This window comes from Stenotrophomonas sp. 63632_Sma (assembly GCF_056482875.1).
In genome coordinates this window covers 168,909-282,101 of the sequence record NZ_CM151220.1, presented here as the reverse complement: position 1 = coordinate 282,101, position 113,193 = coordinate 168,909, and the positions used below count along the sequence as shown (strand labels likewise).

Annotated in this window: 100 protein-coding genes, 1 tRNA gene, 2 pseudogenes and 1 riboswitch (2 of these 104 running past the window's edge); of the genes and pseudogenes, 37 read left to right on the top strand and 66 right to left on the bottom strand. The window is 66.6% G+C overall.

Features of this window, described 5'->3' with window-relative positions; all coding sequences use genetic code 11:
* Positions 1-295, bottom strand: partial view of an ABC transporter ATP-binding protein gene (locus tag ACZK45_RS01270; protein WP_125894894.1) — the start only. Its footprint begins 602 nt before the window's first position; the window shows 295 of its 897 coding nt (coding positions 1-295); the start codon lies at positions 293-295; its stop codon lies off the left edge, out of view.
* Positions 296-497: 202 nt separating this feature from the next.
* Between ACZK45_RS01270 and ACZK45_RS01265 the strand changes: the two genes are divergently transcribed.
* The 5 genes from ACZK45_RS01265 to ACZK45_RS01245 all read left to right on the top strand — a co-directional run bounded on the left by ACZK45_RS01265 (position 498) and on the right by ACZK45_RS01245 (position 8,306).
* Positions 498-1,751, top strand: a complete 1,254-nt coding sequence (locus tag ACZK45_RS01265; protein WP_478445320.1) for an efflux RND transporter periplasmic adaptor subunit — start codon at positions 498-500, stop codon at positions 1,749-1,751.
* A gap of 102 nt (positions 1,752-1,853) precedes the next feature.
* On the top strand, positions 1,854-2,543 hold the full coding sequence (locus ACZK45_RS01260; protein WP_049435531.1) for an ABC transporter ATP-binding protein: 690 nt from the start codon (positions 1,854-1,856) through the stop codon (positions 2,541-2,543).
* A 14-nt stretch (positions 2,544-2,557) separates the two neighbouring features.
* Positions 2,558-3,715, top strand: a complete 1,158-nt coding sequence (locus ACZK45_RS01255) for an ABC transporter permease (protein ID WP_032128170.1) — start codon at positions 2,558-2,560, stop codon at positions 3,713-3,715.
* Positions 3,716-3,728: 13 nt separating this feature from the next.
* Positions 3,729-5,051 carry an ABC transporter permease gene (locus tag ACZK45_RS01250; RefSeq protein WP_032128171.1) on the top strand — a complete coding sequence of 441 codons (1,323 nt, stop codon included), beginning with the start codon at positions 3,729-3,731 and terminating at the stop codon, positions 5,049-5,051.
* Positions 5,052-5,480: 429 nt separating this feature from the next.
* Positions 5,481-8,306, top strand: coding sequence for a TonB-dependent receptor (locus ACZK45_RS01245; protein WP_478445319.1), 2,826 nt, complete (start codon positions 5,481-5,483; stop codon positions 8,304-8,306).
* A 118-nt stretch (positions 8,307-8,424) separates the two neighbouring features.
* Here the strand turns inward: ACZK45_RS01245 and rarD are convergent, their stop codons facing one another.
* Positions 8,425-9,321, bottom strand: coding sequence for an EamA family transporter RarD (gene rarD / locus ACZK45_RS01240; protein WP_032128173.1), 897 nt, complete (start codon positions 9,319-9,321; stop codon positions 8,425-8,427).
* Positions 9,318-10,223, bottom strand: coding sequence for a drug/metabolite exporter YedA (gene yedA / locus ACZK45_RS01235; protein WP_478445318.1), 906 nt, complete (start codon positions 10,221-10,223; stop codon positions 9,318-9,320). The genes rarD and yedA overlap by 4 nt, the downstream gene beginning before the upstream one ends.
* A gap of 223 nt (positions 10,224-10,446) precedes the next feature.
* On the opposite strand from yedA, the gene ACZK45_RS01230 reads away from it, so the two are divergent.
* Both ACZK45_RS01230 and ACZK45_RS01225 read left to right on the top strand, forming a co-directional pair.
* Positions 10,447-11,781, top strand: a complete 1,335-nt coding sequence (locus ACZK45_RS01230) for an MFS transporter (RefSeq protein ID WP_010486964.1) — start codon at positions 10,447-10,449, stop codon at positions 11,779-11,781.
* Positions 11,782-11,848: 67 nt separating this feature from the next.
* On the top strand, positions 11,849-12,145 hold the full coding sequence (locus tag ACZK45_RS01225) for a hypothetical protein (RefSeq protein WP_478445861.1): 297 nt from the start codon (positions 11,849-11,851) through the stop codon (positions 12,143-12,145).
* 121 nt (positions 12,146-12,266) lie between these two features.
* Here the strand turns inward: ACZK45_RS01225 and ACZK45_RS01220 are convergent, their stop codons facing one another.
* The 4 genes from ACZK45_RS01220 to ACZK45_RS01205 form a co-directional block, all read right to left on the bottom strand.
* A complete protein-coding gene (locus ACZK45_RS01220; RefSeq protein WP_478445860.1) occupies positions 12,267-13,919 on the bottom strand; it encodes a M28 family metallopeptidase in 1,653 nt (550 codons plus the stop codon).
* Between the two features lie 149 nt (positions 13,920-14,068).
* Positions 14,069-15,001: an MBL fold metallo-hydrolase gene (locus ACZK45_RS01215; RefSeq protein WP_478445317.1), complete on the bottom strand. Its 933-nt coding sequence runs from the start codon at positions 14,999-15,001 to the stop codon at positions 14,069-14,071.
* 153 nt (positions 15,002-15,154) lie between these two features.
* Entirely contained in the window at positions 15,155-15,457 is a 303-nt protein-coding gene (locus ACZK45_RS01210) for a hypothetical protein (RefSeq protein WP_065724234.1), read from the bottom strand.
* A 167-nt stretch (positions 15,458-15,624) separates the two neighbouring features.
* Entirely contained in the window at positions 15,625-16,917 is a 1,293-nt protein-coding gene (locus ACZK45_RS01205) for a tryptophan--tRNA ligase (protein WP_478445316.1), read from the bottom strand.
* 108 nt (positions 16,918-17,025) lie between these two features.
* On the opposite strand from ACZK45_RS01205, the gene ACZK45_RS01200 reads away from it, so the two are divergent.
* Entirely contained in the window at positions 17,026-17,826 is an 801-nt protein-coding gene (locus ACZK45_RS01200; protein WP_478445315.1) for a hypothetical protein, read from the top strand.
* Between the two features lie 73 nt (positions 17,827-17,899).
* On the opposite strand, the gene ACZK45_RS01195 is transcribed toward ACZK45_RS01200, so the two are convergent.
* The 7 genes from ACZK45_RS01195 to ACZK45_RS01165 all read right to left on the bottom strand — a co-directional run bounded on the left by ACZK45_RS01195 (position 17,900) and on the right by ACZK45_RS01165 (position 22,604).
* On the bottom strand, positions 17,900-18,121 hold the full coding sequence (locus ACZK45_RS01195; protein WP_004153772.1) for a CsbD family protein: 222 nt from the start codon (positions 18,119-18,121) through the stop codon (positions 17,900-17,902).
* A gap of 203 nt (positions 18,122-18,324) precedes the next feature.
* Positions 18,325-18,462: an entericidin A/B family lipoprotein gene (locus ACZK45_RS01190; protein ID WP_008266021.1), complete on the bottom strand. Its 138-nt coding sequence runs from the start codon at positions 18,460-18,462 to the stop codon at positions 18,325-18,327.
* A 162-nt stretch (positions 18,463-18,624) separates the two neighbouring features.
* Positions 18,625-19,545 carry an arginase gene (gene rocF / locus ACZK45_RS01185; protein ID WP_094001609.1) on the bottom strand — a complete coding sequence of 307 codons (921 nt, stop codon included), beginning with the start codon at positions 19,543-19,545 and terminating at the stop codon, positions 18,625-18,627.
* 256 nt (positions 19,546-19,801) lie between these two features.
* Positions 19,802-20,287 carry a hypothetical protein gene (locus ACZK45_RS01180; protein WP_185749984.1) on the bottom strand — a complete coding sequence of 162 codons (486 nt, stop codon included), beginning with the start codon at positions 20,285-20,287 and terminating at the stop codon, positions 19,802-19,804.
* Positions 20,288-20,347: 60 nt separating this feature from the next.
* A complete protein-coding gene (locus tag ACZK45_RS01175) occupies positions 20,348-20,650 on the bottom strand; it encodes an addiction module antidote protein (protein ID WP_125895924.1) in 303 nt (100 codons plus the stop codon).
* 353 nt (positions 20,651-21,003) lie between these two features.
* The gene (locus tag ACZK45_RS01170) at positions 21,004-21,360 is read right to left on the bottom strand and encodes a hypothetical protein (protein ID WP_478445314.1); all 357 of its coding nucleotides are present in this window, start codon (positions 21,358-21,360) and stop codon (positions 21,004-21,006) included.
* A gap of 305 nt (positions 21,361-21,665) precedes the next feature.
* Complete coding sequence (locus ACZK45_RS01165; protein WP_049399856.1) at positions 21,666-22,604, bottom strand: type VI immunity family protein; 939 nt, start codon at positions 22,602-22,604, stop codon at positions 21,666-21,668.
* Between the two features lie 1,257 nt (positions 22,605-23,861).
* Here ACZK45_RS01165 and ACZK45_RS01160 point away from each other — a divergent pair.
* Positions 23,862-24,302, top strand: coding sequence for an SMI1/KNR4 family protein (locus tag ACZK45_RS01160; RefSeq protein WP_125895926.1), 441 nt, complete (start codon positions 23,862-23,864; stop codon positions 24,300-24,302).
* Positions 24,303-24,456: 154 nt separating this feature from the next.
* Here the strand turns inward: ACZK45_RS01160 and ACZK45_RS01155 are convergent.
* The 4 genes from ACZK45_RS01155 to birA all read right to left on the bottom strand — a co-directional run bounded on the left by ACZK45_RS01155 (position 24,457) and on the right by birA (position 27,127).
* Positions 24,457-24,532: transfer RNA gene (locus ACZK45_RS01155), tRNA-Thr, on the bottom strand.
* 40 nt (positions 24,533-24,572) lie between these two features.
* Positions 24,573-25,421, bottom strand: a complete 849-nt coding sequence (locus tag ACZK45_RS01150) for an SPOR domain-containing protein (RefSeq protein ID WP_125895927.1) — start codon at positions 25,419-25,421, stop codon at positions 24,573-24,575.
* A gap of 9 nt (positions 25,422-25,430) precedes the next feature.
* Entirely contained in the window at positions 25,431-26,162 is a 732-nt protein-coding gene (locus ACZK45_RS01145; RefSeq protein WP_012509777.1) for a type III pantothenate kinase, read from the bottom strand.
* Positions 26,159-27,127, bottom strand: a complete 969-nt coding sequence (gene birA / locus ACZK45_RS01140; RefSeq protein WP_125895928.1) for a bifunctional biotin--[acetyl-CoA-carboxylase] ligase/biotin operon repressor BirA — start codon at positions 27,125-27,127, stop codon at positions 26,159-26,161. The genes ACZK45_RS01145 and birA overlap by 4 nt, the downstream gene beginning before the upstream one ends.
* 144 nt (positions 27,128-27,271) lie before the next feature.
* On the opposite strand from birA, the gene ACZK45_RS01135 reads away from it, so the two are divergent.
* Positions 27,272-27,550 (top strand): hypothetical protein, encoded by a 279-nt coding sequence (locus ACZK45_RS01135; protein WP_478445313.1) that lies wholly within the window; start codon positions 27,272-27,274, stop codon positions 27,548-27,550.
* The gene (locus tag ACZK45_RS01130; RefSeq protein WP_185749985.1) at positions 27,517-28,308 is read left to right on the top strand and encodes a M90 family metallopeptidase; all 792 of its coding nucleotides are present in this window, start codon (positions 27,517-27,519) and stop codon (positions 28,306-28,308) included. The genes ACZK45_RS01135 and ACZK45_RS01130 overlap by 34 nt, the downstream gene beginning before the upstream one ends.
* A gap of 804 nt (positions 28,309-29,112) precedes the next feature.
* On the opposite strand, the gene ACZK45_RS01125 is transcribed toward ACZK45_RS01130, so the two are convergent.
* The 6 genes from ACZK45_RS01125 to ACZK45_RS01100 all read right to left on the bottom strand — a co-directional run bounded on the left by ACZK45_RS01125 (position 29,113) and on the right by ACZK45_RS01100 (position 35,403).
* Complete coding sequence (locus tag ACZK45_RS01125) at positions 29,113-30,537, bottom strand: ATP-binding protein (protein WP_032128221.1); 1,425 nt, start codon at positions 30,535-30,537, stop codon at positions 29,113-29,115.
* A gap of 25 nt (positions 30,538-30,562) precedes the next feature.
* A complete protein-coding gene (locus ACZK45_RS01120) occupies positions 30,563-31,246 on the bottom strand; it encodes a response regulator transcription factor (RefSeq protein WP_004136763.1) in 684 nt (227 codons plus the stop codon).
* Positions 31,247-31,319: 73 nt separating this feature from the next.
* Complete coding sequence (locus ACZK45_RS01115; protein WP_005407693.1) at positions 31,320-31,694, bottom strand: hypothetical protein; 375 nt, start codon at positions 31,692-31,694, stop codon at positions 31,320-31,322.
* A 212-nt stretch (positions 31,695-31,906) separates the two neighbouring features.
* A complete protein-coding gene (gene dusA, locus ACZK45_RS01110; RefSeq protein WP_293794165.1) occupies positions 31,907-32,938 on the bottom strand; it encodes a tRNA dihydrouridine(20/20a) synthase DusA in 1,032 nt (343 codons plus the stop codon).
* Positions 32,939-33,144: 206 nt separating this feature from the next.
* Positions 33,145-33,795: a DUF6338 family protein gene (locus tag ACZK45_RS01105; RefSeq protein ID WP_049399849.1), complete on the bottom strand. Its 651-nt coding sequence runs from the start codon at positions 33,793-33,795 to the stop codon at positions 33,145-33,147.
* 144 nt (positions 33,796-33,939) lie between these two features.
* A complete protein-coding gene (locus ACZK45_RS01100; protein WP_125895196.1) occupies positions 33,940-35,403 on the bottom strand; it encodes a SulP family inorganic anion transporter in 1,464 nt (487 codons plus the stop codon).
* A gap of 242 nt (positions 35,404-35,645) precedes the next feature.
* Between ACZK45_RS01100 and ACZK45_RS01095 the strand changes: the two genes are divergently transcribed.
* A complete protein-coding gene (locus ACZK45_RS01095; RefSeq protein WP_032128195.1) occupies positions 35,646-36,602 on the top strand; it encodes a cation diffusion facilitator family transporter in 957 nt (318 codons plus the stop codon).
* 111 nt (positions 36,603-36,713) lie between these two features.
* Positions 36,714-37,139, top strand: coding sequence for an organic hydroperoxide resistance protein (locus ACZK45_RS01090; protein ID WP_065724136.1), 426 nt, complete (start codon positions 36,714-36,716; stop codon positions 37,137-37,139).
* A 143-nt stretch (positions 37,140-37,282) separates the two neighbouring features.
* Here the strand turns inward: ACZK45_RS01090 and mmsB are convergent, their stop codons facing one another.
* The 5 genes from mmsB to ACZK45_RS01065 are packed head-to-tail and all read right to left on the bottom strand — an operon-like array spanning position 37,283 to position 42,822.
* Positions 37,283-38,173 carry a 3-hydroxyisobutyrate dehydrogenase gene (mmsB, locus tag ACZK45_RS01085; RefSeq protein WP_004136647.1) on the bottom strand — a complete coding sequence of 297 codons (891 nt, stop codon included), beginning with the start codon at positions 38,171-38,173 and terminating at the stop codon, positions 37,283-37,285.
* Positions 38,170-39,345, bottom strand: a complete 1,176-nt coding sequence (locus ACZK45_RS01080; RefSeq protein ID WP_478445312.1) for an enoyl-CoA hydratase/isomerase family protein — start codon at positions 39,343-39,345, stop codon at positions 38,170-38,172. Before ACZK45_RS01080 ends, mmsB begins: the two co-directional genes overlap by 4 nt.
* On the bottom strand, positions 39,342-40,139 hold the full coding sequence (locus tag ACZK45_RS01075; RefSeq protein ID WP_180838049.1) for an enoyl-CoA hydratase: 798 nt from the start codon (positions 40,137-40,139) through the stop codon (positions 39,342-39,344). The genes ACZK45_RS01080 and ACZK45_RS01075 overlap by 4 nt, the downstream gene beginning before the upstream one ends.
* Positions 40,136-41,302, bottom strand: coding sequence for an acyl-CoA dehydrogenase family protein (locus ACZK45_RS01070; protein ID WP_121505114.1), 1,167 nt, complete (start codon positions 41,300-41,302; stop codon positions 40,136-40,138). Before ACZK45_RS01070 ends, ACZK45_RS01075 begins: the two co-directional genes overlap by 4 nt.
* A 14-nt stretch (positions 41,303-41,316) precedes the next feature.
* Positions 41,317-42,822 (bottom strand): CoA-acylating methylmalonate-semialdehyde dehydrogenase, encoded by a 1,506-nt coding sequence (locus ACZK45_RS01065; RefSeq protein ID WP_180838048.1) that lies wholly within the window; start codon positions 42,820-42,822, stop codon positions 41,317-41,319.
* Positions 42,823-42,937: 115 nt separating this feature from the next.
* Here ACZK45_RS01065 and ACZK45_RS01060 point away from each other — a divergent pair, with 115 nt between their 5' ends.
* On the top strand, positions 42,938-44,305 hold the full coding sequence (locus ACZK45_RS01060) for a helix-turn-helix domain-containing protein (RefSeq protein WP_049421469.1): 1,368 nt from the start codon (positions 42,938-42,940) through the stop codon (positions 44,303-44,305).
* Between the two features lie 511 nt (positions 44,306-44,816).
* On the opposite strand, the gene ACZK45_RS01055 is transcribed toward ACZK45_RS01060, so the two are convergent.
* On the bottom strand, positions 44,817-46,664 hold the full coding sequence (locus tag ACZK45_RS01055) for a patatin-like phospholipase family protein (protein WP_185749988.1): 1,848 nt from the start codon (positions 46,662-46,664) through the stop codon (positions 44,817-44,819).
* Between the two features lie 154 nt (positions 46,665-46,818).
* A riboswitch (cobalamin riboswitch) is annotated at positions 46,819-47,033 on the top strand.
* A 161-nt stretch (positions 47,034-47,194) separates the two neighbouring features.
* Between ACZK45_RS01055 and ACZK45_RS01050 the strand changes: the two genes are divergently transcribed.
* Both ACZK45_RS01050 and pncA read left to right on the top strand, forming a co-directional pair.
* Positions 47,195-47,881 carry an epoxyqueuosine reductase QueH gene (locus ACZK45_RS01050; protein ID WP_422348122.1) on the top strand — a complete coding sequence of 229 codons (687 nt, stop codon included), beginning with the start codon at positions 47,195-47,197 and terminating at the stop codon, positions 47,879-47,881.
* A gap of 55 nt (positions 47,882-47,936) precedes the next feature.
* Positions 47,937-48,563: a bifunctional nicotinamidase/pyrazinamidase gene (gene pncA / locus ACZK45_RS01045; protein ID WP_478445311.1), complete on the top strand. Its 627-nt coding sequence runs from the start codon at positions 47,937-47,939 to the stop codon at positions 48,561-48,563.
* Between the two features lie 287 nt (positions 48,564-48,850).
* Here the strand turns inward: pncA and purU are convergent, their stop codons facing one another.
* The gene (purU, locus tag ACZK45_RS01040; RefSeq protein ID WP_032128205.1) at positions 48,851-49,702 is read right to left on the bottom strand and encodes a formyltetrahydrofolate deformylase; all 852 of its coding nucleotides are present in this window, start codon (positions 49,700-49,702) and stop codon (positions 48,851-48,853) included.
* Positions 49,703-49,816: 114 nt separating this feature from the next.
* Here purU and ACZK45_RS01035 point away from each other — a divergent pair, with 114 nt between their 5' ends.
* The gene (locus tag ACZK45_RS01035; RefSeq protein ID WP_049399772.1) at positions 49,817-50,728 is read left to right on the top strand and encodes a LysR family transcriptional regulator; all 912 of its coding nucleotides are present in this window, start codon (positions 49,817-49,819) and stop codon (positions 50,726-50,728) included.
* A 3-nt stretch (positions 50,729-50,731) separates the two neighbouring features.
* Here ACZK45_RS01035 and ACZK45_RS01030 read toward each other — a convergent pair whose 3' ends face one another.
* From ACZK45_RS01030 to ACZK45_RS01020, 3 genes are all read right to left on the bottom strand, one after another.
* Positions 50,732-51,832, bottom strand: a complete 1,101-nt coding sequence (locus ACZK45_RS01030) for an NADH:flavin oxidoreductase/NADH oxidase (RefSeq protein ID WP_032128207.1) — start codon at positions 51,830-51,832, stop codon at positions 50,732-50,734.
* A 113-nt stretch (positions 51,833-51,945) separates the two neighbouring features.
* On the bottom strand, positions 51,946-52,752 hold the full coding sequence (locus tag ACZK45_RS01025) for an NAD-dependent protein deacetylase (protein ID WP_125895457.1): 807 nt from the start codon (positions 52,750-52,752) through the stop codon (positions 51,946-51,948).
* Positions 52,753-52,807: 55 nt separating this feature from the next.
* Positions 52,808-53,209, bottom strand: coding sequence for an acyl-CoA thioesterase (locus tag ACZK45_RS01020; RefSeq protein WP_004153688.1), 402 nt, complete (start codon positions 53,207-53,209; stop codon positions 52,808-52,810).
* A 151-nt stretch (positions 53,210-53,360) separates the two neighbouring features.
* Between ACZK45_RS01020 and ACZK45_RS01015 the strand changes: the two genes are divergently transcribed.
* Positions 53,361-53,996, top strand: a complete 636-nt coding sequence (locus ACZK45_RS01015) for a LysE family translocator (RefSeq protein WP_293797974.1) — start codon at positions 53,361-53,363, stop codon at positions 53,994-53,996.
* A 28-nt stretch (positions 53,997-54,024) separates the two neighbouring features.
* Here ACZK45_RS01015 and ACZK45_RS01010 read toward each other — a convergent pair whose 3' ends face one another.
* The 3 genes from ACZK45_RS01010 to ACZK45_RS01000 form a co-directional block, all read right to left on the bottom strand.
* Complete coding sequence (locus ACZK45_RS01010; protein WP_478445310.1) at positions 54,025-54,837, bottom strand: IS110 family transposase; 813 nt, start codon at positions 54,835-54,837, stop codon at positions 54,025-54,027.
* Between the two features lie 550 nt (positions 54,838-55,387).
* On the bottom strand, positions 55,388-56,407 hold the full coding sequence (locus tag ACZK45_RS01005) for a ribonucleotide-diphosphate reductase subunit beta (protein ID WP_008264781.1): 1,020 nt from the start codon (positions 56,405-56,407) through the stop codon (positions 55,388-55,390).
* Positions 56,408-56,534: 127 nt separating this feature from the next.
* A complete protein-coding gene (locus ACZK45_RS01000) occupies positions 56,535-58,937 on the bottom strand; it encodes a ribonucleoside-diphosphate reductase subunit alpha (protein WP_032128210.1) in 2,403 nt (800 codons plus the stop codon).
* A 530-nt stretch (positions 58,938-59,467) separates the two neighbouring features.
* Here ACZK45_RS01000 and ACZK45_RS00995 point away from each other — a divergent pair.
* Positions 59,468-60,304 (top strand): DUF2884 family protein, encoded by an 837-nt coding sequence (locus ACZK45_RS00995; protein WP_478445309.1) that lies wholly within the window; start codon positions 59,468-59,470, stop codon positions 60,302-60,304.
* A 75-nt stretch (positions 60,305-60,379) separates the two neighbouring features.
* Here the strand turns inward: ACZK45_RS00995 and zapE are convergent, their stop codons facing one another.
* Entirely contained in the window at positions 60,380-61,480 is a 1,101-nt protein-coding gene (gene zapE, locus ACZK45_RS00990; RefSeq protein ID WP_125895454.1) for a cell division protein ZapE, read from the bottom strand.
* Positions 61,477-62,148 (bottom strand): alpha/beta hydrolase, encoded by a 672-nt coding sequence (locus ACZK45_RS00985; protein WP_049462815.1) that lies wholly within the window; start codon positions 62,146-62,148, stop codon positions 61,477-61,479. Before ACZK45_RS00985 ends, zapE begins: the two co-directional genes overlap by 4 nt.
* A 43-nt stretch (positions 62,149-62,191) precedes the next feature.
* On the opposite strand from ACZK45_RS00985, the gene ACZK45_RS00980 reads away from it, so the two are divergent.
* Positions 62,192-63,049 (top strand): EamA family transporter, encoded by an 858-nt coding sequence (locus ACZK45_RS00980; protein WP_032128214.1) that lies wholly within the window; start codon positions 62,192-62,194, stop codon positions 63,047-63,049.
* Between the two features lie 59 nt (positions 63,050-63,108).
* Here ACZK45_RS00980 and ACZK45_RS00975 read toward each other — a convergent pair whose 3' ends face one another.
* The 3 genes from ACZK45_RS00975 to ACZK45_RS00965 form a co-directional block, all read right to left on the bottom strand.
* A complete protein-coding gene (locus ACZK45_RS00975; protein ID WP_478445308.1) occupies positions 63,109-64,551 on the bottom strand; it encodes an ExeM/NucH family extracellular endonuclease in 1,443 nt (480 codons plus the stop codon).
* 172 nt (positions 64,552-64,723) lie between these two features.
* Positions 64,724-65,242, bottom strand: coding sequence for a c-type cytochrome (locus ACZK45_RS00970; protein WP_005407662.1), 519 nt, complete (start codon positions 65,240-65,242; stop codon positions 64,724-64,726).
* A gap of 205 nt (positions 65,243-65,447) precedes the next feature.
* Entirely contained in the window at positions 65,448-66,056 is a 609-nt protein-coding gene (locus ACZK45_RS00965) for a TetR/AcrR family transcriptional regulator (RefSeq protein ID WP_005407661.1), read from the bottom strand.
* A gap of 161 nt (positions 66,057-66,217) precedes the next feature.
* Here ACZK45_RS00965 and ACZK45_RS00960 point away from each other — a divergent pair, with 161 nt between their 5' ends.
* From ACZK45_RS00960 to ACZK45_RS00950, 3 genes are read left to right on the top strand one after another with little or no spacing between them, the layout of a single operon-like run.
* The gene (locus ACZK45_RS00960; protein WP_032128216.1) at positions 66,218-67,381 is read left to right on the top strand and encodes an isovaleryl-CoA dehydrogenase; all 1,164 of its coding nucleotides are present in this window, start codon (positions 66,218-66,220) and stop codon (positions 67,379-67,381) included.
* Positions 67,382-67,391: 10 nt separating this feature from the next.
* Positions 67,392-69,002: a carboxyl transferase domain-containing protein gene (locus tag ACZK45_RS00955; protein ID WP_478445307.1), complete on the top strand. Its 1,611-nt coding sequence runs from the start codon at positions 67,392-67,394 to the stop codon at positions 69,000-69,002.
* A gap of 26 nt (positions 69,003-69,028) precedes the next feature.
* Positions 69,029-71,011 carry an acetyl/propionyl/methylcrotonyl-CoA carboxylase subunit alpha gene (locus ACZK45_RS00950; RefSeq protein ID WP_478445306.1) on the top strand — a complete coding sequence of 661 codons (1,983 nt, stop codon included), beginning with the start codon at positions 69,029-69,031 and terminating at the stop codon, positions 71,009-71,011.
* 21 nt (positions 71,012-71,032) lie between these two features.
* Here the strand turns inward: ACZK45_RS00950 and ACZK45_RS00945 are convergent.
* Positions 71,033-71,173: pseudogene (locus tag ACZK45_RS00945) on the bottom strand (putative peptide maturation dehydrogenase); the annotation flags it as partial.
* Between the two features lie 238 nt (positions 71,174-71,411).
* On the opposite strand from ACZK45_RS00945, the gene ACZK45_RS00940 reads away from it, so the two are divergent.
* Entirely contained in the window at positions 71,412-71,726 is a 315-nt protein-coding gene (locus ACZK45_RS00940; protein ID WP_125895448.1) for an NHLP-related RiPP peptide, read from the top strand.
* A 32-nt stretch (positions 71,727-71,758) separates the two neighbouring features.
* A pseudogene (locus tag ACZK45_RS00935) lies at positions 71,759-71,977 on the top strand (NHLP-related RiPP peptide); the annotation flags it as partial.
* 92 nt (positions 71,978-72,069) lie between these two features.
* Here the strand turns inward: ACZK45_RS00935 and ACZK45_RS00930 are convergent.
* Entirely contained in the window at positions 72,070-73,248 is a 1,179-nt protein-coding gene (locus ACZK45_RS00930) for a putative peptide maturation dehydrogenase (protein WP_125895447.1), read from the bottom strand.
* Between the two features lie 164 nt (positions 73,249-73,412).
* Between ACZK45_RS00930 and ACZK45_RS00925 the strand changes: the two genes are divergently transcribed.
* On the top strand, positions 73,413-73,703 hold the full coding sequence (locus tag ACZK45_RS00925; protein ID WP_012509741.1) for an NHLP-related RiPP peptide: 291 nt from the start codon (positions 73,413-73,415) through the stop codon (positions 73,701-73,703).
* 16 nt (positions 73,704-73,719) lie between these two features.
* On the opposite strand, the gene ACZK45_RS00920 is transcribed toward ACZK45_RS00925, so the two are convergent.
* From ACZK45_RS00920 to aceB, 4 genes are all read right to left on the bottom strand, one after another.
* Positions 73,720-76,224 (bottom strand): putative peptide modification system cyclase, encoded by a 2,505-nt coding sequence (locus ACZK45_RS00920; protein WP_253145766.1) that lies wholly within the window; start codon positions 76,222-76,224, stop codon positions 73,720-73,722.
* A gap of 16 nt (positions 76,225-76,240) precedes the next feature.
* Positions 76,241-77,281: a GGDEF domain-containing protein gene (locus ACZK45_RS00915; RefSeq protein WP_049400576.1), complete on the bottom strand. Its 1,041-nt coding sequence runs from the start codon at positions 77,279-77,281 to the stop codon at positions 76,241-76,243.
* 420 nt (positions 77,282-77,701) lie between these two features.
* Positions 77,702-79,003, bottom strand: coding sequence for an isocitrate lyase (gene aceA / locus ACZK45_RS00910; RefSeq protein ID WP_125895446.1), 1,302 nt, complete (start codon positions 79,001-79,003; stop codon positions 77,702-77,704).
* 64 nt (positions 79,004-79,067) lie between these two features.
* Entirely contained in the window at positions 79,068-80,705 is a 1,638-nt protein-coding gene (gene aceB / locus ACZK45_RS00905) for a malate synthase A (RefSeq protein WP_478445305.1), read from the bottom strand.
* 110 nt (positions 80,706-80,815) lie between these two features.
* On the opposite strand from aceB, the gene ACZK45_RS00900 reads away from it, so the two are divergent.
* Positions 80,816-81,784: a LysR family transcriptional regulator gene (locus ACZK45_RS00900; protein WP_478445304.1), complete on the top strand. Its 969-nt coding sequence runs from the start codon at positions 80,816-80,818 to the stop codon at positions 81,782-81,784.
* A gap of 429 nt (positions 81,785-82,213) precedes the next feature.
* Positions 82,214-83,122 carry a LysR family transcriptional regulator gene (locus tag ACZK45_RS00895; protein WP_478445303.1) on the top strand — a complete coding sequence of 303 codons (909 nt, stop codon included), beginning with the start codon at positions 82,214-82,216 and terminating at the stop codon, positions 83,120-83,122.
* Between the two features lie 83 nt (positions 83,123-83,205).
* Here the strand turns inward: ACZK45_RS00895 and ACZK45_RS00890 are convergent, their stop codons facing one another.
* Complete coding sequence (locus ACZK45_RS00890) at positions 83,206-84,462, bottom strand: MFS transporter (RefSeq protein ID WP_346487004.1); 1,257 nt, start codon at positions 84,460-84,462, stop codon at positions 83,206-83,208.
* Between the two features lie 123 nt (positions 84,463-84,585).
* Positions 84,586-85,212, bottom strand: a complete 627-nt coding sequence (lepB, locus tag ACZK45_RS00885; protein WP_478445302.1) for a signal peptidase I — start codon at positions 85,210-85,212, stop codon at positions 84,586-84,588.
* A 182-nt stretch (positions 85,213-85,394) separates the two neighbouring features.
* Here lepB and ACZK45_RS00880 point away from each other — a divergent pair, with 182 nt between their 5' ends.
* On the top strand, positions 85,395-85,796 hold the full coding sequence (locus ACZK45_RS00880; protein ID WP_478445301.1) for a hypothetical protein: 402 nt from the start codon (positions 85,395-85,397) through the stop codon (positions 85,794-85,796).
* A gap of 3 nt (positions 85,797-85,799) precedes the next feature.
* Positions 85,800-86,246 (top strand): 3-dehydroquinate dehydratase, encoded by a 447-nt coding sequence (locus tag ACZK45_RS00875; protein WP_004153636.1) that lies wholly within the window; start codon positions 85,800-85,802, stop codon positions 86,244-86,246.
* Between the two features lie 182 nt (positions 86,247-86,428).
* Here the strand turns inward: ACZK45_RS00875 and dcp are convergent, their stop codons facing one another.
* The 3 genes from dcp to arfB all read right to left on the bottom strand — a co-directional run bounded on the left by dcp (position 86,429) and on the right by arfB (position 89,735).
* Positions 86,429-88,585, bottom strand: a complete 2,157-nt coding sequence (gene dcp / locus ACZK45_RS00870; protein ID WP_478445300.1) for a peptidyl-dipeptidase Dcp — start codon at positions 88,583-88,585, stop codon at positions 86,429-86,431.
* A 111-nt stretch (positions 88,586-88,696) separates the two neighbouring features.
* Positions 88,697-89,257, bottom strand: coding sequence for a lysophospholipid acyltransferase family protein (locus ACZK45_RS00865; RefSeq protein WP_223276957.1), 561 nt, complete (start codon positions 89,255-89,257; stop codon positions 88,697-88,699).
* Positions 89,258-89,303: 46 nt separating this feature from the next.
* Positions 89,304-89,735 carry an alternative ribosome rescue aminoacyl-tRNA hydrolase ArfB gene (arfB, locus tag ACZK45_RS00860; protein WP_032130467.1) on the bottom strand — a complete coding sequence of 144 codons (432 nt, stop codon included), beginning with the start codon at positions 89,733-89,735 and terminating at the stop codon, positions 89,304-89,306.
* 133 nt (positions 89,736-89,868) lie between these two features.
* On the opposite strand from arfB, the gene ACZK45_RS00855 reads away from it, so the two are divergent.
* Entirely contained in the window at positions 89,869-90,396 is a 528-nt protein-coding gene (locus tag ACZK45_RS00855) for a DUF2059 domain-containing protein (protein WP_010487093.1), read from the top strand.
* 75 nt (positions 90,397-90,471) lie between these two features.
* Here ACZK45_RS00855 and ACZK45_RS00850 read toward each other — a convergent pair whose 3' ends face one another.
* The 4 genes from ACZK45_RS00850 to ACZK45_RS00835 all read right to left on the bottom strand — a co-directional run bounded on the left by ACZK45_RS00850 (position 90,472) and on the right by ACZK45_RS00835 (position 94,228).
* Complete coding sequence (locus ACZK45_RS00850; protein ID WP_478445299.1) at positions 90,472-91,239, bottom strand: pseudouridine synthase; 768 nt, start codon at positions 91,237-91,239, stop codon at positions 90,472-90,474.
* Between the two features lie 117 nt (positions 91,240-91,356).
* The gene (locus ACZK45_RS00845) at positions 91,357-91,935 is read right to left on the bottom strand and encodes an O-methyltransferase (RefSeq protein WP_253145724.1); all 579 of its coding nucleotides are present in this window, start codon (positions 91,933-91,935) and stop codon (positions 91,357-91,359) included.
* Between the two features lie 5 nt (positions 91,936-91,940).
* Positions 91,941-93,596 (bottom strand): ubiquinone biosynthesis regulatory protein kinase UbiB, encoded by a 1,656-nt coding sequence (gene ubiB / locus ACZK45_RS00840; protein ID WP_125895904.1) that lies wholly within the window; start codon positions 93,594-93,596, stop codon positions 91,941-91,943.
* On the bottom strand, positions 93,593-94,228 hold the full coding sequence (locus ACZK45_RS00835) for a ubiquinone biosynthesis accessory factor UbiJ (RefSeq protein WP_132808782.1): 636 nt from the start codon (positions 94,226-94,228) through the stop codon (positions 93,593-93,595). Before ACZK45_RS00835 ends, ubiB begins: the two co-directional genes overlap by 4 nt.
* A 508-nt stretch (positions 94,229-94,736) precedes the next feature.
* Between ACZK45_RS00835 and ddlA the strand changes: the two genes are divergently transcribed.
* Entirely contained in the window at positions 94,737-95,831 is a 1,095-nt protein-coding gene (gene ddlA, locus ACZK45_RS00830) for a D-alanine--D-alanine ligase (RefSeq protein ID WP_478445298.1), read from the top strand.
* Positions 95,832-95,977: 146 nt separating this feature from the next.
* Here ddlA and ACZK45_RS00825 read toward each other — a convergent pair whose 3' ends face one another.
* The 3 genes from ACZK45_RS00825 to oleC all read right to left on the bottom strand — a co-directional run bounded on the left by ACZK45_RS00825 (position 95,978) and on the right by oleC (position 98,863).
* Positions 95,978-96,133: a DUF1328 domain-containing protein gene (locus ACZK45_RS00825; RefSeq protein ID WP_004153593.1), complete on the bottom strand. Its 156-nt coding sequence runs from the start codon at positions 96,131-96,133 to the stop codon at positions 95,978-95,980.
* A gap of 82 nt (positions 96,134-96,215) precedes the next feature.
* The gene (gene oleD / locus ACZK45_RS00820; protein ID WP_293798880.1) at positions 96,216-97,208 is read right to left on the bottom strand and encodes a 2-alkyl-3-oxoalkanoate reductase; all 993 of its coding nucleotides are present in this window, start codon (positions 97,206-97,208) and stop codon (positions 96,216-96,218) included.
* On the bottom strand, positions 97,205-98,863 hold the full coding sequence (gene oleC, locus ACZK45_RS00815; RefSeq protein ID WP_024956304.1) for an olefin beta-lactone synthetase: 1,659 nt from the start codon (positions 98,861-98,863) through the stop codon (positions 97,205-97,207). The genes oleD and oleC overlap by 4 nt, the downstream gene beginning before the upstream one ends.
* A gap of 104 nt (positions 98,864-98,967) precedes the next feature.
* On the opposite strand from oleC, the gene ACZK45_RS00810 reads away from it, so the two are divergent.
* On the top strand, positions 98,968-99,399 hold the full coding sequence (locus ACZK45_RS00810) for a YkgJ family cysteine cluster protein (RefSeq protein WP_005407630.1): 432 nt from the start codon (positions 98,968-98,970) through the stop codon (positions 99,397-99,399).
* 113 nt (positions 99,400-99,512) lie between these two features.
* On the opposite strand, the gene ACZK45_RS00805 is transcribed toward ACZK45_RS00810, so the two are convergent.
* From ACZK45_RS00805 to ACZK45_RS00790, 4 genes are all read right to left on the bottom strand, one after another.
* On the bottom strand, positions 99,513-100,403 hold the full coding sequence (locus tag ACZK45_RS00805; protein ID WP_478445297.1) for an alpha/beta fold hydrolase: 891 nt from the start codon (positions 100,401-100,403) through the stop codon (positions 99,513-99,515).
* A 116-nt stretch (positions 100,404-100,519) separates the two neighbouring features.
* Positions 100,520-101,536, bottom strand: coding sequence for a 3-oxoacyl-ACP synthase III (locus ACZK45_RS00800; protein WP_107431623.1), 1,017 nt, complete (start codon positions 101,534-101,536; stop codon positions 100,520-100,522).
* Between the two features lie 103 nt (positions 101,537-101,639).
* A complete protein-coding gene (locus tag ACZK45_RS00795; protein WP_478445296.1) occupies positions 101,640-101,957 on the bottom strand; it encodes a DUF4156 domain-containing protein in 318 nt (105 codons plus the stop codon).
* Positions 101,958-102,175: 218 nt separating this feature from the next.
* Positions 102,176-105,025, bottom strand: coding sequence for a M16 family metallopeptidase (locus ACZK45_RS00790; protein ID WP_478445295.1), 2,850 nt, complete (start codon positions 105,023-105,025; stop codon positions 102,176-102,178).
* A 415-nt stretch (positions 105,026-105,440) separates the two neighbouring features.
* Between ACZK45_RS00790 and ACZK45_RS00785 the strand changes: the two genes are divergently transcribed.
* Both ACZK45_RS00785 and ACZK45_RS00780 read left to right on the top strand, forming a co-directional pair.
* Positions 105,441-105,917, top strand: coding sequence for an XAC0231 family protein (locus tag ACZK45_RS00785; RefSeq protein ID WP_125893093.1), 477 nt, complete (start codon positions 105,441-105,443; stop codon positions 105,915-105,917).
* A 69-nt stretch (positions 105,918-105,986) separates the two neighbouring features.
* Positions 105,987-106,466, top strand: coding sequence for a tRNA (cytidine(34)-2'-O)-methyltransferase (locus ACZK45_RS00780; protein ID WP_005407625.1), 480 nt, complete (start codon positions 105,987-105,989; stop codon positions 106,464-106,466).
* 446 nt (positions 106,467-106,912) lie between these two features.
* On the opposite strand, the gene ACZK45_RS00775 is transcribed toward ACZK45_RS00780, so the two are convergent.
* Positions 106,913-108,076: an acyl-CoA dehydrogenase family protein gene (locus ACZK45_RS00775; RefSeq protein WP_478445294.1), complete on the bottom strand. Its 1,164-nt coding sequence runs from the start codon at positions 108,074-108,076 to the stop codon at positions 106,913-106,915.
* Positions 108,077-108,333: 257 nt separating this feature from the next.
* Between ACZK45_RS00775 and ACZK45_RS00770 the strand changes: the two genes are divergently transcribed.
* Together ACZK45_RS00770 and ACZK45_RS00765 are read left to right on the top strand one after the other, a co-directional pair.
* Entirely contained in the window at positions 108,334-110,010 is a 1,677-nt protein-coding gene (locus tag ACZK45_RS00770; RefSeq protein ID WP_478445293.1) for an electron transfer flavoprotein-ubiquinone oxidoreductase, read from the top strand.
* A 65-nt stretch (positions 110,011-110,075) separates the two neighbouring features.
* On the top strand, positions 110,076-110,477 hold the full coding sequence (locus tag ACZK45_RS00765; protein ID WP_478445292.1) for a c-type cytochrome: 402 nt from the start codon (positions 110,076-110,078) through the stop codon (positions 110,475-110,477).
* Here ACZK45_RS00765 and ACZK45_RS00760 read toward each other — a convergent pair.
* On the bottom strand, positions 110,471-113,193 hold the 3' portion of the coding sequence (locus ACZK45_RS00760; protein ID WP_253145705.1) for an ATP-binding protein. Its footprint extends 877 nt past the window's final position; 2,723 of the gene's 3,600 nt are visible here — the last part of the coding sequence; its start codon lies off the right edge, out of view — the gene reads right to left on this strand; the stop codon is at positions 110,471-110,473. The genes ACZK45_RS00765 and ACZK45_RS00760 overlap by 7 nt on opposite strands.

Here is a 113,193-nt window from a genome sequence, read left to right as displayed (position 1 = left end):
GTTCGTCCACCTGCAGCATCGGCGGCAGGCTGGTGCTCTGCAGCATCACGCCCAGGCCGATACGGCTGGCGCGCTGCTGCGGGTCGCCGCCGAGCAGTTCGACCTGCCCGCCATCGGCGCGGCGCAGGCCCAACAACACGCTGATCGCGGTACTCTTGCCGGCACCGTTGCGGCCCAGCAGCGCCAGCACCTGGCCAGCGCGGACCTGCAGGTCGATGCCATGCAGGGCGGTATGGTCGCGGTAACGCACCTGCACCTGCTGCAGGCGGGCCAGCGACGGGGCGATCGGATCCATGGGCGGTACCGGTAGCGGGGACGTTGCCATCCTGTGCCGCCGTGGTCACATTTCGCAGTTGCCGCCGTCAGTGTCATCGGGTGACAGCTGTCACTGCCGTCATCGCTGTGCCTGCCTTCATGCTGTGCCGCACGCTCCACCGCCGGAACCGCCGCCGTCCGCCCTTCCGGTCACACCCGCCCGAACGCCTGTGATGGAACGAATGAACGCTTCTGCCGAGCTGTTGAAGGAACTCCGTATCGACCGCAAGTCCCCGCCGCCCGCCTCCGGAGGGAGTGGCAGTGGTGGTGGCCGCCGCTGGCTGTGGATCGCGATCATCGTGGTCGTGTTGCTGCTGGCCGCTGTCGCTTTCGCCCTATTCGGGCGTACGCCAGCGGTGGAGGTGGAAACCGCGCCAGCGGTGGCCATCCAGCAGGGCAGCGCCAGCAGTTCGGTGCTCGACGCCAGCGGCTATGTAGTTGCGCGGCGCATGGCCACGGTCTCGGCCAAGATCACCGGCAAGGTGCGTGAAGTGATGATCGAGGAAGGCATGCGCGTGGAGCAGGGCCAGATCATGGCCACGCTGGACCCGATCGATGCCGACGCGCAGCGCAGCCTGTATGCCTCGCAGCTGCAGGCCGCACGCAGCCAGGTGGCCGGGCTGGAAGCACAGCAGAAGCAGGCCGCCGCTGAAGCCAGCCGCCTGCAGGCACTGGTCGGCCAGCAGCTGGTGTCGCGCTCGCAGTACGACCAGGCGGTGGCCCAGCGCGACAGCCTGCGGGCACAGCTGGACACCGCACAGCGCAACGTCAAGGTGGCCAACGACCAGCTGGCCATCGCCGACCTGGGCGTGGACAACAACATCGTGCGCGCGCCGTTCTCCGGCGTGGTCACCGCCAAGGCTGCGCAGCCCGGCGAAATCGTTTCGCCGCTGTCGGCCGGCGGCGGCTTTACCCGCACCGGTATCGGCACCATCGTCGACATGGACTCGCTGGAGATCGAAGTCGAGGTCGGCGAAGCCTTCATCGGCCGCGTGCAGCCGAAGATGCCGGTGGAAGCCACGCTCAATGCCTACCCGGAATGGAAGATTCCCGGCGAGGTGATCGCCATCATCCCCACCGCCGACCGCGGCAAGGCCACGGTGAAAGTGCGCGTGGCGCTGAAGGTGAAAGACCCGCGCATCGTGCCGGAGATGGGCGTGCGCGTCAGCTTCCTGGAGCAGGCGCAGCCGCAGGCGGCCGCCAAGCCGCAGGGCGTGCGCGTGCCGGCGGGCGCCGTGGTGCAGCGCGAGAGCGCCTCGGTGGCCTTCGTGCTGGGTGATGAGAACCGCGTGCAGCAGCGCACGGTCGAGGCCGGCCAGGCGATGGGCAAGGACCGCCAGATCCTCAAGGGCGTGAGCGCGGGTGAATCGGTGGTGGTGAACCCGCCCGACACCCTGCGCGATGGCGCCAAGGTGCAACAGAAACAAGCGCAGTAACGGCCTGGCGCCCATGGGCGCCGCCGGCAACACCGCTCGACGCACGCCTGCGGCCACCGCAGGTGCGCTTCCCCGTTTCCCGCCTTCCGTGGAGAACCACCCATGTCGACCCTGGTTTCATTGCGCAACATCACCAAGACCTACCAGCGTGGCCCCGAAAAGGTACAGGTGCTGCACGGCATCGACCTGGACATCGCCAGCGGCGACTTCGTCGCGCTGATGGGCCCGTCCGGCTCGGGCAAGACCACCCTGCTCAACCTGATCGGTGGCCTGGACAACCCCAGCGGCGGCGAGATCAGCATCGAAGGCGAGCGCATCGACCAGATGAGTGGCGGCCAGCTGTCGACCTGGCGCAGCCACCACGTCGGCTTCGTGTTCCAGTTCTACAACCTGATGCCGATGCTGACCGCGCAGAAGAACGTGGAACTGCCGCTGCTGCTGACCCACCTCAGCGCGGCGCAGCGCAAGCGCAACGCCGAGATCGCGCTGACCCTGGTCGGCCTGGCCGACCGCCGCAGCCACCGCCCCAATGAACTGTCCGGCGGCCAGCAGCAGCGCGTGGCGATCGCCCGCGCAATCGTCTCCGACCCGACTTTCCTGATCTGCGACGAACCGACCGGCGACCTCGACCGCCAGTCTGCCGAGGAAATCCTCGGCCTGCTGCAGCAGCTCAACCGCGAGCACGGCAAGACCATCATCATGGTCACCCATGACCCGAAGGCCGCCGAGTACGCCACGCACACGGTGCACCTGGACAAGGGCGAGCTGGCCGACGCGCCGCTGGCCCACTGACGGAGGCCACGGCGATGAAATATTTCTCGTTGGTATGGGCGCAGCTGTTCCGCAGCCGCACCCGTACATTGCTGACCCTGCTTTCGGTGGTGGCCGCGTTCCTGCTGTTCGGCATGCTCGACTCGGTACGCGTGGCATTCACCTCCGGCGGCAGCGTGGAAGGCGCCAACCGGCTGGTGGTGGCGTCGCGGCTGTCGATCACCCAGTCACTGCCGATCCGCCTGGAAGCGCAGGTGCGGCAGGTGGCCGGCGTGCGCGACGTGGCCTACGGCATGTGGTTCGGCGGCATCTACCAGGACCCGAAGAACTTCTTCCCGAACTTCTCGGTGTCACCCAACTACTTCGATGTCTACCGCGAGCTGCAGATCGATCCGGCACAGCTGGAGGACTGGAAGCAGACCCGCACCGGCGCCATCGTCGGCGAGACTCTGGCCAAGCAGTTCGGCTGGAAGATCGGCGACACCATCCCGCTGCAGGCAACGATCTTCCCGCGTGGCGGCAGCAACGACTGGCCGCTGGAACTGAAGGGCATCTACCGCTCCAAGGACCGTGCGCTGGCCGCCAACGAAGAACGCCAGCTGATGATGAACTGGAAGTACTTCGATGAATCCAACGACTACATCAAGAACCAGGTGAGCTGGTACACGGTGACGCTGGACAATCCGGACCAGTCCTCGCGGGTGGCGCAGGCGATCGACGCGATCTCGGCCAACTCCGACCACGAGACCAAGACCCAGACCGAATCAGCGTTCCAGCAGGCCTTCGTCAAGCAGTTCGCGGACATCGGCATGATCGTCACCTCGATCATGGGCGCGGTGTTCTTCACCCTGCTGCTGTTGACCGGCAACACCATGGCGCAAGCCGTGCGCGAGCGCGTACCCGAACTGGCCACGCTGAAGACACTGGGCTTCAAGGACAGCACCGTGCTCACCCTGGTGATGGTGGAGTCGGTGCTGCTGATCGGCCTGGGCGGCCTGATCGGCATGGGCCTGGCTGCGCTGATCCTGCCGGCGATCGGGCCAAAGAGCATGGGCATGCTGCCGCCGCACGTGCCGACGCCGACCTGGCTGATGGGGCTGGGCCTGATCGTGGTGATCGGCATCATCGTCGGCCTGTTGCCCGCGCTGCGTGCCAAGCGCCTGAAGATCGTCGACGCACTGGCCGGCCGCTGAGGAGAACGCAGACATGTTCAAGAGCAAACTCAAGAAGTGGCTGGGCAACGGCGTGACGGTGCTGCTGCTGGTGATCGGCCTGGTGCTGTGGATCAGCCTGCCGTGGATCGGCGTGCTGGCCGTGGCCGTGCTGGTGGCACTGTGGCTGCTGCTGACCCGCGGTGGGCGACTGGCACTGGCCGCCACCCGCATCGGCGTGGCCAGCCTGCCGCAGCGCTGGGGCGCGTCCTCGGTGATCGTGGTCGGCATCGCTGGCGTGGTCGGCGTGCTGGTGGCGATGCTGGCGATGGGCGAAGGCTTCCAGGCCACGCTCAACAACACCGGCGATGACACCACTGCCATCGTGCTGCGCGGCGGCTCGCAGGCCGAAACCAACTCGGTCATCACCCGCGAACAGGTGCCGACGCTGTCCACTCTGCCCGGCATCACTCGCGATGCCGAAGGCCGGCCGCTGCTGTCGCCGGAGCTGTCGCAGGTGGTCAACCTGGTATCGAAGTCCGACGGCACCGACGTCAACGCGCAGTTCCGCGGCGTCGGCCCGCAGGCGTGGGCGGTGCATGACAAGGTCAAGATCGTCGAAGGCCGCACGTTCGCCACCGGCCTGCGCGAGATCGTGGTCGGCCAGGGCGCCAAGGGCCAGTTCCGCGATCTGGACGTTGGCAAGACGCTGACCCTGGGCAACCAGACCTGGACCGTGGTGGGTGTGTTCGCCACCGGCGATGCGCATGACTCGGAACTGTGGACCGACGCCGATACGCTGGCCACCACCTACCAGCGCAGTGCGTGGCAGTCGATCAGCGTGCGCACCGATGGCAAGGCCGGCTTCGAGCAGTTCAAGGCCGCCGTCGCCGCCGACCCGCGCCTGAAACTGGACGTGGAAACCACCCGCGTCTACTACAGCAAGCAGGGCGGCGGGCTGACCAAGCTGATCGACATCCTCGGCAAGGTGATCGGCACCATCATGGCGGTCGGTGCGGTGTTCGGCGCGCTCAACACCATGTACGCGGCGGTCGCCACGCGTGCGCGCGAGATCGCCACCATGCGGGCGATCGGCTTCCGCGGTTTGCCGGTGGTGACTGCAGTGATGCTGGAAACAATGCTGCTGGCCCTGCTGGGTGGCCTGCTGGGGTGTGCGGTGGCATGGCTGCTGTTCAATGGCTACAGCGTGTCCACCATCGGCAGCAACTTCAGCGCAGTGGTGTTCAAGTTCCATGTGTCGCCGGAACTGCTGTGGACCGGCCTGAAATGGGCGCTGGGCATCGGCCTGGTCGGCGGCCTGTTCCCGGCGCTGCGCGCGGCGCGGTTGCCCATCACCACGGCGTTGCGCGAAACCTGAGCATCACGCAGCGATACAACGCGCATTTCGCAGGGGACGGAGCGAAGGCTCCGTCCCTTTTTTCTTGCGCGTCATCCGCGCATGGCGTGGATCTACCGAGGGCGATGCATCCAGGCCGGGTGATGAACCAGTACGTCCAGTAGATCCACGCCATGCGTGGATGGATGCCTGCACACACGCACTGCTACAGATTGCGGGAAATCCGCCGCTATCGATGCCTCTGCCCATCGCAAACGCAGCGCGCGTGACGCTGCACACAGCGCATCTGTGGATTGTTGGTTGCGATTCATTTTCGCGCACATCCGTGGCGCAGAGACAAACAGTTACGAATGGAAACATTCTAGAATCGCGCCCCCCCACGTTGGTTTGCAGCACCCCACGCGCCCATAGAACGGGCGCTTGTTTTTACTGAAACACGAGATTTCACGGATGTCCCTGAAAACCAATCCGCTGCGCAACGCGATCGTCATCGCGCTGGCCGCCAGCTGCACCACCCCCGCCTTCGCACAGAGCACCGGCGACGCCACCACCACCCTCGACCGCATCGAAATCACCGGCTCGCGCATCCGCCAGGCCAGTGTCGAGACCGCACAGCCAGTGATCGCGCTCAACCGCGCCGAGATCGAGAAGAAGGGCTACGTCAACGTCGCCGACATCCTGCAGGACATTCCCGCTGCTGGTTCGCCGAGCATGAGCCGCGCGTCTTCGCTGACCTCCTCGCGCGACTTCGGCGGCATGTACGTCAGCCTGCGCAACCTCGGCCCGGAACGCAGCCTGGTGCTGATCGACGGCCGCCGCATGGGCGTCAGCGCCGGCGGCTACTCCGACCTGGCCTCGATTCCGTCGGCCATCGTCGAGCGCGTGGAAGTGCTGACCGATGGCGCGTCCGCGCTGTACGGCTCGGACGCCATCGCCGGCGTGGTCAACATCATTACCCGCAAGAACTTCGACGGTGGCCAAGCCAGCGTCTATGTCGGCCAGTACGGCCAGGGTGACGGCCAGAAGCGCTCCTACAGCGCCACCTTCGGCAAGACCTTCGACCGCGGCTGGTTCACCGTGGGTGCTGAGCGCACCAAGGAAGACGAAGTGCTGGGCAAGGATCGCGAGTTCAGCCGCTATCCCAACGGCCCGCGCCACCCGACCGACAACCTGAACGGCAACACCCCGTGGGGCTACGTCACCGTCGGTGGCAAGAACCTGACCGTGGGCCCGGGCGGCGATCCGAGCCAGAAGGGCAACTTCCACGCGCCGGATCCGGCCGATGGTGCCAACAGCAAGACCAACATGAGCCTGCTGACCGGCCTGGAGCGCACCTCGGTGTTCGCCAACGGCGGCTTCTCGATCACCGACGACCTGCGCATCGTCGCCGACGCGCTGTACAGCAAGCGCGAATCGACCAAGCAGCTAGCCGGCTACCCGTACTCGGTCAGCGCCGCCCAGGCGCGCAACGGCAGCCGTGCCGCCCTGTCCAAGGACAGCACGTTCAACCTGTGGGGCCAGGATGTGCTGTTCGCGCACCGCTCCGAGGAGCTGCCGCGCGGCACCGAGAACAATCTGGAGACCAAGCGCGCCAGCATCGGCTTGGAAGGCAGCTTCGAAACCGGTTCGCGGTACTGGGACTGGAACGTCAGCTACATGTACAACCGCAATGAAGGCGAGCGCATCGGTACCGGCAGCATGTACCAGCCGCACGTCAACCAGGCCGTCGGCCCGTCCTTCATGGATGGCAACGTGGCCCGCTGCGGCTCACCGGGTGCGGTGATCGCCGGCTGCGTGCCGTGGAACCCGGCTGCGCCGATGGGTTATACCGGCCCTGGCTCGCTGAGCAACCAGGACGTACAGGACTACCTGTTCGCCCGCTTTGTCGACAAGATGAAGAGCACCACCAAGGTGGCCAGCGCCAACATCTCCGGTTCGCTGTTCACCCTGCCGGCCGGCGACATCATGGGCGCGATGGGCTTCGAGCACCGCAGCGAAGAAGCCAGCTACACCCCGGACATGCGGGTGCAGAAGGGTGAGATTACCGGCACCAGCGGCCAGCCGACCCGTGGCGACTACTCGCTCAACGAGGTCTACCTGGAGCTGCAGGTGCCACTGCTGGCCGATCTGCCGTTCGCGCGCGAACTGTCGCTGGACGTGGCCGGTCGCTACTCGGATTACAACAACTTCGGCTCGACCACCAACAGCAAGTTCGGCCTGAAGTGGAAGCCGATCGACAGCCTGCTGGTCCGCGCAACCTATGGCACCGGCTTCCGTGCGCCCACCGTGGATGACCTGTACGGCGGTACCGTCAGCACCCGCGATTCGTTCACCGATCCGTGCGATACCTCGTTCGGTACCGCGGCCACCAGCCCGACCGTTGCTGCCCGTTGCCAGGCGCTGAAGGTGCCGGCCAACTTCCGCCAGCTCAACAGCGATGGCACCGTTGCCACCAAGCCGGGCCAGCAGTCGACCGTCGACTTCAACTCGGGTTCCAACGCGGCGCTGAAGCCGGAAACCGCCAAGACCTGGACCGTGGGCCTGGTGTACAGCCCGGACTTCGTGGCCGGCCTGGATGTCAGCCTCGACTGGTGGAAGATCCGCATCAACAACGCCATCGTCTCCGAGACCACCAACAGCATTCTCGAGCAGTGCTATGTGCAGGGTTCGGACGCCGCCTGTGGTCGCTTCACCCGTGGCAGCAACGGCCAGGTCAACAGCCTGGACCGCTCGCTGGTCAATGCCGGTTTCCGCGAAACCGCCGGCTATGACATCAACGTGCGTTACCGCCTGCCGGAAACCACGTTCGGCCAGTTCGCCGTCAACTGGAACACCACCTACACCGACTACCTGAAGCAGCGCAACGACAACGCCGCGACCACGCCGGTGGAGCAGCGCACCAGCTGGGGCGGCGACTTCCGCGTCCGCTCGACCTTCAACCTGGATTGGCAGTACGGCGACCTCGGCATCGGCTGGACCGCGCGCTACTACTCCAGCATGAAGGAGAAGTGCTCGTACATGGACGAGTGCAACCTGCCGGGCTTCAGTTCGTCGTACACCAGTGCATCGCCGACCAACAAGGTGGGCTCCAACACCTTCCACGACCTGCAGGTGCGTTACAGCCTGCCGTGGGACGGCACCGTGTCGCTGGGCGTGAACAACGTCTTCGACCACCAGGGTCCGATCATGTACAGCCAGCCGAACAGCAGCTTCACCTACTACGGTGGCTTCGATATCGGTCGTTTCATGTACATGAAGTACCAGCAGCGCTTCTAAGCCTGCAACCGCGTTCCCGTCACAGCCAACTCTCTCCTGGCTGTGGATGGAAGCAGAGCGGCGCCCCTCGGGGCGCCGCTCTTTTTTGTGCACACGTGTCAGCCGAGCGGATGCGGCGCTAGCGCTTGGCGCGCATCGTGCGGATGTTGTCGCCGACGAACAGCACCAGGCCGGCCCAGATCGCGGCAAAGCCGATCGCCTTTGCGGTGTCGAACGCTTCGTGGAAGAAGAACACACCCAGCAGCAGCTGCAGGCTCGGCGCGATGTACTGCAGGATGCCGACCAGCGACAGCGGAATGCGCTTCACGCCGTAGGCGAAGCCGATCAGCGGCACGGCGGTGACTGCGCCGCCGAAGATCAGCAGCAGGTCGTTGCGCCAGCCCCAGCCATGGAAGAACGCGCCGCCATGGCCGTTCTCGGCCCAGATCGCGAAGGCCAGCGCCGGCAGGAACAGGTACATGCTTTCCACGCCCAGGCCGGCCACCGGGTCGACCGAAACCAGCTTGCGCAGCAGGCCATACAGGCCGAACGAACAGGCCAGGCCCAGCGCGATCCACGGTGGTGTACCGGCATCGATGGTCAGCCAGGCCACGCCCACCGCCGCCATTGCCACCGCCACCCACTGCAGGCGGCGCAGGCGTTCCTTCAGCACCAGCACGCCCAGCAGCACGTTCACCAGCGGGTTGATGAAGTAGCCCAGGCTGGTCTCGATGACATGGCCGGCGTTGACCGCCCAGATGTACAGGCCCCAGTTGAAGGCGATGGTCAGGCTCGACACCAGCAGGATCGGCAGCGCGCGCGGCTGTGCGGCGATCTTCTGCCACCAGCCCAGGCGCGAGCTGATCAGCAGCCAGCCCAGCACCAGCACGGTGCTCCAGATGATGCGGTGGGCGATGATCTGGAACGAGGGCACCTCGTTGAGCAGGTGCCAGTACACCGGGACCAGGCCCCAGATCACGAAGGTGGACGCAGTGACCAGCAGGCCCCGGCGTTGTTCTTTCTCATCCATGCTCATTTCTTTCTCGTCCTTGCCATCGTCAGCACCACCACACCCAGAAGAATCACCACCATCGCCAACAGGTCGCGCCAGCCGAACCGTTCACCGTTGAGCAGTGCGCCCAGCAGCACCGCGATCACCGGATTGACGTACGCGTAGCTGCCCGCCAGCGCGGGGCGCACGTTCTGCAGCAGCCACACGTAGGCGGTGAACGCGACGATGGAGCCGAACACGCACAGGTAGGCCATCGCCAGCAGGCCACCGGTATCGGGCAGCGTGGTCGGGCGCTCGCCTACCGCCAGGCCGATCAGCACCAGCAGCACGCCACCGCAGACCATCTGCCCGGCAGCGGTCATGAACGGGCCCGGCAGGTCCAGCCCACGCGCCCACACCGAACCGAAGGCCCAGCCGATCGGCGCGATCAGCAGCAGCACCAGCCCGGTCGGCGAGGCCGTCAGGCTGCTGCCGGCGTTGAGCCAGACCACGCCCAGGAAACCGATGGCGATGCCCAGCCATTCGCCCTTGCTGGCGTGCTGGCCACGCAGCGCCGAGAACAGCGCCATCCACAGCGGCACCGAGGCCACTGCGGTGGCGGCCAGGCCCGAGGACACCTCGCGCTCGGCCAGCACCACCATGCCGTTGCCCAGCACCAGCATGGTCACGCCCATGATGACCAGGTTGCGCCACTGCCGCAGGGTCGGGTTCGGCATCTTCCAGAACAGGCGCAAGGCCAGGAACATCAGACCACCGGCAATGATGAACCGGCTGCCGGAGACCATCGTCAGCGGTAGCGCGCCGCCGTGCAGGGCCTTGGCGATGCCCAGGTAGGTCGAGCCCCAGACCACGTAGACCAGCAGCAGTGCCAGCGCGACAAGGCCACCCCGGGGGGCAGCCACAGACGAAGAGGGGGGAGCCGACATGACACACCAGGGAGCCGGGGGAAGGCGGATTCTAGGACGTTTTGAGTATGGTCCGGGACCCCATACGGTGGCACGCTGTCATCCATCCATGCACCCTGCTCTGGTCTGCTACCCCGTGTTGACGGTCGATGCAGTACCAAGAGGGCTGCCCGGCCGCGCCGCCCCAAGGCCGGGCGCCGTTTTCCCTGCGCACGGACGCGCCGCATCGAGGATTCCCACCCAGATGAGCACCACGTCCCAACCTGCTGTCCCCGCGAACGACCGCGCCGCCCTGCGGCGGTCGATCTCCAACACCCTCAAAGGCTCCGCCGGCAACCTGGTGGAGTGGTACGACGTCTACGTGTACTCGGTGTTCGCCGTGTACTTCGAATCGCAGTTCTTCTCGCCCGACGACAAGAACTCCACGATGTACGTGTGGGCGATCTTCGCGGCGACCTTCCTGATGCGCCCGATCGGTGCCTGGTTCTTCGGCCGCTTCGCCGACCGCCATGGCCGCCGCCTTGCGCTGACCGTCTCGGTCACGCTGATGGCGCTGTGTTCGTTCCTGATCGCCATCACCCCCACCGCCGCCAGCATCGGCATCTGGGCCGCGGTGATCCTGCTGTTCGCACGCCTGCTGCAGGGCTTCGCCACCGGTGGCGAATATGGTGCCAGCGCCACCTACATGTCCGAGGCCGCCATTCCCGGCCGCCGCGGCTTCCTGTCCTCCTTCCACTACGTCACCCTGGTCGGTGGTCATGTGCTGGCCCAGCTGACGCTACTGCTGATGCTGACCTTCTGGGGCAAGCCGGAAATCTCCGAGTGGGGCTGGCGCATCGCCTTCGGCATCGGTGGCATCGCCGCAGTGGTGGTGTTCTGGCTGCGTCGTGGCATGGACGAGTCGCTGTCGGAGTCGTCCATCGAGGCCGCACGCGAGGGCAAGGCACAGAAGTCCGGCTCGATGTACGAACTGTTCGTGCACCAGTGGCGGCCGCTGCTGCTGTGCTTCCTAATCACCGCCGGCGGCACCGTGGCCTTCTACACCTATTCGGTGAACGGCCCGAAGATGATCCAGAGCGCCTTCGCCGGCAACGACCCGATGACCGGCACCCTGATCAACCTGGGCGTGCTGGCGTTCCTGATGGTGCTGCAGCCGGTCGGTGGCTGGCTGTCGGACATCATCGGCCGCAAGACCCTGCTGGTGTTCTTCGGCGTCGGCGGCGTGCTGTACAGCTGGTACCTGATCACCCAGCTGCCGCACCAGCATGACGCCACCCTGGCCTTCCTGACCCTGGCCATGGCGTTCGTCATCCTCACCGGTTACACCTCCATCAACGCGGTGGTGAAGGCCGAGCTGTTCCCCACCCATGTGCGCGCACTGGGCGTGGGCCTGGGCTACGCGCTGGCCAACTCGCTGTTCGGCGGCACCGCCCCGCTGCTTTACCAGGGCGCGCTGAAGACCGGCCACGTCGACTGGTTCGCCATCTACGTGACCGCGACGATCGCGGTATCGTTGGTGGTCTATGTGTTCTTCCTCACCAACAAGGGCCCGAACTGGCTCGACGGCACCCGCAAGTAAGCGCGTTGACCTGATCGCGGCCACCGGTGCACTGCCGGTGGCCGCTGCGTCTCCCGCCACGCCTCTGATGTGGATCGCGGCGACGCTGGCCGCAGCCACGGCATTGGCCTGGCTGCTGCGCCGCCCCAACGCACAGGCCGCGTGGCCGCGCATCGGATTCGGGATTGCCCTGCTGGTGTTCTGCGCCGCGCTGGCGCTGCAGCTGGCGGTGGACCTGGGCAGCGGCCACAGCTCGCTGCAGCTGCGCCTGCACCGCGGCATCAATTCCGGGTCGCCGGTTGGACTGCGCACGATGGTGGCGTGCTATCTGGCAGCGCTCGCCGCCAGTGGCTGGGGCGCGTGGAAGCTGCTGCGCCGGCCCTGACGAATACCCGGGCGTGCGCCCGCCGGCTAAAACGCCACCTCTTTCGGTAGTGCCGCTGGCCTAGCAACCTCATGAACCTCCAGAAAGAGCAGGGAGTTGCCGGCCAGCGGCCGGCACTACCTCAACGGCGGGCCGCTTCGCTCTTGTCGCGCGCGCCGCGGAACTCCGATTCCTTTTCCCACGTCGGCCAACGGCGGCTGTTGGCCAGCTCGGCGCCCAGGTCATAGACCAGCAGGGTGTCGGCGGCGTGGCCGCTCGGGTCCCAGCTCGGGGTCCAGGCATCGCAGGCCTGGTGGTAGCAGTCAGCGAAGTACTTCTCGCGCAGCGCGCGGCCGGCTTCAATCCCACCGTCCAGCTTGTCCAGGCCCGGGCCGATGGTGATCGCCGGCACGCCCAGGCGGGCGAAGGCGAAATGGTCGGCACGGTAGAAGAAGCCGGCTTCCAGGTTCGGGTCCGGGCTGTAGCTGCGGCCGCGGGCCTTGGCCACACGCTCCAGGTCACCCTCCAGCGAGACCCGGCCCTTGCCCCACGACGCGATGTCACGGGTCGCGCCATCCGGGCTGAACATTTCGATGTTCAGCACTGCAGCGGTCTTGTCCAGCGGCGCCAGCGGGTGCGCGGCGTAGTAGCTGGCACCCAGCAGGCCCTTCTCTTCGGCGGTCAGGGCCACGAAGTACAGCGTGCGCTGCGGCTGCGGGCCGGCGGCGAACACGCGGCCCAGTTCCAGCACGGTGGCCACACCGGTGGCGTTGTCGATCGCACCGCGGCGGATGCGGTCACCCTTGGCGTCGGCCTGGCCGATACCAAAGGCATCCCAGTGCGCCGAGAAGATCACCGCCTCGTCGGCATGCTCGCCACCGGGCAGCTTGGCCACCACGTTGCGGGTCACCACCTGCTCGCGCTTCAGCGCGAAATCAACGCTCAGCTTCGCGTTATCCAGCGCCACCGGACGGAAGTCGGCGCGCATCGCCTTGCGCTTCTCGGCATCGAAGTCGAGGCCGGCGTCGGCGAAGATCGCCTCGGCCAGTTCGCGCTGCATCCAGCCACGCAGCGGGGTGTGCTGCGCCATCGCCTCGGCCTGGCCGCGCTCGATGTCGAACAGCGGCGAGGTACCCGAGCTCTTCACCGTGGCCCAGCCATAGGCGGCCGGCGCGGTCTCGTGCACGATCAGCACGCCTTCGGCGCCACGGCGTGCGGCTTCCTCGAACTTGTAGGTCCAGCGGCCGTAGTAGGTCACCGCCTTGCCGTCGAACGCGCCCGGCGCATCGGCTTCGAAATCGGCGTCATTGATCAGCACGACGGCGATCTTGCCGTGCAGGTCCACATCCTTGTAGTCGTTCCACTGGCGCTCCGGCGCGTCGATGCCGTAGCCGACGAACACCAGCGGCGCATCCTTGATCTGCACGCGCTTGCGCGGCTGCAGGCTCTGCAGGGTCACGTCCACGCCGTTGGCCAGCGCGCGCTTGCCCTGCTTCAGCGACAGGCTGGCCTTGGCCGCACCCTCCAGCTGTGCGCGCACCAGCGGCACCGGCTGTACCCAGCTGCCATCCACGCCACCCGGCTGCAGGCCGTAGCTGCGGAACTGCTCGATCAGATACTGCACCGTGCGCTCTTCGCCCTCGGTGGCCGGCGCGCGGCCCTCGAATTCATCCGACGCCAGCACATGCACGTGGCGCGATAGTGCCTGCGGATCGATACCGCCACCCGGCAGGTCGTTGGCCGCATGGGCCAGGCCACCGACGAACAGGCAGGACGACAGCAGCAACACGCGCATCGGATTCACGGCAGTACCACGGCTAGCTTGGAAGTCACCAGAGTGTAACGTGGTCGTGACATCACGGCGCAGCCTGGGCCCACGTCATCCACGCATGGCGTGGATCTACCAGTGGCACACCGGATTCCCGCCGGCAGGGCGCGCCCAGGTCAGCGCGATACGCGGTCCAGCCAGCAGGCCAGGCCCTGCGCGTTGAGTTCGATGTCCATCGCCAGAACAGCGGTCACCGCGGCATCGTCCAGCGCACAGCCATGCAGCTGTGCACGTTCCAGGTACAGCGCCTGCAGCGCAGCCAGCAGGCAGCGGTGGCGGTCCGGTCGGCCATCGCACTGGCGGCCGATGGCGGCCATCGCATCGATCTGCTCGAACAGGTCGTCGGCCAGTTTCTCCACCTGTTCCACACGACCGTAGTGGGTCAGGTACATCGCTTGCGGCGCGTAATCGAGCATGCGCCGGATCGAGGCCTTCATCGCCTCCGGATCGAACTGCACCGGCGATGAGGTGGGGAAGATGAAAGCACCCTGCGCACTGTCCAGCTCACGGTAGGAGATACCGAACGTATCGCCGGTGAACCAGCTGCGGCTGCGCGCATCCCACACGCAGTAGTGGTGCAGCGCGTGGCCCGGGGTATGCAGCAGCACCAGCTCGCGGCCGGCCAGATCGATGCGGTGGCCGTCTTCGGCCACCACCACACGGTGCTCCGGAATCGCCTCGATGCGGCCATAGCTGCGCGCGATCTCTTCGGCGCCATATACCGCCGTGGCACCCGCAATCAGGCGGGTCGGATCGATCATGTGCGGCGCACCGCGCGGGTGCAGCACCGCCTTCGCATTCGGCAACTGCTGCATCAGCAGGCCTGCACCGCCTGCATGATCCAGATGCACGTGGGTGAGCAGCAGCCAGTCCACCGCCTCCACGCCCAGGCCGGCCTCCGCCAGCGCCTGCAGCATCGCCGGCACCGACAGGCCGGTACCGCAGTCGACGAACGCAGCGCGGCCGTTTTCAACGATCAGGTACGCCGCGTCGAAATCCGGGCGCTGGAAGCCGGTATCGATGGTGTGGATGCTGGGGTCGGCGGTCATCGGCACGCACCTGGCAGGATCGGGAACAGACCCCCATGGTAGGCGCGCAGGCGGCCCGGGTTCGATGCGGCTTTGGTCGGGTAGGACGAGCCGGCCTAGCAACCTCGGGATAGCCAGGAGAATGTATGTTGGCCAGCGGCCTGGCACTACCGATCAGCCGGAGCGCAATGCGAACCGCGGCCGCAGCAACAGGGCCAACACCAGCACCGCCAGGAACGCGCCGTAGGCGTACAGCACCGCCAGCACCTGCGGCCAGATCGGGCCGGCGCCCGGCTGCACCACGCCAATGCGGTAGCCCCACAGCATCGACACGATGCTCAGCGCGAATGCGAGCACCAGGGTGGTGCTGTCGAACAGGCGCCGCCGCGCGGTGCGCGGCTGGCGCGGGAACAGCCAGTACAGGCTGCCCAGCAGCAGGAACCAGGGCAGGAACAGCAGCAGCGACAACCAGGCCATCGCAGACTCCATGTCATCGCGCCGGAGGCGCGCGGACATCATGCCATGACCTTCGTTCACGGGTAGTGCCGGCCGCTGGCCGGCGTTTTCCTATGCAGTGCCGTGGTAGTGCCGGCCGCTGGCCGGCATTTCCTATGCAGTTGCCGGCCAGCGGCCGGCACTACCCCTTACGCTTCGCGCAGCATGGCCAGGGCAGCCAGCACGGCGTCCACCTCGGCGTCCAGCTTGAACAGCTCGCTCTGCAGCTGGTCACCCTGCTCGGCCTGCTTGATCACCGCGATCAGCTGGCCCGCATCGCGCGGCGAATCGAAGCCTTCGCTCTGGATCAGCAGCGTGCCGTCACCAGCGGTCAGCTTGAAGTAGAAGCGGCCATCCTTTTCGCGGTACTGCTTGAACAGCGGCGGTGCCACGCGGGCCACGCCGGCATCCTCGCTGGCGATATCGCCCGCGCTGGACAGATCACGCAGGCCGACCGCATGGCGCAGCTCGTCCAGCAGCGGTGCCGCCAGCTGCTCGCGCAGCTGCTGGCCACGGCGCTTGAGCAGCGCCTCGATCTTCTCCGGCTCGGCCATCAGCGCGTTGTAGCGCTCGCGCAGCGGCGAAAGCTCCTCATCGATGCGCTCGAACAGCTGCTGCTTTGCATCGCCCCAGCTGATGCCGGCCGCGAACGCCTTGGCGAATTCGGCGGTCTGCTCCGGGGTGGCGAACGCCTGGTACATCTGGAACAGCGCCGAGCCCTCGGTGTCCTTCGGCTCGCCGGGTGCGCGCGAGTCGGTCAGGATCGAGAACACCAGCTTCTTCAGCTCCTCGCGCGGCACGAACAGCGGAATGGTGTTGTGGTAGCTCTTGCTCATCTTGCGGCCATCCAGGCCCGCCAGCGTCGCCACCTGCTCGTCGATCACCACGTCCGGCAGCGGGAAGTACTCCTTGCCGTACACATGGTTGAAGCGCTGGGCGAAGTCGCGCGCCATCTCGATGTGCTGGATCTGGTCGCGGCCCACCGGCACCTGGTTGGCCTTGAAGATCAGGATGTCGGCGGCCATCAGCACCGGGTACATGAACAGGCCGGCGCTGACGCCTGCATCCTCGTCCACGCCTTCCTCGCGGTTCTTGTCCACGGCCGCCTTGTAGGCATGCGCGCGGTTGAGGATGCCCTTGCTGGCGATGGCGGTCAGGAACCACATCAGCTCGGTGGTCTCGCGGATGTCGCTCTGGCGGTAGAACCACACGTGTTCCGGGTCCAGGCCGCAGGCCAGCCAGCTGGCCGCGATCTCCAGGGTCGCGCGCTGGGTGCGCTGCGGGTCCTGGGACTTGATCAGGCTGTGCAGGTCCGCCAGGAAGAAGAAGCTCTCGATCCCCGGCGCGCGGCTGGCCGCGATGGCCGGACGGATGGCGCCAACGTAGTTGCCCAGGTGGGGCGTGCCGGAGGGGGTGATGCCGGTAAGGACTCGGGTCGTCATGACTGCGTGGGGTAACCTTCGATGAACGGGGCCAGTTTACCTTGCACGCCACCAACCCCGTCAGGGCCTGCGGCGCGTTCATTCACGCAACCCCGCTGGAGACGCCCGATGAAACGCCTGCTGCCCCTGCTGCTGATCCTGCCCCTGGCCGGCTTCCGCCCGGCCCCGATGCCGCCGCCGGTGTACGACGGCGGCCCCGTGCGCATGGCCCTGGTCGACCGCGACCGCGGCACCGAACTGCGCAGCTACCCCGCCGAGGGCCAGCGCTGGGTGGCCGGCGAGCGCGGCCACCGCTACGCCGTGCGCCTGTACAACGACAGCCCGCGCCGGGTACTGGTGGTGCTCTCGGTGGACGGCGTCAACGCCATCTCCGGCGAAGATGCCGATCCCTCGCAGACCGGCTACGTGCTCAATCCCGGCCAGCGCGCCGACATCACCGGCTGGCGCAAGAGCCAGGACGAAGTGGCGCAGTTCGTGTTCAGCAGCCCCAGCGGCAGCTACGCCAGCCGCACCGGCCGTCCGGACAACATCGGCGTGGTGGGCGTGGCGGTGTTCGAGGAAGCGCGCCGCTGGCGTCCGGATCCGATCCTGCGCCGTGGCCTGCCGCTGCCAGCCCCGGCGGCGGAAGCGTCGGCCGATGCCAGCGCCAGCAGCAGCCGCATCGAGGGCTACGCCAACAAGTCGCAGGCGCCAGCGCTGGGCACCGGCCACGGTGCACGCGAGCAGTCTTCGGTGCGCGATACCGACTTCGAACGCGCCAGCCGCAGCCCCGCACAGGTACTGCAGCTGCGTTACGACAGCGCCCGCAACCTGCGCGCACGCGGCATCCTGGTGGATTCGCCCTCGCGCCTGCCGCGCGAGCCGCAGGCGTTCCCGAACCGCTACGTGCCGGACCCGCCGGCGCGCTGATCGTACCGCCCAGACAACACAACGCCCGCAACCTCTCGGTGCGGGCGTTGTGTTGTGGGGGAAACCGAAGTGCTTACTTGTAGTCCGGGTAGTCCTTGCTCACGGCGTCCTGGAACTCACGCACTTCCTTCTCCGCGCGGTCCTTGGCCCAGCCATAACGTTCCTGCAGGCGACCGGCCAGATACTCGGCATTGCCTTCGGCCACATCGAAGTCGTCGTTGGTCAGATCGCCCCACTTGGCCTGGGCCTTGCCCTTCAGCTGCGACCACTTGCCGGAAATGATGTCTTTGTTCATTGCTGGGAGTCCTTGGTTGCAACGGCGTTCTTACCGTGGCTCCAGCTTCGCGCAGCGGCTGTTGAATACCGGTCAACCGGCAATGAAATAGATGCTCACCTGCTTGAATGGTTCACTCCGCTTCGACAGCACGCAGCGAAAGGCACGCGCAAAAAAAGGCCGGGGAAATCCCCGGCCTTTTCTCTTTCCGTTCCGTGCAGGGCTCAACGGCCCTTCGCGGTGTCCTCGACCTTCTCGCCCGCCTTCTGCACGTCCTTGCCGGCACCGGCAATGGTGTTGCAGCCGGCCAGCAGGGCCACCGAGAACATCGACAACAGCATCAGGGCAACTACGCGCTTCATGGGCTTCTCCTTGGGTTTGCCGCTACACCGCTTCATTCGCGGATGGGATTGTTTCGCTCGGCGGGAGAAGGCCAATGCCCACCACCGCCGCGTGAAGTGCAATCTGGCGGCAGTGGCGTGGAGCGGGCGTGAACGGATCACAGATCCGTTCAGGCGGCGCCGTCAGTCACGCATCAGGGTGGACTTGCCGAACAGGCTTTCGACCAGGTCCACGGCCAGTTCGGCGGTGGCATTCTGCTTGTCCAGCAAGGGGTTGAGCTCGACGATGTCCAGCGAACCCATGCGCCCGGTGTCGGCGATCATCTCCATCACCAGCTGCGCCTCGCGGTAGTTCACCCCGCCCGGCACAGTGGTGCCCACGCCCGGCGCGATGCTGGGGTCGAGGAAGTCCACATCGAAGCTGACATGCAGATGGGTGTTCTCGTCGATGCCTGCCAGCGCTGCTTCTACGGTGCGCTTCATGCCGTTCTCATCGATGTAGCGCATGTCATAGACATCCACCTTGTGGGTCTTGATCAGGCGCTTCTCGTCCGGGTCAACCGAACGGATGCCGATCTGATGCATCTGCGCCGGGGTGATCGCCGGCACGGTGCCGCCGAGGCGGGTCAACGCATCCGGGCCGAGGCCGCACAGGCAGGCCACCGGCATGCCGTGGATGTTGCCCGACGGGGTCACGTCGCTGGTGTTGAAATCCGAATGGGCATCCAGCCACAGCACGCGCAGGGTCTTGCCCTGCTCGCGGCACCAGCGCGCCACGGCGGTGATCGAACCGATGCCGAGGCAGTGGTCGCCGCCGAGCATGATCGGCATGCGGCCAGCCTGCAGTTCGGCATAGCTGGCTTCCATCAGCGCATGGTTCCACGCCACCACTTCATCCAGGTGGCGGTAGCCTTCCACCGGCGCGGTCCACGGGTTGCGCGGGCCATCCAGGTTGCCCAGGTCGCGCACGTCCACGCCGCGCGCCTCCAGCGCCTCCGGCAGGCCCGCCACGCGCAGCGCTTCCGGCCCCAGCCGTGCACCGCGATGGCCCGCACCGACATCGGTGGGAACGCCAATCAGGGATACGGAAATGGGATGGGCCATGGGTGCCTCCTGCGGTGGGGAAAAAGAAGCACAGTCTAGCCAGAGCTGTGTGACACCACTCGCGGCGGTGCAGCAGGGCGATCACATGGCATGATGCCGCGCGGACCCGACCGTCCTTCATGGAAGATTGCGATGTCGCCCTTCATCAATACCGCTTGGCCGCAATACAGAACAGTGGGATCCCCAACGTACAGGTTCAGCGCGTCACTACCCCGGCTATCGAATCAGGCAGACCCGCTCCTGGGATGAGCACACCCTATCCAAACCTGAAACCTGTTCTCGTTGAGCTGCAGCTGAACGAAGTAGATTCGCGCGGCGGCGCTGTTGCAGAGATGATCGACTCCACCGCGCGCCCCATGGCGCTTTCGATAAGCCCCGAACTCATGTGGTAGAGCTTCGTGCTGAATGACCGTGCCATCACCCGGATCACGCCTGGCACGCGGGCACACTGCGCGATCTCATTCGTCAACCATGACGGTGCGAAAGAGGTATTCCCCTGTGGCACGTTGGCCGCCTTCGGAGATGGATCGTCGACCAAGGGGTTGATCCGCATCATCCAGTTTGATTGAGCCTGTTCGCGCCTGACGTCTTGAGCTGGCAACGGTTGACAAGCAATGCATCGATGCGCCGCGTGACACACGAGCTGCTTCGAACCAGAATGGCCCAACGACTCCTCCTTTGCTGCGTCATTGAATTGACTCACCGGCTCGGGACGAAAAACCGCCGAAAGGCGGTTTTTCATGTTCGTTCCACCACCTTTGCGACCGGCGGCGCGCCGACGCATCAAGATCGGCGCATGTGCTTATGCTGCGCTGGCATGCAGGCGAACACCCAAGGCACGGGTGACTTTGAGGATGGTCGCGAAATCAGGGCTGCGCTCGCCCGACAGTGCGCGATACAGACTCTCACGCGAGAGGCCCGCCGCTCGTGCGACCTTGCTCATCCCTTGAGCGCGCGCGATGTCGCCGAGCGCCTTGGCAATGAACGCAGAATCGCCATCGCTTTCTTCGATGCAGGCATCGAGATAGGCCGCCATCTCCTCCGGTGTCTGAAGGTGCTCGGCCACATCAAATGCTTTGAGTTCTATCTTCTTCTTGATGGCCATGATGGGACAGCTCCAGTACTTCGGTATTGAGTCGTTTCACCTACAGCTAATTTGATACTCACAGGGCATGCGCAATCTCCTGGCCCTCTCGATATCGCGCTGCTGCACACCCTTGCCGCCTCTAGCCAGCAGACAAGTTAACTACCTACGCTACTGGCCGCAGCCTAAAAGCTACGCTCCTCAGAAGCTTGGTGGGCAATTCCACCGCAACAGCAGCCCGCAGGAAAATTCAGGTCGCTGGCCGCACGCCAGACTGGAGAACTTGGCAAGAACGGAAGCGAGAACGCGTTACCGGGATCAGCGTTTACTCGCTCTGATCACCTCACACAAACACGCAATACCCTGCGTTCTTATCAGTCGCATTGCGGCAACCTCCAACCCGCCCAGCCGTCTTGGCCGGGGTACATCGCAGTTCGATTGATCCAGTGAGCATCCATATCCCCAAACTCGCGCTCCCACAGTGTCCACTCCGAGGTGGCCAGCAATCGCCCGTCGCGGCTGTACACCCTGTAGTAGTAGCTGCTGCCGAACAGCGATGCGATGCGCCCTCCGAGTCCGGCGACACTGTAGCGCCGCGTATAGGTCTTGAGCACGCAGCTGCCATTCTGGCTGTCGGCACTGCGCAGCTCTTTCCCGGCATCGGAAGCCATCTGCCGCACCATCAGCCAGCTGGCAAACAGCAATAAAAGCAACGCAACCAGGCAAATCAAGACGCCTCCTGCAGCCCGCCTAGACTTGTGGCTACCTGCATCATCTGAATTGTTACCTATCAACTTCGACTTTACCCAGAGGAACAAGCGAAAATGCTTCTAGTGGATCGCGGGCAGCATCCAATGAGAGCTGCAAACGAGGATCACCCAGCTCCAAGTCACAGGGTGAGAAGATGCGATGCGAAGCTACTAGCGTTGCACCCGTATCGAGAAAGAACGGCGCCGCCTACCTTTTTGCAGGGTGCGTCGGCGCGCAGGTCTCGAGACTAACTATCCCACCGAATCAATGGTGGGCGCTTCCCGCATCAGTTCTGGTCAAACCTTGCGTACCAGCGACTTGATGGGTCCTTGTCACGGTCCTCGCCATCGAAAGAGTAGGATTGCAGTTCGTCTTGGTCCGGCGAGCGCAATGGCCTCATCACCCGATTGACAGTTACATATCTCACAGGCGGCTCAGTCTCTGAGCCAAGCTCGGGCCGCGCACCCGCCCTGATCGCCAATCCACCGGCATACTCCAGGCATTGGATGCCTTCGTGCGACGAAAGATCGGTTCGAACCAGATCCAATCCGCCCAACCTCTCCAGCAGAGGGCGACTCACGAGGGTGAGCCAGTTGATCCCTTTGATGAAGCCGGCCAGCTTGAGCGAAGCTGCATAGGCGTGCGTATCGGCCTCCAGGCCCGGATACGTCCGCGCGATCGCATACTCCAGGTGTGAACAACTGTCGAAGTCGTAAGGCAGCACAGGAGACAGACCGGCATAGCCATGCTCAGCATCGACGCGGTCGGCTAGTCGCATCACCCATGCCTGAAAGCGGTCAACATCATCCTGGCTCTTCAGCATCTGCCAAGGCATTGTCATTTTGATGTATGAGCGGCTGACGGACTCACATACTTCACGCTCTGTCAGCACCTGCAGGCAATGCGATTCCGCTTCATGCACCGACCTCGCACTGTTGATGTTTAGCTCACGACCTTCCCCTTCCGCGCTGAATCGCTCCAGCGCGCTCTGCAATTTCCCGGGCGTCAACCGACCACGACGCCGGTATACGATCGCGCGAAGGACGTCACCGAACTCCGCATGGAAATCGCTGAAGCAGGCCGCTATCCTCTTTCTTACCGCAGGGTGGTAGCCATGTCGAAAGTAGAGCGTGGCAATCAGGCCAAGCCTGATGACTGGCCGGCCTTTTGCGTTATTGAGTTCGATCTTGTCGACTTCACGTTCGATGTCGTCGATGCAGCTCATCGCGATCTTTGGTCTCTGTGTTCCCGAATCGTGCTAGGCGCGTTCAGTCGGGATCGGTGGGGATCATCGCGACCTGCATTGCTGCGCAGCGACGATAGACGGGGCAGCCGATCCAGCGCGCCAGATGGAGACGCGGCTTGTCGCGAACCTTTGGGCAATGGGACGGGTCCGGTGAGAATGGAAGAAGGTGACGGTCACGGATCACCTTCCGCGAAGGACCGCAGCTTGCGCAGCAGGGTCTCGAGTGGATCCGTGTAGCGTGTTCTTGCGTCTACGTCCCGAATCACTGAGACAAGCCCGCTGCAAATAGCAACTCTAGAGCCACTCGGGCGCCAATGGAATGCAACAAGTTTGAAATTGATGCGGCACCTTGGTGCAGAAGAAGCGGCCGAGCTGTGCGCCGGATGCTTAGCCCGGGACACAACGGCGCTCAGGCTTGGTCGTTGAGCCGAGTCGCCCGCTATGGCTGCAACCAGAGCTCCTTGGCCCTGCCCCGCACCTAAAGACAGATACTGAACGCGATGGAGGCGATTGCGGCCTTGCCTATGACGGACTTTGTCGCTATCAGCACGATGATCGCCAGCGCCTCTGGCAGAAAGCGAGCCAACAGTGTGCCGCCACAGGCATCGCTCAATCCCGACGGGCAATCCGATACGTGTGTCAGGGCTGCCGATTTAAACTGAAGCTTGCTCGGACTCAAGCCTGCCCCTTCATTTCGCTTTATCTTGGTTACGCAGAGTCAACCGCCAGGTGATGCCATTCCGGCTGATGACCTGACCATCAGGCAGATCGATCTTACCTGGATCGTCATCCATTCGTTAGTCGACGTCAGATGCCTGATCCGAGTATGCGCTGGAGCTCCAAGGAGCACTGGACTCGGACCGCACAAGGGTGAACGCTGGCGAGGAACGGCAGGTGGAACTGGGCTTGCCAGCATTCTCCTCTCCAGTGATGGAGCACCGAGGCACATTGCACCTCCCTTGACTATCGCACAGCCACGACGCACTAGCACCCAGAGCGCGCCGCTGGGGAAGCTCAAAGCGCGCTGCGTTATGAGCTGCATCGCCACTGCAGCCAGTACCGGGCGGCACCAGACGGCGGATTCGATCAAACTGGCGGGAGGGTTAAACAGCAAGCTGTATTTGCCTAGCCCTACAGGGGGTGAATCAAGAAAAACCTGCACTGGCTTTACCGCGCGCGAGAACAAGATACAGGATCAACGGCGCTAGGCCGATCCAAGACAACCGAGGGATACAAATGAATTTTCAAGAATTCTCTAATCTTGTTGCCAATAAAATGCGCACGAACCCTATCTGGTTTCAATTGGAGAGTGATTCACCCAGCAGCAGAGAAGAAATTTCTCAGCTGGAGGCGAATATCGGCGCACAATTGCCGGATGAATACAAACAGTTCACAACCAAGTATGGCAGCGGGTACTTTGCTTTCGGGATTGTTTACTCGCCTAGCCTTAGTAGCGCCTTTCCATTGGAAAAGAAAAATCTAACAAATCAAGCCATTCGAAAGAACTACATAATATTTTCTGAAAACGGATCAGGCGATTACTACGGATTTCGGTCGACAGAAGAAAAATGCTCCTCTGAAGTATTTTTATGGGACCACGAGTCGGAAGAATGGAGTGAGACAGAGCACTTCAATCTTTTTGCATTCCTTGCCTCAACAGCGCTCAACAACAGATAAAACTCAGCTTACAACTACCGTATGTGCGCCCCAATTGCCCCCCACGCAGGCGGATGCTCATGGACAACCGGGGACAAAAAATCACAAAAAAACCCGCCATTTCAGCGGGTTGATTGTTCCCCGTGGACATGTGCGGATGCCAAGGGATCGAAGATGGTGCCGCTTATCCGAATCGAACGGATGACCTACTGTTTACAAGACAGTTGCTCTACCAACTGAGCTAAAGCGGCAAGGTTGGATCACCGGCGGCAGCGCCGCGGTGGGGGGATTCTAGCGCAACCGTGTGCATTCCAGCGACCGGCTCTGTGCCGCCCCGCTGCGCTGCTGGGCCTGGGCCGGCTGCGTGCCCGCCGCCAGCTGCCCTTCCAGCCACCACTGGCCGGCGTCGCCACTGGCGACCAGGCGCGGCTGGAAGCCGGCGGCCTGCACCGCCGCCATGCGGCGCTCGGCGCCTTCACGGTTGCGGTACTGGCCCAGCGCCACGGCGTTGATGTCCTCGCCCTGGCTGATGATGTAGTAGTCGCTCAGGCCGGCGGCGACGATACGCTTCACCGTGGCTTGGGCTTCTTCGCGGCTGGCGGCGGCCGGCAGCATCACCCGGAAACGTGCGCTGCCGCTGGCAGCAGGCTGTTCGCGCAGGCGCACCTTACTGATGACGTTGCCGGCCTTGCCTTGCGCACTGGTCGCAGCAGCGCGGTCGGCGAACGGGCCCAGCGCGATGCAGCGCGGCGGCTCGGCAGCCACGGGTGGGGTTACGGGTTTTTCCGGCGCCGGGGCCGGTGCAGGCGGCGTTACCGGCTTGGCAGCGGCAGCAACCGGCGTAGCCTCAGCCACCTGTGGCTTGGCAATTTCCGGCGTGGCCGGCGTGGCCGGTGCAGGCGTCGCAGCCACAGCGGTCTTCTCCGCCGGTTCGCGTTCCACCAGCGGCGCGGTCGGGGCGGCGGCAGTGGCCTCGGCGGCCGCAGCGGCATCCACGCCACCGGGCACCCACCGCAGCTCGGCTACGCCAGCCGGTTGCGGCGGCGGCGCGGGCGGTTGCGGTGCATCGCGCAGCAGCCACCAGCAGGCGACGCCAAGATTGAGGATGGCCAGTACGACGATCAGGGCACGGGTCAGCATGCGCGGATACTAGCCTGCGGGCTGGTGCACCGCCCAGCGGGCGAGGCCATCCAGCACCAGCGAGGGGTGGTAGTCGGCGCCGGGCAGCAACGGCATCAGCGCCGGTGCGCCGCCACCGTGCACCAGCAGCGACGGTGCCACGCCCAGCAGCGCATGCGCCTGCTGCGCGCTGCGTTCGATCAGCGCCACGGCGGCGCCATCGCAGCCGGAGGCCAGCGCATCGGCGGTGTCGTTGGCGAACTCGCTGTAGTCACCCCCGGTGGCCGGCAACTGCACGGCACGCGCGTGCAGCGCTTCGCGCATGGTGGTGGGCGACGCGGAAATGCGCCCGCCGTGATGCTGGCCATTGGCGTCAAGGAGATCAATCGTCAGTGCGGTGCCCACGCCGACCACCAGCACCGGGCGCTGCGCCTTGGCCGCAGCCAGCAGGGCCAGGAAGCGGTCGACGCCGAACTTTTCCGGCTTGGCATAGGCAATGCGCACGCCCGCGCATTCGGCGCTGGTGCGCACCACGTGCACGTGTTCGAAGCGGCGCTGTAGCTGGTCCAGCATGGCGCTGGTCAGCGACGGTGCGGCCACGCTGGCCACGAACGCGGTGGTGCCGCTGGGCAGGCTGTGCGGCGGCTGCCCGGCCATGCCTTCGGCGCCGTGCGCCCAGGCCTGTACGTCGCCGGCGCGGTCACCCTGCAACGGCGCGAACTTGAAGCGCGAGTTGCCGAGGTCGAACAACCAATCGCTCATGCCGCCCTCACGCTGACTTCGCCGGCGTGCAGCAGGCGTTCCTGGCCATCAATGCGCACGCGCAGCGCGCCGTCATCGGCCAGGCCAAGTGCGGTGCCGTGCTGCCACTGCCCGTCCAGTTCCACGCGCACTTCGCGGCCGGCCAGCATGTCGAAGGCGGCGTAGCGCGGCAGGAACGGAGCGAGGCCTTCGCGATCGAATTCTTCCAGCGCCGGCAGCAGCCGCGTCAGCACGGCAGCAACGACCACGTTGCGGTCCACCGGCTTGCCAGCCAGCGTATCCAGGTCTACCCACGGCTGGGTGATCTGCTCGGCGAACGACGGCGGCATGTGCGTGTTGATGCCGATGCCGATCACCGCGCGCGCCGGGCCGGCGTACTCGCCACCGCCTTCTGCGAGCAGGCCGACCAGCTTGCGCTTGCCATCGACGATCAGGTCGTTCGGCCACTTCAGCTGCGCCTGGGTGTAGCCCAGGTCGTGCAGCGCTTCGGCCACGGCGATACCGGCCACCAGGCTCAGCCCGGCCAGGCGGCCGAGGCCACCGGAGTACAGGCGCAGCACCGACAGGTAGATATGCGCGGCCAGCGGCGAGGCCCAAGCACGGCCGCGACGGCCACGGCCGCCGGTCTGGCGTTCGGCCAGCAGAACGCTCACCCCGCGCTGGGGCGCGCTGCAACGCAGCAATTCGGCGTTGGTCGAGTCCACCGTCCAGGCCACCTGCAGCTCGTGCAGCAGGGTCTGGACGTCGGCAGGCAAGCCGGCGCGGATCGCGTCCGGGTCCAGCAGGTCGACCGGACGGGTCAGGCCATAGCCTTCGCCAGCACGGCCCTCGATGTCCACACCGGCGGCCCTAAGTCCTTGAATACGCTTCCAAATGGCCGCCCGGGTCTGGCCCAGCTCACGGGCCAGGGCGTCGCCGGACAGGCGACCGGCAGCGAGTTTGGCCAGCAATTGGCGATCGTCCACGGCAGCTTCCACGAAGTCAGGAAGGAATTATGCGGGAAAGCCGCCAGCGACGCCCGCCACGCTGGGTTCCGCGGGGGCTTCCAACGGGGCGCCGGGTTCGGGCTAGAATCGGGAACTCACCCTCCCTTAACGTGGATGTCGTCAATGCGCCGTTATGCCCATTGCCTGATCCTGCTGCTGATGCCCTTCGCGGCGTCTGCGACGGCAGCGCTGGACGACAGCCGTGCGGCCTGCGTGTCCTCCAATGGCGATGCCGCCTCGCAGCGCGCGCCCACCGCCAGCGCATCGGCCGCCAGTACCAAGGCGGCGCCGGTACGCCCGGCGGCCAGCACCACCACCGGTGGCGGTGGCAGCGACGACGACGTGCTGCCGCGCATCCGCGCGCCGAAGTGGCACAGCTACCTGCCGGGAATGTTCCGCTGATCAAGTCGTTGCTGCAGTGGCTGCGGCCTGCGCCGCGGCCGATCGACGATGCACTTTGGGAAGACGCCTGCCGTCGCGCGGCGTGGCTGCACGGACTGGACGACGAACGCCGCGCGCGCCTGCGTGTGCTGACCACGCGCTTCCTGCATGAGAAGACCATTACCCCGATTGGTGAGCTGCAGCTGCAGGCCGGCGATGGCGTGCTGCTGGCCGCGCTGTGCTGCCTGCCGCTGCTGCAATTCGGCGAGGTGGGACTGGAAGGCTGGTCGCAGCTGATCGTCTACCCGGATGCATTCCGCGTGCACCGCAGCCACATGGATGCGGCCGGCGTGCTGCACGAGTGGGATGACGAACTGATTGGCGAATCGTGGGACAGCGGACCGTTGATCCTGTCCTGGGCCGACGTGCAGGCCGACCTGGCCGCGCCACACGAGGGCTACTGCGTGGCGGTGCACGAGATGGTGCACAAGCTGGATGCACTGGATGGTGCGATGGACGGCACGCCGCCGCTGCCGCGCGCATGGCAGCGCGAGTGGGCGGCCACGTTCCAGCAGGCTTACGATGCCTTCTGTGCCCAGGTCGATGCGGGCGAAGAAACGCTGATCGATCCGTATGCGGCCGAGGCACCGGAAGAATTCTTCGCGGTGACCAGCGAGTACCACTTCTCCGCGCCGGATCTGCTGCAGCAGGCGTTGCCGGACGTCGCTGCGCAACTGCGGCGGTTCTATGGCAAGCCGCCGACGATCGAAACACGGTAGTGCCGGTCGCTGGCCGGCACCTTGGCAATGCCACCGAAGATCATGAGGTTGCCGGCCAGCGGCCGGCACTACCGGAACACCACGCGTTATTGCGCAGGCGATGGCCGGACGGGAACGCGCGGCTGCGGCGGTTCTATGGCGAGCCGCCGCATGATCGAAACACGGTAGTGTAGGCCGCTGGTAAGCACCTTGGCAATGCCACCGAAGATCATGAGGTTGTTAGCCAGCGGTACCACTACCGGAACACCACGCGCTGTTGCGCCAGGCGATGGCCGACGGACGGGAACGCGCAGCTGCGGCGGTTCTATGGCGAGCCGCCGACGATCGAAACACAGTAGTGCCGGCCGCTGGTAGCGCAACCTGGCAATGCCACCGAAGCTCATGGGGTTGTAGGCCAGCGGCTCTACTACCGGAACACCACGCGCTGTTGCGCCAGGCGATGCCCGGCGGACGGGAACGCGCAACTGCGGCGGTTCTATGGCGAGCCGTCGCCGGCTCGAAACACGGCAGTGTAAGCCGCTGGCCGGCACCTTGGCAATGCCACCGAAGTTCATGAGGTTGTAGGCCAGCGGTAGCACTACCGGAACACTACGCGCGGTTGCGCCAGGCGATGCCCGGCGGACGGGAACGCGCAACTGCGGCGGTTCTATGGCAAGCCGTAGGCGATCGAAACACGGTAGTCTTGGCCGCTGGTAGCACCTTGGCAATGCCACCGAAGTTCATGAGGTTGCGCGGCCAGCAGGCACTACCGGAGCACTACGCGCTGTTGTGCCAGGCGATGCCCGGCGGACAGGAACGCGCGAGTTACGGCCCCGGCGGCAGGCGCACTTCGAAACGGGCGCCGCCCAGTTCCTCGGAGCGGCCCACAGCCAGTTCACCGCGATAATCCTTGATAAGGTCCTGCACGATCGACAGGCCGATGCCGTGGCCCTGCACGCGCTCGTCGCCACGCACGCCACGCTGCAGCACCTTGCCGATGTCGTCCGGGGCGATGCCCGGGCCATCGTCGTCCACCGCCAGCAGCAGGCCGGCGCGGCGCGCGTTCGGTGCCGGCAGCGGCTGCGCGGTCAGCAGCACGCGGCGGTTGGCCCACTTGAAGGCATTCTCCAGCAGGTTGCCCAGCAGTTCCTGCAGGTCACCCGGTTCGCCGTGGAAGCGTGCGGCCGGGTCGATATCGAATTCGCACAGCACGCCCTTCGAGGCATAGACCTTTTCCAGGCCACGCACGATTTCCTCGGCGTTGGATTCGATCGGCAGCGGCGCGGAGAACAGCTTGTGGCCCGACGACGCAGCACGTGCCAGCTGGTAGGAGACCAGGTTGTTCATGCGCTGCAGCTGCACGTCCAGCTCCTCGCGCAGCGCACCATCGCCCGCGCCGCTGTCCATCTGCGTGCGCAGCACCGCAATGGGCGTCTTCAGGCTGTGCGCCAGGTCGGCCAGGGTATTGCGCTGACGCTCGAGGTTCTCGCGCTCGCTTTCAATGAAGGCGTTGATGCTGTCGGTCAGGGGTTCCAGCTCGCGCGGGTGGCGCTCGCTCATGCGCGCGGTCTCGCCACGCTGCACCTTGGTCAGCTCGGTGATCACGCGACGCAGGGGCCGCAGGCTCCACTGCAGGATGACGGTCTGCAGCAACAGTAGGATCAGGCCGATGCCGCCCAGGTAGAACCAGACCCGGCCACGGAACACACGCAGCTGCGCACCCAGCGCGCGCGAGTCTTCCATCACATAGATGGTGTACGGGAATTCGGTAGCGGGGTCGGCGTCGGCGTCCCACACCAGGCCCAGGCCGTACCGGTACACCGAGCCCTGGCTGCCGTCGATCTGGATCATCGGCAACGGGCCTTCGAACACTTCCTGGCGTGGCGCCAGCAGGCCGCCGCCGACGGTGGGCAGCATCGGGCCTTCGGCGGACATCGAATTGCCCTTGCCGTGCGGCATCACCACCTGCAGGTACAGGCCACTGCCCGGCACGTCGAAGCGCGAATCCGGCGGCTGCTCGCGGATGTACAGCGAGCGGTCGCGGGTGAAGTCGATGCCGGCCGCGTAGGCCGTCGCGTAGTTCTTCAGGCGCTCACGCAGGTTCGCCTTCGCCGTATCGGCGAAGGCGGCATCGAGCGCGTAACCGGCCAGTGCCAGGAACGCGACCAGGCCCACGGACGCGGCGAGCATCTGGCGCGCCTGCAGTGAGCGCGGCCGCCAGCGTCGGAAGAACCACAGACGGCCGGACATCGTGTTATCGCCAGGGTGAGCCGGCTCAGCCCTCGTTGCGCGGGATCGCGAAACGGTAGCCGCGACCGCGCACGGTCTCGATCGGCTTCAGCTCGCCATCCGGGTCCAGCTTCTTGCGCAGGCGGCCGATGAAGACTTCCAGCACGTTCGAGTCGCGGTCGAAGTCCTGCTGGTAGATGTGCTCGGTGAGGTCGGCCTTGGAGACCAGTTCACCGGCGTGCATCATCAGGTACTCCAGCACCTTGTACTCGTAGCTGGTGAGGTCGACATTGCTGCCGGCCACGCTAACGGTCTGGGCAGCCAGATCCAGGGCGACCGGGCCGCATTCCAGCGTCGGCTTGCTCCAGCCAGCGGCGCGGCGCAGCAGCGCGTTGACACGGGCCAGCAGTTCTTCGACGTGGAACGGCTTGACCAGGTAATCATCGGCGCCTTGCTTCAGGCCTTCGACCTTGTCCTGCCAGCTCGAACGCGCGGTCAGGATCAGCACCGGGAATTTCTTGCCTTCGTCACGCAGGGCCTTGATCAGCTCCATGCCCGACATCTTGGGCAGGCCGAGGTCGATGATGCCGACATCGAACGGAACTTCGCGCCCCATGTAGAGGCCTTCCTCGCCGTCCTGCGCAGCATCGACGGCAAAGCCTTCGCGCTTGAGCCGGGCTGCCAGGGTCTCACGCAGCGGGGCTTCGTCTTCGACCAGAAGGATACGCATGAACTCTCCCTAGTGTCCTGGGTGTGGCCCGGAGGCCTGTGGGGTACGGGTTGATAGCGACGACTATCCCTGTTCAGGGGTTATCGCCGCGTAGTGATGACATATCCGACCGCGGCGTGCGCGGCTGTGAACGCGACGGCGCGGGGTCGTCCATGTAGCGGACCCGGCCCCGATCGTCCATGTACTTCACCCGGTTGATATCACGACCGTCGAACGGCACGCGCTCGGCGCCGAGGATGTGGCCGCCGGTGGTGCGCTGCACGCGGCGCACGGCATCGGACAGCGAACGCTCGTCGCCACGGCCACCGCGCTCGCCCCGCTCCATCATCTCCGCCCGCCCCTGGTCGCCGCGCGGCGGCTGTTGCGCCAGCGCCGAAGACAGCGGCGCAGCCGCCAGCACCACGCAGGTGGCCAGGGCAATGCGGCGATGGAAGGGAGCGGAAGACATCGATGCGATCCTAGCCGAGCACGGCGATTCGTTCAAAAGTCGTAAATCCGGCGCCGGGTTCGAAACCCAGCGTTTTACAAATCTTTTGCAAATTCTTGGTTTACAGCGGTGAATCCGGTCTGAACTTTTCCGGCCCTGCGCCCGAGTCGTTCAGCTAAGTGAACATTCGGGACGAATCGCCGTCCCTTGTCAAGTCAGGAATGTGACTGCGGTCACGCTGCGGCGCGATCAGCTTCGCGGTCGGTGACCGCCAGGGCCTGTTCGATCAGGCTCCAGCCGGCGCCCGGACGGTGTGCGCCCTCGCTCAGCACCTGGCGGAATGCGCGGCCGCCGGGCTGGCCGTGGAACAGGCCGAGCACGTGGCGGGTGATGTGCTTCAGCGCCAGGCCTTCGCCCAGCCGCGCCTCGATGTAGGGGCGCATCGCGCGCAGCAGATCGCCACGGGCCTGCAGCGGGACGCCGGTGTGCAGCGCGTCCAGCTGATGCAGCAGGTAGGGGTCGTGGTAAGCCGCACGGCCCAGCATCACGCCATCGACGTGCGCGGCCTGCGCCTGCACCGCCTCGAGGCTGGCCAGTCCACCGTTGATCACCACCGGCAGTGCCGGGCGCTCCTGCTTCAGGCGGTAGGCCCAGTCGTACTTCAGCGGCGGAACCTCGCGGTTCTCCTTCGGCGACAGGCCCTTCAGCCACGCGTTGCGCGCGTGCACCACCACCATCGCCGCACCGGCGGCAACCTGGCAGTCGACGAAGCTGGCAAACACGTCGTAGTCGTTGTCCTCGTCCACGCCCAGGCGGCACTTCACCGTCACCGGGATATCAACCGCGTCGACCATCGCCGCGACGCACTTGGCCACCAGCGCCGGCTCGCGCATCAGGCACGCGCCAAAACGCCCGGCCTGCACGCGATCAGACGGGCAGCCGCAGTTGAGGTTGACCTCGTCATAACCCCATTCGGCGGCGATGCGGGCGGCCTGCGCCAGCAGCGCTGGATCACTGCCACCCAATTGCAGGGCCAGCGGCTGTTCGCTGCGGTCGAAGCCGAGCAGGCGCTCGCGATCGCCGTGGATGACCGCGTTGGCGTGCACCATTTCCGTGTACAGGCGCGCGCCCGGCGCCAGCACGCGATGGAACACGCGGCAATGGCGGTCCGTCCAGTCCATCATCGGGGCAACGGACAGGCGCAGGGAATCGGCGTAACGGGCGGTGGCGGACGTCATCGGGGCATTGATCGTGGAGACTGGCATTGCCAGTGAGATCAATAGTTTACACCGGGCGGCTGAATGCGCCCGGTCAGCCGCGCGGCGAGCGCCGGTTGGGCCCGGCTCCGGCTGGCGGCCGGGGCGGGCTGGGCGGTGGCGGCGGACGCTTCCTGCCCTCGGGGAGCTTGGGGTTCGCGTTCTCCATGGATACGACCAACTGGTCCAGTGGTGGGTTGGAACCCTTCCTCAACTTAGCCATCGTCTGTCTCCTGGAGAATCTCGACCCACTGCACATCCACTGCGTGAATCAGTATGCCATCGAGCTGCGGAAGCTCGACCACGGCGGGGCTGGCCACGGGATCCGCTGCTGGATCGGCACCTTCATCGGGTGGATCCGCATCCACCAGCCAGGCCGGCATCTGCATGTAGAACTGTCCCGCAGCGGGGCTGATCGGCCACTCCTTGGGGTAGCCGGTCAATCGACGGCCATCCTTCAATTGCAGCACCACGAAGGCAGGACGCGTACCCAGCACGCAGTACCACTCGCTCGGGTGGGATGTCCTCGTGGTGAAGCCTGCACGACGGAGAACCCTGTGGAGGGAATCCTTGTTCGCAGCGAGGGCCAATCCTGCCCCCAGCAGTGCGGCGAGGACAAAACCCCATAGCAGGCTGCTGGTCTCGGTCCAGGTCCCCAGCACAAAGCAGCGACCCGCCAGCAGGAGCATCAGTTCGGTGAACTTCACCAGCACCTGGACCGCGAAGGTGAACACCAACGCTTCCACGGTCCGTTCGAACTGCGGCGGCTTGGGATGGGATGTCAGCCCATAGAACACCCATGCAGACAGGAAACCCGGCAGCAGAAAGGTCAGCAGCGTGGTGGCGTTGTTGAAGAGCGAATCCATTCCGGCAGAAGTACTCCGTCGTGAGGATCACAACGGAGCACGATCGCGGCGATTCTTCCACCTTGGGTGGGGTTCACAGGCTGAAGATGCAGCAACCGCAACAGCGGCCATGGCGTTGCAGTTGCTCCACGAGAGCCGATAGCGTCAATGCGCGCTGCCAGCAGCGCCTTTGCCACCCACCTGTTCAATGAGGGTCTGGCTGGCCGCATTGAGCCCCACCACCGTCACCTCCGCCCCATGCGCGGCCAGCTTTTCCTGCGCCCGCTCCAGCGCGGCCACGGCAGTCAGGTCCCACAGGTGCGCATCGCGCAGATCAATCTGTACCTTCGGCGCCACGTGCTGGTAATCGAACGCCGCACCCAGCTGCCCTGCCGAGGCAAAGAACACCTGCCCACGCACGCGGTAGACCTGGGTGTCACCGGCATCGTCGCGCTGCACGTCCAGCATGCGGCCGACCTTGCGTGCGAAGAACAGGGCCGACAGCAGCACACCGCTGAGCACGCCCTTGGCCAGATCATGGGTGGCCACGGTGACCACCACGGTCAGCAGCATCACCGCGGAGGAACTACGCGGATGCGTGCGCAGGTCGCGCAGCGAGCGCCAGCTGAAGGTGCCGATGCTGACCATGATCATCACCGCCACCAGCGCCGCCATCGGGATCTGCCGCACCAGATCGCTGCCGTACACCACCAGCACCAGCAGGAACACGCCGGCCACCAGGCAGGACAGGCGGCCGCGGCCACCGGAGGTCACGTTGATCACCGACTGGCCGATCATCGCGCAGCCGGCCATGCCGCCGAGGAAGCCGGTCACCGTGTTCGCCACGCCCTGGCCGACACATTCGCGGTTGCGCTCGCTGGGCGTCTCGGTGATGTCCTCGACGATCTGCAGGGTCATCATCGATTCGAGCAGGCCGACCACGGCCAGCGTGGCCGACACCGGCAGCAGGATGCGCAGCGTTTCCCAGGTGAGCGGCACATCGGGAATGAGGAAATGCGGCAGGCTGTCAGGCAACTGGCCCATGTCACCGACGCTGCGTACGTCAACGCCGAAGCCGATCACCACGGCGGTCAGCACCACAATGGCCACCAGCGGTGATGGCACGGCGCGGGTGAGGCGTGGCAACAGGTAGATGATCGCCAGCGCGGCGGCGCACAGCACATAGACCGTAGGACCGCGACCGATCAGCTCGGGCATCTGCGCCAGGAAGATCAGGATCGCCAGCGCGTTGACGAAGCCGGTGATGACCGAGCGCGAGACGAAGCGCATCAACGAGCCGAGCTTGAACACGCCGGCCAGCACCTGCAGCAGGCCGGCCAGGATGCTGGCGGCGAACAGGTACTGCAGGCCATGGTCCTTGACCAGGTCGACCATCACCAGCGCCATCGCACCGGTGGCGGCGGAGATCATGCCAGGGCGGCCGCCAGCAATGGCAGTGATGACGGCAATCGAGAACGCGGCGTACAGGCCAACCTTGGGGTCGACGCCGGCAATGAGCGAGAACGCGATGGCTTCGGGAATCAGGGCCAGGGCGACGACGATGCCGGACAGCAGGTCGCCACGGATGTTGCCGAGCCATTGCTGGCGCAGGGGGTAGGACGTTTGCATGGGAAAGCTCCGCGCACAGGCGGGCGTGGCCGCATGGCGCTGCAGTGGAAAGACACGGGTTCCTGAGCCGGGCGGGCCGGCTGCCGATGTGCGGCAAGGGTCAGGGTGGCGTGATCACTGCAGGCGGGCGTCGGTACGTGGGAGGGGCGCAGTCTACGGGAAGCGGCCCCACGGGGGTAGCGCGGTTGGCCGGCGAAGGCAGCGAAAGGCAGCGGAGCCTGGCTCCGCTCTACAATTGAACCATGGCCGCCAACCGCCCGCAGTTCTTCGACCCCGCCACCGAACAGGGCGTGCTGCGCCTGTCGATCGCCGCCTCGCTGCTGCTGGCCGCCGCCGCAGTGGTGTTCGGCCTGCTGGCCAATTCCTCGCTGATCATCTTCGACGGCATCTACGGCCTGATCGACGTGGTAATGACCTGGCTGTCGCTGCTGGTGGCGCGGTTGATCGCGCTGTCCACGCAGACCGACGCCCTGCAGTCGCGGCTCAACCAGCGCTTCACCATGGGCTTCTGGCACCTGGAGCCGATCGTGCTGGGGGTGAGCGGCACGCTGATGATCGGCGCGGCGCTGTATGCGCTGGTCAATGCGGTGGACGCGTTGATGTCCGGGGGCCGCCACATCGCCCTCGGCCCGGCCATTGCCTTCGCCGGGCTGTCGATCGTGGGCGAAGGCGCGCTGGCCTGGTTCATCCTGCGCGCCAACCGCCGCATCGGCTCGGAGTTCATCGCATTGGACGCGAAGAACTGGGTGATCGCGGCCAGCATGTCGGCCTGCTACCTGCTGGCTTTCCTCGGCGGCGTACTGGTGCAGGGCACGTCGCTGGCGTGGGTCGGGCCGTACATCGACCCGGCCATCCTCGCCTTCGTCTGCGTGCTGGTGATGATCGCCCCGCTCGGCACGGTGCGCCGGGCGCTGGCCGGCATCCTGCTGGTCACCCCGCCGGAACTGCAGGCCCATGTGGATGCAGTGGCACGCGGGATCGTGGCCAAGCACGGCTTCGTCGAGCACCGCAGCTACGTGGCCCAGGTGGGGCGTGGCGAGCAGATCGAGCTGTTCTTCGTGGTACCGGAAAACGACCCGCCGCGGCCCCTGGTGGAATGGGACCAGCTGCGCGACGAGATCGGCGATGCACTGGGCGAGGCCTCGCCGGACCGCTGGCTGACCATCATGTTCACCACCGACCGCGAGTGGACGATCTAGGCCAGCAGGACGATCGATCAAGTTTTTCGTACGCATTGCAACCCAACGTACGCAGAAACCGGGCAAAGTAGGCTCCAACGCAACACCCACCCACCGACCAGGAGCATCCCGATGTCCATCGAAAAGGTTCTGTACACCGCCCAGGCCACCTCCACCGGCGGCCGTGAAGGCCGTTCCGTCTCCTCCGACAACGTGCTGGATATCCAGCTGTCGACCCCGCGCGAGCTGGGCGGCGCCGGCGGCCCGGGCACCAACCCGGAACAGCTGTTCGCCGCCGGCTACTCGGCCTGCTTCCTGGGCGCGCTGAAGTTCGTGGCCGGCCAGGCCAAGGTCGCGCTGCCGGCCGACACCACCGTGACCGGCAAGGTCGGCATCGGCCAGATCCCGACCGGTTTCGGCATCGAAGCCGAGCTGACCATCAACGTGCCGGGCGTGCCGCGCGAGCAGGTGGAAGATCTGGTGCAGAAGGCGCACATCGTGTGCCCGTACTCCAACGCCACCCGCGGCAACATCGACGTGACGCTGATCGTTGCCTGATGCGGTGATGCCGGCCAGCGGCCGGCACTACCACTGCAGAAAAAAATGGGCGGATGCCGGTCGAAACCGAACATCCGCCCATCCCACCTTCGTTGTCCCGCACGGGGGCATGAGGTTGCCGGCCAGCGGCCGGCACTACCAGGTCACTTCTCGCTCGTAATGAGCTGCACGACGCTGGAGAAATCCAGCTTGCCGCGGCCAGCCTGGTGATTCATCGAGTACAGGTTGCGGGCCACTTCGCCCAGCGGGATCGAGGCGCCGACACTCATCGCCGCTTCCACCGCCAGGCCCATGTCCTTCAGCATCAGATCACTGCCGAAGCCGCCGCTGTAGCCGCGCGAGGCCGGGGCGTTTTCCAGCACGCCCGGCCACGGGTTGCACACTTCGGTGGCCCAGCTGCGGCCGGTGCTGACCGCCATCATCTGCGACAGCACCTTCGGGTCCAGCCCGTGCGCCACGCCGAGGGCGATGGCTTCACCGGTGACGGCCATGATCACGCCCAGCGCCATGTTGTTGCACAGCTTGGCCACTTGGCCGGCACCACTGGCGCCCACATGGAAAATGTTCTTGCCCATCGCCTGAAGCACCGGGCGGGCGCGCTCCAGCGCATCCTCCTCGCCACCGACGATGAAGGTCAGGGTGCCGGCCTGGGCACCGGCGGTACCGCCGGACACCGGTGCGTCGATCATCTGCAGGCCACGTGCGGCAGCGGCTTCAGAGACCTTGCGGGCGCTGGCCGGTGCGATCGTGCTGCAGTCGATGACCAGTGCGCCTGCCGGAATCGCGGCCAGAATGCCGTCATCGCCCAGGTACACGCCTTCGACGTGGCGGCTGGCCGGCAGCATCGAGATCACCACCTCGGCATCGGCCAGGGTTTCGCGCGCCGATGCGGCCGCGCTGGCGCCGGCATCGACGGCGGCCTGCACCGCGGCCGGGACCAGATCGAACACGCGCACGGTGTGGCCGTTCTTGACCAGATTGGCGGCCATCGGGCCACCCATGTTGCCCAACCCGATGAATGCAATGCGGCTCATGCAAGGCTCCTTTCAACAAGGGGAGTGCCCAGGTCGGCCAGCGGATGCGCGGCATCGGCCCAGGGGGAAGCGAAGAAGGTGTCGGCCCACGCGCCGGTGGCCTCGGCCAGAGTGGCCGGGTTCCACTGCGGATTGCGGTCCTTGTCGATCAGCAGCGCGCGGATGCCTTCGGCGAAATCACCGTGGGCGGCGCAATGCAGGGCGACGATGTACTCCAGGCGATAGATCGCGGCCAGGCCCTGGCCGGCACTGCGTCGCTGCAGCTCGTACGACAGCCGTGCCGAACCGGGTGCACCGGCGGCGAGGGTCTTCTGCGCCGCCTGCAGCCAAGCATCGTCGGTCTGCAGAGTGGAGATGCGGCCGATGATCGCTGAGAGGTCATCGCCTTCGCACAACGCATCAACCTGCGCCGCATTGGCCAGCAGCGGGCCGGTGACGGCGTCACTGGCATGCGACTGCAGCAGATGGCTGAGCCGTTCGTGGTTGTGTGCGGCATCGCTGGACCACGCGACCTGCAGCAGCGCATCGAACACCGCGCTGCGGCGTTCTTCGGCCACGTGCACGTCGGCCAGGCCGGCGTAGATGGCGTCGCCCGGATTGAGCAGCGCGCCGGTCAGCGCCAGGAACAGGCCGCCCTTGCCCGGCACGCGCGGCAGCAGCCAGCTGCCACCCACATCGGGGAAAAGGCCGACGGTGATTTCCGGGAAGGCCAGCTTGGAGCGCTCGCTGACCACGCGGTGGCTGGCGCCGGACATCAGGCCGATGCCGCCGCCCATCACGATGCCGTGGCCCCAGCACAGGATCGGCTTGGCGTAGGTGTGGATGAGGTAATCGACGCGGTATTCAACGTCGAAGAACTCGGCGGCGTAGTCGTTCTCGCGGATGTCGCTGCGGCCGGCCTCGCGGAAGGCGACCATGCTCTGGTACAGGCTGTGCAGGTCACCGCCGGCGCAGAACGCCTTTTCACCAGCGCCCTGCAGCACCACCATGGCGATGCCATCGTCGTCGGCCCAGGCATTCAACTGCTTCAGCAGCAGGTGCGCCATCGGCAGCGAGAAGCCGTTGAGCGTACGCGGCGCATTGAGCGTGGCGATGCCGATGCGCGTGCCGTTGCTGGCGGCGCGCTCTTCGAACAGCACCGGTGCGTCGTCGGCAGCGGTGTCGGTGCTCATGCGTTCTTCCACTGCGCGGCGCGCTTTTCCAGGAAGGCGGTCACGCCCTCGACCTGGTCGGCGGTGTCGAACAGATCGACGAAGGCTTCGCGTTCGGCCACCAGCGCCGAAGCGTGGGTGCCGGTGCGGGTGGCCTGCACCAGGGTCTTGCAGGCGGCGATGCTGGTCGGGCTCTGCTTGCCGGCCTTCTTCGCCCATTCCAGCGCCAGCGCCTTGGCTTCGCCCTTGCCGACCTTTTCTTCGGCCAGGCCGATGCGCAGTGCGGTGTCGGCGTTGATGCGCTCGCCCAGCAGGATCATGCGCTTGGCCCAGCCCTCGCCGACCAGGCGCGGCAGGTTCTGGGTGCCACCGGCGCACGGCAGCAGGCCGACGGTGGCCTCCGGCAGCGCAACCTGGGCATGGTCTTCAATGATGCGCAGGTCGCAGGCCAGCGCGCATTCCAGGCCACCGCCCATGGCGTAGCCGTTGATCGCGGCAATCGACACACCACGGAAACCGGACAGCGCCTCGAAGGCTTCACCGAAGCGGCGCGCGGCTTCACGCGCAGCGGCCTTGTCGCCGGAGGCGAACTGGTTGAGGTCGGCACCGGCGGAGAAGAATTTCTCGCCGTCACCGGTGATCACCAGCGCGTAGATGTCGCGGTCTGCGTTGAGCGCGCCCACCAGGTCGCGCAGCGCCGACAGGCTGTGCACGGTCCAGGTATGCGCCGGCGGGTTGTTCAGGGTGACCATGGCGGTGTGGCCATCCACCTCGACCTTCAGGCCTACGTGCTCCTGGGTACGCCAATCCTTCATCGCAGTTCCTCTTCGGTGTTGAGCAGGTGACGGGCAACGATCACCCGCATGATCTCGTTGGTGCCTTCCAGGATCTGGTGCACGCGGCAGTCACGCAGCAGGCGCTCGATCGGGTATTCGCGGATGTAGCCGTAGCCACCATGGATCTGCAGTGCTTCGTTGCAGACGTTGAAACCGGCATCGGTGGCGAAGCGCTTGGCCATCGCGCACCACACGTTGGCGTCGCTGGCACCGGCATCGAGCTTGCGCGCAGCGGTGTGCACCATCTGCCGGGCGGCCACCAGCTGGGTGACCATGTCGGCCAGCTTGAACTGCAGGGCCTGGAACTCGGCCAGTGCCTTGCCGAACTGGCGGCGCTCGCCCATGTAGCGGCGTGCAGCGTCCAGCGCACCCTGCGCGGCGCCCAGCGAGCAGGCGGCGATGTTGATGCGGCCGCCATCGAGCCCCTTCATCGCCAGCTTGAAGCCGCCGCCTTCCTCTCCCAGAAGGTGGCTGACCGGCACGCGGACGTTTTCGAAGGTGATGCCACGGGTGGGCTGGCTGTTCCAGCCCATCTTCTCTTCCTTGCGGCCGAAGCTGATGCCCGGCAGGTCCGCCGGCACCGCAATGGCGCTGACACCGCCGGCACCGGCACCACCGGTACGCGCCATCACCACCAGCAGTTCAGTGGCACCGGCGCCGGAAATGAAGGCCTTGGAGCCGTTCAGCACATAGAAGTCGCCATCGCGCACGGCGGTGGTCTTCAGCGAGGCCGCATCGGAACCTGCACCGGGTTCGGTCAGGCAGTACGAGGCCAGCTTGCTGCCCGAGGACAGATCGGTTCCCCACGCATCGCGCAGCGCCGGCTGGCCCCACTTGGACACCATCCACGACGCCATGTTGTGGATGCTGATGTACGCCGCGGTCGACGGATCGACGTTGGCGAGCTCCTCGATGACGACGGCGGCGTCCAGTCGGCTCAGGCCGCTGCCGCCCACTTCCGGGTCCATGTACAGACCGCAGAAGCCCAGTTCACCGGCCTTGGCGATCGCCTCGCGCGGAAAGATGCCCTCCGCATCCCATCGCGCGGCGTGCGGCGCCAGTTCGGCCTGTGCGAAGTCGCGCGCCGCCTCGCGGTACGCCTGCTGCGCTTCTTCCAGTTCCGTCGTCATCGAGTGGCTCATGGCTGCTCCTGCCGTTACTTCAGGCTGATCGTGGTGTTGACGCCGTGGCTGAGCGTCTCGTCATCGAACCAGCGCGCGGTGACCGTCTTGGTCTGGGTGTAGAACAACACCACCTGCTTGCCATACGGACCCAGGTCGCCCAGCTTGGACGCGCGCGAACCGGTGAACGAGAACAGCGGCACCGGCACCGGGATCGGCACGTTGATGCCGACCTGGCCGACGTCGATGTCTTCCTGGAATTTGCGCGCGGCGGCGCCGGACTGGGTGAACAGTGCGGTCCCGTTGCCGTTCGGGTTGCTGTTGACCATCGCGATGGCCTCTTCCAGCGTCTCCGCTTCGAGGATGACCAGCACCGGCCCGAAGATTTCTTCCTGGTAGATGCGCATGTCGGTGGTGACACCGGCAAAGATGGTCGGGCCAACGAAGTTGCCCTTCTCGAAACCATCGACCTGCGGCTTGCGGCCGTCGAGCACCAGCTTGGCGCCCTGCTCCACGCCCGAGGCGATCAGGCCTTCCACGCGCTCGCGGGCGCTGCAGGAAATGACCGGGCCTACATCGGTGCCGGCGACGGTGCCGCCGCTGACCTTCAGGGTCTCGGCCTTGGTGACCAGGTCCTGCACCCAGTTGCGTGCTTCACCCACCAGCACCAGAGTGGAGGCGGCCATGCAGCGCTGGCCCGCGGCACCGAAGGCGGCGCCGACCATCGCGTTGAGGGTCTGTTCCTTGTTGGCGTCCGGCAGCACCACAGCGTGGTTCTTGGCGCCCATCATGCACTGCACGCGCTTGCCGGCCAGCGAGGCACGGTTGTAGACGTGGGTGCCGACGCGGGTGGAACCGACGAACGACACGGCCTTGATGTCCGGGTGGTCGCAGATCGCGTTGACCACTTCCTCGCCGCCGTGGACGACGTTCAGCACGCCCTTCGGAATGCCTGCTTCCAGCGCAAGCTCGACCAGGCGCATGGTGACCATCGGGTCCTGCTCGGACGGCTTGAGGATGAAGGTGTTGCCCGTTGCAATCGCCATCGGGAACATCCACAGCGGGATCATCGCCGGGAAGTTGAACGGGGTGATGCCGGCGCACACGCCCAGCGGCTGCATGATCGTATAGGTATCCACGCCATTGGCCACGTTGTTGGCCAGTTCGCCCAGCTGCAGGTTGCCGATGGCGGCGGCGTGCTCGACCACTTCCAGGCCGCGGAACACATCGCCTTCGGCGTCCGGCAGGGTCTTGCCCTGTTCGGCGGTGAGGATGTGGGCCAGCTCGCTCATGTTCTCGCGGATCAGCTGCTGGTACTTCAGGAAGATGCGCGCGCGGGTGCCGATCGGGGTCTTGCGCCAGGTCTTGAAGGCTTCCTTGGCGGCGGCAACGGCGGCGTCCACTTCGCCGGTGGTGGCGAACGGCACCTTGGCCAGCACGTCCTGGGTGGCCGGATTGATCACGTCCTGCCAGTGGGAGGTGGCCGATTCAACGAACTGGCCATCGATCAGCATGCGGATACGGGGCGCTGCAACAGTCATGACGACAATCCCACAGGGTGCGAAAGATGCTTGGCATTATTCACAGCACCCACCTCGATTTCCGGGCTGAATCCGCTTAATCTGGCCAACACGCCAGACGATTCATGTTAATTCTGTGAATTATTCAGCCCCCCAGCGACAACTTGGCCTGCGCCTGCTGCGGCTGCGCGAGCAGCGCGGCTACAGTCAGGCGGATCTGGCACGGGCGCTGGGGCTGTCGGCCAGCTACCTGAACCAGATCGAGCGCAACAAGCGCCCACTGACCCCGGCTGTGCAGAAGAAGCTGGGCGAGGTATTGGGCGACGTTTCCGCACTGTTCGACGAGGATGAGCCCGCCGCGCTGCAGGAAGCGCTGGGCGAGACCCTGCGTGACCTGGGCCTGGCCGAGGTCAGCGCCACCGAACTGCGCGCGCTGGCCGGCAACCTGCCGCAGGTCAGCCGCGCGCTGCTGGACCTGCACCGCCGCCACCTGGCGCTGCGCGAGCATGCCGCCGCACTGGAATTCCAGCTGGGCGAGCCCGGCGCCGGCAGCACCCTGCCCGCTGGCGATCAGGTGCGCGAGTTCTTCAACCGCATGCACAACCACATTCCCGAGCTGGACGAGCTGGCCGAGCAGCTGTTCGCCGAGTGGGGGCTGTCGCCCGGGCACGTGGCACCGCGGCTGCGCCAGCTGCTGGCCGACCGCCATGGCGTGCTGGTGGAAGTGGCCGCACTGCAGGCCGGGCGCGAAAAGCGGCAATACGATGCCGGTGCGCGGCGGCTGTGGCTGCCCGATTACCTGGAGCCCGGCCAGCAGGCGTTCCAGATGGCGGCCGAGCTGGCCCTTCACGGCTACCTGCCGCAGATCGATGCGGTGGTGGCGCGCGCCGGGTTCACCGACGACGCGCGCATTGCGCAGGCGCGGATCGGTCTTTCCAACTATTTCGCCGGCGCGCTGGTGATGCCGTACATGCGCTTCCTGCGTGCGGCGGAAACCAGCAGCTACGACATCGAACTGCTGGCGCATCAGTTCGGCGTCGGCTTCGAAGCGGTCTGCCACCGGCTGAGCACGCTGGCGCGACGCAGTGCGCCTGGCCTGCCGTTTTTCTTCATCCGCGTGGATCGCGCCGGCAATGTGTCCAAGCGCCACTCCGCCACCGATTTCCACTTCTCGCAGGTGGGTGGTTCGTGCCCGCTGTGGATCGTCTACGAGGCGTTCAACCAGCCCGGCCGCATCCTTACCCAGACCGCGCGCATGCCCGACGGGCGCCGCCATTTCTGGCTGGCGCGGCAGGTCAGCAGCGGCCCGGTCGGCCATGGCCAGCCACGCAAGACCTTCGCGGTGGCGCTGGGCTGCGATCTGCAGCATGCCGAGCGACTGGTGTATTCGCTGGGGCTGGATGTGCAGAGCCCGGGTAATTCGGTGTCGATCGGGCCGGGTTGCCGGGTGTGCCCGCGGGAGGACTGCATGCAGCGCGCATTCGCGCAGTTGCCGGGGCGGTAGGGTTGGTTCGGCAGGGCTGCGCCCTGCACCTGCTTCAATCCAAGGCAACAGCAAAAGCAACAGCGGGCTTTCCGTGGGATGGCGGGGTGGATCCGGTTGCGGGGGACGCTGCAAGTCCCCCTCCGGGGCCCGGCCCAGCCGCTGGCGGCTGTGCGTTCGGGCGCTTGCGAAGCAATGCTTCGCAAGCAAAGCGCCCTCACCCATGTAAGCTCGGTCGCCGCTTGCTCGTGTGCGCAGTCCTGCGCACACGGCAAGACCGGGGTTGGGCGTCCTGCCCAACCCGCCCGAGGCATGCCTCGGGCCCATGCGGCTCACGCCCCCGCAACCGGACCCACCCGCCTTCGACAGGTCTCCGCGAGCTGTCGAAACGGCATCCTTTGCTGCTGTGGGTAGGTGTCGACCTTGGTCGACACGGTGGATCCACGTCGTGCAGGGATGCTCTTCGATGAATGTTCGAAATATTCGATTTCGATGGGGTTCCATCCACGCATGGCGTGGATCTACTACCGGGTCAGTAGATCGGCGTCACCTTCATCTGCGGCAGCGGGCGCGGTGCGCCGTCGGTGAGGTCCGGGCCGAGGTCCTCCCAGGTACGTCCCTGCTCGACCATCAGCCCCCACAACTGCTGCGATGCCAGCCGCTTGTCTTCCGAGCCCAGCTTGTACGACGGTGGCGTCGGCTGGCCACTGGCAACCATCGAGTACGCCGCGCGGTAGGCCAGTACCTGCTGCGCCGGGTCGTCGGTGCGCGCCACTTCCAGCGTGTAGCGCTGGTAGGCCGAGGCCAGGTTGCGCCAGCGGATCCAATAGTGGTTCTCGAACGAGAACGAACAGAAGCGCGCACCGGCCAGGCTGCCCTTGTCGGCGATGCGGGTCAGCACGTCCTGCGGCATGTCCAGGTTCATGCCGCCCTCGTCGCCCTGCAGGCTCACATGCACGATGCGGTCGCGGTAGCCCGGGGCACGCGCCTGCAGCAGGTCGCGCCAGTTCTGCATGGTCGCCACCACCGCGAACAGGAAGCGGCCCAGCTCGGCGGCCGCCAACGGCGTGGCGATCGACTGGTAGGTACGCTGCCAACCGTGGCGGTTCTCGGTGGGCAGGAACACAGCATGTTCCAGCGCCTGTCGGCCACTGCTGCCGTGGCTCACGTCTTCGGCGTGCTGCGGGTAGACCAGATTGATGGCGAAGGTCGGCCAGCGCGGCAACGCGGCATCGAACAGGTGGATCGGGAAGTTGCTGCTGATGCCACCATCGGAGAACCAGCAGATGCGGAACGCGGTGATCACCGGTCCGCAGGTCTGCCCGGCACTGGTCAGCCCTTCCATGCTGTCGGCGACGTTGTGCTCCTGGTCGGCCGCAGGTGCGGTCGGTTCACAGCGACGCTCGCGGCGTGAGGGCTCATGCAACGGCACCGCGCTGATCAGCAGCGGGAAGCTCAGGCTCATGCGCGTGGCCACCAGCACCGGCAGCTTCGGGCCCTGCGGCAGGTGGTAGTACCGGCGCCCATCCACCTCCAGTGGCGGGCCGGCCTGCGTCACCAGCCACTGCACCACGCTGGCCGGAAACAGCTGCTCGAACTCCTCGCGCAGGAACCAGAACTGCGCGCCGCCCAGCGGCAGCGTGCGCGGCTCGTTGTGCGACACACAGGTGGTGATCATCTGCAGGCTGATCGCATGCGGGCTGTCCGGCTCGCCGGCATAGCGCGGCGCATCGTGCAGGTCGGCGAAGGTGAGCGGTGCATCCAGCGGCTTGCCGGACAGCTGCTGCAGGCATTCATGCAGCCACTCGGTCAACGCCGGCGTGCGTGCATCGCGGCCGAGGCCGCTGCACAGGCCCAGCAGGTTACGGCGCGCCACCCGCGCTACCCGCAGCGCGGCACCGGCCACGCCGGCACCGTACGCGCACAGCAGTGATGGCAGCAGCGTGGCGGCCACGCCGCTCCAATCGCCGCCCCACCAGCCCAGGCCGAGCAGCAGCGCCAGCGACACCAGCACCTCCAGTGGCGCAATCTCGAACACCGCGATGGCCAGGCACAGCAGCTTGTGTGGCAGGCGGGCATTGCCGGTCAGCACCACCAGCAACCGGTAGGCGGCGCGCGCCCCCCGTGCCGGCTGGAACAGGCTGTAGATGAAGCCGCGCCGCGACAGCTGCGCCGACACCGCCGACAGCCCGCCGTAGCCGGCATCGCCGGGCAGGTGCTCGCCGGCCTGCTGGCGGCGATCACCGCATGCCGCCGCGGCCGCTACGGCTGCAGCGATGGCGCCGGCCGAGGTGCCGCCGATGCTCTTGAAGCGATACTCGCGCGCCAGCGCCAGTACCGCATTGGGGTACACGATGCCGCTGGTGATGCCGCCTTTCATGACCAGATCGCAGTACTTCGCCGCCACGAGCCACCTCCCGTCTGTCGGTGCCCAGTATGGCAAGAGGCGCTCTCACAGCCTGAGAAGCGAGCCACAGCCCTGCGCTTTCATTGGCCCTTGACCATTGGCCTCGACGCGTCCACCGTTGGCACGCCGAAGGTATCCCTGCCGTGGCCTTGATGGCAGCAGGGATTTAAACGGGAATCCGGTGAAGGCGCCTCGCGCGCCCATTCCGGAGCTGCCCCGCAGCGGTGAATGGAAACGAATCCTGCCAACAGCACTGGGCTCACGCCTGGGAAGCGGCGGGTAGTAGGTGGGCTGCGGCCCGTGTCCATCAGCCCGAATACCGGCCCCGGCCGGGGGACACGACCGTCCCCTGACTCGACCTGGAATCTCCGCGGGGAGGTTGCCGGGGCCGTCGTTGTCCTGCGCGTGCAGGCGATGCGGCCGCGCGCGTCCTGTTCACGGTATCCGGCCAGCCCTGTTCACCCACGCGCTGATGCATGGGCCACCGCCGTTGCCGGCGGTCCATGCGGTACCTGACGATGACCGAGCTCCAACGCCCCACCCTGACCCTGCCCGCCGACGGCAAGCGCCTGCTGCTGCATTCGTGCTGCGCGCCCTGTTCCGGCGAAGTAATGGAGGCGATCACCGCCTCCGGGATCGACTACGCGATCTTCTTCTACAACCCCAACATCCACCCGGTGAAGGAGTACGAGCTGCGCAAGCAGGAGAATATCCGCTTCGCCGAACAGCACAACATCCCCTTCATCGACTGCGATTACGACACGGACAACTGGTTCAGCCGTGCACGCGGCATGGAGAACGAGCCCGAGCGTGGTATCCGCTGCACGATGTGCTTCGACATGCGTTTCGAGCGCACCGCGCTGTATGCGCACGAGCACGGCTACGACACCATCAGTTCGTCGCTGGGCATCTCGCGCTGGAAGAACATGGCGCAGATCAACGACTGCGGCATCCGTGCCGCGTCGCGCTATGAAGGCCTGCAGTACTGGGACTACAACTGGCGCAAGGGCGGCGGTGCCAGCCGCATGATCGAGATCAGCAAGCGCGAGCAGTTCTACCAGCAGGAATACTGCGGCTGCGTGTACTCGCTGCGCGATGCCAACCGTCACCGCCGCGAGAATGGCCGCGAACGGATCAAGATCGGCCTGCTGTACTACGGGCAGGACGCTGAGACGCCGCAGGGCGATTGACGTGTGGGCATGGGGCGGCCACGCTGGTCGCCCCTTCTGCTGTACCGGAACTGCCATGACCGCCCTGCCCGCCGATGTCGCCCTGCTGGTGATCGACCTGCAGCCGGACTTCATGCCCGGTGGCGCGCTGGCCTGCGACCAAGGCGATGCGCTGGTGGCACCGATCGCCGATCTGCTGGCACAGCGCCGCTACCGCACCGTGGTGGCAACACAGGACTGGCACCCGGCCGACCATGCCTCGTTCGCCAGCCAGCACCCCGGCCAACGCCCCTTCGAGACCATCCTGCTGCACGCGCAGCCGCAGACCCTGTGGCCGGACCACTGCGTGCAGGGCAGCGCCGGTGCCGCGCTGCATCCGGGCGTGGACTGGACCGTGGCCGACCTGATTCTGCGCAAGGGCACCCGCCAACAGGTGGATTCATACAGCGCCTTCCGCGAGAACCATGGCCCCGATGGCGAGCGCCCGGCCACCGGCCTGGCCGGCTGGCTGCACGAACGCCGCATCCGCGAAGTGCACGTGTGCGGCCTGGCCCGCGACTACTGCGTGCTGTGGAGCGCGCAGGACGCGGTGAGGTCCGGCTTCCGGGTGAAATTCCTGTGGGAGCTGACCAAGCCGGTGACCGACGCCAACGACGCGATGGTGCGTGAAGCGCTGGGCAAGGCGGGGATTTCGATCGCCTGAGGCGTGACCGCCGGGCATGGCCCGGCGCTACCGCGCACGTCGCTTATGCCGCTTGCGCGCTCCTGCCCACGACAACACAATCGATTCATCCAGCCCCCTAACTACGCCCCCCTACAGATCGCGGGACGGCCGAACCGGGGGCTTTTCATTGGATGAAATCAGGATTCGGTAGTGCCGGCCGCTGGCCGGCAACCTCGGGATCTCTGCAGTTGCCGGCCAGCGGCCGGCACTACCGGATAGCACCCGTGGTAGCGCCGGGCCATGCCCGGCGGACGCGGGATGGGCGATTACCGGAACACGACCGTACGGTGCCCGTTGAGCAGGATGCGGTGTTCCACATGGCGGCGCACGGCGCGCGCCAGCACCAGCGATTCGGTATCGCTGCCCAGCCGCACCAGCTCGCGCGGCGCCATCGCGTGGTCCACGCGGGCCACGTCCTGTTCGATGATCGGGCCTTCGTCCAGATCCTCGGTGACGTAGTGCGCGGTGGCGCCGATGATCTTGACCCCGCGCGCGTGTGCCTGGTGGTACGGCTGCGCGCCCTTGAAGCTGGGCAGGAAGCTGTGGTGGATGTTGATCGCACGGCCGGCCAGCGCGCGGCACAGCGTGGGTGACAGGATCTGCATGTAGCGCGCCAGCACCACCAGATCGATGCGTTCGCGCTCGACCAGGTCGATGATCTGCTGCTCCTGCACCGCGCGCGTATCAGCGGTCACCGGCAGGTGGTGGAACGGCACCTGGTAGGACGCCGCCAGCGGCGCGAAGTCGGCGTGGTTGGACGCTACTGCGGCAATGTCCACCTTCAGCTGGCCGCTGTGGGCACGGAACAGCAGGTCGTTGAGGCAGTGCCCCTGCTTGCTGACCAGCACCAGCAGGCGTGCACGGCGGCGGCCATCATGCAGCTGCCAGTCCATGCCGAAGCCGGCGGCGAGCGTGGCCATGGCGGCGTGCACGGTCTCCAGCGGCAGGCCAGCATCGCGATCGAAATGCACGCGCAGGAAGAAGCGGCCGCTCTCCTCGTCGCCGAACTGCTGGGCGTCGAGAATGTTGCAGCCGTGGTCGAACAGCAGGCCGGATACGCGGTAGACGATGCCGGTACGGTCGGGGCAGGACAGGGTGAGGATGGAATCGGGGCGCATCGCCCGAGTGTAGGGCAGCAGCCTGTCCTCGGGATCGATGGTCACCGATGCAACCGACCTGCTTGGTTCAGTCCCAAGCGATACTTGGGTTTCTCCATGGCAAGCTGGTCGGTCATGAACCTGTTGCAACTGATCCGCAGCTTCACCCGCACCGCAGAGACCGGCAGCATTGCCGCAGCGGCCCGCATCCTTGGCATCAGCGCCACCGCAGTCGGCCAGAACATCAACCGGCTGGAGGCGCATCTGGGCGTACGGTTGCTGAACCGAAGTACGCGCCAGCTGGCCCTCAGCGAGGCCGGCGCGTTGTACCTGGCGCAGGTGCGCCACATCGAAGCCGACCTGGCGCGCGCGCAGGCGATGGTCACCTCCGGTGACATCGAACCGGCAGGACCGCTGCGCATCGCCAGCAGCAGCGCGTTCGGTCGCCACGTGCTTGCGCCGTTGCTGCCTTCGCTGCAGCAGCGCTACCCGCAACTGCAGCTGGAGCTGCGGCTGACCGATCGCGCCGTGCAGCACGGCCCGGAAGCGGTGGATGCCAGCATCCGCATCGGTGCACAGCTGGAGGACGGGGTCGTCGCACGGCAGCTGGCGCGCGTGCCGTTCGTGTTCTGCGCCTCGCCGGCCTACCTGAAGGCACACGGCACCCCGCAGCAACCCTCCGAGCTGAGCGGCCATCGCGGGCTGCTGCACCGCTTTCCCACCGACGGCCGGCCGCTGCGCTGGGGACTGCTGAAGGATGGCCAGCGCGTGGACGCCGCACTGCCGCCGAGCATGGTCTGCGATGACATCGATGCGCTGGCGACGCTGGCCGCAGCCGGTGCCGGCATCACCCGGCTGGCCGCATTCGTGGCCGAGCCGTACCTGCGCGATGGCCGCCTGCAGGCAGTGTTCGGCGCCGACACTGCATGGCGCCCGGAGCCGATGGAGGTCTATTTCTGCGTCAGCGACCGCCGCGATTTCACTGCCAAGATCCGCGCGCTGTTCGAGCACCTGCAGGCCGGCATGGCGCCGGCCTGGCGGGTGTGAGCCTCAGCGCGTCTTGAACACGCCGCGCGCATCACGCGGCTCGCAGCGCAGGTACTGCGGTGCCGGCTCCACGCTGTCACGCAGCGCGGCGGCGGCATGCCACGGCCAGCGCGGGTCGTAGAGGATGCCGCGCGCCAGGGCTACCGCATCGGCGTGGCGATGGCGCAGGATCGATTCGGCCTGCTCCGGCTCGGTGATCATGCCCACGGCGATGACCGGCATGCGCACCTTGGCCTTGATCGCCGCCGCGAACGGCACCTGATAGCCCGGGCCGACGGTGATCTTCTGGCGCTCGTCCAGGCCACCGCTGGAGACATGCAGGAAGTTGCAGCCGCGCGCGTCCATCACCTGCGCCAGCGCTTCGCTCTGCACCAGATCCCAGCCGCCATCGACCCAGTCGCTGGCGGAGATGCGCACGCCCACCGCGACCTTGTCGGACACTGCCGCACGCACAGCATCGAAAACCTCCACCAGCAGGCGCAGGCGGTTCGGCAGCGAGCCACCGTAGCCATCGGTGCGGCGGTTGCTCAGCGGCGACAGGAACTGGTGCAGCAGATAACCGTGCGCGGCATGCAGCTCGATCAGCTCGAAGCCCAGGCGCTCGGCGCGCACCGCACTGGCGGCGAAGGCGGCGATGACCTCGGCGATGCCGGCCTCGTCCAGTTCCTGCGGTGCCGGATCGGCGGCATGGAACGGCAGCGGCGACGGCGCCACGGTGGCCCAGCCACGCGCATCATCAGCCGGCAACTGGCCACCACCGTCCCACGGACGCCTCACCGAGGCCTTGCGGCCGGCATGGCCCAGCTGGACGCCCAGCGGCATCGGCGACCAGCGGCGGACGCTGGCCAGCACCTGCGCCAGTGCGGCCTCGGTGCCGTCATCCCACAGGCCCAGGTCGGCCCAGCTGATGCGGCCGCGCGGTTCGACCGCGGTGGCTTCCAGGATCAGCAGGCCGGCACCGGACTGCGCCAGGTTGCCCAGATGCATGGCGTGCCAGTCGCTGGCGCGGCCATCTTCGGCGGAGTACTGGCACATCGGCGCGATGACGATGCGGTTGGACAGGGTCAGGGGGCCGAACGAGATCGGCGAAAACAGCTGGCTCAAGACGGTGATGAACGACGTAGGGGGTGCGTATTGCACCGCCGCACGGCCTGCGAATCAACCGTCTGGATGGATCGCTGTTTCGCGGTGGGCGTGCAGCCGAGCGCGTGCTCGGCTCAGGACGAAGCCCACGCGGCCAGCGCCTCGGCGCAGTCCCGTTCATCCTTGAACTGCAGCAGGTCGTCGGCGCGGGTGCGGCCACGGTTCAACGCGGCTACCGGCAGCCCCGCCTTGGCTGCGGCCTGCACGAAGCGGAAGCCGGAATAGACCATCAGCGATGAACCCACCACCAGCACGGCGTCGGCCTGCTGCAGGTGCTCCTGCACCGCCTGCACGCGCTCCCGCGGCACGTTTTCGCCGAAGAACACCACATCCGGCTTCAACAGGCCGCCGCAATGCGGGCACTCGGGCACCACGAACGCGGAGAAATCGGTCTCCAGATCGGCATCACCATCGGGCGCGATGCCTGCCTCCAGCGCGTCCCAGCCGGGATTGGCGTCCAGCAGGCGCTGCTGGAAGCCTTCACGATCGCTGCGACGCTCACAGCCCATGCAGCGCACAAGGTCCAGGCGGCCATGCAGGTCGATCACGTTGTGGCTGCCGGCGCGCTGGTGCAGGCCGTCCACGTTCTGGGTCAGCAGCACCTGCAGCGTGCCGCGGCGTTCCAGCGCGGCCAGGGCCTGGTGGGTGCCGTTGGGCCGGGCCAGGCCGAAGCGCGGCCAGCCGAGCAGGCTGCGCGCCCAGTAGCGCTGGCGGGTGGCCGCCTCGCCCATGAAGGCCTGGTAGGTCACCGGCGGCGTGCGTTTCCACTGGCCGTCGGCATCCCGGTAATCGGGAATGCCCGAGGCGGTGCTGCAGCCGGCGCCGGTCAGCACGAACAGGCGCTGGGCACGGTCGATGAAGTCGGTCAGTGGCAGGGTCATGGCTGCCAGATGGGGGCGCGGCCGCGCCCCCGCAAGCGCCGGTCCATTGGCCGGGTCAGGCCGCCGGCAGCGGCGGCACCGCGATCGGGTGGCCTTCCTCGTCCAGCGCGATCATCACGAAGTGGCCGCGGGTGCACAGCTTGCGCTCCCCGCTGTGCAGGTCTTCGGCGACCAGTTCCACCTCCACCTTCATCGAGCTGCGGCCGACTTCGACGATGCGGCCGATGGTTTCCACCATCTGGCCGATGCGGATCGGCAGCTTGAAGTCGACCTGGTCGCTGCGCGCGGTCACCACGGTGCGGCGCGAGTAACGGGCGGCGGCCAGGAATGCGGCCTTGTCCATCCACGCCAGCGCCTGGCCACCGAACAGGGTGCCAAGGTGGTTGGTGTGGTTGGGAAAGACGATTTCGGCCATGCGCACTTCGGTGGGCGGCACGGTCTCGGGGATGGGGGTCATGGGGGGCTTCGGTGTGGGGTGCTGCGAATTCTAAGCGACCGGCGTGATGGCCATCGGAATGCACGTGCAACGGTCACCCGGCAGCGGTGCCTGCGCAGGCCGCGCCTGCGGCAGGCGTTAAACTGCGCCACGCCCACTGCCAGGACCGCCCATGCCCGCCACTTCCGACCTGCTGGCCTTCGCGCTTGTTTCACTGGCCATGGTGCTTACGCCCGGGCCGAACATGATCTACCTGATCTCACGCTCGATCTGCCAGGGGCCGATGGCAGGCCTGATCTCGCTGGGCGGGGTGGCGCTGGGCTTCGTGTTCTACATGCTGTGTGCGGCACTGGGCATCACCGCCCTGCTGATGACCGTGCCGTTCGCCTACGACGCGCTGCGCATCGGCGGCGCGCTGTACCTGCTGTACCTGGCCTGGCAGGCGCTCAAGCCCGGTGGCCGTTCGCCGTTCGCGGTGCGTGACCTGCCGCAGGACAGCCCGCGCAAGCTGTTCACGATGGGGTTCCTGACCAATCTGTTGAACCCGAAAGTGGCGGTGATGTACCTGTCGCTGCTGCCGCAGTTCCTGCACCCGGACAGCGAAGGCAGTGTGCTGATGCAGTCGATCGTGCTGGGCTCCACCCAGATCGCGGTGAGTGTGACCGTGAACGGCATGATTGCGCTGACCGCTGGCAGCATCGCCGGTTTCCTGGCCGCGCGCCCGACCTGGCAGGTGGTGCAGCGCTGGCTGATGGGCACGGTGCTGGCCGGGCTGGCGGTACGCATGGCGGTGGAAGGGCGGCGCTGATTGTAGAGTCGAGATCCTATGTTCGTGGTCAAGCCTGCTGGAAGCAGGCTTGACCCACCTTCAGCATGGCCGGATCGAAGTCCCGGCCGCTTTTGAAGACACCCCAGGCGATCCTGGCCAGCTTTCTGGCCAGGATGTTGAAGACGGCGGTGCTGGGGTGACCGCGTTTTGACAGCTCGTCGTAGAGCGGTTGCCCCCGGCGACACCGCTTGAGCCCCATTGCGGCCATGTAGAGCATCTGGCGCAGCACTGGCGCGCCCTGTTTGGACAGCCGACGCCGTCCCGTTCTGCCGCCAGACTCGTTGGGCCGGGGATCCAGGCCGGTGCAGGCGATCCACGCGTTGGCGTTGGCCAACGGCCAGCGCGTCATGTAGTAGATCAGGTGAGCGGCGACGGCAGGGCCGATACCAGGGATGGTCAACAGGCGCTTGTAGAGCGCGCCATGCTCTCCATCGCGACCCAAGCGCTGCAGTTCGCTTTCCAGCTCGGACAGCGTCCCAGCCAGAGCGCAGAACAGATCTGACAGCTCCCCGGGGGCACTTTTGCTTACCCCGAAGGATTGCTCCAGGCGCGCGCGTGTCTTTACCAGCGTCTGCCGCTTGCGCAGCAAATCGTGCATCTGCTGCTGCTCGTCGGTACGCGGTACGTATTCACGCAGGCGATCGCTCTCCTTCTTCACGTACCGGGCGATCGCTTCGGCGTCCATGGCGTCCGTCTTGCCACGCGAGCCCGTCGCCCGGCCGTAGTACTTGATCAGACGTGGATTGATCACATAGACAACGTGGCCTGCCTGGCCAGCCATCCGAGCCAACAACTCGTAGTACCGCCCCGTCGCCTCCATGCCAATCCGGCATCGCTGGGGCAAGGTGTTGAGCCACTGGGCTATGCCGTCGGGTGTTGGCGATCCTGTCGCCGGCCTTGCGGTCGGCCACTGCCGGTACGAACTCCTTGGAGTCCACGTCCACGCCAATATCGAGAGAATCAGACATTTGTACGGCTCCCAGCTATCTTTAAGGGGCTGGGGTGGTACCGCACCGACGTTAGCTTGCCTACATCGACGATCCCCTTTGGGGGCCGTACGATCCTTTATCGACGTTCGTGTGCGGGATGGGGATCGCTCGACTCGTCTGTCGGCTAGTATCCGCAGATGCATGCTTGACGGTCCCTCCACCCTGGCTCCTACATACCGCGTAGGAGCCGGGAGGAACATACAAGCTTGCTCGACTGCTTTGCGCGAACGGCAGTCGAGCAAGCTCGACTCTACAAAGGCCCGCGTGCAGCATGGCGGCCAGTAGCACCAGGCAGGCTCCGCCGGGCATGGCCCGGCGCTACCAACAAAAAACCCCGGCGTTGGCCGGGGTTTTTCGTTGCGACAGATCTGATCGTTTCGATCAGAAGTTCATGTCGAAGGCGACTTCGCCCTGCACGCCGACCTGGTAGGCAGAGACGCGGCGTTCGAAGAAGTTGGTCAGTTCCTGCACGTCCTGCAGTTCCATGAACGGCAGCGGGTTGCGCACGTTGTACTTCTTTTCCATGCCCAGCTTGGCGAAGTGCTGGTCGGCGCAGTGCTGCAGGTACTGGCGCATGTCACGGGTCGAGATGCCGGCCACGCCACCGGACAGCACGTCCTCGGCGAACTGCACTTCGCATTCGATGGCTTCGGCCAGCATGTCGTAGACCTGCTGCTTCATCTCGTCGTCGAACAGGTCCGGTTCTTCCTCACGCACCACGCGCACCGACTCGAACGCGAACTCCATGTGCGCGCTCTCGTCGCGGAACACCCAGTTGGTGCCCGAGGCCAGGCCCGGCAGCAGGCCGCGCGAACGGAAGTAGTACACGTAGGCGAAGGCAGCGAAGAAGAACAGGCCTTCGATGCAGGCGGCGAAGCAGATCTGGTTGAGCAGGAACTGGCGGCGCTCGGCACGGGTCTCGATGCGCTTCAGGTCCTGGATCGAGTCGATCCACTTGAAGCAGAAGTCGGCCTTCTTCTTGATCGAGTCGATGTTCTCCACCGCGGCGAAGGCTTTGACGCGCTCTTCCGGATCCGGCAGGTAGTTGTCGAGCAGGGTCAGGTAGAACTGCACGTGCAGCGCTTCTTCGTACAGCTGGCGCGACAGGTACATGCGCGCTTCCGGCGCGTTCAAGTGCTGGTACAGGTTCAGCACCAGGTTGTTGGACACGATCGAGTCGCCGGTGGCGAAGAACGCGACCAGGCGGTGGATCAGGTGACGCTCGCCCGGCGACATCTTGCTGTGCAGATCGGTGATGTCGATCTGGAAGTTGATCTCTTCCACCGTCCAGGTGTTCTTGATCGCATTCCGGTACATGTCATAGAACTGCGGGTAGCGCATCGGGCGCAGGGTCAGTTCAAAACCGGGATCGAGCAGCATCTGCTTGGGCTTGTCGGCCATGGGTGTTTCCTTGTCTTCTCGGGTCAAAACGCCGGGCATGGCCCGGCGCTACCTTGGTGTTTTCTGCAGTCGAGCATGGCTCGACTCTACAAAGGGGTGTGCCGGCCAAAGGCCGGCACGGCCGCTTTTATTGGCAGGCCTCGCAGGCTTCCGGGTTTTCCAGCGAGCAGGCGATGGCTTCGTCCGGGCTGAACACCTTGGCCGGGGCTGCGCTGCTGACCGTGGTCTTGGCGATCTTGGTGGCCGGGCGCGAACGCAGGTAGTAGGTGGTCTTGATGCCCTGCTTCCAGGCGTACATGTACATGGAAGACATCGCGCCGATGTTCGGGCTTTCCATGAACAGGTTGAGCGAGGCCGACTGGTCGATGAAGGCGCCACGCTCGGCGGCCATGTCGATCAGCGAACGCATCGGCAGTTCCCACGCGGTGCGGTAGACCTCGCGCAGCGTTTCCGGAATCTGTGCCACGCCGGCGATGGAGCCTTCGGCCAGCTTGATGGCATCGCGCATGTCGGCGGTCCACAGGCCCAGCTTCTTCAGCTCGTTCACCAGGTAGCGGTTGACCTGCAGGAAGTCACCGGACAGGGTCTCGCGCTTGAACAGGTTGGACACCTGCGGCTCGACGCACTCGTAGCAGCCGGCGATCGAGGCGATGGTCGCGGTCGGCGCGATCGCGATCATCAGCGAGTTGCGCAGGCCATGCTCCTTGATGCGGGCACGCAGGGCATCCCAGCGCGCGGTGTCTTCCGGCACCACGTTCCAGGCGTCGAACTGCAGTTCGCCACCGGCGGCGCGGGTGTCGTTGAACGACGGGTGCTTGCCGCGTTCCTGGGCCAGCTCGCAGGAGGTTTCCAGCGCGTGGAAGTAGATCGCTTCGGCAATCTTCTTCGACAGGGCGCGGGCTTCGGCGCTGTCGAACGGCAGGCGCTTGCGGAAGAACACGTCCTGCAGGCCCATGCAACCCAGGCCGACCGGACGCCAGCGCAGGTTGGCGCGGCGGGCGGTTTCGATCGGGTAGAAGTTCAGGTCGATGACGCGGTCGAGCTGGCGCACGGCCAGGCGCACGGTCTCGGCCAGCTTCTCGAAGTCGAACTCGTTGTGCTCGTCGAAGTGGTTGCCCAGGTTGATCGAACCCAGGTTGCACACTGCGGTTTCATCGTTGGAAGTGACTTCCAGGATTTCGGTGCACAGGTTGGACAGGTGGATCACGTTGCCCGGACGCAGGGTCTGGTTGCTGGCGCGGTTGCACTTGTCCTTGAAGGTCATCCAGCCGTTGCCGGTCTCGGCCAGCGTACGCATCATGCGGGCGTACAGCTTGCGCGCGGAGATGGTGCGGTTGGCCTTGCCCTGGGCTTCGGCCTGCAGGTAGGCCTGCTCGAAGGCTTCGCCGAACAGGTCGGTGAACTCCGGCACGACGCGCGGATCGAACAGCGACCATTCCTGGTCGGCCTCGACGCGCTTCATGAACAGGTCCGGCACCCAGTTGGCCAGGTTCAGGTTGTGCGCACGGCGGGCTTCGTCACCGGTGTTGTCACGCAGCTCGAGGAAGTCCTCGACGTCGGCGTGCCAGGTTTCCAGGTAGACGCAGGCTGCGCCCTTGCGCTTGCCGCCCTGGTTCACCGCGGCCACGGACGAATCCATGGTCTTCAGCCACGGCACGATGCCGTTGGAGTGGCCGTTGGTCGACTTGATCAGCGAACCACGCGAACGCACGCGGGTGTAGCTGACGCCGATGCCGCCGGAGAACTTCGACAGCTGGGCGATGTCGCCGTACTTGGAATAGATCGACTCCAGCGAGTCCTGCGGCGAATCCAGCAGGAAGCACGAGGACAGCTGCTCGTGGGTGGTGCCGGAATTGAACAGGGTCGGGCTGGACGGCAGGTAGTCCAGGTTGCCCATGCGCTTGTACAGCGCCAGGGTCTCGGACACATCCTCGCTCAGCGCGCTGGCAATGCGCAGGAAGAACTGCTGCGGGGTCTCGATCACCTTGCGGGTGTGCGGATGGCGCAGCAGGTAACGGTCGTACAGGGTACGCAGGCCGAAGTAATCGAAGTTCAGGTCCAGCGAGATGTCGATGGCATCGTTGAGCTTGCGCGCGTTGGTCTGCACGAAGTTCAGCAGGCGGTCGTTGATCAGGCCGACTTCATGGCCACGGCTGACCGACTGCGAGAAAGCGTAGATTTCCTGGCCCGAGACTTCCTTGGCGATGTAGTTGGCCAGCAGGCGCGCAGCGAGGCGGCCGTACTCGGGCTCTTCACCGATCAGCAGGGCGGCGGTGCGGATGGACAGTTCGTCCAGCTCGCGGGTGGTGGCGCCGTTGTACAGGCCGGAAATGGTGCGGGTGGCCACGCGCATCGGATCGACGGCGTGCAGGCCTTCGGAGGAACGCTGCACCGCGCGCACGATCTTGTTCAGGTCCACCAGTTCGGTCGTGCCATTGCGCTTGGTCACACTCATCGCGTTGGCCGTCGGCGGCGACGTCAACAGGAATTCGCTTTCCTTCTCGATGGTGGCGCTGGATTCGGTGGTCACGGCGTGTGTCCTCTTGGCGTGATTGGTGGGTGCTCGATGCATCGGGTGACGCAGCCCGGGACATGACAGCCCAGGATGGCAGGACGGCGTCGCAGGGGATGAGACCCTGCGCCTGCCACTGCCGCTGACGATCGCGGATGGGTACCCCGGGCACCCCCTGGAATTGGGGTTGCTGCGACCGACGGCCACAAGATAGTGGGGGTAATGGGGCCCGTCAACGCCAAATGTAGTGAAATTCGGCAATCCCTTGCGCCGCAAGGATCGTGCCATCGGCGCCCGGATCAGACGCTTCAGACCTGCCGGAACGGGCTGCGCAGTCAAGCCCGAAAGGCGTCATCGCGGTGGTACAACGCACCGCGAAAACGGAACAATGACAGCTTCACATGACAGTGATGAAACTGGCTAGGGACAACCCTGTGGATAGCTGGTGGGCAGCCGGTGGGAATCCGGTGGACGGGTGACTTCCGGCCGGTGACGCCCGCGCGCTGGCAGCGGATGCTGGCCGCTCGCTCCCGGAAAAGGATGCTCCGATGCACCTGCGGTTGCCCGCGCTGGCCCTGCTGCCTGCCCTGTTCATTGCCCCAGCGCTGGCCGCCGAGGGGCCGGACCTGCGTTCGGACCAGTGCGGTATCCACACCGACTATGACGTGCTGGTGGACAGCGGCGGCATCTGGCTGCGGCATGGCCCGCAGGCGCCGCATGAAGTGGTGTTCCACGACGGCGAGCTGAGCCTGGATGGCAGAATGGTTACGGTCAGCGCCGCCGACGCGGCCCGCCTGCGGCAGATGGAGGCCGGGGCACGGCAGCTGATGCCAGCGGTCACCGCACTGGCCCATGAAGTCTCCGGGGTCACCTTCGATGCGCTGGACGCCGCCTTCGAAGCCATCACCGGCAAGTCCCGCAACCGCCAGATGCGTGCAATGCGCGGCGAGATGCAGGACTGGATCGACGCCAGCCTGGGCCGCGGCTACTGGGAACAGGAGAGCTTCGGCGATGGCTTCGACGCGCACATCGAGCAGATGGCCGAGACGATGGCCGGGTCGATGACCCGCAGCGTGCTGTGGCAGGTGTTCACCGGCCGCGCTGGCGCCATGGAGCGCCGCGCCGACCGCCTCGATGCCGAAGTCGACCGCCGCATGGAAGCACGCAGCCAGCAGCTGGAGGCCAAGGCCATGGCGCTGTGCCCGCTGGTGCAGTCGCTGGCAGCGGCCCACGACGCGCTGGAGGTGCGCTACCAGGGCCAGCCACTGCGGCTGCTGGAGCGCGGCGAGAGCGTACGGGTAGAGCACGGCGATGGCTCGGGCCTGCATGTGTCGGCCGGGCCGGATGAGCGGCCGCGTGGGAACGCCGTGGCGCCGACCCGGTAACCGCGCGGCGGATGCCGGCCAGCGGCCGGCACTACCGGAACCCTGGCCGGCAACGCATTTACCTGGGTGGCGCCCTCACGCCCGGTGCGGGGTACCCAGGTACTCGGCGCTCTGCATTTCGATCAAACGCGAGGCGGTGCGCTCGAACGCGCCCTGCAGGCGCTGGCCGGTGTACAGCTCGATCGGCGAGGTGCTGGCGGTGCAGACCAGGTTGACGTGGCGGTCGTACAGCTCGTCGATCAGATTGACGAAGCGGCGCGCGGCATCTTCGTTCAAACGGTCGAAGGCGGGGATGCCGCCCAGCAGCACGGTGTTGAACTCGTGCGCGATCTCGATGTAGTCCGACGGGCCACGCGGGCCCTCGCACAACGCGGCGAAATCGAACCAGGCGATGCTCTTGCCACGGCCGCGCACCGGGATCTTGCGGCCTTCGATCTCGATGTTGCCGGGCTTGGCCGGCTGGCCGCCGCTCAGTTCGTTCCAGCGCGTGGCCAGCCACTCATCGCTGTCGGCAGCCAACGGTGCGCGGTACACCGGCGAGCGGGTCAGCGCGCGCATCCGGTAATCCTCGGTGCCCTCGGCGTACAGCTCGACGCAGAAGCGCTGCAGCAGGCCGATGGCCGGCATGAAGCTCTCACGCTGCAGACCGTTGAGGTACAGGTTCTCCACCGCCGTGTTGGAGGTGGTCACCAGGGTCACGCCCTCGGCGAACAGGCGCTCCAGCAGCCGTGCCAGCAGCATCGCGTCGCCGATGTCGGTGACGAAGAATTCGTCCAGCACCAGCACCCGCAGGTTGCTGCGCCATTCCTGGGCGATCTTCGCCAGCGGGTCGCTCTGCCCCTGGTGCTCGCGCAGGCGCTCGTGGACGCTGCGCATGAAGCGGTGGAAATGCGTGCGGTACTTCTGTTTGATCGGCAGGCCGTCGTAGAACAGGTCGACCAGGAAGGTCTTGCCACGGCCGACGCCGCCCCAGAAGTACAGACCCTTCACCGGCTCGGGCTTCTTCCAGAACGAGGACAGGCGGTCCAGCCAGCCGTCTTCGGCGCTGTCGACCAGGCCCAGGTGGATGCGGTCCAGTTCGGCCAGCGCTGCGTGCTGGGCCGGGTCGTTCTGCCAGTCGCCACGGGCAACCCCTTCCGCGTACCGCTGCGACGGGGTCAGCTCGGTTGCACTCATGCCGCTGCGCCCAGCCAGTGCTTGACGCCGTGGGTCAGCGCGCCGCGCAGGTCGATCAGCTTGCGGTGGAAGAAATGGCTGGTCTCGGGCATGCGCACCAGCTCATGCGGGACGTCCAGCGTGTCCAGCCACTGGTAGACGGCCTGCGGGTCGACGATCTCGTCCTGCTCGCCCTGGATCACCAGCCAGCGGGCCGGCGGCGCGATGCCATCGAAATCCCAGCGGCCGGCCGGCGGTGCGATCGAGATCAGCGCTTCCGGCTGCAGCGCGGCAGCCGCCTTCAGCGATACGAACGAGCCGAAGCTGAAACCGGCCAGCCACAGACGGTCGTCGGGGCGCTGGCTCTGCACCCAGGCGGCGACGGTCTTCAGGTCATCCTGCTCGCCCACGCCGTGGTCGAACTCACCGGCCGACGCGCCGACGCTGCGGAAGTTGAAGCGCACCGTGGTGATGCCCAGCTCGCGCAGCGTGGTGGCGGTCATGGTGACCACCTTGTTGTGCAGGGTGCCGCCTTCGGTGGACAGCGGATGGCAGATGATGGCCACGATCGGCTGCGCCGGCACATCGGCCTTGGGCAGGTCGACGACCACTTCCAGCGGGCCGGCCGGGCCGGCCAGTTCGAGGCAGGCGGTTTCGCCGGGGGCGACGGGGAACGAAGGCTTGTGCATGGCACCATGATACCGTCCCCTGCCCCTGCCCTGTGCCCGCCCCATGCTCTACCTGTCCTTGGCCGTGATCTGCAGCGTGCTGGTTTCGGTGTTGTTGAAGGTGGCCGGACGCCGCCAGCTGGATGTTTCGCAGATGGTCACCTGGAACTATCTGGTGGCGGCAACGCTCACCGCCGTGGTGCTGCAGCCGCCGCTGGACGCACTGCGCGCGCCACATGCCCCGTGGCTGTCGCTGCTGGCACTGGCGGTGGTGCTGCCATCGATCTTCCTGGTGCTGGGCCGCGCGGTGGCGGTGGCCGGCATCGTCCGCAGCGACGTGGCGCAGCGCTTGTCGTTGCTGCTGTCTTTGGCCGCCGCCTTCCTGTTCTTCGGCCAGACTGCGACGCCGTGGAAGCTCGCCGGTCTCGGCCTGGGCCTGCTGGCGATGGTGGCGATCAGCCTGCGCCCGCGCGGCCCGGCGGTGGCGTCCTCACCCGGCGGCTGGGGCTGGCTGCTGGGCGTCTGGGCCGGGTTCGCGGTGGTCGACGTGCTGCTCAAGCAGGTGGCGCTGTCCGGCACGCCGTCGATGGCGGCGGTGCTGGCCAGCTTCAGCGTGGCCTTCGTGCTGATGCTGGCACTTCAGCTGTGGCGGCACGCCAGTGGCCGCAGCCGGTTGGCCTGGCGCAACCTCGGTGCGGGCGCGCTGCTGGGCCTGCTCAACGGCGGCAACATTCTTTTCTATGTGCACGCGCATCAGTCCATGCCGGAGAGCCCGGCCACCGTGTTCGCCGGCATGAACATCGGCGTGGTGGTGCTGGGCGCGCTGGTGGGCGTGTTCGCCTTCGGCGAGGCCACCACGAAGTGGAACCGCGCCGGGCTGGCGCTGGCGGTGCTGGCGATTGGATTGATCGCCTGGGGCTGAGCCCGGCCTCGGGGTCAGAGCCCATTTCGTTGGAATGGGATCCGACCCGGCGCTGGGCGTTATTTATCGAAGCCCAGCAGCAGCGGATCGTGGTCGGAACTGCGCCACGGGCCCTGCACGTTGCGGCCCTGGTAGCCGCTGGCGTCCTGTTCGTCGGCATTGCTGTGCCACTCGGCGGCACCGCGCAGGCGCTGGGCCATGCCCGGGCTCAGCAGCGCATGGTCGAGGCGGCCGGTATAGCCGTTGTAGACGTAGCTGTAAGGATGCTCGACCTGGGCGACCTTGAATGCGTCCTGCCAGCCCAGGTCATGCAGGGTGCGGATCGGGTCTTCCATCGCGTAGGCGTTGAAATCGCCCAGCAGCACCACGTCCTTCACCTTCAGGCGGCCAGCTTCGGCCTGCACCCACTGGTTCAACTGCTTTGCCGATTCCACCCGGGTGGCATTCCAGCAACCCTGGCCATCGTTGCGGTCGGCATCGCCGCCGCTGGCATCACGGCAGCCCTTGGACTTGAAATGGTTGGCGACCACCATGAACGGTGCGCCCTTGCCCTGGAAGGCCTGCGCCAGCGGTGCGCGGCTGTGTTCGGCGAAAGGACCGTCGGTTCTGGTCAACGGCTTGCCCAGCGGCTTGAACGCGCTCCTGCGATAGATGATGCCAACCCGGATCGGGTTGCTGCCCGGCCCCTCGCCGGCATCGACGAAGGCCCACTGCTTGTCGGCGGCAAGACCGGCGTTGAGGGCGCTGACCAGTTCGGCGATGGCCGACTGCGGGCCATAGCCATCGTTTTCCAGTTCCATCAACGCGGCGATGTCGGCACCGAGCGCGTTGACCGTGGCCACCAGCTTGCCGACCTGCGCCTTGTGCTCTTCCAGCGTGCGCGCGCCGCGCAGGGTCGGGAAGCCACCGCCCTGGCCATCGCCATTGAAGAAGTTCTCCAGGTTGAATGCAGCGATATGCAGGCTGCCCGGCACCGTCGGCACCGCCGGACGCGTCAGCTCGGGCAACGTGAGTGCACCCTCGACCTGCAGGCGCGGACGGCCCTGTGCGTCCACGTGCACGACACCTTCCACATTGCGCAGCTGCATGCCGGTGCGCAGCACCGGGTTGGCTGGCAGGTAGGCCACGCTGGCCGGGTCGCGGGCTTCGCTGCCGTCGTCCAGCAGCAGGCGGCGGCGCTGGTTGTCGGCCATCACCTGCTCATAGCCGGCAGTACGCGGCGCGGCCACTTCGGTCGGCTGCCAGAGGCGGCCATCGAAGGCCACGGTGAGCTGCCCAAAGCGCTCCAGGCCATCGGTGCCGGCCAGGGTGAGCGGTGCGGCGATGCGCACGCGCTGGCCATCCAGCGCACGCCAGTCGGCCGGTGCGGTGGTCAGCACCACGGTGGCGCTGCTGCGCGCGGCGGACGGCGACGCGACCGGTGCGGCCTGCGGCTGGGCCTGGGCAAAGGCGCCGGCCGGCAGCAGCAGGGACAGGGCAAGGGCGAGGGAACGGCGGCGCATCGACGGGCGACTCCATGGAAGAGGCGCACAGACTAACCCTGAAATGCGAAACCCCGCCTGCGGGCAGGGTTTTGACCTTGGTGGGCAAAGCCTGGGTCGTGCCGGCCGCGGGCCGGCAACCTCATGACCTTCGTGCGATGCGTGGTTGCCGGCCAGCGGCCGGCACTACCGGTTACTTCAGGTTGCCCAGCATCCAGTCCACGGTGGCGTGGATCTGTTCCTCGGTCAGCGCCGGGTTGCCGCCCTTGGGCGGCATGATGCCGCCATCCGGGCCGGTATAGCCCTCGATGGCGTGCTTGTAGAGAGTGTCCTTGCCCTGTGCGATGCGCTTGTCCCAGTGCGAATGGTCCAGCGTCGGCGCCATGCCCACGCCGGTGGTGTGGCAGGCGGTGCACAGGTTGTCGAAGATGACCTTGCCGTCCTTGGTGCCGCCGTAGGCCACCTGCGAGGCGGCCTTGGCCAGCGCGGCGGCCTTGGCCGCAGCCTGCGCGGCGGCGCCGGTGCTGCCGGCATAGACCGCGCCGGTGGGCGAGATGCGCTGCTCGGTGCGCTTGGCCGCGGTCGGCGACACCTCGGGCGGAATCCGGGTGTGGATGTAAGCGGCAAGGAGGATGAGGCCGAGGGTGATGGTCGCCAGCAGCGCGATCACCATGGAGAAGCGTTTCAGGAACTCCAGATCGTAATTCCGCACTCTTCGTTACCCCTGGCTGATAGTCGTTGGACCACGGCTGAGCGACTGCGTGATGGACCGAGTATAGAACGCGCTTTGCGTGCGACAACAGGCGTCACTGCTGGTGCGGCGCAGCATTCGGACCCGGTAGTGCCGGCCGCTGCCCGGCATCGCCAGCCCGCCGGATGGATCGTGCAGAAGCCGGCCAGCGGCCGGCGCTACCGGATTACCGGGCGCCGATCGCGCGCAGGCAGAAGCTGCAGATCGCATCCACCAGTGCGTCTTCGTCGCGGTGTGCTTCGCGGCTGGGCGCGGTCGGGCCGACCATCGCCTCGGTGAAGGCGCCGACGAGGCAGGCGGCGGCCACATGCGCGTCCTGCGCCGGCAGCTCACCGGCGGCCACGCCCTCCTCCACCAGCCGCAGGAACACGTCGCCGAAGGCACGACGACCACGCATGCGCTCGGCTTCCACGTCCGGGTCGACCGGTTCGACGATGAAGGCATGCGCCAGCCCCGGCCCGGCCAGGGCGCGGCGGACGAAGGCGGTGATCGCCAACCGCAGGCGCTCGCTGGCCACCTCCGGGCCGCTGGCGATGCGCTCCATGATCGCGACCTCGTGGGCCACCGCGGCGTTGAGCACCTCCACGAACAGCTCGGCCTTGGACGGGAAGTGCCGGTAGATCAGGCCGGTGGACACCCCCGCCTGGGTCGCCACGGCGGTCACCGGGGCATTGCGCCAGCCCCCGGTGGCGACCAGCTCACGGGTGGCCAGCAGGATCCGTTCACGGGCCCCGGCCAGGCGTTCTTCCATCAGTGCAGAGCGTTTGTAGGCCATGTTTTGATTCTAGTTTCAATTTTTGAATTTGTATTCACTTCTTACCCGAACCCCGCTACGCTGGGGTCCAATCGCCCGTGCGGGCAGCGGTCCTGCAGACCGCCGCCCGCTCCCCCGCCGGGTGCGTCCATTTCCTGCCATCCCGCCGTGGAGCCACCACAATGCACGTGCCATCCCTGAACTTCGACCTTGGCGAAGACATCGACCTGCTGCGCCAGAGCGTGGCCCATTTTGCCGCCGCCGAGGTCGCACCGCTGGCCGCCGAGGCCGATGCCAGCAACCAGTTCCCGCTGGCCCTGTGGCCGAAGCTGGGCGAACAGGGCCTGCTCGGCCTCACCGTGGAAGAAGAATACGGCGGCACCGGCATGGGTTACCTGGCCCATGTGGTGGCGATGGAAGAAATCTCGCGTGCCTCCGGCGGCATCGGCCTGTCCTATGGCGCGCACTCCAACCTATGCGTGAACCAGCTACGCAAGAACGGCAACGAAGAACAGAAGCAGCGCTTCCTGCCCGGCCTGTGCAACGGCAGCCTGGTCGGCGCGCTGGCGATGAGCGAGCCGGGTGCCGGTTCGGACGTGGTGTCGATGAAGCTGCGCGCCGACAAGCGCGGTGACCGCTACGTGCTCAACGGCAACAAGATGTGGATCACCAACGGCCCGGACGCCGACGTGCTGGTGGTCTATGCCAAGACCGACATGGAAGCGGGTGCCAAGGGCATCACCGCGTTCCTGGTCGAGAAGGGCATGGAGGGCTTCTCCACCGCGCAGAAGCTGGACAAGCTGGGCATGCGCTCCTCGCCCACCTGCGAGCTGGTGTTCCAGGACTGCGAGATTCCCGAAGAAAACGTGCTGGGCCAGGTCGGTGGTGGCGTGCGCGTGTTGATGTCCGGCCTGGATTACGAGCGCGTGGTGCTGTCCGGTGGCCCGCTGGGCCTGATGGCCGCGGCCATGGACGTGGTCATGCCCTATGTGCACGAGCGCCACCAGTTCGGCGAACCGATCGGCAGCTTCCAGCTGATCCAGGCCAAGATTGCCGACATGTACGTGGGGCTGGGCGCGTGCCGCGCCTACGTCTATGCCGTCGCGCGCGCCTGCGACCAGGGCCGAACCACCCGCCAGGATGCCGCCGGTGCCATTCTGTACGCCGCCGAGAAGGCCACCTGGCTGACCGGCCAGGCGATCCAGATCCTCGGTGGCAACGGCTACATCAACGAGTACCCGACCGGCCGTTTGTGGCGCGACGCCAAGCTGTATGAAATCGGCGCCGGCACCTCGGAGATCCGCCGCATGCTGATCGGCCGCGAACTGTTCCAGCGCACCCTGTAAGGCCAACGCGATGACCGTCCTGAACAGCCAGCTGCAACCGGGCAGCGAAACGTTTGAAAGCAACCGCGCCGCCATGCAGGCCGTGGTCGACGACCTGCATGCCACCCTCGCCCGCACCGCGCTGGGCGGCAGCGAAGCCGCGCGCGCCAAGCACACCGCACGCGGCAAGCTGCTGGTGCGCGACCGCATCGACGCCCTGCTCGATCCCGGCAGCGCCTTCCTGGAAATCGCGCCGCTGGCCGCGCACGGCATGTACGAAGACGCCGTGCCCGCCGCGGGCGTGGTGGCCGGCATCGGCCGCGTCAGCGGCGTGGAATGCGTGATCGTGGCCAACGACGCCACGGTGAAGGGCGGCACCTACTACCCGATGACGGTGAAGAAGCACCTGCGCGCGCAGGAGATCGCCGAGCAGAACCACCTGCCCTGCATCTACCTGGTCGATTCCGGTGGCGCCTTCCTGCCGCTGCAGGACGAGGTGTTCCCCGACCGCGATCATTTCGGCCGCATCTTCTACAACCAAGCCAACCTGTCCGCGCAGGGCATCCCGCAGATTGCCTGCGTGATGGGTAGCTGCACCGCCGGCGGCGCCTATGTGCCGGCGATGAGCGATGAGACGGTGATCGTGCGCGAGCAGGGCACGATCTTCCTCGGCGGCCCGCCGCTGGTGAAGGCGGCCACCGGTGAAGTGGTGACGGCCGAGGAACTCGGCGGTGCCGATGTGCACACGCGCATTTCCGGCGTGGCCGACCACATGGCCGACAACGACCTGCAGGCACTGGCACGGGTGCGCGCGATCATCGCGCAGTTGAACTGGCGCAAGCCGGAGCCGGCGATGGCGGTGCAGGCCAACGAGGAACCACTGTTGCCGGCACACGACCTGTACGGGGTGATCCCGGCCGACACGCGCAAGCCCTACGACGTGCGCGAGGTCATCGCGCGCCTGGTCGATGGCTCGCGCTTCGATGAGTTCAAGCCGCGCTACGGCGCAACGCTGGTGACCGGCTTCGCGCATCTGAACGGCTACCCGATCGGCATCATCGCCAACAACGGCATCCTGTTCTCCGAGTCGGCACTGAAGGGCGCGCACTTCATCGAGCTGTGCACCCAGCGCAACATCCCGCTGGTGTTCCTGCAGAACATCACCGGCTTCATGGTCGGCCGCAAGTACGAGCAGGGCGGCATCGCCAAGGACGGCGCCAAGCTGGTGATGGCGGTGGCCTGCGCCAAGGTGCCGAAGTTCACCGTGGTCATCGGTGGTTCGTTCGGTGCCGGCAACTACGGCATGTGCGGCCGCGCATACTCGCCGAACTTCCTGTGGATGTGGCCGAACGCGCGCATCGGCGTGATGGGCGGCGAACAGGCCGCCAGCGTGCTGGCCACGGTCAAGCGCGATGGCATCGAAGCCAAGGGCGGCCAGTGGCCGGCAGTGGAGGAAGATGCATTCAAGGCACCTATCCGCGACCAGTTCGAGCAGCAGGGCCATCCGTACTACGCCAGCGCGCGCCTGTGGGATGACGGCGTGATCGATCCGGCCGACACCCGCCGCGTGCTCGCCCTGGCGCTGTCGGCCAGCCTCAACGCCGCCCCGCAGCAGACGCGCTTCGGCGTGTTCCGCATGTAACCCGTGCCATGACCGAGCCTGTTGCCATGTTCACCAAAGTCCTGATCGCCAACCGCGGCGAGATCGCCTGCCGCGTCATCGCCACCTGCCGCCGCCTCGGCATCGCCACCGTGGCGGTGTATTCCGATGCCGACCGCAACGCACGCCACGTGCGGCTGGCCGACGAAGCCATCCACATTGGTCCTGCCGCCGCACGTGAGAGCTACCTGCGCAGCGATGCCCTGCTCGACGCCGCACGCCTGACCGGCGCGCAGGCGATCCACCCCGGCTACGGCTTCCTGTCCGAGAACGCCGACTTCGCCGATGCCTGCGCCGCCGCCAGCATCACCTTCATCGGGCCGCCGGCCAGCGCCATCCGCGCGATGGGCGACAAGAGCGCGGCCAAGGCGCTGATGGCCAAGGCCGGTGTACCGCTGACGCCGGGCTACCACGGCGACCAGCAGGCGCCGGACTTCCTGCGCGCGCAGGCCGACGGCATCGGCTACCCGGTGCTGATCAAGGCCAGCGCCGGTGGCGGTGGCAAGGGCATGCGCAAGGTCGAGCGCAGCGAGGACTTCGTCGATGCGCTGGCCAGCTGCCAGCGCGAGGCGGCCTCGGCGTTCGGCAACGACCATGTGCTGGTCGAGAAGTACGTCGAGCGCCCACGCCATATCGAGATCCAGGTGTTCGGCGACAGCCACGGTGAGGCGGTGTACCTGTTCGAGCGCGACTGCTCGGTGCAGCGCCGCCACCAGAAGGTGCTGGAAGAGGCGCCGGCGCCGGGCATGAGCACAGAACGTCGTGCTGCAATGGGCAAGGCGGCAGTCGATGCAGCGCGCGCGGTGGGCTACGTCGGTGCCGGCACGGTGGAGTTCATTGCCGGCCCGGACGGCGATTTCTACTTCATGGAAATGAACACCCGCCTGCAGGTCGAGCACCCGGTGACCGAGTACATCACCGGTACCGACCTGGTGGAGTGGCAGCTGCGCGTGGCCTCGGGCCAGCCGCTGCCGCTGCGCCAGGAACAGCTGGCGATCCACGGCCACGCTATCGAAGCGCGCCTGTATGCCGAAGATGCCGACCGGGGCTTCCTGCCCTCCACCGGCACCCTGCGCCGCCTGCGCCTGCCGACCCCGTCGGCCCATGTGCGCGTGGATACCGGCGTGGAGGAAGGCGACAGCATCACCCCGTACTACGATCCGATGATTGCCAAGCTGATCGTCTGGGACGTGGACCGCGATGCCGCCCTGCGCCGCATGAGCCAGGCGCTGGCGGACTGCCAGGTGGTGGGCGTGACCACCAATGCCGGCTTCCTGCGCCGCCTGGTGAACACCGATTCGTTCGCGCAGGCCAAGCTGGACACCGCGCTTATCGAGCGCGAGCAGGCGGCATTGAGTGCAGTGGGCGACACGGATGATGCCCTGTGGCAGCTGGCTGCGGTGGCTGCGGTTGCAAGCACGGGCGGCGCCAGCACCGACGCGCGCGATCCGCATTCGCCGTGGCAGGCCCAGGACGGCTGGCGCCTTGGCGCATCGGCACCGCGCGTGCTGCCGCTGCAGCAGGGCGAACGCAAGCACACGCTGAAGGTGTGGACGCAGACCGATGGCTGGCGCGTGCAGTGCGATGACGCCGCGCCGGTGCAGGTGCTTGGCACGGCCGATGCGCAGCATCTGACCGTGCTGCTGGGCGAGCGCCGCTGGTCGTTGCAGCTACTGCGCGAAGGCGACCAGCTGTATCTGTTCGGCGCCGATGGCCAGCACCGCTTCACCCTGCACGATCCGGTGGGCGAATCGGACCACGCCGTGGCCGATGCCGGCAGCCTGCTGGCGCCGATGCCGGGCAGGATCGTCGCGACACTGGTCGCGGCCGGCACCGAGGTCAAGCGCGGCACGCCGCTGGTGGTGCTGGAAGCGATGAAGATGGAGCACACCCTGCAGGCACCGGCAGACGGCACGGTGAAGGGCTACCGCGCCAAGGCCGGCGACCAGGTGGGTGATGGTGCGGTGCTGGTGGACTTCGAAGCGGCGTGACGTGGCGGGGGCCGCGTGGGTTCAGACCGCGCGGTCCTCGGGATTCCAGATCACACCTGCCGGGTCCAGTTCGGTCGTGGTTATGGTCGGGGCGCGCCAGCCAAAACCGCATACGGCGAGGACGCCCTCGGAACGCGGATCTAGGCCAAATTCGTGCTCGATGGGCCAGGTCGCCGACGACGCCTCCGACCTGGACACCGCCCTGAAACTGTGTCGCAGGAACGTCAAGCTGGCATCTCCGGTGCGCTCTTCCAACGTTTCTGGAACCACGGTGCCATGCCCAGCAGGACCACTGGCCTGTACCGGCTCGGCGCGCCTTGCTTGACGCTGCGCTGCGGCACGCTCGCGGTAGTCACACGTGGTTTAATCGGCGGACATTGACCCACAAGGAGTGTTTGCGATGTCCGCAAAGTCCCCGATGACCACTGTCAATGCCGGTCGGCTGCTCGACCTGCTGTGTTCTGACGACGCCTTCCGCGCAGAGTTCACAGCCGATGCCGGCGCTGCGATGGCGCGGCATGGGCTGCAGGCACAGTCCGGCACAAGCCCCTGCGCCATCCACAACGTCCTGGCCAGCAAGGAAGAGTTCCAACAGGTGCGCCAGCAGATCGCCGCGCTCCTGGCCCAGCGCGCCGCATTCACTGTCCCCTTCATGTTCGAATCCGGGCATCTGCAGGGAAGCGTGCACCACTCCGCCGTACCGCAGGCCGCTTGAACGCCCCTCAATCCACTTCAGAGGTAGATTCGATGTTGCCATCCACTCGTACCCGGTTCTCCAGCGAACACACCACCACCGAGTCGCCGCGCTTTGAGCCGCAAACCGCCATTGCCCTGCTCGACCGCCTGTGCAGCGATGATGTGTTCCGTGCGCAGTTCAGCAGGAACCCGCTGCAGGCCTGCCGGCAGATCGGCCTGGCATTCGACTCGATGGCGCAGGTGCCGCCCTGCCTGAGCACCGGCAAGCTGGCCAGCAAGGAAGAGCTGAGCCAGGCCCGCGATGCCCTGGTGAACTATCTCTCCAGCCACCGCCCCCCCCCCCCCCCCCCCCCCGGGCTTGTTCAATCGCGGGCCTCGCGCTTCCAGACATGCCCCGCAGGGTCCAGCTCCGCCGTGGTCATGCTCTGCGCACGCCAACCGAATCCGCACACCGCCATTGCGCCGTCGACCATCGGGTCGAACCCCAGCAGCGACTCGATCTCCGTCTCATTGATCGCCGCGGTGACGAAGCCGCCCAAGCCATTGGCCGTGGCCGCTGTATACAGTGCCTGCGACACATGGCCGACATCCAGGCTAACGGCGCGATAGGCCTTGGCGTGGTTGCGGTACTTCCAGAAGTTGCGACCGAAACGGCAGACCAGCACCACCATGGCGTGGGCCGAAGCGAACCAGTGCTGGCCCGACAACAGGCGCAGGCAGAAATCGTCCAGCTGGGCGGGCTGTGCCTGTTGCCGTGCCAGCTCGTGAGCCACAGCATGGTAGTGATACAACCCAGGCTGCAGGCCATCGACCTTGCGCGCAATCACGTACGCTTCCAGCGGATGCAGGCTACCCGCGGACGGTACGTTCTTCTTCAGGAAGCGCACGCCGGGTTCGGTTTCTACCTGTGCCTGCGCCATCAGCACGTGCTGCATCATGCCCGCCAGCATCTCCAGCGATAGAGGCTTGTCCTCGGCGTAGTTGCGGCAGGTGGTACGTGCAGCCAACAGCTGTGCCACGGCATCGGGTGCCGCGACCGGCAGAGCGATGGCACCCGGCTGCCGCACCGGGGCTTCGGCCGGTGGCTTGCCGAGCTGCTGCACCAGGTCCTGTGCGGTCACCATCCGGTGCTTCTCCATATCGCCGGCACTGTCTACGCCCGCCCAGCGGGAATGGCGATGATGGATGGCTGACAAGGCCCACCAGTGTCCGTCGCGAACACGCTGGTCAGCCTGTCGCGCCGCCTCGGGCGCGCCCTTCTCGGCGATGAGCAACCCCGCCTCCAGCAGCGATGCCACTCGGGCGCGGTTCTGCAGGTCATCCGGCAAGACCTGCCAGCGCTCGGCGCTGGTCTGCAACAGCAACGCACAAGCGTCGGCATCGAGCGTCACAGGCTGATCGAGATGGGCAGCACGCACCTGCAACTGCTGCACGAACTCCACACCGGTTCCACCAGCCAGCAGGCTGTTCAGGGAGAACGATGGTTGTTCATCGGGAACAACAGCCAGCGCGTGGCATCGGCGGTACCGCGAAGAGGTCATCGACGTTCCTGTGGCAAATGGGATTCCGGCAATGTGCTGCCGGTGGAGCTGGGTAAGTATGGCCCAGTACCGCGTTCAAGACCCATCGATCCGCGCCGCTATGACTACGGTCAAAGGCACGCGCCACTTGTTCGACCTTCCCTGTCTCCTTGGATCCCACGCTCATGACCAACCGCAAATCCCCACTGTCCCTCGCTGACGCCACCACGCTGCTTGATCTGCTCACCACCGACGCAGACTTCCGCACAGCATTCAAGCAGGACCCGGCAACAGCCCTGCAGCAGATCAGTGTCGAGGCGGGTGCCGCCGCGCAGGGCTGCATGCTGTCCGCCGACCTGGCCTCCAATGAAGATCTGGCCGCTGCACGCGACAATCTGGTGCAGCAGCTGACCGAGCGCGCGGTGTTCAGCCATCCGCATTGCTTCATCGACGGTTCGCAGGCACCGACGCCCTGACCTTGGTGCCGATCGCTCAGGATGCGTCCGGTGAGAGGGCGCATCCCGGGCGTGATGGCCCACGCTGGCTGTCGCCTACATTCAATGCCTGCAACACGGACGAGCCTGCGAATTCGGTATAGGCGCGCCCGCGGTGCCGACGCATCCAGTCCAGCTGCGACTGCTGCTCCTGTATCGCGCCCTGTGCGGCGTAGGCCGCTGCCAGCACGCTGTGGACCTGGAACAGCTCGCTGCCATCAACCATCGCCTGCAGCATCTTGATTGCCTGCGCGCTGTCACCGGACAGATGCAACGCATTGGCCTTGACCACCGCCGCCAACTGGCGCGCACGTGGGTCGACGGCGTCGGCCGCCAATACGTCAAGCTCGGCCACCTGCCGGCCGATCGAGGATTGCAGGCCCAAGCGCTGTGCCGCATACAAGCTGGCCGCAGCGAAATACAGATACTGTCCGCGTTCACCGTTTTCGGGGCGTGCCGCATTCCGCAGCAGCGCGCTGGCCTGCGTTGAGAAGTCGCGTGGCGCTACGCATCGAGCCGCCGCGGCGTGAACAGCCAAATTGACCGTGCCCAGCAGATCACATACGAAGGGACCGCCATTGCACCGGCCTGCGGACGCGACCGAGGCTGCCAACGCCTCCTCGAATCGCCCCTCATCAATGGCCAGTGAAGTCCCTTCCAGCCACCGTCCCGGCCCGTTCTCCGGCAACCGCGCCAGCACTGCACTGGCCTCTGCATTTCGCCCGGACACGGCCAGCGCCGCAACCAGCTGCCGGTTCGGGCGACCTTCGGCGAGCTGCATGGCACGATGCAGCGTTGCTACCGCCTCATCGACCTTTCCCCGTGCCAACTGGATGCGCCCGAGCAGCTCCAGCGTCACGCTGCGCAACGGGTTCTGCTCCACGTTGGCATGGGCAACGGCCTGCTCCGCCTTTTCGTAGTGGCCCAGCACGAACTCGGCCAGACCATGGTTGACGCTGGCCCCGTGATGATCCGGATACAGATCGGCCAGTACCTTCCAGGCCTCGCCAGCGGCGGATTCAGAACCGGACTCCAGCTCCACCTGCCATGCATCCAGATACAGGCCCTCACGCGTGCTCAGCCGATGACGCAGCGTCCTGACCTTGGTCAGCAAACCGCGCGCGTCCTCCAGCTGGCCCTGGCTGAACATCGATCGCATCTGCCCGACATAGGCCATGGCGAAGTCGGGATCGATGCGCGTTGCGATCTGGAAAAATTTCAATGACGACTCGGTCTGTCCGCGGCCATAGGCAAGCTGTCCGCGTGCGTAGGCATGCAGTGCGTCGAGGTTGGCTGTTGCCACCTGCGGCAACGGTGCCGATGTCTTGCCGATCTGCGCCATCGCTTCGCCCAACCGCGATCGCAATTGCACCACCACTTGGTCACTGGAGGTCAGCGCGGAAGGCAGGCCTTTGCCATCGGAATAAACCGAGTAGACGGTCTCGCCAGTGGCAGGATTGACGACATCGACGGCCACACGCAGCTGGCCGTGTACCTCACGGATCGAGGGATCGAGTACCGCGCGCGCGCCATCGCGCATTGCGATCTGGACAGCGGCGGCACGATCGATCTCGGTGTTTTCTGGCATCAACATGCGCGCCATGGTGTCGCGCGCCTTCATGTCGCTGATCACGTTTACGTAACGCGACTGCTCAAGCCCGATGCGCAACGCCTGGTTCAGGGCGTCGTCCAGGACCGGGTTATCGGTCAGGTTGCGCGCATCGGCCATCACCACCCAGTCGCGTTCGGCGAAGGCAATCGCCGGCTGTGGCCGGGCCAGCAGCCACAGGCCCAGCCCGACAGAGACAATCAGGGCCGCCTGCGCGGCCATCGCCAGCGGACGCCGCCAGACCGGAACATCAGGGCGTGCCTTGTCGCTGGCACGCGGCCGGGAAAGCATGCCCTTCCCCGCCACCGCCACGCCCAGCACTTCCATCGCTTGCGCCACACCGCGAAAGCGCCAGCGACCGAATGACCTCCACTGCAGGCGACCGCCCAGTTCACCCAGCTCCGTCGCTGCACGGCGCACCACCGATTCAGCAGCCGCCGACATCAGCAGTTGTCCGGGGGGAGCCAACTGCATCAGGCGCGCGGCCATCGGCTTGGCCAGGCCCTCCACCTCCACAGCCTTGGCTCCAAGCGCGATCGATTCCGAGCTGTTGTTCCACAGGATGACCTCACCCACGTGCAACCCGGCCCGCGCCTGCAGTCGGAGATCACGCGCCTGCCCCAGCGGCTGCAGGCCACGCTGGTAATCCAGGGCGAATCCGAGCGCATCAATCGGGCGCTCGAACAGCATGAACAATCCGTCGGAGCGGTCGATCAGCTGGCCGTGCCAGCGCTGCTGCAGCGCCAGCACCAAGCGGTCGTGTTCCTGGAACAGCTCGGCGGCAGCCACATCGCCGATGCGTTCGACCAGCAGCAGCGAATCACACAGATCGGTGAACAGCAGCGCACGCAGTTGCTGGTTGTGCGGCGTCGACGTTCCGTTGTCGCCATTCATCGCCGGTCTCTCCCGATCAAGGTATGTCCGCTGCATCCGCCCAGCGCAGGCAGTTGCCACCATCGCGCTTGGCCTGGTACAGCGCGCGGTCCGCGTTGGCGTACCACTCGCTCCAGCCCGCCTCCGGCGCCAGCAGGCTGGCACCGATGCTGACCAGGCTGACGTGCGGCGTGCCATGACTGCGTTCGAGCAGGCCATGCACCGCGCTGAGGATGAACTCGGCCGCGTGCTGCACGATCTCATGGTTGCCACGGCGCAGGATCAGGCAGAACTCATCGCCGCCGAGGCGGCAGGCCAGGTCCTGCTCACCGGCCATCGAGCGCAGGATGTTGCCCATGCTCTGCAGTACACGGTCGCCGGCCTGGTGGCCGTGGCGATCATTGATCTGCTTGAAGCGGTCGCAGTCGATCAGCAGCAGTGCCTGCGGCAACCCTTCGCCATCGGCGCGGCATTCCTGCAGGTACAGGGTGAGGCCACGACGGTTGTGCAGCCCGGTCAGTTCATCGGTACGTACCAGTTCACGGGTGTGGGTCAACTGGTGGGTGGTGATGTACAGGTTGTCCAGCGCGGTTTCCAGATCGTGGTTGCGCCGGCGCAGCTGGCTGATCAGCGCCTGCTCGTTGGTCAGCACGCGCATGATCGTACGGCGCAGGAAGTAGGCGACCAGGCCGGGATCGGATTCCACCAGGCGATGGAAGTCGGCCGGGCCCAGCTCCAGTACTTCACAGTCGGCCAGCGCGCGTGCACTGGCGCTGCGCAGGTGATCGCCGACCAGCAGGCCAAGCTCACCGAAGAACTCATGCTGGCCGAGCGTCTTGATCACCAGGTCCTCTCCGAAGTCCAGTTCGATCTGGCCTTGGAGGATCACATACATCCGTTCGCCGCGATGGCCACGCTGGAACAACCACTGTCCGGCATGAAGCTTGCATGGACGGGCAAATCTGGCGAACAATGCAACCTCGGCAGCGGAAAGCAGCGCGTGCACGATCTCGGCCATCGCCACCCGGGCGATACCTGACGTCACATCACTGTTCTCGGCCGCACCCCTGCCGGTCATTCCCTGCACCCGCCGCCAGCGTCCCCTGGTGAGCCGCGGAGCATAGCACCGCTTTAAAGTGTGCGCCCTATCTCATTTTGACCCGTCTGCCGATCTTGATTGATGTGAAGATCGGTGGTGGCCCGTTCTGGTCACGGGTGTCCGGGCAAAACCCCTGCTGGATCAATCCGATGCTGGATTTCACAGGCTTTCGGCCAAGTTGCCGGCACGCGTGGGTGCGCCTGATTGACGCTGGCTGCGCGCTGCTCCCTTGCATCGATACAACAACGCCGGCAGGTCCCCCGACCGGCCGGCGTTGTCTGGCCCTTCCCTGGCCACCCTGATCGGATTCCGAAGCTTCGGTAGCGCCGGCCGCTGGCCGGCTTCCCTGTGGTGCCCGAAGGATCACGCGGTTGCCGGCCAGCGGCCGGCACTACCGCATCACGCCGCGCGTTCGCTGCGCCCGCCGTGGAACTGCTCTTCCTCGGTCGAACCGGTCAATGCGGTGGTCGACGACTGGCCCTGCTGGATCGCCTGGGTCACCGCATCGAAGTAGCCGGTGCCAACCTCACGCTGATGCTTGACCGCAGTGAAGCCGCGCTCGGCCGCTTCAAACTCGGCTTCCTGTAGTTCCACGAACGCGCTCATCTGTCGACGTGCATAGCCGTGGGCCAGATTGAACATGCCGTAGTTCAGCGCATGGAAGCCGGCCAGGGTGATGAACTGGAACTTGTAGCCGTAGCTGCCCAGCTCCTTCTGGAACTTGGCGATGGTGGCGTCGTCCAGGTTCTTCTTCCAGTTGAAGCTGGGCGAGCAGTTATAGGCCAGCAGCTTGCCGGGGAACTTCGCATGGATCGCCTCGGCGAACTTGCGTGCGAATTCCAGGTCCGGCTTGCCGGTCTCGCACCACACCAGGTCGGCATAGGGCGCATAGGCCAGGCCGCGGCTGATCGCCTGGTCCAGGCCATTACGGGTCTTGTAGAAGCCTTCCACGGTGCGCTCGCCGGTGGCGAACGGCTTGTCGTTGCCATCGATGTCGCTGGTCAGCAGATCCGCGGCCTCGGCATCGGTACGCGCCACCAGCAGGGTCGGCACGCCCAGCACGTCGGCGGCCAGGCGCGCGGCGTTGAGCTTCTCGATGGCCTCGCGGGTCGGCACCAGCACCTTGCCGCCCATGTGGCCGCACTTCTTCACCGAGGCCAGCTGGTCTTCGAAGTGCACGCCAGCGGCACCGGCCTCGATCATCGCCTTCATCAGTTCGAACGCATTGAGCACGCCGCCGAAACCGGCTTCCGCATCGGCCACGATCGGCTGCAGGAAGTCGATGTCGTCCTTGCCTTCGGCGTGGTGCAGCTGGTCGGCGCGCAGCAGCGTGTTGTTGATGCGCTTGACTACCGCCGGCACCGAATCGGCCGGGTACAGCGACTGGTCCGGGTACATCTGCCCGGCCAGGTTGGCGTCGGCCGCCACCTGCCAACCGGACAGGTAGATCGCCTTCAGGCCCGCCTTGACCTGCTGCATGGCCTGGTTGCCGGTCAATGCACCCAGCGCGTTGACGAACTCGCGCTCATGCAGCGTCGCCCACAGCTTCTCCGCACCCAGGCGGGCCAGCGAATGCTCGATGTGGACGGTGCCGCGCAGGCGCACCACGTCAGCGGCGCTGTAGTTGCGCTGGATGCCTTCCCAACGCGGGTTGGTATCCCAGTCGTGCTGGATCTGTTCGGCAGTGGGCAGCTTGCTCATGTCTTTCTCCAGTTCGGTTCGTGCGTGCAGCGGGGAGGGAAACGGCAGGAAACGCGGTCGGCGATCAGTCGATGCGCGCGTAGGCCGGCAGGGTCAGGAAATCGGTGAGCTCTTCGCTGCGGCTCAGTTCGCCGAGCAGGGCGATGGCCTCGCTGATGCGCGCGCCACCGGGCAACGCAGCGGTATCGCCCAGCCGTGCCGGCAGCTGCGACAGGGTGGAATCCAGCAGGGCCAGGTCGATCGCGGTGCCATCGTCCAGCTGCTGGCCCGGCGTATGCAGCCACTGCCACAGCTGGCTGCGGCTGATCTCGGCGGTGGCCGCGTCCTCCATCAGGTGGTGGATCGGCACGCAGCCGTTGCCATCCAGCCAGGCGGCCAGGTAGCGCACGCAGACTTCCACGTTGCCTTCGAATCCGGCGCGGGTGATGGTGCCCGGCGGCCGCGCGATCAGTTCGTCGCGGCCGACGCGCACATCCTGGCGCAGCACGCTGTGCTGGTTCGCACCGGGCATGTGCTCGTCGAAGATCGCCATCGCCACCGGAATCAGCGCCGGATGCGCGACCCAGGTGCCGTCGTGGCCGGCGGTCACTTCGCGCAGCTTGTCGGCGCGCACGCGGGCCATCGCCTGTTCGTTGGCAGCGGCATCGTTGTTGATCGGGATCTGCGCGGCCATGCCGCCCATCGCATGCGCACCGCGGCGGTGGCAGGTCTGGATCAGCAGTTCCGAATACGCCTTCAGGAACGGCTGGGTCATGGTCACCTGGCCGCGTTCGGGCAGCACGCGGTCGGCGTGGCGGCGGAAGGTCTTCAGGTACGAGAAGATGTAATCCCAGCGCCCGCAGTTCAGGCCGACGATGCGGTCACGCAGCGCGTGCAGGATCTCGTCCATCTCGAACACTGCCGGCAAGGTTTCAATCAGCACGGTCACCTTGATCTGGCCGTGCGGCAGGCCGAGCATGCCCTCGATGTGCGACAGCGCGGTCTCCCACAGCGCCGCCTCTTCCATGCTCTGCAGCTTGGGCAGGTAGAAGTACGGGCCGCGGTCCTTGGCCTGCAGCGTGCGGGCGTTGTGGAAGGCGAACACCGCCGCATCGAACAGGCCACCAGCGATGAACTGGCCATCGATGCGCACGTGCTTCTCGTCCAGGTGCCAGCCGCGCGGGCGTACGATCAGCACCGCCTGTTCGTCGAACGGGCGCAAGGTGTAGTGCTTGCCGGCCTTCCCGTTGGATGCCGGTGCGGTGTACTCGAGATCGCCACGCACCGCGGCGGCCAGCGACTGCTGCCCGGCCAGCAGGTTGCGCCAGGTCGGCGAGGTCGAATCCTCGAAGTCGGCCATGAACACCTTGGCGCCGGAGTTCAGCGCGTTGATGACCATCTTCGGGTCGGTCGGGCCGGTGATCTCGACGCGGCGGTCCTGCAGCGCCGCCGGCAGCGGGGCAACACGCCAGTCGCCGCTGCGGATCGCGGCGGTGTCCTCGCGGAAGTCCGGCAGGCCGCCCTGGTCGAAGAACGCCTGGCGCACGCGGCGCGCCTGCAGCCGTGCCTGCCGGCCCGGTTCCACCGCACGGTGCAGCGACACCAGCAGGGCCAGCAGCGGCGCCGGCAGCAGGGTGTCCTGGCCGGCCACGCGGGTCGCCAGGGCGATGCCGGGGGTGGCCTTGCTGGCGGGGGTGGGAACAGCGGAAGCGACGGCGGACATGGGGCGACTCCAGCGGTGGGGGAACGCCTCCACGGTGCCGCCGGTATCGAGTATTTGGCAAAACAGTTTTTGCAATGCTCTACATAAATTGTGCTAATACTTGTGACGCCATGACCACGCGCCCTTCGCCAAGTCCGCGTTTTTCCTACAAATCCGACCGGTTGAAACCGCTGCGTGCGTTCTGCCAGACCGTGCGCCTGGGCTCGGTCTCACGGGCGGCTGAGGCGCTTTTCGTCAGCCAGCCGGCCATCAGCCTGCAGCTGCAGGCGCTGGAGCGTGAGCTGGGGGTACCCCTGTTCGAGCGCAGCGGGCGCCGCCTGGTGCCCAGCCGCGAGGGCCAGCTGCTCTACGAAATGGCACAGCCGCTGGTGGAGAACCTGGACGGGCTGGAGGCGCGTTTCCGCGACAAGGTGCGCGGCCTGGACGCGGGCGAGCTGAACATCGCCGCCAACAGCTCGACCATCCTGTACCTGCTGCCGAAGATCGTCGAACGCTTCCGCCTGCACCATCCGGACGTGCGCCTGACCCTGCACAACGCGATCAGTGCCGATGGCACCGACCTGCTGCGCGAGGATGCCGCCGACCTGGCGATCGGTTCGATGACCGATGTGCCGGCCGACCTCAGCTACGCGCCGGCCTACCGCTTCGAGCAGGTACTGATCGCACCGCACGACCATCCGCTGGCCAGCGGCGGCGAACTGGAACTGGCCGACATCGCCCGCTATCCCCTGGTGCTGCCACCGAAGCGGCAGATCACCTACCGCCTGGTCGACCAGGTATTCCAGCGCCACCGCATCGCCTACACCGTGGCATTGGAAGTGGGTGGCTGGGAGGTGATCAAGCAGTACGTGGCGATGGGCATGGGCATTTCCATCGTGCCGGCGCTGTGCCTGAACGAGGCCGACCGCGAGCGGCTGGCGGCGCGGTCGATGAAGCGCTGGTTCCCGGAACGCAGTTACGGGGTGATCGTGCGGCGTGGCAAGGCGCTGTCGGCGCAGGCGCGGGCGTTTGTGGAGCTGATCCAGCCGGAGTTGTTCAGTCCGCGCGACTACGACCAGAGCGGGCATTCCGAGCGGTGAGGGGTGTTCGGCAGGGCTGCGCCCTGCACCTGCCGAAGCCGAAGCAACGGCAACAGCGGGCTATCCGTGGGATGGCGGGGCGGCGTGGGTGGGCAGGACACGCCGTAAACCCCGCTCCGCGGTCCGGCCCAGCCGCTGGCGGCTGTGCGTTCGGGCGCTTGCGAAGCAGTGCTTTGCAAGCAAAGCGCCCTCACCCATGGGGGCTCGATGGCGCCATCCATGGCGCCAACGGTCCTGCCCACCCACGCCGTCCCGCCTCTGACAGATTCCCGCGATCTGTCGGGGTCGGATCCCGTTGCTGCGCAATGGGCTCTGACCCCCGCTGCAAATGATCGAAACCGGATTTTGTAGAGTCGAGCCATGCTCGACTGGCGGAAAAGCGATCGAAGAAGGCGACAAGCCCGGTGCCGGTCTGGCTAGACTGGACCCATGTCCATCGAACTCCGCCATCTGCGTTACTTCCTCGCCGTTGCCGATACGCTGCACTTCGGACAGGCGGCGGAGCGGCTGGGCATGTCGCAGCCACCGCTCAGCCAGCAGATCCGCCAGCTGGAAGACCTGATTGGTGCGCGCCTGTTCGTGCGCAGCCATCGCCGCGTGCAGCTGACGCCTGCGGGCGAGCTGCTGCAGGAACGTGCACGCGCCATCGTGCAGCAGGTGGAGACTGCGGTGGACGAGGTGCAGCGCGCGCAGCGCGGCGAGCAGGGCGAACTGCGTATCGGCCTGACCCGGGCCACGCCACTGTCACCGCAGATTCCGCGTTCAATCCTGCGCTACCGCCAGCAGTACCCGCAGGTGCGGCTGCAGCTGAGCGAGATGAACACTCTACAGCAGATCGATGCACTGCTCGATGGCAGCCTGGACGTGGGCATCATCCGCAAGCGTGCGCTGCCGCCGGAACTGGTGGCGCACAGCCTGTTCGTCGATCCGCTGGCGTTGATCGTGCACGCCGACCACCCTGCCCTGCGCCGCCTTTCGAAGCAGGGCACATTGGCCCTGCGTGATTTCGCCCAGGAGCCGTTCGTGGCGTTCCGCCGCAGTGCCGGTGCCGGCATCCACGACCACATGATCGCGCTGTGTGCGGCGGCGGGATTCACCCCGCGCATCGTGCAGGAGGCGGGCGAGGCATCGACGCTGATCAGTCTGGCCGCCGCAGGCCTGGGCGCAGCGATCCTGCCGTCGTCGTGCGACCACATCCGGGTGGAAGGCGCGCGCTTCGTGGCGATGGCCGATACCGGGGCGCATTCGGAAGTGCAGCTGGCATGGCACCGCGAAGGGGTGACACCGCTGATCCGCAATTTTGCTGGGCTGCTGCGCGAGGCGTTCGCGGAGGGGTGAGGGTGCAACCCACCCGGTAGTGGCCAACCTTGGTTGGCCCACGGCCACAGCGCCGACCAAGGTCGGCATCTACCAGAGCAGGATCACGCCGTCAGCGGCTGCTGGGCGCGCTGCTGCAGCGCCCACACAATACCTCCGCCGATCAGGGTCAACACGGCAGCGAACACGCACACGCCCAGCCAGTCCCACGCCGCATAGGCCAGGCCGCCGACAGCACCGAGCACGCTGGAACCCAGATAGTAGGCAAACAGATACAGCGCCGAGGCTTCCGCGCGCATTGCACCTGCGCGGCTGCCGACCCAGCTGCTGGCCACCGAATGGCCGCCGAAGAACCCAAACGTGACCAGCGCGATACCGAGTGCCATCGCGCTCAGCCACGGCATCGCCAGCAGCACGATGCCGGCACCGATCAACGCGAACGAGATCGACAGGATGCGGCCGCGACCGTAGCGCGTGGCCTGCTGGCCCATCCACGCCGAACTGAAGGTACCCACCAGGTACACGCTGAAGATCAGCCCGACCACGGTCTGGCTGAGGTGGTACGGCGGCGCCAGCAGGTGATACCCGAGGTAGTTGTAGAGGGTGACGAACACGCCCATCAGCACGAACGAGGTGGCGAACAGCCACGGCAGGCCCGGGTCGGCGAACAGCGTGCGCCAGCGCGACGGCAATTGGCGCAGGCCATCGCGGCGCGGGTGGAAGTGGCGCGACGGCGGCAGCTGCAGCCACAGCAGCACGGTACTGGCGATGGCGATGATCGAAACCACGCCGATGCCCCAGCGCCAGCCCCAGTGGTCGGCGATGATGCCGGCCAGCAGGCGCCCGCTCATGCCACCGATGGCGTTGCCGCCGATGTACAGGCCCATCGCCAGGCCCAGCGCGCGGCTGTCCATTTCCTCGACCAGGTAGGTCATCGCCACTGCCGGCACGCCGCTCAACGCCAGGCCGAGCAGGGTGCGCAGTACCAGCAGCGTGGTCCAGTCATCCACCAGTGCCGTGCACAGCGACAGCGTGGCCGAGGCCAGCAGCGCGGCGATCATCAAAGGACGGCGGCCGACCGCATCGGAGAGCAGGCCGGCCAGCAGCATCGCCACTGCCAGCGTGCCGGTGGTCAACGACAGCGACATCGCGCTGCCGGCGGCGGACACGCCGAAATGACGGCTGAACTCCGGCAGCAGCGGCTGCACCGTGTAGAGCAGGCCGAAGGTGGAGAAACCGGCCAGGAACAACGCGAGCGCGGTGCGGCGGAAGGCCGGTGTGCCCTGCTGGATGCGGGTCTCGGCGATGGGATCGACAGTGGGGGGGCGGCGTTCGACGGCCGCCGCGGTTTCGCCAGTCATGGGATCGATGGGCCGGTGGGGCGGCCAAGCGTGGGAGGGAACGGGCCTCAGACTAGGCCCGTCCATCCAGTCGATCCATAACCTGATAGGTCAGGATTGATACATAAGAAGTATCAATTCAGCTTACAGACGCTGCCACTCGAAACCGTCGCCACGACGGTAGTACACCGCCACGGCGCGGCCGTAGAGCTTGTCGGCGTCAACGAAGCCGAAGAAGCGACCGTCGAAGCTGTTGCCGCGGTGGTCACCCAGCACCAGCACCTTGCCGGCCGGTACCACCAGGTCGGCAATGTCCGGACCGCCGCCCATGTCCAGGTCGAGGCGGGCACGGCGCTCGCCGAAGGCCTCCACGTCCTGCAGGTCGGCAATCTGCAGCGGCTGGCCGTTGATGCTCAGATGGCCTTCGCGCAGCTGCACATGATCACCGGCCACTGCAGCCACGCGCTTGATCAGGCGGGTGCCGTCGGCCGGTGAATCGAACACCGCCACTTCACCGCGCTGCGGAACGCCGGTCGACATCAGTTCCTTGCCGGTGAACGGCAGGCGCAGGCCATAGGCGCGCATGTCCACCACCACCCGATCGCCGGGCTGCAGGGTCGGCTGCATCGAGCCGCTGGGCACCACGTAGTGGTTGGCGAGGGTATCGCGGGCGGCGGCGAGCAGGCCGAGCATCACCAGCAGCGGCAATGCTTCCTTCTTCAGCCAGGCCAGCGCGCGTTCGGAAAAGGGAGGGCGGGCAACAGCATCCATGACAGGCTCCGGGTGGTTGGTAGCGGTATCAGACCACATGCAGGCGCCGCAGGTTCCCGGTAGCGCCGGACACGGGTTACGCAGGTTTTACGCCCCGGCCCGGGCGCGGGCATCGCACCTTTACGGCCACCGCGCGCATCGTGTGCCCACCGCGCCGCAGGGCGCATTCCGCAAGGTGTTGTATGACCCTCCTGGTGATCCGCCACGCATCTTCGTCGGCGCCGCGTCCGCAGCTGCCGGCACAGTTGGCCGGCCATCGCGTGCTGTGCAGCAACTGCGCCAGCCTGTCCGAGGTACGCCAGTGCCTGTGCCAGCCGCAGGCGCGCTCGGCCGACTGGGTACTGCTGGATGTCGGCGCCGCCGACGAGGCGCAATGGCAGGCCGAGGGGGGCGCGCTGCAGGCGGCGCTGGAACGGCTGCCGGCGCAGTACATCGAGCTGCAGGCCCCCACCGAACCCGGCCTGGAGGCACGCCTGCGCCTGCAGCACGGCCCCGCCGCCGTAGTGGTCGACCAGCGCAGCCAGCAGGCCGGCTATCCGCTGTCGCTGGCCATCGTCGGCCGCCGCCTGGCACAGGAGGGCTGAGCCATGTCGATCTTCATCATCCGCGGCCCGGAAGCGGCCGGTGCATTGATCCGCACGGCGATGCCGCTGCCGGCGCCGGTACTGAAATCGCTGGTGCACCGCGCGATCGACGCCGGTACCAGTGTGGCGATCCGTGCCTGCGGTTCGGAACAGGAACTACTGGACGCGCTGCGTGTGGCCGACCACAGTCGCGGCGAGGTGACCTTGCTGGATCCGGGTGCGTGTGCCAACAGCCTGCGCCTGCAGCGGCTACTGCCCTATCTGCACAACGCCTATGTGGAAGTGCATGACGACGGCGCAGTGGCCGAGCCGTGCCTGCCGGCCGGCGTCGGCCAGCGCCTGGGCATCGCTGCTGGGTATGGCGCGCAGAGTTATGTGCTGGCGCTGGATATCGCGCTCGATCACTTGGGCCTGGCCGAGCAGGCGAACCGGGTGCACGTGGGGACGTAACGTTGTTTGTAGAGTCGAGCCATGCTCGACTGGTTTTTCATCGAAAGGCAGCCGAGCATGGCTCGGCTCTACAAGGGCGGGAATCGCAGCCGAGCGTAGGCTCGGCTCTACAGAAGAATGTCGAGCAAGCTCGACGCTACACAAAGAAAAACGGCGGGGTTGCCCCCGCCGTTTTCGCTTTCTTATTTCAGCCCGCGGAACTTCAGCAGCGGTTCCACCGACGGGTCCTTGCCGCGGAAATCGCGGTACAGGGTCGACAGCTCCACGCTGTTGCCGCGCGAGAGGATCTTGTCGCGGAATTCCTGGCCGTTGGCGGCGGTCAGGCCACCGTGTTCGGTGAACCACTGGTAGGCGTCATGGTCCAGCACTTCTGCCCAGAAGTAGGCGTAGTAGCCGGCCGAGTAACCGCCACCCCAGATGTGGTCGAAGTAGGTGGTGCGGTAACGCGGCGGCACCTGCGGCAGGTCGACCTTGAACTTCTTCAGCGCGCTGGCTTCAAAGGCGCCGACATCCTGCAGCGGCGCGTCGGCCTTCTGCGTGTGCCAGGCCAGGTCCAGCAGTGCGGCCGACAGGTACTCGGTGGTCGCGTAGCCCTGGTTGAAGCTGCGTGCCTTGAGGATCTTGTCGACCAGTTCCTGCGGCATCGCTTCGCCGGTCTTGTAGTGCTTGGCGTAGTTGGCGAACACTTTCGGGTCCAGCGCCCAGTGTTCGTTGAACTGCGACGGGAACTCGACGAAATCACGCGAGGTGGCCGTACCGGCGATCGACGGGTACTTCACGTTCGAGAACATGCCATGCAGTGCGTGGCCGAACTCATGGAACATGGTGGTGACGTCGTCGAAGCTGATCAGCGCAGGCTGGCCGGCGGCCGGCTTGGTGAAGTTGCAGACGTTGTAGACCACCGGCTTGGCACCGGTCAGGCCGTCCTGTTCGACGAACACGTCCATCCAGGCACCGCCGGACTTGCTGTCACGCTTGAAGTAGTCGGTGTAGAACAGGGCCAGCGAGGTGCCGTCCTTGTCGAACACTTCGTACACCTTCATGTCCGGGTTGTAGGTCGGAATGTCGGTACGCGGCTTGAAGGTGATGCCGTACAGCTGGGTGGCGGCGTAGAAGACGCCGTTCTGCAGCACGTTGTCCAGTTCGAAGTACGGCTTGATCTGCGACTCGTCCAGATCGTACTTGGCCTTGCGCACCTGCTCGGCATAGAAGTCCCAATCCGAGGCGGCGACCTGGAAACCACCCTTCTGCGCGTCGATCACCTTCTGGATCTCGCCGGCCTCGGCGCGCGCCTTGGCGGTGGCGGCCGGCACGGTGTCGGTCAGCAGCTTGAGCGCGGCGGCCGGGGTCTTGGCCATCTGGTCGCCCAGCTGGTAGTCGGCGAAGGTGTCAAAGCCGAGCAGCTTGGCCTTCTGCGCACGCAGCTGGGCCAGGCGCTGCACGGTCTGCCGGGTGTCGTTGGCATCGCCACGCTCGGCGCGGGTTTCCGAAGCCTTCAGCACGGCGGCACGCTGGTCGCGGTCGCTCAGCGAGCCGAGCACCGGCTGCTGGGTGGTGTTCTGCAGCGGCAGCAGGAACTTGCCATCCAGCTTGCGGTCCTTGGCGGCGTTGGCGGCGTTGTTGATCGCGTCCTCGTCCAGGCCGGCCAGCTTGGCCTTGTCGTCGACAACGACGGCCGCAGCGGCGGTGGCGGCCACCAGGCGGGTATGGAACTGGGTGGAAAGGGTGGTCTCTTCCACGTTGAGCTTGCGCAGACTCGCCTTGTCGGCATCGGACAGCTGCGCACCGGCGCGCACCAGGCCGTCGTAGTAGTGCTCGACCAGGCGCTTCTGCACCGGGTCCAGCTCCAGCGTGTCACGCTGGTCGTACAGCGACTTCACGCGCGCGAACAGCTTCGGATCGAGGTTGATCTCGTCCTGGTGCGCGGCCAGCTTCGGCGCCACGTCTTCCTGGATCTTCTGGCGCGCATCGTTGGTATCGGCCTGGACCAGGCCGAAGAAGATGCGCGACACGCGGTTCAGCGTCTCGCCGCTGCGCTCCATCGCCACGATGGTGTTGTCGAAGGTGGCCGGCTCGCTGCTGTCAGCGATCTTGCGCACGTCGGCCAGGTGCTGGCGCATGCCTTCCTCGAACGCCGGCGGGTAGTCGCTGTCCTTGATCTTGTCGAACTGAGGCGCCTGGAACGGCAGCGTGCTGGCGCTCAGCAGCGGATTGGTGGAGGCTTCGGCCGGCTGCTGGGCCGGGGCTTTCTGGGCATCGGACACGGGGGTGGACTCCTTGCCGGAACAGGCCGCCAGCGCCAGGCTGATGGCGGCGGCCAGGACTACGGTACGCGACATGTAAAACACTCCTTGGGCAGACGGTACGGGATACCAGCCCTCCACCCTACTCCTGTCGCGCTCGCCCGGCATGTGCCGGACGTGGCGTCTATGCGGCAGCCTGCGGCCGGTTCAGACCGTACCGCGGGTCTTGCCGATCCAGGGCCGGTAGAACTCGCGGATGGCGGCCATGTCGGCGGCGTCATCGCCGGTCGGCGTGAACAGCGGGCCGATGCCGATGGTCTTCTCCGGGTAGTGGAAATACGCGGCCAGGATCGGCACGTCAGCCATCCGCGCGATCTTCAGGAAGCCGGCCTTCCAGTCCTTCACGGCCTTGCGGGTGCCCTCGGGCGTGATGGCGAACCACATCTTCTCGTTGTTGCGCAGCAGGTCCACGGCCTGGCCGACGGTGCCCTGCGGCGAGCTGCGGTCCAGCGGGATCACGCCCAGCTTGTGCAGCAGCGGGCCGAGCGGCCACCAGAACAGCGATGCCTTGCCCAGCACCTTCACCTTCATGCCCAGCGCGATCTTCGCGGCCATGCCCCACAGGCCATCCCAGTTGGACGAATGCGGGGCGATGATGAAGACCAGCCTGGGGATGTCAGGCAGGGTACCGGTCACCTTCCAGCCGCCCATGCGCAGGGTGCAGCGCGCCAGCCAGCGCAGGAAGGCGTTGGGTTTGACCTGCGGCATCTGCGGCGGCACGGCCGGCAGCAACGAAGTCGGGTTGTTCAAGCAATCACTCCCAGTCACGTGATGAGCGCCCGCGCTTGATCTGCGCGCGCCCGCGTTTGGCGTCCAGACGACGCAGTTTCGACCCGAGGGTCGGCTTGGTGGCCTTGCGCGGCTTGGGCACGCTCAGCCCGGCCTGGATGAAGGCCGCCAGCCGATCGCGCGCATCCTCGCGATTGCGATCCTGGGTCCGGAAACGTTGCGCGTCGATGACCAGCACGCCTTCGCCGGTCATGCGCCGGTCACGCCGCGCCAGCAGGCGCGCGCGCAACGGTTCGGGCAACGAGGGCGAGTTGGCCACATCGAAACGTAGTTCCACCGCGGTGGAGACCTTGTTGACGTTCTGGCCACCGGCGCCACTGGCACGCACGAACCGCTCGACGATCTCGCCGTCGGGGATTTCAAGCTGCGCGCTGATGGTGACCGGTCCACTGCCCATCCGCGCATTGTAGCGGCAGCCACGCACCGGAGTGCGGCATCGCGCCCCGTATGCCGCCGATCAGGTACCGAACACGCCGCCTTCGCCTTGGCTGCGGGTATGCTGGCCGTCCCATGTACTGCAGGAAGCCCGCATGACCCGCACCGCACCCGCCCTGCCGTCCCTGCTGCGCCGCGCCGCCCTGCTGCTGGCGCTGGCCGTGGCCAGCGTTCCGGCCCTGGCCGCGCCGCCGACCGATGGCGACATCAACCGCCTGCTGTCGGCGTCACGCGCGCAGAGCATGATCGACACCATGCTGCCGCAGATCGAGGCGATGCAGCAGCAGCAGTTCCAGCAGGTAGCCGCACAGCGCCAGCTCAATGCCCAGCAGCAGGAACAGCTGAAGCGGATCCAGGCGCGGACCAGCCAGACCCTGCGCCAGGCCCTGTCCTGGCAGCAGCTGCGGCCGATGTACGTGGACCTGTACAAAAAGACCTTCAGCAAGGAAGACGTGTTGGCGATGGCCGAGTTCTACGAGAGCGCGGCCGGCCAGAGCCTGCTGGACAAGACCCCGGCGCTGATGCAGAACGTGATGGTGGCAATCCAGGCGCGCATGCAGCCGCTGTTTGCGGACCTGCAGAAGGATCTGGAAGCGATCGTCAACGAGCCGGAAAAGAAATGAGGTAGTGCCGGCCGCTGGCCGGCTCCCCATTACATATGGAATCGCGCAGATGCCGGCCAGCGGCCGGCACTACCGTCAATCGGTATCCACCTGCCAACCGAACAGGTCCAGCGCCTTCTGGAACCCGCTGTCCAACGGCGCACGCACGTCCACCGTGCCACCGTCCGGATGCGGGAAGCGGAGGCGCTCGGCGTGCAGCAGCATGCGGTGCACGCCCTGCATGCGGAAGATGCGGTTGTGGCGGCCATCGCCGTGGCTGGTGTCGCCGATCATGTGATGCGAGAGGTGCTTGAGGTGCCGGCGGATCTGCCGGAAGCGTCCGGTCTGCGGCTGGCAGCGCAGCAGTGCGTAGCGCGAGCTGGTGAATTCACCGACCGGCACCGACAGCTCGCCGGTGGCCAGGCGCTGGAAGTCGGTGATCGCCGGCTTTTTCACCGGCTTGCCCGGGCCGCCGTCCAGATCATGATCGACCTGCCAGGCGAGCTCGGCCGGCCAGCCCCGGCAGACCGTCAGGTAGTCCTTCAGCACTTCGCCGCCCATCAGGGCCTTGCCCAGCGCACTGGCGGTATCGCGGTCGAAGGCCAGCAGCAGGCAGCCACTGGTGGCCCGGTCCAGGCGATGCACGAGGAAGATCGGGCGGCCCAGCTGCTCGCGCAGGCGGTCGGCCAGGAAGTCGTCTTCGCCACGAGCCAGCTTGCTGTCGTGGACCATCAGCCCGGCAGGCTTGTTGACCACGGCCAGGCGCTCATCCAGGTGCAGCAGCTGCAGGGGCACGGTGTCGGTCTCGACCGCGGCGAGGGTATCGGGTTCGGTGCTCACGGCAGGATTATCGGGGCTGGGCACTGAATGGGGTAGAGCCGGCCGCTGGCCGGCTGTCTCCGGGCAGTCGGATGGCTGCGGTTGCCGGCCAGCGGCCGGCAACAGCGTGCCAACCAAGGTTGGCACCTACCTGTAGAGCGGTCAGGCGCTGCGCACGGCCAGCAGCTCGCCGTTGCCCACCGGCACCAGGCTGGTGCTGAAGTCCGGATCAGCGTCCAGCAGCACGCGCAGCGGTTGCATCTCTTCCGCATGCGAGGTGGCGTTGTCCACCACCAGCAGGCCACCCGGGCGCAGCACACGACGCAGCTGCGGCCACCAGCCGGCGTACTGCCCGCGGTCCGAATCGAGGAACAGCAGGTCGATGCAGGCATCGGCGGCCTGCGCCAGCCAGAGCCCGGCATCGTCGTGGACCAGCGTGATGCGATCGGCCAGACCACTGCGCGCGAAGGTATCACGCGCCATCGCCACCTTGTTCTCGGCGTATTCCAGCGTGGTCACGTGGCCGTCGATGGCGGCGGTTGCCTCGGCCAGCCACAGCGTGGAATAGCCGTTGGACGTACCGATTTCCAGCACCCGGCGAGCGTTGCCGAAGCGCACCAGCACCGACAGGAATTCACCGGTGTCGGGCGTGATGTTGAGCATGCGTCGGCCGCGCTCGCTCTCGCGTGCGTCGTTGTCGGCGCCGAAGCGGATCAGTTCGTCCTTGAGTGCCTGCAGCATGGGGCCTACTTCCACCACGCGCGCAGCAGCGCCACTGCGCCGACCGCACCGGACAGCCAGCTCCACGCCGGCACGTCGCCCCAGTACCAGCCCGGCGGCTGCAGCACATACATCAGTGCAGCGATGGCCAGCAGGCCGACACCGGTGATCGCGCCGACCGCATGCTTCTGCAGGCGCTGCACGCTGGCATCCAGTGCGGCCAGGTCGCGCGAACGCATCGACAGTTCGTGGCGGCCTTCCACCTGCTGGGTCAGCCAGGCGTGCACCAGGCGCGGCATGTCCGGCGCATGGGTCATGATTTCCGGCAGGCGCTTGCCGATCTCGCGTACCACCCGGCGCGGGCTGTAACGCTCGCGCAGGATCTTCGCCAGCACCGGCTTGGCCACCGCCCAGATGTCGATCTGCGGGTCGAGCTGGCGGCCGACGCCTTCGATGTTCAGCAGGGTCTTCTGCAGCAGGATCAGCTGCGGCTGCAGGGTCAGCTGGTAACGCTGGGCCACGCGGAACAGCTTCATCAGCACTTCGGCCAGCGAGATCTGCGACAGCGGCCGGGTGAAGTACGGCTCGCACACCGAACGCACGGCGGCCTCGAGGTCATCGATGCGCACGTTGTCCGGCATCCAGCGCGCCTGCACGTGCAGTTCGGCGATGCGGCGGTAATCGCGGTTGAAGATGGCCATGAAGTTCTCGGCCAGGTAGTACTGATCTTCCTGCGAGAGCTGGCCCATGATGCCGAAGTCCAGCGCGATGAAACGCGGGTTGGCGCGGCGCGCCGGATCGGTGTCGACCCAGATGTTGCCGGCGTGCGCATCGGCGTGGAAGAAGTTGTCGCGGAACACCTGGGTGTAGAACACCCGCACGCCCTTGGCGGCCAGCGCCTTGCGGTCGATGCCGGCCTTGTCCAGTGCGGCGATGTCATCGGACGGGATGCCCCACACGCGTTCCAGGGTCAGTGCCCGCTCGGCGGTGTGGCTCCAGATCACTTCCGGCACGTACAGATCGTCGCTGTTTTCCCAGAAGCGGCGCAGCACGCTGGCATTGGCGCCTTCGCGCTGCAGGTCCAGCTCGGCAGCCAGGGTGTTCTCGACTTCGGCCACCACTTCGCGCGGGCGGATCTTTTCGGCGCGCGGGTGGGTGCGCTCGACCAGGGCAGCCAGCGAATTGAGCAACGCGATATCGGCGTCGATCTGCTTCTCGATGCCCGGGCGCAGCACCTTGACCACCACCTGGCGGCCATCGGCCAGCGTGGCTGCGTGCACCTGCGCGATCGAGGCCGAGGCCAGCGGTTCGGTATCGAAGCTGGCGAAGGCCTCGCTGACCGGCAGGCCCAGTGCTTCCTCGACGATGCGACGCGCGGTCTCACCATCGAACGGCTTGACCCGGTCCTGCAGCAGGGTCAGTTCATTGGCCACATCCGGCGGCACCAGGTCGCGGCGGGTGGACAGGATCTGGCCGAACTTGACGAAGATCGGGCCCAGATCCTGCAGCGCCAGACGCAGGCGTGCACCGCGCGACTGAGCGGCGATGTCGGCCGAGGCGCGCGGCACGAACGGCTTGGCCAGGCGCAGCCAGCGCTCGGCGGGAGTGCCCTGCAACAGGTCGTCGAGGCGGTAACGCAGGATCACCCGGCCGATGCGGCTGGCACGCAGCACGGCCTTCATGCGGCACCCCGCAGACGCTGCACGCGTGCACCGAGGCGTTCGACGTCGTCGCGCAGCACGTCCACATCGTCGTGGAAGGCATCCAGCTCGGCGCGCGGCACCACGTCACGCGATTCCTCGGTGATGAACTCGGCGGCGCTGTGGGCCAGGTCGATCGCGCCCTGGCGCGCGTGCTGAAGGGCACCGCGCAGGGTGTTGGCCACCTGCACGCCCAGCACCTCGCCGAACACGCTGACGAAGGGCTGCTGCCAGTCCGGGTCGAAGCCCTTGGCCAGCTGCTGCAGGCGACGCGCCAGTTCGGCATCACCGGCCACGCGCACGCGACCCTTGCCGTTGTTGTCGCCGCGCCGTGCGTTGGCCAGCAGCGGCAGCTGCGCCAGCACGCCGGCCAGGCTGCTGCGCACGGCCAGGTCGGCTTCCTGCGCGTCCACCGGGCCGACCCGCAGTGCATCACCGTCGACGCTGATGCGCATGGCCAGCGACGGCGCTTCCAGGGTCAGGTCGATGTGCCGGCCGTCGAGGCTGGCCAGTGCATGGCGGGTATCCGGATCCAGCGCCAGCGCGCGGTTCAGGGCGATCTGCAGGGCGCGGCCAGCGACCGGCTTGAGGGACTTGAGCAGGGAGAGAGCCATGTGCGCATTCTACCTGCGTGGGTGGGGGGCTTGGGCCGGGCTGCCGCCCGGCACCCGCAGATGCAACAGCAACGGCAACGGCAACGGCAACAGCCGAAGCAACAGCGGGCATTCCGTGGGTAGGCGGGATGGGGCCGGTTGCGGGGGCCGCTGCAAGTACGTCCCTGTAAGCTCGGTCGCCGCTTGCTCGTGTGCGCTGTCCTGCGCACACGGCAAGACCGGGGTTGGGCGTCCTGCCCAACCCGCCCGAGGCATGCCTCGGGCCCATGCGGCTCACGCCCCCGCAACCGGACCCACCCCGCCTTCGACAGGTTCCTGCGATCTGTCAGGCTATCCGGGGTCGGATCCCGTTGCTGCGCAACGGGCTCTGACCCCCTATTGATGGGCCATGGAGGACGCTAGATCCACGCCATGCGTGGATGGATTTCTGGTTCATCTGTGCCTCACGCGGAGGGCCGATGAAGGTTCATGCTATGAGGCCACGCAACGCACAGGACATCGCAACACCATGGCACGGACCCGGATCGGCATCATCTTCGGGGGCAAGTCCTCCGAGCACGAAGTTTCGCTGCAGTCGGCGAAGAACATCCTCGATGCGCTTGATCGCGAGCGCTTCGAGCCGGTGCTGGTCGGTATCGACAAGCAGGGCCAATGGCATCTGAGCCAGCCGGATACCTTCCTGATCAACGCCGATGATCCGTCGCGCATCGCGCTGCATCGGTCCGGTACGTCGCTGGCGGTGCGCCCGGGTGTGGAACAGGCACAGCTGCAGCCCTCCGATGCGGCCAGCGCGCTGGGCCAGATCGATGTGGTACTGCCGATCGTGCACGGGCCGCTGGGCGAGGACGGTGCGCTGCAGGGGCTGCTGCGCATGGCCAACCTGCCTTTCGTCGGTTCTCCGGTACTGGGCTCGGCGGTGGCGATGGACAAGGACGTCACCAAGCGCCTGTTGCGCGACGCTGGCCTGCAGGTGGCGCCGTGGCTGTGCATCCGACGTCACCAGGCCGCTGACGTTGATGTCGATGCGGTGATCGCGCAGCTCGGCCTGCCGTTGTTCGTGAAGCCGGCCAACCAGGGTTCGTCGGTGGGTGTGAGCAAGGTCAAGGATGCGGCGGGCTTCGCCGAGGCACTTGCATTGGCGCTGCGCTATGACCACAAGGTGCTGGTCGAATCGGCGGTGGTCGGCCGTGAGATCGAGTGCGCGGTGCTGGGCAACGAACAGCCGCAGGCCAGCCTGTGCGGCGAGGTGGTGGTGCACGACGAGTTCTACGCCTACGACACCAAGTACATCAACGAGGATGGCGCCGAGGTGGTGGTGCCAGCGGATATCGATGCCGCAACCCAGGCGCGTATCCAGCAGATCGCGCTGCAGGCCTACCAGGCGCTGGAGTGCGCGGGCATGGCGCGTGTGGATGTATTCCTCACCGCAGGCGGCGACATCGTCATCAACGAGGTCAACACCCTGCCGGGCTTCACCCGCATCAGCATGTACCCGAAGCTGTGGGGCGCCAGCGGTGTGGACTACACCACGCTGATCACGCGCCTGATCGAACTGGCGCTGGAGCGCCATGAAGCCGATCGCGGATTGCACAGCGCCGTGTAGAGGCGTTCTCTGTAGAGTCGAGCCATGCTCGACTGCTTTTCATGAGTCGAGCATGGCTCGACTCTACAAAGATGCGTGCCGACCGACGGTCGGCACCCACCGGAAAGAACAGTGCCGGCCAGCGGCCGGCACTACCCAGCGGTCTTCTAGCCGCGCTTGCGGAACATCGAAATCACTGCCAGTACCAGGAACACAACGAACAGGATCCAGGCGATGTTGCTGGCGGCACCGGCGATGCCGGAGAAGCCGAGCACGGCAGCGATGATGGCGATGACGAAGAAAATAACGGCGTAATGCAGCATGGTGCTCCTCGCAGATGTCCGGGCCGTTGGATGGCGTGGGTCCATCCTCCCGATCTGGCGGTGTGCAACCAGTGATGGCGACCTATGCGGCAGATGAAGCCTTCAGCCTGCGCAGCCCTTCTTCGATGCTGACCTGCGGCACATAGCCGAAGTCACGGCGGGCCGGCTCCATGCTGTACCAGTGCGGCGTGCACAGCTGTTCGGCCAGGAACCGGGTCAACGGCGGCTCGCCACGCAGGCGCAGCAGCGGCCACAGCCGCTCGCAGATGGCGCCGATACGGTACGCGGTCTTGAAGCTGATCGCCTTGTCCACGGTCGGTGCACCCACCGCCTGCAGCAGCTTGTTGACCAGCTCGCGCATCGGCAGCGGTTCGCCGTTGGAAATGAAGTAGGCCTTGCCTGCACATGCGGCGCTGGGCACCAGTGCCTCGAAGGCGAGGAAGTGGGCAAGCGCGGCGTTGTCGATGTAGGTGGTATCGACCTTGTTGCTGCCATCGCCCACCAGGCGCAGGCGGCCCTGTCGTGCACGTTCGGCCAGGCGCGGTACCAGCTGCTGGTCGCCAGGGCCCCAGATCAGGCGCGGACGCAGCGCCACCGTCGCCAGCGACGCGTCATTGGCCGCCAGCACGCGCTGTTCGGCAATCGCCTTGGTGGCCGCATAGGGCGCCTGGAAATCTTCGCCGTACGGCACCTCGTCGGCGCCGAGGCCTTCCACCGGGTGGGTGGCCCGGTGCGTCACGCTGGGCGTGGAGGTGTAGACCAGCCGGCCGATACCGTGCGCACGGCAGGCGGCGATGACGTTGTCGGTGCCGACCACATTGGCCTGGTGGTAGCTGTCATAGCTGCCCCACGCACCGGCCTTGGCACCGTTGTGGAATACCGCATCGACGCCGGCCACCGCATGCAGGACCGCCTGCGGGTCGGCCAGGTCGCCACGGATCTGGCCCACGCCCATCACCTGCAGCTCCGGGTAATGGCTGCGGTTGAACGCCAGTACCTGGTGGCCACGTTCGACCAGCCCGCGGCACAGCGCCTGGCCAAGGAACCCACCACCACCGGTGACCAGGATCTTCATGCGCGCTTCTCCAGTTCGGCGCTGGCCCAGACGGCGAGCTTCTCGCGGCCGATCTTGGCGTTGTGACGGATATCGACGGGGAACGCCGGATGCACCAGGAAGTGCTGCAGGCCGGCCTCAGGCGTGCGCGCTGCGGCATGCGCACGCAGCGCTTCCTGCAGCGCCGGGCTGTCGGACTGGCCGCGCAGCAGTTCCACGCACAGCACCGGCACCTGCGCACCGGCGGCGCCGACACCGACCAGCGCGGTGCGCGCCACGCCTGCGACGGTGTTGAACACCGGCTCGACCTGTTCGGTGTACAGCGGTCCGCGCGCGGTTTCCACGCGCTGCGTCTTGCGCCCGCAGAACCACAGGCGACCCTGTGCATCGAAGTAACCGACGTCGCCCATGCGATGCACCACGCGGGTGCTGCCATCGGCCAGCGTCTCGCGGATCTTCGCTGCGGCCGTGGCCTGCGGGCGGTTGAAGTAGCTGTCGGTGGCGGTCGGGCCAGCCACCGTGATTTCTCCCACTTCGCCAACCGCCAGCACGCGCGCCTGCGACCAGTCGGCCAGCGGCGCGTCATCGATGGCGATGATGCGCACTTCGTTCGGCGCCACCACGCTGCCCACGCAGGTGCCGGCGCCGGCCTCGGTGGCGGCGCGCGTGCGTTCCAGCTCGCGGCCTTCGACCACCGCTACCGGCAGGCACTCGGTGGCGCCATACGGCGTCCAGAACTGCGCGTCGGCCGGCAGCAGGCTGCGGATGGTGGCGACCACGTCCGGCGGCACCGGCGCACCCGCCGAGGTCACCCGGGTCACCGTCGGCAGCGGCCGGCCATGCTTCGCCAGCACCCGCATCAGCGCCGGCGAGCCGAACAGCTGGGTCACGCCGAAGCGCTGGATGGCGTCGTGCAGGCGCGCCGGGTCGGCCTGCGCCGGTCGGGTCGGGTCCATGTCCGGGATGACCGAGGTCAGGCCCAGCGCCGGGTCGAACAGGGCAAACGGCGGGAAGGTCGGCAGGTCCACCCCGCCCGCTTCCATGCCGAAGGCGCTGCCCAGCAGCTGGATCTGGCCGACGAAGTGGCGGTGGCGGTAGACCACGCCCTTGGGCACGCCGGTGGAGCCGCTGGTGAACAGGATCGCGGCCATGTCCTCGCCGTCGGTGGCGGCCAGCATCGGCCCACCCTTGGCGCCGGCGCGCTCCAGCGCGGCCAGCGTGGTCCCGCCCCAGCCGAGGCGGCGGCCCACGGTCACCAGGCGCGCCGCCGAGGGTGCCCAGCGCAGCACCAGCCGCGCCACGTGCGCCAGCGGAATGCCGATGAAGGCCTCCGGCTGCGCCTCGTCCAAGCACTGCTTCAGCGCGCGCCTGTCGATGCCCGGGTCGACCAGCACCGGCACCGCGCCCAGCTTGAACAGGGCAAACATCAGCAGGAAGAACTCCGGCGACGGCCGCACCATCACCACCGTGCGCACTCCACGGCCGATCCCGTAGCCGGCCAGGCCGGCCGCCATGGCGTCGCTGCGGGCGTCCAGCTGGCGGTAATCCAGGGTCACGTCGTAGGCGGCCATGCCGTTGCCGGCGCCACGGCGGCCAGGGCAGCGGATGGCGATCTGATCAGGCCGTTCACGCGCCAGTTCAGGCAAGCGGGCGGCAATATTGCAGGGTCGGTTCATCCGTTCATTGTCGCCGCTTACGGAATTTCTTGCGCGGCGGCCCACTTCGTGGAAAATCCGCACCCTCGTTCCTGATTCCGACTGCCGCCCGAGGCGGCTTGCCCATGCAACATCCCTGCATGACCTGCGGCGCCTGCTGCACCCAGTACCGCGTGGCCTTCCACTGGATGGAATCAGACGAGGTCACCCCCGGCGGCGTGCCGCACCAGCTCACCGAGGTGCTGGACCCGCACCGCCTGTGCATGCGCGGCACCCATTCCAAGCCGGTGCGCTGCGTGGCGCTGGATGCGCAGATCGGCGTGTATTCACGCTGCACCATCCATCCCAACCGGCCCAGCGTGTGCCGCGAGGTGGATGCATCGTGGGAGTACGGCAAGGCCAGCCCGCAGTGCGACAAGGCGCGCATCGCCTATGGCCTGGATCCGTTGACGCCGGCCGACTGGCGCTGGCGCGATGACGCCGACAATGACGACGACCATCCGGACGACAACGGCAACAGCCCTTCCTCGCCGCCGCAGGCGCCGGTCGCCGCGTAATGGTAGTGCCGGCCGCTGGCCGGCAACCCCATCAACCCTTCGGGTGTGCCGACCAACGGTCGGCACCCACCCATTCCTTCCCCCTGTGGGTGCCGACCGTTGGTCGGCACACCTCAGATCGGGTTCTTGTCCAGGAACGCGCGGATTTCCGGCACCAGCACTTCGTGCTTGTCTTCCAGCACGTAATGCCCGGCGTCCTCGAAGGCATGCACCTGGGCCTGCGGTAGCGCGGCCTGGAAGCCCTTCAGGAAGTGGTGGTCGAACACGAAGTCGCGCAGGCCCCAGCCGAGGAAGGCCGGGCGGTCCGCAAACGACGGCAGCGCTTTGCCGGCACGCTCCAGCAGCGACCAGGCCTTGTCGGCCGGCGACAGCGGGATGTCCTGCATGAAACGGATGGTGCTGATGCGGTTGGCGTAGTTGTTGTACGGCGACACGTAGGCGCGGCGCACGTCGGCCGGCATCTTCCGCTCCACGCCCAGCCACGAGGCACCGGAGGAGAACGCGTTGAAGGTGCGGATGATCCACTCGCCGATCTTCCAGTGGCGGCCCAGCGCGATCTGCCACGGCATCTTCTTCGCCGCCGGCATCGGGAATGCAGCGGTATTGAGCACCACCAGGCGCTTGACCTGGTCGTGGTGCGACAGCGCCCAGCCGAAACCGATCATGCCGCCCCAGTCGTGCACCGCCAGGGTCACCGGGCCGGTTATGCCCAGATGCTTGAGCAGCGCATCGAGGTCGTCAACGCGCGACTGCAGCGTGTACTCGTAGCGGCTGTCATCGGGCTTGTCCGACAGGCCCATGCCGATGTGGTCCGGCACGATGCAGCGGTACGTGTCCGACAGGCCGGCGACCAGCGTGCGCCAGTAATAGCTCCACGACGGGTTGCCGTGCACCATCACCACCACTTCGCCATCGCGCGGGCCTTCGTCGAGATAGTTCATCGACAGGCCGGGGCGTACCTCGAAGCGCTGCGGGTGGGCGGGGTAACCGGGAAGCTGGGACATCGGATCGCACCTGTAGAAAGGGCCGGTAGAACCGGCCCTTGGACACTTGGAAGATCATCGCTGTCCGTCGCGAGCGATTGGCGAGGCAATCGCGCAGCAGGTCAGCGGTGACTTTGTTACCAGACCACTTCAGCCATCGAGCAGTTCAGGCCCGAGCCAATGCCCAGAAGCGCGATGCGATCGCCCTTCTTCAGCTTGCCCAGCTGCTTGAGCTTGCTCAGCACGATCGGCACCGAGGCCGGGCCGATGTTGCCGTGCTCGCCGAAGATGGTCATGACCTTCTTCGGGTCGATGCCGAAGTTCTTGATGAACGCGGCGGTGTGCGGCTGGCTGACCTGGTGGATCACGAACTGGTCCAGTTCTTCCACAGCCCAGCCGAGTGCGATCTTGGCGGCGCTGAAGGTCTTCTGCGCCAGCTTGATGCCTTCGATCAGCAGCAGGCGGGTGTCGGTGACCATCCGGTCCAGGTTGCCCAGGCACAGCTGGTTCCACTCGGTGGCCGAACGGGTGACACCGCCCTTGTAGCGCGGCGCGTCCGGCACCAGCTCCGAGCGCGCCATCACCATCGCCGCAGCACCCGAACCGGTGGTCAGCGCCGCCAGTTCGTTGCGGAAGTCGTCGGCGGTGACGTCCGGGGCGGTCATGCGCTCCAGGGTCTTCTCGTACACCAGGTTGGCGGTCTCGCCATCCACCACCAGCGCGTAGTCGATGTCGCCGCGCTCGATCATGCGCGCCGCGATGTCCATGCCGTTGATGAAGGCCAGGCAGGCATTGGCGACGTCGAAGGTCATGCACTCGTCGCTGACGCCGAGATTGCCCGACACGATGGAGGCGGTGGACGGCTCCAGGTAGTCGCGGCTGACCGAGGTGTTGACCAGCAGGCCGACCTGCGTCGCATCGATGCCTGCGTCTTCCAGCGCCTTGCGGCCGGCCATGGTGGCGGCATCGGACGCCAGCACGCCGTTGTCCCACAGGCGGCGGGCATGGATGCCGGCGATATCGCCGAGCACGTCGGTGCGGATACCGAGGCGATCCAACGTCGGCTGCAGCCGCTCGTTGATTTCCTTGGTCGTCAGCGTATGCGGCGCATCAACGTGTGCCAGGCCGGCGATCGAGACATTCTTGAAGAGCATCGAGGTTAGCGCCAAGGCTCAGGCAAAAGGGGGCGCTATTCTATAACCCCCGGGGCCTTCACCGCATCTTTACGAATTCAGGCTTGGCCGTATGGTGAAGCGTTCAGCGCGGCGGGCACTGGAAAGCGGCGAAGCGCTGACTGCCATCGGACGGAGCGGCGGCGGCCTGCACGGCATTGGCACCGGCGCTCGGCGCCTCGTTGCGGGCCAGGGTTTCCAGCTCTTCCTGCACACGCAGCGGGTTGCGGTTGTAGAAGCCGACCTTGCTCTTCACGGTCACCACCACCTCGCCCTTGGCGATGCAGCCAGCGGGAACCGGGCCTGCCGGCAGCACGCGGGTCGCCTTGCCGGCCGGTTCGATCGGCACCCAGGTACAGGCGGTGACGGTGAGCAGCAGGGAGGAAAGCAGCAGAACGCGCATGGGCAGATCCTGGAAGGGTATGGGGGGATTCTGCCTGAACAGCCTGAATCGGGGGTAGCCGGTAGGTGGGTGGGGTCAGATCCCCCGCAGGGGAGCCTGACCCCGCCTTCGGGTCACGGAGTTGCTTACCAGCGGCCTAAGTACCACGGCAAGGTTGTTTACCAGCGGCCGGCACTACCGGAGGAGCTGGCCCGCCCCATGGCGGGCCGGGTAGTGCCTTACTTCTTGACCGGGTTGCCTTCGGCATCGATCACCGTCACCTCGCCCAGGTTCAGCGCGCGCACGGCCGCTTCGGTCTGCTTGAGGTCACCCACCACCACCCAGGTCAGCGCCTGCGGCTTGATCTCGGCGGCGGCCTGCTGCACCTGTGCCGGGGTCATCGCCTCGATCTCGGCCTTGCGGCGCAGCACGTAGTCATCCGGGCGCTTGAACTGCACGATCGAACCGATGGTCGACGCCACCGCGCTGGCGGTCTCGTAGGCACCGGGCAGGCTCAGGGTCTGGATGTTGCGGATGCGGTTGACCTCGGCGGCGGTGGCCGGCTTGCTGCCGTCGGCGAACGCGGCGATTTCCTTGCGCATTTCCGCCATCGCCGGGCCGGTCTTGTCGATCTGCACCGGCGCGCTGGCCATCCACGGGCGCTGGCCCACCGAATTGATCGCGCTGCTGCGCGCACCGTACGACCAGTGCTTGTCCTCACGCAGGTTCATGTTCAGGCGCGAGGTGAAGTCGCCACCGATCACGCCGTTGGCGATATCGAAGCGGGTCGAGCTGGTGGCGCTGGACGGCGCGACCACCTGGCCGGCGAACAGGTTGGCCTGCACCGCGCCCGGCTGGTCGATCAGGAACACGCGCGGGCCCTTCGGCAATGCGACGTCGGTGGCCGCCTTCACCTGCGGGGCATCGCCGGCAGCCTTCCAGTCGCCCAGCTGCTTGTCCAGCAGCGGCACGATTTCCGCCAGCGTGGTATCACCGACCACGATCAGGGTGCCGTTCTGCGGGCGCAGCCAGTCGCGGTGGAAATCAACCAGATCTTCGCGGGTCAGGCCGCTGATCGCCGCCTCATCGCCACTGCCGGTGAACGGAATGGCATACGGGTGGCCCTTGCCATACAGCAGTGGCGGCAGCACGCGCATCGCCACCGCACCCGGGTTGACCTTCTCCTGCTGGATGCCGGCGATCCAGGTCGCCTTGACCCGGTCGATCTCACCCTGCTCGAAGCGCGGCTCGCGCAGCAGGTCGCGGTACAGCGCCAGCGACGGTGCCAGGTTTTCCTTCAGTGCCGACAGGTCCACGCTCATCGAGTCCAGGCCGGCCGAGGCATCCAGGCTGGCGCCCAGCGCATCGGCAGCATCGGCGAAGGCCAGCGAGCCGAGCTTGCCGGCGCCTTCGGTCATCAGGCTCATGGTGAAGTTGGCGGTGCCCGGCTTGCGGCCCTGGTCGGCGCTGAAGCCGCCCGGGAACTGGTAGCTGAACTGCACCACCGGAATCTCATGGCGTTCGGCCAGGATCACCTGGGTGCCGTTCTTCAGCGTGGCGCGCTGCAGCGCCGGGAACTTCAACTGGGGGAACTCGCGGGTCTGCGGCACGCCGGCCTTGCGGTCGACCTGCTCCGGCAGGGTGCTGTACTTGGTGTCCACCGCAGGAACGTTGAACGGCTTCGGCGCCTGGCTCGGGTCTTCCTTCAGCGCCACACGCTCACCCGGTGCGATCACCAGGGTGTGGCTGCCCTTGTCCAGCCACTGCGCGCCCAGCCGGCTCAGATCAGCAGCACTGGCCTTCTCGATGTTGGCCAGCGAGGTGCGGAAGCAGCCCGGGTCGCCGGTGAACACCGCGCACTCGGCCAGTGCGTCGGCCTTGCCACCGAAGCCGCCGATGCGCTCGATGCCGCGGATGAAGCCGGCGCGGGCACCGGTCTTGGCGCGCTCCAGCTCGGCCGCGGTGGGACCCTGCTTGATCAGGCGGTCCAGTTCCTCGTCGATGATCTTCTCGACCTTGGCCGGGTCCTGGCCCTGCTTGACCGTCGCCATGATCACGAAGTTCGAACCCAGCTGCGAGGTCGAAAGGCCCGAGGCGATGCTGTCCACCAGCTTGTCCTGGTGCTGCAGGCGCTGGCTCAGGCGCGAGGACTTGGCACCGCCCAGGACCTGCGCGAACAGCTGCAGCTGATCGACATCGGTGGTGCCGACCTGCGGCACGTTCCAGGCGCGGTAGATGCGCGCCTGCGGCACCTTGTCGGTCATCGTCTCGCGCGTGTCGGCGTTGCGCTTGGCCACGTTCACTGCCGGCTGCGCCATGGTCGGGCCGGCCGGGATGCTGCCGAAGTACTTGCCGACCTTTTCCTTGGCAGTGGGCAGGTCGATGTCGCCGGCCAGCACCAGCACCGCATTGTTCGGGCCGTACCAGGTGCGGAACCAGGTCTTCACGTCATCCAGCGACGCCGCGTTCAGATCGTTCATCGAACCGATCACGCCGTGGTGATACGGGTGGCCTACCGGGTACAGCGCCTTGTTGAGCTGGTCCCAGGCCTGACCGTAGGGCTGGTTCTCGCCCTGGCGCTTCTCGTTCTGCACCACGCCACGCTGCTCGTCCAGCGCCGCCTGGTCGATCGCACCGACCAGATGGCCCATGCGGTCCGACTCCATCCACAGCGCCATGTCCAGCGCGGTGGTGGGCACGTTCTCGAAGTAGTTGGTGCGGTCGGTATTGGTGGTGCCGTTCTGGTTGGTGGCACCGACCTGCTTGAACGGTTCGAAGAATTCGCCGTCGTGGTTTTCGCTGCCCTGGAACATCAGGTGTTCGAACAGGTGCGCGAAGCCGGTACGGCCGGCCGGTTCGTCCTTGCTGCCCACGTGGTACCAGACGTTGACGGCGACGATCGGCGCCTTGCGATCGGTATGCACGATCACGCGCAGGCCGTTGGGCAGGGTGAACTGCTCATACGGGATATCGACCTTGGCCGGTGCGGCCGGCTTGGCCGCCAGCGCATGGGAAGGCACAAGCGTGCCCAGGGCGGTGCTGAGGGCGACGGCCAGCAGTGCAGCGCGCGGGCGAAGGGCGAGAGACATATCCGGATCCTTGGTCACATAGGTGAACCCCGATCCTAGCCTGCGCACGCAGCGGCAGGAATCGGCCAGCAGTCACTGGGGGTGTTTGCCCCTATGCCCCATCCGCAGCGCCGATCTGCGCTGCCCGACCGGTCACAAGCGCCCGCCAGGACCGTCCGGACAGTGTCCGCAGCACATCGAATGGACAGGTGTCCGCCTACCGGACACTTCTCGGCCAAACAAAAACTCTTGCAAATCAACAACTAAAAGTTGGCACGGGGATTGCTTGGTACTTCCTGCGCCAGGAAGGGCTTCAGATGAAAGCTGACTGAAGGCTGAACAAATGCAGGAAACCGAAAATTTTCCTTGCAAGCCCAGAATCGGTGTACTACCTTACTACCACACCACTGATCACCAACACTAAACAGGCCCCGTCATGAACGCCAAGACCATTGCCATCGCCATCGCCCTGATCGCCGGCACCGCGGTTGTTTCGTCGGTGCAGGCCTCCGAATCCATCCCGACCCTGGCCACCGTGCAGGTCCGCCCGGCCGCCGACCAGCTGGCCCAGCAGGCCTGGGAACAGGCCAGCGGCATCCCGACCCTGGCCACCGTGGAAGTGCGCCCGAGCGCCGACCAGCTGGCCGAGCGCAACGGCTACGTTGCCGCCCCGGTTGCTGCCGCGATGCCGATCACCACCCTGGCCTCGGTGGAAGTGCGCCCGAGCCTGGAACAGCGCGTCGCCCTGGCCGCCGAAATGGAAGCCCAGCGCTACGCCGCCACCCTGGCTGCTGCCGCCACCAACGTCGCCAACTCGGTCATCGTCAACCTGCCGGCCCTGCAGGTGCGCCCGAGCGCCGCCGACCTGCAGGCTCTGGCCACCGAAACCGCCCAGGTCCTGCTGCGCCCGTAAGCGGTGCCGCCCTGCCCAGCGCAGGGCGTGCGCCGTAAAGGCGGCGGTCGTCGCAGGTACACTGCGCCGATGAATGCCGCGCCCCAGTTCCACGTGATCCTGTTCCAACCGGAAATCCCGCCCAACACGGGCAATGTGATCCGGCTCTGCGCCAACACCGGCGCGCAGCTGCACCTGGTCGAGCCGCTCGGCTTCGCACTGGAAGACAAGCAGCTCAAGCGCGCCGGCCTGGACTACCACGAATACTCGCGCCTGCAGGTGCACCCCGACCTGGACACCGCGCTGGCGCGGATCGCACCGAAGCGCTTGTTTGCCCTGAGTACGCGTGCCAGCGTGCGCTACGACAGCGTGGCCTTTGAAGATGGTGATGCCTTCCTGTTCGGCCCGGAAAGCCGCGGCCTGCCGCAGGACGTGCTCGATGCCTTGCCCGATGGCCGCCGCCTGCGCCTGCCGATGCGGCCGGACAACCGCAGCCTCAATCTTTCCAACACCGTTGCGGTGGTGATGTACGAAGCGTGGCGGCAGCACGGGTTTGCTGGCGGCGCGTAAACCGCCTCAGGTGGGTGTGGACCTGCTTCTGGTGGGTGCGGACCCTGGTCCGCACTGATGCCCGGTCGCGCACTGAAGGAATGTGCCAACCAAGGTTGGCACCTACCAAAGGCAGGTCCAGGCCGCCGCCGAGAACCTCTGATGGCTGTGGATCGCTTCTGGTGGGTGCGGACCTTGGTCCGCACCGATGCCCGGTCGTGCGCTGAAGGAATGTGCCAACCAAGGTTGGCACCTACCAAAGGCAGATCCAGGCCGCCGCCGAGAACCTCTGATGGCTGTGGATCGCTTCTGGTGGGTGCGGACCTTGGTCCGCACCGATGCCCGGTCGCGCGCTGAAGGAATGTACCAACCAAGGTTGACACCTACCAAAGCACATCCCAGGTGGCCGTGGCAGGTGCCATGTGCAGCAGATCCACGCCATGCGTGGATGGTGTTCCCCGCACCGCCTAGAACGCGTTGATGCCGGTCAGTTCGCGGCCGATCACCAGCTGGTGCACGGTCTCGGTGCCTTCATAGGTGATCACCGATTCCAGGTTCAGCGCATGCCGGATCGCTACATGCTCGGTGGTGATGCCGGCGCCGCCCAGCAGATCGCGACACTCACGGGCGATGTCGATCGCCATGCGGCAGTTGTTCCACTTGGCCAGGCTGACCTGCTGCGGCTGCAGCTGGCCAGCTTCCTTCAGGCGGCCCAGCTGCAGGGCCAGCAGCTGCGCGGTGGTGATGCGGCGGGCCATCTCGGCCAGCTTGATCTGCGCGCTCTGCGTGGCCGCCAGCGGGCGACCGAACAGCACGCGCTCCTTGGCATAACCCAGTGCTTCATCCAGGCAGGCAATCGCCGCACCGATCGGGCCCCAGCTGATGCCATAGCGGGCCTGGGTCAGGCAGCCCAGCGGCCCCTTCAGGCCCTTCACGTTCGGCAGCCGGTGGCTGTCAGGCACGCGCACGTCATCGAAGAACAGCGCCCCGGTCAGCGATGCGCGCAGGCTCATCTTGTGCTTGATCTCCTGCGTGGTGAAGCCAGCCATGCCCTTTTCCAGCACGAAACCCTGGATGCCGTCCTCGGTCTGCGCCCAGACGATGGCCAGGTCGGCCACCGGGCCGCTGGTGATCCACATCTTGCTGCCGCTGATGCGCCAGTCGCTGCCGTCGCGCACCGCGCGGGTCTTCATGCTGGCCGGATCGGAACCCCCATGCGCCTCGGTCAGGCCGAAGCAGCCGATCAGTTCGCCGCGCGCCATCGCCGGCAGCCACTGCTGGCGCTGTTCCTCGCTGCCATAGGCGTAGATCGGGTACATGCACAGCGAGCTCTGCACCGAGACGAAGCTGCGCAGGCCCGAATCGCCGCGCTCCAGCTCCTGGCAGATCAGGCCGTAGCTGACCGCGCCGAGGCCACCACCGCCGTACTCGGTCGGCAGGGTCGCACCGAGCAGGCCCAGTGACGCGATCTCCGGCACCAGTTCATCGGGGAAGCGGGCCTGGTCGAAGGCATCGCCGATGATCGGCAGCACGCGCTCGTTGGTGAAACGGGCGACGCTCTCCTGCACCGCGCACTCTTCCTCGTTGAGCAGGGAACGGACATCGAACAGATCGTACGGATGCAAAGCCATGGCACTCACGCGCAGTCAGGACTGGGCCATTGTCGGTCATCCGGGCAGAGCGTGCCGACCAAGGTCGGCACCCACCAGAGCCGCGGCCCTACGCTGCATTGCAGCAATCCGGGTGTGAACATCGGCGATCTAGCTCGATCACGCGCGTCCCGGTACCCTGACACATTCAAACAACCGTTTCGCCCGTGGCTGCACGCGCGATTCCCAGGCACCGCCGGTGGCCCCGATGCCGGCCCTACCCACGAGTCATGCAATCGATGAGCGCTGAAGCCAACGCCCTGCCCCCGCGTGAAGTAATGGAATTCGACGTGGTGATCGTCGGCGCCGGCCCCGCCGGCCTGGCCACCGCGATCCGCCTGCGCCAGCGCGCGATCGAAGCCGGCCGCGAGTTGTCGGTGTGCGTGCTGGAGAAGGGGTCCGAACCAGGCGCGCACGTGCTGTCCGGCGCGGTGATGGATCCGCGCGCGCTGACCGAACTGTTCCCGGACTGGGCCGAGCGTGGCGCACCGCTGAAGCAGAAGGTCACCCGCGACGAATTCCTGTTCCTCAGCGAAACCGGCGCACGCAGCACGCCCAACGCGCTGCTGCCGGAGTGCTTCCACAACGAAGGCAACTACATCATCAGCCTGGGCGAAGTGACCCGCTGGCTGGCGCAGCAGGCCGAGGCGCTGGAAGTGGCGATCTTCCCGGGCTTCGCCGCCGCCGAAGTGCTGTATGGCGACAACGGTGAAGTGATCGGCGTGGCGACCGGCGACATGGGCATCGAGAAGGACGGCAGCATCGGCCCGGCCTTCGAGCGCGGCATGGCGCTGCACGCCAGGTACACGATCTTCGCCGAAGGCGCACGCGGCCACCTGGGCCGCCAGCTGATCGCCCGCTACAAACTCGACGAAGGCAAGGATCCGCAGGCCTACGGCATCGGCATCAAGGAACTGTGGCAGATCGACCCGGCCAAGCATGAGCCGGGCCTGGTAGTGCATGCCGCCGGCTGGCCGCTGGACAGCGACACCTACGGCGGCGCGTTCCTGTACCACGCCGACGGCGGCAAGGTCGCCATCGGCTACGTGGTCGGCCTGGACTACAGGAACCCGTGGCTGAGCCCGTTTGAAGAGTTCCAGCGCTTCAAGACCCACCCGTCCATCCGCAAGCACCTGGAAGGCGGCACCCGCATCGGCTACGGCGCGCGCGCGATCACTGCCGGCGGCCTGCTGTCGCTGCCGAAGACGGTGTTCCCCGGTGGCGCGCTGGTCGGCTGCGAGGCCGGCTACCTCAACGCCAGCCGCATCAAGGGCAGCCACGCCGCGATCAAGACCGGCATGCTGTGCGCCGACGCCGCGTTCGATGCACTTGCCGCTGACCGCCAGCACGATGAACTGAGTGCCTACCCGACGGCGTTCGAAGCCAGCTGGCTGTTCACCGAACTGCAGCAGGCCAAGAACTTCAAGCAGTGGTTCAAGAAGGGCCAGACCGTGGCCACGCTGATGACCGGCGTGGAGCAGTGGCTGCTTCCCAAGCTGGGCGTGCGCAACCCGCCGTGGACCCTGCACCGCACCCAGCCCGACCACGTCTGCCTGGAGCCGGCGGCCAAGCACACCCGCATCGCCTACCCGAAGCCGGATGGCGTGCTGACCTTCGACCGTCTCAGCTCGGTGTTCCTCAGCAGCACCAACCACGACGAGAACCAGCCCAGCCACCTGACGCTGAAGGACCCCAGCATTCCGGTGAAGGTGAACCTGGCCGAGTACGCCGGCCCGGAAGCCCGCTACTGCCCGGCGGGTGTGTACGAGTTCGTCGGTGAAGCCGATAACGCGCGCCTGCAGATCAACGCGCAGAACTGCGTGCACTGCAAGACCTGCGACATCAAGGACCCGACCCAGAACATCGTCTGGGTGACCCCGCAGGGCGGTGGCGGCCCGAACTATTCGGGCATGTGATTGCTCCGGGCTGCGACCGCGTGTCGCAGCCCACCTGCCCCGCTGCGTCGCTATCCTGCCCGCCCATGCGTGCTTTCCGCCTGCTCATCACCATTGCTTTGACCCTGGCGGCCACGGCCTGCCAGCGCCCGCCTGCGGCACCGGCCACGCCGGAACAGGCGCAGCAGCAGGCCATGCAGCGCGCGTTCGAGCTGTGCGCCGGCTGCCACACCGTGCAACCTGGTGGCATCCACCGCTTCGGGCCCAATCTGCACGGCGTGATCGGCCGCCGCGCTGGCAGCCTGCCGGACTATGGCTATTCCGACGGCATGCGCAGCGCCGATATCACCTGGACCGCGCAGACCCTGGATGCGTTCCTGCAGTCGCCCACCCACGTGGTGCCCGGCACGCGCATGTACAACGCCTTCCCCAGCGCCGAACGCCGCGCGCTGGTGATCGCCTACCTGCAGCAGCAGTCGGCTCAGTGAGCCAGGCGCTGCAGCTGTCGCTGCAGCCGTGCCACAAATTCCGCCACTGCCGCGAACAACGGCGCCACATCGGCTTCCGCCGCATCCTGCAGACGCTCTACCAGCGCATTGGCCTGCCCGGCCAGCACTGTCGCTCCCACGGCGCCCAACCCACCGGCCTGACGATGCAGGTGCAGTGCGGCCGCCTCGCGATCTCCAGCCTGCAGCGCGCGCTGCACAGCGGCAAGATCGCCCTCGCTGGCCTGCAACAGGCTGTCGCGCAGCTGCTCGGCCACCGCACGCGAGCCGAAGCGCCGCTGCAGGCTGTCCAGATCGGGCAGCGTCCCAGCATCGTCGGCGGCGGACCCGGCCTGCGGCTCCTCGAACGACTGTCCCTGCGCCTGCGGCAACCAGCGCAGCAGTGCGGTACGCAGCGTGGCCAGTGACAGCGGCTTGGCCAGCACTTCGTCCATGCCGGCCTCGCGGCAGCGCCGTGCATCGTCATCCAGCACGCTGGCGGTCAGCGCCAGCACGGTCAGCCGCGGCTGGCCGTTGCGGCCCTCGCGTTCGCGCAGCAGGCGGGTGAAACCGAAGCCATCGAGCACCGGCATCCGGCAGTCGGTGATCACCAGATCGAAACTCTCCGACGACAGCCGATCCAAGCCCTGCTGGCCGTCACCGACCATCACATGCGGCACCCCCAGCTGCTGCAGTCGCCAGGCCATCATCGCCTGGTTGGTCGGGTGGTCTTCGATCACCAGCACCCGCGCCTGGCGCAGCGCCGGCGGCAGCAGCGAGGCCTGTTCCTGCTCGGCGACCAGCGCTTCCACATCACCGCTGCCGGCTTCCACCAGCGACAGCCGCACCTCGGCGCGGGTCCCTTCGCCCAGCGTGCTGTGCAGCTCCAGCTCGCCGTCCATCATCTGCACCAGGCGCTGGCAGATGCTCAGGCCCAGGCCAGTACCCCCATGGTCGCGCTGGATGTAGGCACCGGCCTGGGTGAACGGCGCAAACAGGTGCTGCAGCTGTTCCGGCGCGATGCCGATGCCGGTGTCGGTGACGCTCAGGCACAGCGGCTGGCTGCCGTCTTCGGCGGTCGGCCCCAGCACGTCCAGCTGCAGCCGCACTTCGCCGCGCACGGTGAACTTGATGGCGTTGCTGAGCAGGTTGAACACGATCTGGCGCAGGCGCACGCCATCCACTTCGTGCGCGGCCGCCAGCTGCGGGTCGATCTGCACGTGCAGGTCCAGCCCACGTGCACTGGCCTGCGCCGACAACAACCGGCACACGCTTTCCAGCAATGGCCGCAGCGGCTGCGGCACCGGTTCCAGGCGCAGCGCGCCGGCCTCAAGCCGCGAGTAGTCAAGAATATCGTCGAGGATCTGCCGCAGCATCTGCGCCGAATCCTCGATCACCCCTAGGATGCGCTGCTGCTCGGCATCCAGCGGCGAATGCGCCAGCACTTCCAGCATGCCCAGCACGCCACTCATCGGCGTTCGGATTTCATGGCTCATGGTCGCCAGGAAACGCGACTTCGCCTCCGCCGCCTGTTCGGCGTCAGCCTTGGCCGCAGTGAGGGCCTCGGCCTGTGCACGCGCCTCGCTGACATCCACCCAGTATCCACTCCAGGTGACCACGCCCGCTTCCGCCGCATAGGGATGGGCCTGGCTGCGCACCCAGCGCGCGCCGGTGCCTTCAGGTCGCAGCCGGAACTCGAGAACAAGCGGTGCGAACTGGCGCGCCGCCTGCTCGACCGCATGCAGGATGTGCTCGCGGTCGTCTTCCTCGATGCGCTCCAGCAGGCACATTGCATCCTGTTCGGCCTGCTGCCGGCTGATCCCGAACAACGCCTGCAGGTCACCGGCAATGAACGGGAAGCTGAGGGTTCCGTCTGCCGCGCGGCGAGCCTGATAGACCACGGCGGGCAGGTTGTCGGTGACTTCGGCCAGGCGCTGTTCCAGGTGACGCCGTCCGGCCACCTCGCGGCGCAGCCGCCAATGCCCGATGGCGTGCACCAGCAGCGCGGTGAGCAGCACCAGCAGCAGCGGCACGCCCCAGCGCATCGCGCTGTTCCAGTCCAGGCCGTTGCGGTACTCGACGGCCAGCCAGTCCCCGCGCAGGGCCTCGCGCTTGCGCGGCGTCATCTGCAGCAGCAGGCGGTCGAAGGTGGTGGCCAGGGCGGCATGGCGGCGCTCAACCGCCAGCACCAGCTGATCGTTGAAACCTGCCGGTGCCGCCACCTGCAGGCGCCCCGGGAAGCGGTTGCGCAGCAGATGGTCAACCAGTGCCAGGTTGCCTACGTAGGCATCGGCGTCGCCATTGATCAGGCGCTGCAGGGCCTGTTCCGCGCTGCGTGCCGCGATGATCCGCGCCTGCGGCGCCTGCTGCAGCACATAGCCACGCACGCGTTCCGGATCGGACAGCAGCACCCGTTTGCCCTGCAGGTCGGACAGGCCCAGCAACGCCGGGCTGTCACGCCGGCTGACGATCACGTTCGGCACGCTGATGAAGGGCTGGCTGAACACCCAGTCCGGGCCCAGGTAGCGAGAATCGGCAGGAATGCCCATCACCGCCTGCAGCTCGCCGCGACGCGCCTTCTCGCGCACCTCGTACCAGTCATGGCTGTTTTCCACCTGCAGGTTGGCGCCAGCCTGCAGCAGGCGCCGCAGGTATTCGCTGGCCAGGCCACTGGGGTTGCCATCCTGGTCCGCGAACGACAGCGGCGCCGCGTTCGGCG

Coding starts and splice junctions, on each gene's coding strand:
- ACZK45_RS01265 (WP_478445320.1), top strand. CDS start 498: ATGAACGCTTCTGCCGAGCTGTTGAAGGAACTCCGTATCGACCGCAAG.
- ACZK45_RS01260 (WP_049435531.1), top strand. CDS start 1,854: ATGTCGACCCTGGTTTCATTGCGCAACATCACCAAGACCTACCAGCGT.
- ACZK45_RS01255 (WP_032128170.1), top strand. CDS start 2,558: ATGAAATATTTCTCGTTGGTATGGGCGCAGCTGTTCCGCAGCCGCACC.
- ACZK45_RS01250 (WP_032128171.1), top strand. CDS start 3,729: ATGTTCAAGAGCAAACTCAAGAAGTGGCTGGGCAACGGCGTGACGGTG.
- ACZK45_RS01245 (WP_478445319.1), top strand. CDS start 5,481: ATGTCCCTGAAAACCAATCCGCTGCGCAACGCGATCGTCATCGCGCTG.
- rarD (WP_032128173.1), bottom strand. CDS start 9,321: ATGAGCATGGATGAGAAAGAACAACGCCGGGGCCTGCTGGTCACTGCG.
- yedA (WP_478445318.1), bottom strand. CDS start 10,223: ATGTCGGCTCCCCCCTCTTCGTCTGTGGCTGCCCCCCGGGGTGGCCTT.
- ACZK45_RS01230 (WP_010486964.1), top strand. CDS start 10,447: ATGAGCACCACGTCCCAACCTGCTGTCCCCGCGAACGACCGCGCCGCC.
- ACZK45_RS01225 (WP_478445861.1), top strand. CDS start 11,849: ATGTGGATCGCGGCGACGCTGGCCGCAGCCACGGCATTGGCCTGGCTG.
- ACZK45_RS01220 (WP_478445860.1), bottom strand. CDS start 13,919: ATGCGCGTGTTGCTGCTGTCGTCCTGCCTGTTCGTCGGTGGCCTGGCC.
- ACZK45_RS01215 (WP_478445317.1), bottom strand. CDS start 15,001: ATGACCGCCGACCCCAGCATCCACACCATCGATACCGGCTTCCAGCGC.
- ACZK45_RS01210 (WP_065724234.1), bottom strand. CDS start 15,457: ATGGCCTGGTTGTCGCTGCTGCTGTTCCTGCCCTGGTTCCTGCTGCTG.
- ACZK45_RS01205 (WP_478445316.1), bottom strand. CDS start 16,917: ATGACGACCCGAGTCCTTACCGGCATCACCCCCTCCGGCACGCCCCAC.
- ACZK45_RS01200 (WP_478445315.1), top strand. CDS start 17,026: ATGAAACGCCTGCTGCCCCTGCTGCTGATCCTGCCCCTGGCCGGCTTC.
- ACZK45_RS01195 (WP_004153772.1), bottom strand. CDS start 18,121: ATGAACAAAGACATCATTTCCGGCAAGTGGTCGCAGCTGAAGGGCAAG.
- ACZK45_RS01190 (WP_008266021.1), bottom strand. CDS start 18,462: ATGAAGCGCGTAGTTGCCCTGATGCTGTTGTCGATGTTCTCGGTGGCC.
- rocF (WP_094001609.1), bottom strand. CDS start 19,545: ATGGCCCATCCCATTTCCGTATCCCTGATTGGCGTTCCCACCGATGTC.
- ACZK45_RS01180 (WP_185749984.1), bottom strand. CDS start 20,287: ATGAAAAACCGCCTTTCGGCGGTTTTTCGTCCCGAGCCGGTGAGTCAA.
- ACZK45_RS01175 (WP_125895924.1), bottom strand. CDS start 20,650: ATGGCCATCAAGAAGAAGATAGAACTCAAAGCATTTGATGTGGCCGAG.
- ACZK45_RS01165 (WP_049399856.1), bottom strand. CDS start 22,604: ATGAGCTGCATCGACGACATCGAACGTGAAGTCGACAAGATCGAACTC.
- ACZK45_RS01160 (WP_125895926.1), top strand. CDS start 23,862: ATGAATTTTCAAGAATTCTCTAATCTTGTTGCCAATAAAATGCGCACG.
- ACZK45_RS01150 (WP_125895927.1), bottom strand. CDS start 25,421: ATGCTGACCCGTGCCCTGATCGTCGTACTGGCCATCCTCAATCTTGGC.
- ACZK45_RS01145 (WP_012509777.1), bottom strand. CDS start 26,162: ATGAGCGATTGGTTGTTCGACCTCGGCAACTCGCGCTTCAAGTTCGCG.
- ACZK45_RS01135 (WP_478445313.1), top strand. CDS start 27,272: ATGCGCCGTTATGCCCATTGCCTGATCCTGCTGCTGATGCCCTTCGCG.
- ACZK45_RS01125 (WP_032128221.1), bottom strand. CDS start 30,537: ATGTCCGGCCGTCTGTGGTTCTTCCGACGCTGGCGGCCGCGCTCACTG.
- ACZK45_RS01120 (WP_004136763.1), bottom strand. CDS start 31,246: ATGCGTATCCTTCTGGTCGAAGACGAAGCCCCGCTGCGTGAGACCCTG.
- ACZK45_RS01115 (WP_005407693.1), bottom strand. CDS start 31,694: ATGTCTTCCGCTCCCTTCCATCGCCGCATTGCCCTGGCCACCTGCGTG.
- dusA (WP_293794165.1), bottom strand. CDS start 32,938: ATGCCAGTCTCCACGATCAATGCCCCGATGACGTCCGCCACCGCCCGT.
- ACZK45_RS01105 (WP_049399849.1), bottom strand. CDS start 33,795: ATGGATTCGCTCTTCAACAACGCCACCACGCTGCTGACCTTTCTGCTG.
- ACZK45_RS01100 (WP_125895196.1), bottom strand. CDS start 35,403: ATGCAAACGTCCTACCCCCTGCGCCAGCAATGGCTCGGCAACATCCGT.
- ACZK45_RS01095 (WP_032128195.1), top strand. CDS start 35,646: ATGGCCGCCAACCGCCCGCAGTTCTTCGACCCCGCCACCGAACAGGGC.
- ACZK45_RS01090 (WP_065724136.1), top strand. CDS start 36,714: ATGTCCATCGAAAAGGTTCTGTACACCGCCCAGGCCACCTCCACCGGC.
- mmsB (WP_004136647.1), bottom strand. CDS start 38,173: ATGAGCCGCATTGCATTCATCGGGTTGGGCAACATGGGTGGCCCGATG.
- ACZK45_RS01080 (WP_478445312.1), bottom strand. CDS start 39,345: ATGAGCACCGACACCGCTGCCGACGACGCACCGGTGCTGTTCGAAGAG.
- ACZK45_RS01075 (WP_180838049.1), bottom strand. CDS start 40,139: ATGAAGGATTGGCGTACCCAGGAGCACGTAGGCCTGAAGGTCGAGGTG.
- ACZK45_RS01070 (WP_121505114.1), bottom strand. CDS start 41,302: ATGAGCCACTCGATGACGACGGAACTGGAAGAAGCGCAGCAGGCGTAC.
- ACZK45_RS01065 (WP_180838048.1), bottom strand. CDS start 42,822: ATGACTGTTGCAGCGCCCCGTATCCGCATGCTGATCGATGGCCAGTTC.
- ACZK45_RS01055 (WP_185749988.1), bottom strand. CDS start 46,664: ATGAAAGGCGGCATCACCAGCGGCATCGTGTACCCCAATGCGGTACTG.
- ACZK45_RS01050 (WP_422348122.1), top strand. CDS start 47,195: ATGCGGTACCTGACGATGACCGAGCTCCAACGCCCCACCCTGACCCTG.
- pncA (WP_478445311.1), top strand. CDS start 47,937: ATGACCGCCCTGCCCGCCGATGTCGCCCTGCTGGTGATCGACCTGCAG.
- purU (WP_032128205.1), bottom strand. CDS start 49,702: ATGCGCCCCGATTCCATCCTCACCCTGTCCTGCCCCGACCGTACCGGC.
- ACZK45_RS01035 (WP_049399772.1), top strand. CDS start 49,817: ATGAACCTGTTGCAACTGATCCGCAGCTTCACCCGCACCGCAGAGACC.
- ACZK45_RS01025 (WP_125895457.1), bottom strand. CDS start 52,752: ATGACCCTGCCACTGACCGACTTCATCGACCGTGCCCAGCGCCTGTTC.
- ACZK45_RS01020 (WP_004153688.1), bottom strand. CDS start 53,209: ATGACCCCCATCCCCGAGACCGTGCCGCCCACCGAAGTGCGCATGGCC.
- ACZK45_RS01015 (WP_293797974.1), top strand. CDS start 53,361: ATGCCCGCCACTTCCGACCTGCTGGCCTTCGCGCTTGTTTCACTGGCC.
- ACZK45_RS01010 (WP_478445310.1), bottom strand. CDS start 54,837: ATGGAGGCGACGGGGCGGTACTACGAGTTGTTGGCTCGGATGGCTGGC.
- ACZK45_RS01005 (WP_008264781.1), bottom strand. CDS start 56,407: ATGGCCGACAAGCCCAAGCAGATGCTGCTCGATCCCGGTTTTGAACTG.
- ACZK45_RS00995 (WP_478445309.1), top strand. CDS start 59,468: ATGCACCTGCGGTTGCCCGCGCTGGCCCTGCTGCCTGCCCTGTTCATT.
- zapE (WP_125895454.1), bottom strand. CDS start 61,480: ATGAGTGCAACCGAGCTGACCCCGTCGCAGCGGTACGCGGAAGGGGTT.
- ACZK45_RS00985 (WP_049462815.1), bottom strand. CDS start 62,148: ATGCACAAGCCTTCGTTCCCCGTCGCCCCCGGCGAAACCGCCTGCCTC.
- ACZK45_RS00980 (WP_032128214.1), top strand. CDS start 62,192: ATGCTCTACCTGTCCTTGGCCGTGATCTGCAGCGTGCTGGTTTCGGTG.
- ACZK45_RS00975 (WP_478445308.1), bottom strand. CDS start 64,551: ATGCGCCGCCGTTCCCTCGCCCTTGCCCTGTCCCTGCTGCTGCCGGCC.
- ACZK45_RS00965 (WP_005407661.1), bottom strand. CDS start 66,056: ATGGCCTACAAACGCTCTGCACTGATGGAAGAACGCCTGGCCGGGGCC.
- ACZK45_RS00960 (WP_032128216.1), top strand. CDS start 66,218: ATGCACGTGCCATCCCTGAACTTCGACCTTGGCGAAGACATCGACCTG.
- ACZK45_RS00955 (WP_478445307.1), top strand. CDS start 67,392: ATGACCGTCCTGAACAGCCAGCTGCAACCGGGCAGCGAAACGTTTGAA.
- ACZK45_RS00950 (WP_478445306.1), top strand. CDS start 69,029: ATGTTCACCAAAGTCCTGATCGCCAACCGCGGCGAGATCGCCTGCCGC.
- ACZK45_RS00940 (WP_125895448.1), top strand. CDS start 71,412: ATGTCCGCAAAGTCCCCGATGACCACTGTCAATGCCGGTCGGCTGCTC.
- ACZK45_RS00930 (WP_125895447.1), bottom strand. CDS start 73,248: ATGACCTCTTCGCGGTACCGCCGATGCCACGCGCTGGCTGTTGTTCCC.
- ACZK45_RS00925 (WP_012509741.1), top strand. CDS start 73,413: ATGACCAACCGCAAATCCCCACTGTCCCTCGCTGACGCCACCACGCTG.
- ACZK45_RS00920 (WP_253145766.1), bottom strand. CDS start 76,224: ATGAATGGCGACAACGGAACGTCGACGCCGCACAACCAGCAACTGCGT.
- ACZK45_RS00915 (WP_049400576.1), bottom strand. CDS start 77,281: ATGACCGGCAGGGGTGCGGCCGAGAACAGTGATGTGACGTCAGGTATC.
- aceA (WP_125895446.1), bottom strand. CDS start 79,003: ATGAGCAAGCTGCCCACTGCCGAACAGATCCAGCACGACTGGGATACC.
- aceB (WP_478445305.1), bottom strand. CDS start 80,705: ATGTCCGCCGTCGCTTCCGCTGTTCCCACCCCCGCCAGCAAGGCCACC.
- ACZK45_RS00900 (WP_478445304.1), top strand. CDS start 80,816: ATGACCACGCGCCCTTCGCCAAGTCCGCGTTTTTCCTACAAATCCGAC.
- ACZK45_RS00895 (WP_478445303.1), top strand. CDS start 82,214: ATGTCCATCGAACTCCGCCATCTGCGTTACTTCCTCGCCGTTGCCGAT.
- ACZK45_RS00890 (WP_346487004.1), bottom strand. CDS start 84,462: ATGACTGGCGAAACCGCGGCGGCCGTCGAACGCCGCCCCCCCACTGTC.
- lepB (WP_478445302.1), bottom strand. CDS start 85,212: ATGGATGCTGTTGCCCGCCCTCCCTTTTCCGAACGCGCGCTGGCCTGG.
- ACZK45_RS00880 (WP_478445301.1), top strand. CDS start 85,395: ATGACCCTCCTGGTGATCCGCCACGCATCTTCGTCGGCGCCGCGTCCG.
- ACZK45_RS00875 (WP_004153636.1), top strand. CDS start 85,800: ATGTCGATCTTCATCATCCGCGGCCCGGAAGCGGCCGGTGCATTGATC.
- dcp (WP_478445300.1), bottom strand. CDS start 88,585: ATGTCGCGTACCGTAGTCCTGGCCGCCGCCATCAGCCTGGCGCTGGCG.
- ACZK45_RS00865 (WP_223276957.1), bottom strand. CDS start 89,257: ATGCCGCAGGTCAAACCCAACGCCTTCCTGCGCTGGCTGGCGCGCTGC.
- arfB (WP_032130467.1), bottom strand. CDS start 89,735: ATGGGCAGTGGACCGGTCACCATCAGCGCGCAGCTTGAAATCCCCGAC.
- ACZK45_RS00855 (WP_010487093.1), top strand. CDS start 89,869: ATGACCCGCACCGCACCCGCCCTGCCGTCCCTGCTGCGCCGCGCCGCC.
- ACZK45_RS00845 (WP_253145724.1), bottom strand. CDS start 91,935: ATGCTGCAGGCACTCAAGGACGAACTGATCCGCTTCGGCGCCGACAAC.
- ubiB (WP_125895904.1), bottom strand. CDS start 93,596: ATGAAGGCCGTGCTGCGTGCCAGCCGCATCGGCCGGGTGATCCTGCGT.
- ACZK45_RS00835 (WP_132808782.1), bottom strand. CDS start 94,228: ATGGCTCTCTCCCTGCTCAAGTCCCTCAAGCCGGTCGCTGGCCGCGCC.
- ddlA (WP_478445298.1), top strand. CDS start 94,737: ATGGCACGGACCCGGATCGGCATCATCTTCGGGGGCAAGTCCTCCGAG.
- ACZK45_RS00825 (WP_004153593.1), bottom strand. CDS start 96,133: ATGCTGCATTACGCCGTTATTTTCTTCGTCATCGCCATCATCGCTGCC.
- oleD (WP_293798880.1), bottom strand. CDS start 97,208: ATGAAGATCCTGGTCACCGGTGGTGGTGGGTTCCTTGGCCAGGCGCTG.
- oleC (WP_024956304.1), bottom strand. CDS start 98,863: ATGAACCGACCCTGCAATATTGCCGCCCGCTTGCCTGAACTGGCGCGT.
- ACZK45_RS00810 (WP_005407630.1), top strand. CDS start 98,968: ATGCAACATCCCTGCATGACCTGCGGCGCCTGCTGCACCCAGTACCGC.
- ACZK45_RS00805 (WP_478445297.1), bottom strand. CDS start 100,403: ATGTCCCAGCTTCCCGGTTACCCCGCCCACCCGCAGCGCTTCGAGGTA.
- ACZK45_RS00800 (WP_107431623.1), bottom strand. CDS start 101,536: ATGCTCTTCAAGAATGTCTCGATCGCCGGCCTGGCACACGTTGATGCG.
- ACZK45_RS00795 (WP_478445296.1), bottom strand. CDS start 101,957: ATGCGCGTTCTGCTGCTTTCCTCCCTGCTGCTCACCGTCACCGCCTGT.
- ACZK45_RS00790 (WP_478445295.1), bottom strand. CDS start 105,025: ATGTCTCTCGCCCTTCGCCCGCGCGCTGCACTGCTGGCCGTCGCCCTC.
- ACZK45_RS00785 (WP_125893093.1), top strand. CDS start 105,441: ATGAACGCCAAGACCATTGCCATCGCCATCGCCCTGATCGCCGGCACC.
- ACZK45_RS00780 (WP_005407625.1), top strand. CDS start 105,987: ATGAATGCCGCGCCCCAGTTCCACGTGATCCTGTTCCAACCGGAAATC.
- ACZK45_RS00775 (WP_478445294.1), bottom strand. CDS start 108,076: ATGGCTTTGCATCCGTACGATCTGTTCGATGTCCGTTCCCTGCTCAAC.
- ACZK45_RS00770 (WP_478445293.1), top strand. CDS start 108,334: ATGAGCGCTGAAGCCAACGCCCTGCCCCCGCGTGAAGTAATGGAATTC.
- ACZK45_RS00765 (WP_478445292.1), top strand. CDS start 110,076: ATGCGTGCTTTCCGCCTGCTCATCACCATTGCTTTGACCCTGGCGGCC.